This window comes from Aerococcus agrisoli (assembly GCF_003797145.1).
Taxonomy (GTDB): domain Bacteria; phylum Bacillota; class Bacilli; order Lactobacillales; family Aerococcaceae; genus Aerococcus; species Aerococcus agrisoli.
Genome location: NZ_RKMG01000008.1, coordinates 1 through 83,114, shown reverse-complemented (window position 1 = coordinate 83,114; position 83,114 = coordinate 1). Strand labels below are relative to the sequence as shown.

Sequence of the window (83,114 nt, the reverse complement as noted above, 5' to 3'; positions counted from 1 at the left end):
GTTCCTATGCCGTGAAAGAGGATTAAATCGAGACATTGGCTCGATTTCAAGTCTGGAGACCTTGGCTCCAGACGGTCCCACGGCTATAAGGAACGTACACTGAAAGGCCGAAAATCGAAGTTTTTAATACTTTTGCCCCACTTTTTTTGCTTGGGGAAATTTTTTAGTGGAACAAGACAAGCACTTGTGAATTATGCTATGATTAGGACTGTTAGTGTCGGACGCTTCAAGGTTTTTAAGCAAAAAGTTTGAGAATGAAGAAGCCAATTTGACCTAAAGATAGGAGTAGCAAAATGTCAAAAACAATTTTCCACAATGATCAAACGCATTGGATCAACTTGAATTCAGACAATGAAACAGAATTACGTGCTTTATTCGAAGAATACAATCTTGATGATCAAATCCTAGCCTATACTTTAGATAAGAATGAACGAGCCCATTTGGATTACGATAGGAGTACTAACACGCTGGTCCTTATCTTTAATGTACCCAATCAAACCAAAATTGATAACCATTATGAGACCATTCCGATGACTTTTATCATCACCAATCAAACGCTAATCACAATTACCAATAAAAAGAACCAGTATCTATACGTGCATATGAAAAACATGCTGGCACGTGATTCTGGCTTAACCCTGTTTGAATTTCTATTTTCTAGTTTATTCTATATTACGGATTCATTCTTCCCTTATATTGAAGAAATTAATAGTGAACGTGTGAGTGTAAATAATAAATTGAAACAAGAGACAACGAAGAAAAATCTCTTATATCTATCCGATTTAGAAACAGGGATTGTTTTCTTAGTATCTGCATCAAAACAAAATGCTGTCTTATTGAATCAAATTAAAACCCATGCTATATACAAACGTTTGACGGAAGATGAAAAGGAAGAGTTAGATGATGCCTTAATTGAGGCGAAACAGTTGGTGGAAATGACCCAATTATCTTCTCAAATCCTGCAACAACTATCTGTTTCCTATAATAACGTCTTGAATAACAACTTGAATGAGACCATTCGTATCTTGACGGTCTTATCTGTGTTATTAACTATACCAACGATTATCACAGGTTTCTTTGGTATGAATGTGCCATTACCTTTATCAGACAATCCAATGGCTTGGATCATTATCATTGCCATGAGTGGGATTATTTGGGTAACTTTATCCTATGTACTAAAAAGAATATTATAAAAAAAGAACCAGTCTTCCGCTAGGGAAGGCTGGTTCTTTCGATAATACTATTTTTGGAAGGCTGAACGAATTTGTTCGCTAGCATTGCCTTTTGCAATTTCAAGGCCACGTTCACGAATCAAACCACCGTCAAGGGTAGATAATTCACCGTATTCTTGCGCCAAGTAAGATAAGACTTCAATTTCTTTATTTGATAATTCATCTGCATCAAAAGCAATTAAGGCAAAGTATAAATCATTGTAAAGGTATAAGTCGACTTGTGTATGTTGGTCTTTAAAATCACGCGCAAAGGCAATAAAATCTTCTAGAATGTGGAAAACCACAGTGATTTTTTTCTCCACTTTCTTATTTTCCAAGAAAGGATTGCTCCAGTCAATACCATCAAGATTATCTTTAGGTTCAGCAGTTGCTTCTTGACCTTCAGAAAAATCTTTAATTTTTTCGACATTTTCTTTCGCAGCGCTATCTTCATCTTCAAGTTCACTGATTGTATCCATTAATTGTTGGAAGGCATCTTCTTCATCGTTGCCTTCACCAAAACCCTTGCTAATGTATAAATCGATACCATTTCGCTTAGGCATTACTTGGAAAGTGATTGCTTCAGTGTGTTGGAATTTTTTTGAAACGTCGACTTCTTCTAGAACCGTCATGAAAAAACGCTCAACATCATGTTGGTTGCTCATGATATCCATAAAGGAGATACCACGCTCAAGCAAATCTTCAGTTTCAATAAACACGCGGATAGTATTTTCATTAATATATTCCATTTCCATCGGAATCACCCCAATCTTTTAATAGTAGTGTAATCTAATTACTGTAATTGTTAAAGTATTATACTTAAAAAAATAAAAAGAGTACAGAATTTTGCACTCTTCTTTCTATTTAATAACATTTTATTGATATTTTTAGTTTGCTTGTGCTTCTTGTTCTTCATATGAACGTAAAGCTTCTTGTAATTCAAGTGCGCGAACGCTTCTTGGTAAGAAACGACGAATTTCATCTTCGTTATACCCAACTTGTAATCGTTTATCATCTAAGATAATAGGGCGGCGTAATAAGCCAGGATTATCTTGGATTAATTTGAATAAATCATTCAAAGGAATTTCATCAAGATCAACATTCAATTCTTGGAATGCTTTAGATCGAGTAGAAATAATTTCTTCTGTACCTTCCTCTGTCATGCGTAGGATGGCTTTGATTTCATCATTCGTTAAAGGTTCTGAAAAGATGTTTCTTTCGGTATAAGGAATGTCATGTTCTTCTAACCATGCTCGAGCTTTGCGACATGAAGTACAACTTGGTGATATGTATAATTTTACCATGTGTATCTCTCCTTTAAGTGAACAACATTTCATTAACTAACATAAATATATTATAGCACAGAGTTTGTGAATTTTCCATGTATTTTTTTAACCAATTTTGACGTTTCACTAATAGGTTATATGAATATAACTATCAAATATGATAGTTTCTGGATTTTTGCTAGCTATTCTTGAGGAGATAATATTCGACAGAACAGTTTTTGTGAAGCTACTATTGTTCAAATTTAAATGACTGGAAGTGTAGTTCCTTAGCCGTGAAAGAGCATGACATCGAGACCAAGGCTCGATGTCAAGGTAGGGAGACATTGGCTCCCACCGGTGCCACGGCTAATAAGGAACGTACACTGAAAGGAATTACACACTGAAAATCTTTATTTGTCTTAGCCTCTGCAAAACATTGCAGGCTTTCCTATGCTATAATAATAGAGAATTTAAGTAGGGGGATTACAAATGACAAAACGTATTTTTTCCGGTGTCCAACCCAGTGGTACACCTACAATCGGTAACTACATCGGTGCGATGAAACAGTTTACCGAATTACAAAATGATTTTGATGCTTACTACTGTGTCGTAAATGAACATGCTATCACAGTAGCCCAAGATCCTGCTGAATTGCGTAAAAACACGCGTTCATTAGCAGCTTTATATATTGCCTTAGGTGTAGATCCTGAGAAAGCAACTATCTTCATCCAAAGCCAAGTACCTGCACATGCACAAGCAGCATGGATGGTGCAATGTTTAACACCACTTGGTGAACTTGAACGTATGACACAATTCAAAGACAAATCTGCTAAACAAGGTTCAGTTAGTGCTGGTTTATTAACATACCCACCATTAATGGTTGCAGATATCATCCTTTACCAAACAGACTTAGTACCAGTTGGGGATGACCAAAAACAACATTTAGAGTTAACGCGTAACTTCGTTGAACGTTTCAACAACCGCTTTACTGGTAAAAAAGAAGAAGGCATCCTAACAATGCCAGAATTCTACGCACCAAAAGAGGGTGGACGTATCATGAGTTTACAAGACCCATTGAAGAAAATGAGTAAATCTGATGAAAATCAAAAAGGTTTCGTTTCATTACTAGACGATCCTAAAGTAATCATGAAGAAAATTAAATCTGCAGTTACCGACTCATCTGGTGAAATTTCATATGATAAAGAAAACAAACCAGGCGTTTCTAACTTGCTAACAATTTACTCATCAATGTCAGGACGTTCAATTGACGACATCGTGAATGAATACGCTGATGCTGGTTATGGTAAATTCAAACAAGACCTAGCTGACGTTGTAATCTCTGTATTGGAACCAATGCAAGCACGTTACGATAAACTAATGGAATCTTCTGAATTAGATGATATTCTTGCTGACGGTGCAAAACGTGCCAATGAAGTCGCATCTGAAACATTAGCTAAGATGGAAAAAGCTATCGGTTTTAGATAAGCAAATTATTATAGATAATTTTAATCCCGGACTTAAGGTCTGGGATTTTTTTCGGCCAAAATTGACGCCTCTCCCTGTAAATTACGTATAGATATAGTGGAGGCGAGAAAATGGATATTGCGCAAACAAGTGAGGGTAGATACGTTAGGGCGAGTGATATTGTCCAACTAGGATTAGTGCAGTCGGCAAAAAAATGGTACTGCCCACATTGTAAACAAGCCGTATTTTTTAAAATGGGACCACAGACTAGACCACACTTCGCTCATTTTCACCAAAAAGTAGACCATCGGGGCATGGGCGAATCTGATCTTCACCAAGAAGCTAAGTTCTTGATTGCACAACAGTTACAATCAGAACACTTCACCTGCCAACTTGAATACCCAATTGAAGACAAGGCAAGAAGAGCTGATGTCTTTGTGAATCAACAGTCAGGCATCGCAGAAGATTTGACGATTGAAATCCAATATTCACCGATAGCAGGCAAAGCTGTCGTAGCCAGACAGGTAGACTATGGTATTTTTGGCATAGCTGTTGTATGGCTCTTAGGCTACCAGTCAGACTATGCCAGTATCTTTAAAAGTCCAAAAGGTGTAAACCCCAAGGCTAGTGTCGTGAACCGGTTACGGCCCTTTATAATCCAAATTCCGGATTTTGGTTTATGCCTGCCTTATTGGTATGAGGACAAGCAATGTGTAATGCTTGTGCATATTGATGTTTACGGTAAAGCAGTTCGTAAAATGATGATGAAAGTACCCAAATATATTACAGACTTTTATTTTCAGTCAAAAACAGCAGCGGCTGACAACCAGGGAATTAAGATTGAAACTACCAGCTTACCGAAAAATGTCCATCGTTTTATTCAATCTATCCTAGTCAGCCCCAATCAATATGAAAAACGTCTGCTAGATTTTTTATATTTGCATAGCAAATACATCCAACATTTCAATCACCGCATATTTTCCTACCGCCACCAAGCCATTTTTGCCAAACATGTGGATTGGCATTTCTTAGTCATCTATCAGGTACTTGCTGAACAAGGACAAACCTTGACCGAAATCCTATCCTATATGTATGACCACGAATGTTTTTATGACCAAGCGCCATTTACCAAAGAAATGTTTCAAACCTATATCCAGGCACTCATTGACCATTACGATTTGTCATAGCAAATTAGTGTAGGAAAACTTTGCCTTATGTTAAAATGATAATATCATTAAAAAAACGGAGGGTAATTATGGCTAAAATTTTTGAAGCAAAACCAAGAAATGAAGTAGATAGTGAATTTCAATGGGACTTAACCACCATTTTTCCAAGTGACGAGGCTTATGAAGCAGCCTTTGCTGCGTTCCCTGCGAAAACTGAAAAATTTGCATCATACAAAGGCACATTAACAGAAAGTGCTGACCAAGTTGTGGCTGCACTAGAAGAATTACTAGCTGTTAGTCGTGAACTAGAAACTTTATATGTATATGCACACTTGAAACACGATCAAGATACTAGTGACAACAAATACCTAACTTACAACAGCCAAGCTGGCGCATTAGCAGCGCAAGTTAGCGAAAAAATTTCATGGTTCGAACCAGAAGTACTGACTGTATCTGAAGATATTCAAGCAACATTGGAATCATCAGAAGAATATGGTCATTTCTTCCGCGACTTATTTGCGAAAAAAGCACATGTACTATCACCAAGTGAAGAATCATTATTAGCTGGTGCTGGTGAAATTTTTGGCAACTCATCTACAACATTCTCACTATTAAACAATGCCGATTTAAAATTCGGTAAAGTAAAAGATGAAGAGGGCAATGAAGTCACTTTATCTCACGGTTCTTATGGTGTCTTATTAGAAAGTAGCGACCGAGCAGTTCGTGAAGCAGCTTTTAAACAATTGTATGCATCATATGACGCAGTGAAAAATACCAATGCATCATTGATGTCTGGTAATATCAAAGGCCACAACTATACTGCAAAAGTACGTCACTACGACTCAGCACGTCAAAAAGCCTTAGATAATAACAATATTCCAGAAAGTGTGTACGATACTTTACTAGATACCGTACATAAAAACTTAGGTTTATTACACGAATATGTAAACTTACGTAAAGACATGTTGGGTATCGACGACCTACAAATGTGGGATATGTACACACCATTAACTGGTGAAGCACCAATCAAATTTACATTCGAAGAAGCAAAAGAAGTCACTTTCAAAGCCTTAGCGCCATTGGGTGAACAATACTTGAAAGACTTAGAAAAAGCCTTTGATGAAAAATGGATTGACGTGTACGAAAACGAAGGTAAACGTTCAGGTGCCTACTCATCTGGTGCTTATGACACAAACCCTTATGTCCTATTAAACTGGCAAGATTCATTGAACGACCTATATACTTTAGTACACGAATTAGGTCACTCAATGCACTCATACTACACTCGTACAAACCAACCTTATGTCTATGGTGATTACTCAATTTTCGTTGCTGAAATCGCATCAACAACTAACGAAAACCTATTAACATCATACTTATTAGATACAATCAAAGACAAAGAAGCACAAATTTATATCTTGAACCACTACTTAGATGGTGTAAAAGGTACAATCTTCCGTCAAACACAATTTGCTGAATTCGAAAAATTCATGCACGAATCAGACGCAAGCGGTCAACCGTTAACTGCTGATTTCCTAAGTGACAACTACTTTGACCTAAACAAAAAATACTATGGTCCAGCCATTGGCGACGACCGTACAATTGCCTTAGAATGGTCTCGTATTCCTCACTTCTACATGAACTACTACGTATACCAATACGCAACAGGATTCTCTGCAGCCAACACCTTAGCAAAACGCATGGTAGCAGGCGAAGACGGAGCCGTTGACAAATACCTAACATACTTGAAATCTGGATCATCAGACTTCCCAATCAATGTCATGAAAAAAGCAGGCATCGACATGACTAATGCTACATACATTGAAGAAACACTAGAACAATTCAAAGAACGGTTAGACGAATTAAAAGCATTGTTGAATAAATAATGTAAGCTGAAAAATCCTGGAGGGATCACCTCCAGGATTTTTTGTATTCAAAGTTGATGAAATATCAATTATGAAAATTGATATTTGATAAATGGGGTTCAAATATCAAATATGAAATTTCGTAGTCGACAAATCAAGGAAAAAATTCAAATATGAAGTTTCATATTTGAAAAAATAGGCGAAATTCTCAAATATGGCACTTCATATTTGAGAAAATAGCAAAATATTCAAGTATAGGATTTCATTCTAGAATAAGTTACCCCCAACAAAACCACCAAAAAAAGCGTTGAGACCTAACATCTCAACGCTTTTACATTTTGATTATTTTTTAATACAAGTTAAGCGTGGGCTGTTTTTTGCTTCAAGCGCCATTGCTTCCTCAGATTTCATCATCATTTGGTTGGTTAATGATTCTAAGTTTTCTTGTGTGATGTTTGATTCGACTTTCAGACCATATTTATAATTAATATTATCAAAAATTACGACAGTAGGGTTAACTGAAATTTGCATTTGACGTGCAAGTTTTGCATCAGCTACCAAACTCTTTTTGGTCAAATCAGAATCGATATCTTGTTGCCACATTTCCATGTCTAAGCGACTGGCTTCGGCAATTTCTAACATTTTTTCATGAGAGTATGGATTCCCTTGACGACCAAAATATTCTTGGATATTCATTAAGAAGCCACGACCAACTTTTTTGCCTTGAAGTAGTGCTGCCTTATAGGCCTTACAGACTTCTTGGTGCGCTAAGTACAGTTCATTACGCTCGGCTAGGGTCAATGGACGATCTAAAGCTTTTACATAATTATTAAATGTTTGCATGTCACTGGTAGTGATGATGCGGAAATACACTTTATTTTCTGTTTGATTGACGAATTTTAATACTTCTTCTTCACAAGTCAAACAGGCATCACCTAGTGGGTTCACAAATAAGAATACTTCAAATACGTGGTTGTGTTTACAGGGAACAAGGCCGCTGTCTTTACCAGTATTTGTTTGGGTTACTTTCTGTGCCATTTTCTACTCCTTTACTATTTATTTTTTTACAGTTCTATTTCTTCATGGATGTTACATTGTTGTCTGAATACGTACTTCAAATCTAAGCTATCGCCCAATTCTATCAGCTGGAATTTAAAATTGCAATCTATATGGTTCGGCGATGATTTCTTTTAAGCGGGTAAAAATACCTTCTGCATAAAGAAGTTACGCTTGTTCGATAATTGGATCCGCTGCTGACTGTGACATACGACGGATTTTTTGTTTCACGACTTGTTGTGGAATTTCGTATTTTTGCAAGATTTCTTGGAAAAATGCCTGACCACTTTCAGCATCGTGACTTTCAACTTCAAGTTCATAATCTTCAAACGCGCTAAAGTAGCAATGGTCTAATACCATTGTATGACCTTCAACGGTTTGTTGATGACGAACGGTTTTGAATTGACCAATAATGACAAGGTCATTTAACGCAATATCAAATTCCGCTAAAATCTTAGCAATTTCTGGTCCATTTGTTAGTTTACCAGTAGCGACAATCGTTTCAGCATCAGCTGCTGTCAATTTGTCGGTTGTTTCTAGTTTTTGATGATCGGCAACTGGTTGTTTCATGGTTAGATGGGTATAGGTATCAGTGATACGAACCCGAAGACCAATATGTCGCTCGCGTAATTTACCATCTGGCGTATCAAAATAAATATTTGTCTGTGTTAAGGCAGGTGTTTGGTCGAATGCAAACGCCTGAAATAATCGATTGTAGGTCGCTTCACTCAACAGGTTCTTATATTCAATTTCAATATTTTTTGTCATGGTAAACGCCCCTTTTCTAATTTCACTGTTTAGTATAACAAGATTTACATAAACTTTACACTAAAAGGCTTTATATCAGCGTAAAGAAATTATTTTGCTGTAAGTATGCAAACTTTGCCCTTGCTTGCCTTTTTTGTTATAAATATAGATGAAATTGTGTTAGAATAAGTGGGATGCTTATGTGTTTATACTATATAAAGTGGGTGACGAAATGGTGGAAGATTGGCAGAGTTTTCTTGCGCCGTATCGACAGGCTGTCGAGGAACTAAAAGTAAAATTTAAAGGTATTCGAAATGAATTTGAAGAAGCGAATCTTCAATCCCCAATCGAATTTGTAACTGGTCGTGTAAAAAGACCAGATTCTATCTTGAGAAAAGCTAAATTTAGAGAAGTCGTTGAAATGAATGAGCAAAATATTGAGGATGTCATCGAGGATATCGGTGGTATTCGAATTATGTGTCAATTCGTGGAAGATATTTATCGTGTTGTGGAGATTTTACATAACCGTGAAGACTTCGATATTATTGTAGAACGTGACTATATTACCCATAAAAAGGCGAGTGGTTACCGTTCATATCATATTGTGATTGCATATCCAATTGAACGTATTACAGGGACAGACAGTATCCTTGTTGAAATTCAAATTCGGACTTTAGCAATGAACTTCTGGGCAACAATTGAGCATTCATTGAATTACAAGTATGCTGGTGATTACCCAATGGAATTACACAAACGTTTAGAAAGAGCCGCAGAAGCAGCTTTTCAATTAGATGAGGAAATGTCCGCTATACGTGAGGAAATTAAAGACGCATAGCTTGGATAAAACTACAGAAGCATCTGTGAGGAATAATGGATTCTTCTAAGTGCTTCTGTGTTTTTATATCATCAACAATGTAACAAGTGCACGAGGAATGATTTGGGGGATATAGGATGAGAGTTGCAGTTCATTATAGAGACGGCGATAATTCAAAGAAAATTCACGACATAGTAAAAGCTTCCATTGATAATTCTGAGTTTGAATTGGATTATGAGAATCCAGAATTGGCTATTTCAATTGGTGGCGATGGAACGCTATTAGAAACTTTCCATACTTATGCAGACAAATTAGATACAGTACGCTTTGTGGGTGTGCATACAGGTCATTTGGGCTTCTATACTGATTGGACGGAAAGTGAATTGCCTGAATTCTTAGCAGCTTTACGTAATGATTCTGGTGAAAGTGTCTCCTATCCGCTTTTAGAAATAACGATTGAATATAAAGACGGTCATCAAGAGCGCCATATTGCCTTGAACGAGTCTGCTATCCGTCGTTATGAAGGTACCATGACCAGCGAAATTTTCATTAAAGAAGAAAAATTCGAATTTTTCAAAGGTGATGGCTTATGTATTTCCACACCAACAGGATCAACAGGTTTGAACAAATCACTTGGTGGGGCAATTGTCCATCCACGTTTGGATACCATTCAGTTGACGGAGATTGCATCAATTAATAACCGTGTGTACCGGTCGTTGGCGAGCCCTATACTGATTGCCAAAGACGAATGGATTGTTGTGAAACCGGTGGAAGATCACGATATGACGGGCGTATTTTTATCACTCGATCATTTAACATATCAAATTTCAAATGTGGCACAAATTACTTATCGGGTAGCGCCTGAACGGGTGCATTTTGCGCGCTATCGTCACATGCATTTCTGGGACCGCGTGGAGAATTCATTCATCGGGGTCAAAGATGCACCGAGAAGAAGAAGTTAAAATAAACAATATTTTATTGGTAGGGAAGGATCGTATTTGTAATGATGATATTCGAATGGCAAGCTGAGGAGGCTTCTTTGACGCGAACCTTTTTGAAACATCATGGGATTTCTAGACGATTGTTGTCCCGGATTAAGTTTCATGGGGGACAAATTTTGGTAAATGGCGTGGAACAAAATGTACGCCATCCCCTAAATATAGGCGATAAGGTGACAGTTATGTTGCCAAGTGAAGGAAAACAGGAGATTATTGAGGCGATTGATCTGCCAATTAATATTCTGTTTGAAGACGACCATTATATTGCGGTCAACAAACCGGCGGGCTATACGTCGATTCCGTCGCAGTATAATCCTCAAGGGTCGATGGCCAATATTTTAAAGGCCTATTATCAAAGACAAGATTATGAAAACCAGGTTATTCATGTGGTGACGCGTTTGGACCGTGATACAAGTGGGGTCATGCTGTTTGCCAAACATGCCTTTGCGCATGGTTTGATTGACCAACAAATGCAAAAACAAGGTTTAGAAAAGACGTATTTAGCTCTTGCAGACCATCATGTAAAAGAGGGCGACCACGGATTCATTGATGATCCAATTGCTCGTAGTCCACGTTCGATTGTGGAACGTCGCGTGCACGAATCTGGTCAGGATGCCTTGACGGAATTTTGGCTAGACCAAGAGATTGGGGACGTGAAAGTTTACAGAGTTCAATTGCATACGGGACGGACGCACCAAATACGGGTGCATTTTGCCTTTCATGGGGCACCCTTAATTGGTGACGATTTGTATGGTGGAAGTTTAGCCTATCCCATTCAACGCCAAGCTTTGCATTGTCAATCATTGAAGTTTCGTCACCATTTTACGGGTGAGTTAATTGAAATTAAGGCGCCAGTGCCGGATGATATTTCGTCTTGGTTGCCTTTGTAAGCTATAATAAAGAAGGAAAGTAATGAAAGTGTAAGATCAAAAAAGATATAGAGGTGAGAATATGAGTCGTGATGAAGAAAAATATGATGTAGACATTCAAGAAGTAGAAAATGACGAAGTAGAGATCTATGAGCTAAGCCAGCCTACCGATGAAGAGATATACGCGAGTATTATCGAAGCGCTGCATAATAATGATCAAGAGGCATTTGAAGAGGAATTCTTCAAAAACCATACCTATGACCAAGCCCAAATTTATTTAACTTTGGAACCAGCGGACCGTGTGAAGGTGCATCATTACCTGGATCCTAAAGAGTTGGCTGAGGTTTACGATATTATCGATGAGGATGATCACGACCAAATTCTGACTTTCTTATATGACATGGAAGATCATTATGCAGCAGACGTCTTGTCATTCATGTATACCGATAATGCCGTGGATATTCTGAATGAATTGAAACCTGAAAAAATTAGAACCTATATGCATTTGATGCCAAAAGCGGCAGCAGATGATATTAAGGTCTTGATGCATTATGCTGACGAGACAGTAGGTTCCATCATGACTACGGAATTTGTGTCGATTACGACCAATCAAACCGTGAAGTCAGCCATGACCATGTTGCGAGCGAAAGCAGCGAATGCTGAAACAATCTACTATCTATATGTTGTAGATGATGATAACCGTCTAGTCGGGGTACTATCTTTACGTGACTTGATTGTCAATGACGGGAATGTCATGATCAACGAATTGATGTCTGATCGTGTAGTTTCGGTAGATGTAAATGAAGACCAAATTAATGTGGCCCGTACCATTCAAGACTACGACTTCCTAGCCGTTCCGGTTGTGGAAGAGACGGGTGAACTAATCGGGATTGTAACCGTTGATGATGTTATTGACGTCTTGGATGACGAAGCGATGCAAGACTACTCTGGTTTGGCCGGGGTTGACGTTGACGAGCAATTTACCTCTCCATGGGCTTCTGCAAAATCACGTTTGCCGTGGTTGATAATCCTATTGTTCTTAGGTATGGGTACATCTTCATTAATTTCAAATTATGAAGGTATGATTTCTGAAGTAGCGACATTGTCATTATTTATTACCTTAATTACAGGTACTTCAGGGAACGCCGGTACACAATCTTTGGCCGTTGCTGTGCGAAAACTAGCGACGCCCGATGACGAGGATTCGAATTTGGGGTCAATGATCTTGCGTGAAATCCTGACTGGTTTAATCTCTGGTGGGGTTACAGGTTTTGTGGTGATGATAGTTGTTGGGATTTGGCAACATAACTTTATCCTAGGTGGTGTGATTGGAATTTCTATGCTAGCGGCGATTACAGTGGCCAACTTGGCAGGTTCATTGATTCCAATCTTGATGGATAAGTTAGGGTTGGATCCAGCGGTTACATCAGGGCCATTCATTTCGACACTATCCGATTTAACCTCGGTACTGATTTACTTTACGATTGCGTCGCAATTCTTACATTTATTGGCTTAATATTTTTGATGATGCCTGTATTTTTTGCAATAGGAAGTAACTGTAACAGTTGACAGAATTATTAGATTGCTTTAATATTTGCTTATAGCTTTTTCATAAAGTAAAAGAGCAAATTTAATTGATATATATAATTGTAAATAATGTCCACGTTGAGTAGATAAGTAGGTTGATTGATTAGCCCAGAGAGTCCATGGTGGTGTGAATGGATGTAATTCGGTCGATTGAAAATGGTCTAGGAGTGACAAGTGTAGAATGTGTCCACTTTAGCACTTGCGGTTGATAGTCGATAATCTATCTTCGTATGTTTGTACGAATGAGGTAGGCGAGCGATTGTCTATGAAGTAAGGTGGTACCACGTTGTAGACGTCCTTATAATGCAGAGATGTGTTATAGGGGCGTTTTTTCTATAGGAAAGCCCAAAGATGTTAGAGGTCTAGTTTTTTGAAAATGGAGGGAAAATGATATGCCAATTAAAGTAGTTCAAGATTTACCAGCGTTGCAACGATTAACCCAAGAGAATATTTTTGTCATGGATGAGCGTCGCGCGACTATGCAGGACTTCCGTACCCTGGAAGTGGTAATCGTGAACTTGATGCCAACCAAAGAGGCAACAGAGGAGCAGTTGCTTCGCCTTTTGAGTAATTCGCCACTACAAGTAAATGTGACGTTTATTCATATGCAATCTCATCATGCGGCGCATATTTCCGAGCACCATTTGAAAGAATTCTACCGTACCTTTGATGAAATTAAGGACCGTTACTTTGATGGCATGATCATTACTGGTGCGCCAGTTGAAAAAATGCCATTTGAAAAAGTGAACTATTGGGACGAAATCGTTTCTATCATGGAATGGTCTAACAAACACGTTTTCTCAACTTTACATATTTGTTGGGGTGCGCAAGCTGCCCTATACCACCACTATGGTATTGATAAAGAACCACTTGATAAAAAACTTTTCGGTATCTACCAACAAGAATTACGTGACGAAAAAGTGTCATTGATTCGTGGCATGGATGAAGTCTTCTGGATGCCACATTCACGTCATACGACGGTCGCAACAGAGGCTTTTGAAAATTCATCTGAGTTAGAAATCTTAGCGGGTTCAAAAGAAACGGGTGTGGCAATCGCTCAATCCGTGGATTCACGCTTTGTCTTCATTTTTGGTCATGCAGAATATGATGCAGAAACCTTGGATAAAGAATACAAACGTGATGTTGATCAAGGTTTGCCAATCGACATGCCAGTTAATTACTATCCAAATGATGACCCAAGCCAAGCACCTAAGTTAAAATGGCGTACAGCAGCTAACACCATTTATGCCAATTGGTTAAACTACTATGTATACCAAGTAACACCATTCGTAATTGAACAAATTGATGGCTCATGGGAAGACGAGGAGAAATAAATGTTCGGCAATACAATTTAGGACTTTTTTCATTAATTTTCATAAAAACTGAGGTATACTAGGAACATACAAATTTAAACGAGGTGTCATATGGAAATTAAACGAGGCGACCAAGTGATTCATTTAGTAGGTCAACAACTAGCTGTTGGCGATCAACTACCAGATGTAAACTTAATCGACAAAGACAAAACAAGTGTAGCATTAGCAGATCATATCAATGGTTTAACCGTGATTAGTATTGTACCGGACATCAATACCCGTACTTGCAACATCCAAACCAACCGCTTTGCAGCACTTGCTAAAGAAAAAGAATACCCAATTTTAACCATTTCAACCAATAGCCCAGAAGACATCGTCAACTGGTGCCATGCCAACGACGTAGACATGGTCTACCTATCAGATGAAAATCATGATTTAGCCGACGCATCAGGCTTGTTAATGGCAGAAAATGACAAATTAGCCCGTACCGTATTCTTAGTCGACGCAACAGGTAAGATTGAATACATGGAAATCGTGCCCGACATGCGCGAAGAACCAAACTACGACGCCGTGATCTCATTGGCCGATAGCTTAAGCAAATAATCCCAAAGTCCCCAACTTGATCTCGCATCGGTTGGGGCTTTTTTTTGTGAAAAGGACGGCTTTGCCTTTGCGGATATACTAGTGGTTGGTGAGTGGGTGTAGGCCAACTTGACCAAGCTTCTACCTGACCAACTCCTGGTGGCTTTTGCTTAGCAAGAGACTGTCTTTTTGCAAAAAGTACTAGCAAATACCACTTCAACATAAGCCGTACTGTTTAACTTTGGGCGCGTAAAAATGGTATAGTTAGGCTATAGAAAACCGTTGCAACGGGTCATTTAAAGGAGAGTTTACATGAGCGAATATACAGTACCAGCAGTATGGACATGGGAAAATGAAGCAGAAGAAAGCAAGAATTTAGGTGGCAACCGACCTACAGCGGGTAGCCGTTTCGAGCAAACACTACCTGTTGGTGACGCGGATTTACAATTGTATTCATTAGGTACGCCAAACGGGATTAAAATTCCAATTATGTTAGAAGAGTTGAAAGCTTTAGGTGTTTCTGAAGTTGAATACGATTTGTTCTTGATTAATATCGGTAAGGGCGACCAATTCGGGACTGATTTTGTGAAAATTAACCCCAACTCTAAAATTCCAGCCTTGGTAGATCAAAGCCAAGAGCCAGCTTTACGTATTTTTGAATCTGGTTCAATCTTACTTTACTTAGCGGAAAAATTTGGTCACTTAATCCCAACCGATATTCATGGCAGAACAGAAACTTTAAACTGGTTGTTCTGGCAAATTGGTTCTGGCCCATATGTTGGTGGTGGTTTTGGTCACTTCTTCAACTATGCACCAGAAAAAATGAAGTATCCAATTGATCGTTTTACAATGGAAACAAAACGTCAATTAGACCTGTTAGATAAAACTTTGGCAGACCGCGAGTTCATTACAGGGGATACCTACACAATTGCGGATATCGCGATTTGGTCATGGTACGGCCGTTTAGTATTAGGAGAATTGTATACCGGTTCTGCAGAATTCCTTGACGTAGACTCATATACAAATGTAATGGAATGGGCGAAACGTATTAACGAACGTCCCGCAGTGCAAAAGGGTCTTGCTGCTGAATACAAAGCAATTGACTAATTTTATATAGAAGCAAAAAATCCTGCATGCCTCATTTGCGAGTGCTTGCAGGATTTTCTTTGTTTTAACTAGTTGTGTGGGCTTTTGATACAAAATTAAATCGTATATTCGTTGGTGAAGCTAAGACTCTTTTGCATGTCGACATGGATGATCCCAGCATCAAGGTACTCTGGTGTATCCATGATGTCATAGCCCATTGCTTCATAAAAGCCAGTGACTTGTTTTTGGGCACCAAGAATAATTTGCGAATAATTTTCTTGGGCAGCTTTGGCTTCAACTTCGGCCATTAATTCATGACCTAGTCCTTGACCACGGTATGCTTCCACAATGGCTACGCGTTGTAATTTTACGGTATTAGGTGTCAATGCAAGCAAACGTGCTGTATAAGCAGGTTTGTTGTCTGCATCATAGCCAACCATGTGTAGGCAGTCAGCTTCATATTTGTCGATTTCACGATCAAGACTAATACCTTGTTCTTCTACGAATACTTCTTTTCTAATCGATAGGGCGTCCCTATAGGGCTCCGAATTAATATCATTGGTCCAAACGGTTTTCATGCCATTTCTCCTTCAACGTTTAAAATGAATAAGTGCTAAAAATGATAATTTCATTATATCATAGACAATCTATTAGACGGGCATAAATCAAATTTTAAATTGGCCAGTGCATGTGGTATTATATAATGGCATATTTATTGATTACCGTGTGTTCCATGTAAGGATGACGCGGTGAAGATTTTGTACAATTAAACAAAAATTGTTTTTTATATGAAAATTTAAAAGAAAAAGGATGAACTATATGAATTTAGCACAAGAAGTTGCCAAACGTCGTACGTTTGCAATTATCAGTCACCCGGATGCCGGGAAAACGACGATTACTGAACAATTATTATTATATTCTGGTGCCATTCGTCAAGCTGGTACAGTTAAAGGGAAAAAATCAGGCAAGTTTGCCAAATCTGACTGGATGGCTATTGAACAACAACGTGGTATCTCGGTTACTTCATCAGTAATGCAAGTAGATTACGATGGCTACCAAATTAACCTTGTGGATACACCAGGACATGAGGATTTCTCAGAAGATACCTACCGTACATTGATGGCTGTTGATGCAGCTGTAATGGTAATTGACTCTGGTAAAGGGATCGAGCCACAAACGAAGAAATTATTCCAAGTTTGTCGTATGCGTGGTATTCCGATTTTTACATTTATGAACAAATTAGACCGTGATGGTCGTGAACCAATGGAATTAGTGGCTGAGCTTGAAGAAGTTTTAGACATTGATGCATACGCTATGAACTGGCCAATGGGTATGGGGAAACAATTCCTAGGTTTATACGACTTTTACAACAAACGAGTTGAATTAACACATCCTGAAGAAAATGGCGGCAATGACTTCCTACCTTTGAATGATGAAGGGGAAGTGGATGGCGAATATAAATTTAAGGAATCATCTATTTACACGGATACTTTAGAAAATGCCGAATTAATGCGTGAGGCTGGTAACCAATTTGACGAAGAACGAATTGCTGAAGGTGAATTAACACCCGTATTCTTTGGTTCTGCCTTAACTGGATTTGGTGTACAAACCTTCCTTGATGCTTTCGTCGATTTTGCGCCAGCACCATCTGAAATTGAAACAGTTGAAGAAGGTCATCCAGTTGAACCAACGGATAAAGAATTATCAGGTTTTATCTTCAAAATCCAAGCCAACATGGACCCACGTCACCGTGACCGTATTGCCTTTGTACGTATCTGTTCAGGTACTTTTGAAGAAGGTATGGATGTAAAAGTTACACGTACCAATAAGAAAATCAAATTGAACAATACAACTCGGTTTATGGCGGATACCCGTGAGAATGTCAAAGAAGCTGTAGCAGGGGATATTATTGGCCTTTATGATACAGGAAATTTCCAAATTGGGGATACGATTTATACTGGTAAAGATGCGGTTGAATTTCCACCACTTCCTCAATTTACGCCAGAATTATTCATGAAAGTTTCACCGAAAAACGTCATGAAACAAAAATCATTCCATAAAGGGATGCAACAATTGGTACAAGAAGGTGCAATCCAACTTTACCGTACATGGCATTCAGAAGAATATATCATTGGTGCCGTTGGTCAACTTCAATTCGAAGTTTTCCAATACCGCTTACTAAATGAATATAATTCAGAAGTAGAAATGTCTAGCATGGGGAATAAAATTGCTCGTTGGATTAGTGAAGAAGAGTTGGATCCGAAGATGTCATCAAGTCGTAACTTGTTATGTCGTGACATCCACGGTAAACCAGTCTTCCTATTCGAAAATAATTTTGCTGTAAACTGGTTCCAAGGCAAATACCCAGACGTACACCTAGAAGCATTATTATAATAGAGTGTGACAAAAGTGGTTTAGCTTTGAAACGTTGGAAGAAAATGAACATCAAGCTCGTACTATGGGTTTGATGGATTTTTCTGAAACGCAGTTCAAATCTCACTTTTGGAGCAGGTTTTAATAGAGTGCGACAAAAACCGTTTAGCGCACAACCAGTGGAAGAAAATAAAAAGCAGTCAAGAAGTAGTTTAGGCTTCTTGGCTGCTTTTTTGGGTGATATAGATTGCTAGGGGTTACGGCATAAGTGGCAATTTCATAGGATATTGCAAACCCGTTTTGAATAGAGGACACGCTGTAATTATCTTGTTTTTCAATAAAGAAAAAGTGGCTAGAACAATTGTCGCAGCCACTTTTACTGTATGGTGAACGATATTATTCCTGAATAATGCGTGATTCAGCACAAAAACGANTCTTGTTTTTCAATAAAGAAAAAGTGGCTAGAACAATTGTCGCAGCCACTTTTACTGTATGGTGAACGATATTATTCCTGAATAATGCGTGATTCAGCACAAAAACGAGAAATTGTATCGAATAAAATTTCATTCGATACTTAAATGATGTTTCTTACTGAATGACGGTTCATTCAGTACAAGGCATAAAATCTATCTCGAATGGGGTTCTATTCAATAAAATAATTTCATTTCTTATACAATAGCCATTTATTCGAGAGAAAAAACCAAAAAATTCTCGGATGACAGTTTCATTCGAGAATCGCAGTTTTCTGAGCAAGTACGGGACATGTCTTCTTCGCTAATGGTTCCGTATTTTTGTCCCAGCCACTTCACTGTTTAAATCACTATGCTTCTGTATTGTCAGCAGGCTCGCTGTCTTCTTTGTTATCATTGTTGTCTTCAACCAAAGCTAATGGGTCTACGACAATTTCGTCTTCACTGTTTACGGTGAAGTAAATGTCATGGATATCACGATTTTTTAAGAAGGTATCAGCTACTTGGTCTTCGATTTGGGCTTGGATGACTCGTCTTAATGGGCGCGCACCAAGTTTAGGATCGTAGCCTAACTCAACCAATCGTTCTTTCACTTTGTCATCAACAATGACATGGATTTCTTGCGTTTCCAATAATGCGTTCATGTTGTCCAACATTAGGTCAACAATCACGATTAATTCTTTCTTAGTTAATGGCTGGAATTCGATAATGGCATCGAAACGGTTTAAGAATTCAGGTTTGAAGAAATCACCAATCTTGTTTAGGATATTTTGTTTCTTACCTTGTGTACTTGCACCGAAACCAACGCTTGCTTCAACACCATCTGTACCAGCGTTTGAAGTCATGATAATCAATGTATCTTTAAATGAAACAGTACGTCCTTGCGCATCTGTTAAACGACCATCTTCCATAATTTGTAGGAAGATATTTAATACGTCTGGATGTGCTTTTTCAACTTCATCTAGCAAGATGATTGAATATGGTTGACGACGAACTTGTTCTGTTAATTGACCAGCTTCATCGTAACCAACGTATCCTGGAGGTGAACCGATTAATTTAGACACGGCATGTTTTTCCATGTACTCAGACATGTCGAAGCGTACTAGGGCATCCTTGCGACCGAATAATTGGATGGCTAATTGACGAGCCAATTCTGTTTTACCAACCCCTGTAGGACCAACAAACATGAATGAACCAATAGGGCGATCTTGACGGCCTAAACCAACACGGTTACGGCGGATGGCTTTGGCGATTTGTTCCACGGCTTCATCTTGACCAATAACATGTGCTTTCAAGTTGTCATCAAGATTAATCAATTGATTTTGTTCTGATTCTTGTAGGTCAGAAACTGGAATACCTGTTTTGGTTTCAATGATTTGTTGGATATCAGCTAGTGTAACTGAAGGTGTCTTTTCAACAACTGTTTCTTCGCTGTCATACATTTCTTGATATTTATTTAATTGGTCACGGTAGTAGGCTGCTTTTTCATAATCTTCAGCTTCCGTTGCCATTTCTTTTAGTTTGGTTAATTCATCAATTTGACCTTTTAAAGATTCCTTGTCTAAGAATGGAATCGTCAAGTTCTTCTTAGAACCTGATTCATCGAGCAAGTCAATTGCCTTATCAGGTAATTGGCGGTCGGTGATATAACGGTCTGAAAGCTTAACTGTAGCTTCGATTGCTTCGTCTGTATATTTTACGTTATGGAAGTTTTCGTATTTTTCTTGAATCCCTTTAATAATTGCTAAGGTTTCTTCAACTGATGGTTCAGCGACCATGACTTGTTGCATACGACGAGCTAAGGCACCGTCTTTTTCGATTTTACGGAATTCGTTTAGGGTGGTTGCCCCAACTAATTGTAATTCGCCTCGGGCTAGGGCTGGTTTTAAAATGTTACCAGCGTCTAGAGAGCCGCCTTCAGTTGAACCGGCCCCAACGATTTCATGAATTTCGTCGATAAACAAAATGATATTCTTGTTCTCGCGAACTTCTTTCATCAATTGTTGCATTTTTTCTTCGAACTGACCACGAATACCAGTACCTTGAACCAAGGAAGCAACATCTAATTGGATGACTTCTTTATTGCGTAATTTTTCAGGCACAGATTTTTCAACAATCTTTTGTGCGAGACCTTCTACTACGGCTGTTTTACCAACACCTGGTTCACCAATTAATACAGGATTGTTTTTTGTACGACGATTCAAAATTTCAATGACACGTTTAATTTCGTCGTCACGACCGATAATAGGGTCGATTAAACCTTCACGTGCTTGGTCAGTTAAATTGGTACCATAGTTACCTAGAATGGTGTTATCGTTATTATTACCACCATTACCAGCTTGGGCACGTGGGCCAGCTTGTTGGTTAAAATTATTCATTTGTTGTTGTTGCATTTGACGGATTAGGTCGCTAAAAGCTGAACCGCCAAATGGATCGTTGTTACTGTTGTTATAATCCATATTTTTCTCACCATTACCTTGTGCTAATTCTGCGTAACAGTTTTGACATATATTGACAGCTTGGCGTTTACCATTCACATTTGCGTACAAATGAATGACAGCTTCGCGTTCGCCGCAGTTTTGACATAGCATATGAACACTCCTTTTCTAAATAGGATGGATGAAATGTAGATACTTCATTAAACTATCTTACCATCCCCTTATTATACTCTGACCAATCTTGACTTTCAACCTATTTGCTTCTAAAGTTAAAATTTTTCTCAAAATAGGAAAATTCTTGTTAATTGCCAAGTTTTTTGGTAAATTATTAATGAAAGAGTTTTCTTTTTATGGTATAGTCTAGGTTGTGATATTGCTCTTTACAATTGGACTTGCTATAATGGCTCTTACTATTGTTAGAGGTAGAAAAAAACATTTAAAAGGAGATTTTTGATTATGCAAAAACAAGAATTTAACATTACAGCTGAAACAGGTATCCACGCACGTCCTGCTACTTTATTAGTACAAGCAGCAAGCAAATTCAACTCAGATATTAACTTAGAATACAAAGGTAAATCTGTAAACTTGAAATCAATCATGGGTGTAATGTCTTTAGGTGTTGGTCAAGGTTCTGACGTTGTAATCACAGCTGAAGGTGACGACGAAGCAGAAGCAATCGCTTCAATCGCTGAAACTATGAAGAACGAAGGGTTATCAGAATAATATGACAAAACTAACAGGAATCGCGGCTAGTGATGGTATTGCCATCGCTAAAGCGTTCTTAGTTGAAGAACCTGACTTAAGTTTTGAAATTTCAAAATCTGACGATTCACAACAAGAAAAAGAACGCTTAGCAACCGCTATAGCAGACTCAAAAGTAGAAATCGAAAAAATCAAAGACGTAGCTTCTAAGTCATTATCTGCTGAAGAAGCGCAAGTTTTTGATGCTCATTTGATGGTACTTGAAGATCCAGAATTGAGAACAGCTTATGAACAAAAAATTGATGATGAAGGCTTAAATGCTCAATCAGCAGTTCGTCAAACAGCTGATTTCTATATCGATATCTTCAAAGGTATGGAAGATAACCCATATATGCAGGAACGTGCAGCTGACATCAAAGATGTTACTGACCGTTTAGTAGCGCATTTATTAGGTGTTCGTATTCCTGACTTATCAACAATCGATGAAGAAGTTGTTGTGGTAGCGTATGATTTAACACCAAGTGATACAGCGCAATTAAATCGTACTTATGTAAAAGGTTTTGCAACTGATATCGGTGGTCGTACATCTCATTCTGCAATTATGTCTCGTTCATTAGAAATTGCTGCAGTTGTAGGTTCTGGTTCTGCATCTAAAGAAATCAAAGACGGTGACATGGTTATCGTTGATGGTTTAAATGGTGAAGTAATCATTAACCCTGATGACGCAACAATTGCTGAATACAAAGCTACTTTAGACGCATTCTTAGCGCGTAAAGCTGAATGGGAAAAATTGAAAGATGCTGAAACTTTATCTAAAGATGGTAAAAAATTCGAATTAGCTGCGAACATTGGTACACCTAAAGATTTAACTGGTGTTCATGACAATGGTGCTGAAGCTATCGGACTATATCGTACAGAATTCTTATACATGGATTCTGATGAAATGCCAACAGAAGATGAACAATTTGAATCTTACAAAGTAGTTCTTGAGAGCATGGAAGGTCATCCAGTTGTTGTCCGTACTATGGACATCGGTGGAGACAAACATTTACCATACTTAGAATTACCTGAAGAAATGAACCCATTCTTAGGTTACCGTGCGATCCGTATTGGATTAAACCAACCTGAATTATTACGCGTTCAATTGCGTGCGTTATTACGTGCTTCTGTATATGGTACTTTACGTATCATGTTCCCAATGATTTCTAACTTGCCTGAATTCAGAGCTGCGAAAGCAATCTTTGAAGAAGAAAAAGCGAAGTTAGTTTCTGAAGGTGTAGAAGTTGCGGATAACATTCAAGTAGGTATCATGATTGAGATTCCAGCGGCAGCTGTATTAGCAGATCAATTTGCTAAGGAAGTTGACTTCTTCTCTATCGGTACTAACGACTTGATCCAATATACAATGGCGGCTGACCGTATGAACGAACACGTTTCATACTTATACCAACCATTCAACCCATCTGTATTACGTTTGATCAAGAACGTTATTGACGCAAGTCATAAAGAAGGTAAATGGACTGGTATGTGTGGTGAAGTTGCTGGGGAACCAATGGCAGCGCCATTATTAGTAGGTATGGGTCTTGATGAATTCTCAATGTCTGCATCATCTGTACTTAAAATCCGTTCATTAATTTCTAAACTTGATTCAGAAAAAATGGCTGCATTAGCTGATAAAGTTGTGAACGAAGCAACTACATCTGACGAAGCAGAAGAAATGATCCGTGAAGCTGTTCCAGAATTAGCTGAACTATAATCATTTCCCTAAATAAACATTTGAAAGAGCTTGAGCCTTAAATGACTCAAGCTCTTTTTTGCGTGTAAATGACGCAATATCACCATATACAAGATTCTTTAGAAAATAAAAATGACAGAAAACATTCATTATAATAACGATTTAGGTCAATACACCTGTATATGCAGCGAAATAATATATTATTATGACGCAAATTATAGTGTTAAATATTGTTCATATTTGCACAATGTAAGCGCTTAACGTTATAATTGAGGTGTACAAAATTTATAAGGAGTGATTTTTCGTGAGAGGTTGGCAATTTACTACGACACACGCACCATTGCAAATGGTTGAAAAAGAGGATCCGAAAGCACAAGAAGGTTATGTTGTAATCAAAACCGGTGCTGTTGGCATCTGTCATTCAGATGTTGGTGCTCTTGAGAGTGAAGAATGGATGAGCATTATGAATGTGCCTATTATCATGGGTCACGAAAATGCGGGGACGATTATTGAAGTTGGTCCAGGAGTAGTTGATTTTAAAGTAGGCGACCGTGTGGCAATTTGTCCGACTGGTCCTTCCGGTATGGCACCGGGATATGCATATGATGGTGGCTTTGGTACACGTATCCATGCACCTGCATCTGACTTAGTACATGTACCGGACGAATTATCAATCAAAGAAGCAGCATCTGCAACAGATGCTGGTATGACCTCTTATCACGCATTGTTTACTGCAGGACAAGCAAAACCAGGTATGAAAATTGCCTTAATCGGTATCGGAGGATTAGGTCAATTTGCTTTACAAGCAGCCAAAGCAGAAGGTATTGAAGATATTTATGCGGTAGATACATCTGATAAAGCGCAAGCCTTAGCGCGTGAAATTGGGGCCAAAGATGTGGTATCAAATATTACTGAATTGGCGGAAGTAGGATTAGATTTAGTTGTGGATTTTGCAGGTTTTGATATTACTACATCAGAGGCTTTAAAAACTGTTCGTCCTGGTGGTACGGTAGTCTTGGTTGGTATGGGTAAACTATATACAACGATAGATGTTACCGATTTTATCACCAAAAATAAAAAATTATTATCTTCAGTAGGTGGCGATAAAGAAGATATCGCTGCCATCTATGAATTAATGAAAGATGGTCGTTTGACACCTAAGTTACATGAAACAACATTTGAAAATATCCCTGAAGCTATTAAGGAATTAGAAGACGGGAAAGTTCAAGGACGTCTTGTGGCAATCTATCCTGACGAAGCTTAGTCAAAAAAATATATACAAGAGGATGAGACAAAAGTCCTCTAAAATGGCGTACACAATTCTTAAAAAGAGTTGTGTACGCCTTTTACTTTGAAAAATTCATATAAAATTTGATTGAAATCTATCATGGGCACAGGTTAAAGGACTGAAAGTCTAGTTCTTTAGCCGTGAAAGAGGATGAAATCGAGTGACCTTGGCTTTCAATGGTCCCACGGCTCACAAGGAACGTACACTGTAAGGACGGAAAATCTTTGATTTCAATTTTTTGTTCCAGCCTCTTTTTGTTGTATCAGACAAAAATATACTTTTATTTTTCATGGATAGAAAAATTATTAGGGAGATAAGCCTTACATTTTGGATAAAAATACTTGAATAATTTATGAAAAATTTTAGACATTTGAATACTAGTCTCCTCCCATAATGTGTTAGGATAGGTATAATAAGAAACAGTAGCATTTAGGGAGTGTTCAGATGAATATAGCAATCTTTACCGATACCTACTTCCCACAAGTGAGTGGTGTCGCTACCTCAATCCAAACATTAAAAGAGACCTTTGAAGAGAATGGGCATAATGTCTATATCTTTACCACCTCCGATCCAAAAGTAACCGGTGTGGAACATAATGTATTTCGCTATGAATCTGTGCCCTTTATCTTTTTCAAAGATAGACGGGTAGCGGTGCCTTTCTTTGGTGCCATTTACCGAAAATGTCGAGAGCTTAAAATCGATGTCGTGCATACCCAAACTGAATTTTCCATGGGTTTAATGGGGGTTAGTGTATCGAAATATATGCGCATTCCTTTAATCCATACCTACCATACATGGTATGAAAAATATCTGCATTATTTATTGAACGGTAAATTGATATCACGTAAGACGGTGGTGCAACTATCCAAAATTTTCTGCGACCAAGCAGATTTGGTCATCTCACCAAGTAAACAAATGAAGGAAGTTTTGGTGGATTACCAAATTAGAAAACCCATCCACGTTCTAGCAACGGGGGTTAAGGTACCGAAAAAAATAGACAGTGACACCTTGGCTTCTGTCCGAGAAAGATGGGGTATTCATCCAGATGAGTATTTACTCTTATCCATCAACCGGATTGCGGAAGAGAAGAATTTAATCGCCATTATCAAACAATTACCAAGCGTTTTAACGCACATTCCCAACGTCAAATTGATGTTGGCAGGCGATGGTCCTCAACTTGAGGAACTGAAAGAATTAACTGCGGAACTTGGCTTAGAAGATAAAATCATTTTTCCAGGATTTGTCGATCATGACCATGTGAATGAATTCTACCAAGCAGCCGACGTATACGTGAATTTATCGACGTCTGAAACACAGGGCCTGACATTTATTGAGGCTATCACCAATCATTTGCCTGTGATTGCAATGAAAACACCATATTTGGCTTCACTGGAAGAAACAGCACCATTTGGACATTTGCTAGATGAAGTGGCTGATTTTCCACAGGCTGTCGTAAAAGTGCATAAAGAAAAAGACATCTATGATAAAAGTTTAGATGAATTGATCTATGAAGTATCAGCCGATGCCTTTTATGAGGATTTGTATCACATTTACGAATTTATGATTGAAGAAAAAACAGAAAATAAACGTAGTTTCTTGAGTAGTAGCATGCATTTATCAACAACATTCGATGAATTATATAAACCTTTGAAATGGCCAAAAAAATATCTTTCGGCCTTAAACATTCGTCGAAAAGGAGACGAATAGGGAAATCTGTTTCTAGAACCTCTATAAATTAGGCAAATCATGGTTTTTTATGAAAATTAATTGCATTCTTATCCAATTTTGGGTTTTTTATTCATGCAAAGAGTGTTAAAATGACAAAGATAAGAAGGCGAAAGGAGATTATTATGCAATCATCTCGATTAGAAGCAATCATTACGCGTTTGAAAGCCATGCTTTCAGATGACTCAGAAATCGAAGTACGTCGTTTTGAAAAAGAGGGCGTTGAAAAATGTATCGTTCGATACAATAAAGAATCTGAAAGTTTTGAATTAGAAGACTTAACGATCAATGAAACTTTCCAATTTGACGACATCGACTTAGTCGCAATGGAAATTTACGAATTAATCCAATAATAAATTTTATTTATTTAGGAAATGAGATAAGTTCAGGTAAGTATACTTATCGTACACCAATATGGCAGACATTCTGTGTCGTATAGAGGGTCGTGGCATCACGACCCTTTTTTATTTTACAGATTTCACAAGAAAAGGGAGTTTAAGATGTCAGATTCAATGAATTTAGAAGCAATTATTGCTTTTTTCAAGTCTCAAGCAGACGACATACAAATCATCAATGGCGAACGGGCAGCAGGAATTGAGGTTGGCCAAATCACCTTTGATTCACGCGAGGTAGTGCCAGGGACTCTTTTTGTCTGCAAAGGTCTAGCCTTTAAAGAAGCGTATTTAGTGGATGCAATTGAAAAAGGTGCGGTTGCCTATGTATCTGAGCAAGCTTTTCAAGTAGATGTGCCAGGTATTGTTGTAAGTAATATTCGCCAAGCAATGCCTATTTTGGCCAATGAATTCTACCAAGCACCTTGGCAAACCGTATCTATTTCAGGGATTACGGGTACCAAAGGCAAAACAACAACTGCTGGTTTTGTAAATCAAATTTTGAGCCAAGATAGCCATGAAAAGAATGCACCACAACCTGGTTTTATCTCTTCTACGTTCAATTACGATGGTGTGACCAAAGAGGTATCTTCGTTAACTACCCCTGAAGCTATGGACCTGTACCGCATGCTGGCAACTATGCGCGATCATAACGTGACTCGTGCAACGATGGAAGTTTCTAGTCAGGCTCTCAAATATAACCGAGTTGATGGTGTCGGCATGGATATCGTGGCTTTCTTAAATATTTCACCGGATCATATTTCACCTGTAGAGCATCCGACTTTTGAGGATTATTTCCACAGTAAATTACGTATTTTTGAACATGGACGTGTTGCCGTATTAAACGAAGACACTGACCACTTCGATGAAATACTAGCAGCAGCACAAGCAGCAACGAATATCGAAAAAATTGTGACTGTTAGCCGTAAAAATCCGGGTGCAGATTATTTTGCCAACCAATTAACTTTCAATGATAGTCAACAAAACTTCATCGTGCACAACGCTGGTGAAGTAATACCAATGACTTTGAATGTTCTAGGTCATTTTAATGTCAACAACGCTTTAGTAGCTGCAGCAATTGCCCGTGAAAATAACATTGCCTGGTCAACAATACAAACAGCCTTGGCGCAAGCAACCAGCGAAGGTCGTATGGATGTGTATAAAACAAGTGACGGCAACATCACCTTTGTCATAGATTTTGCCCACAATAAAATTTCTTTCGAAGAGCTATTTTCTTCAGTGAAGGAAATGGCTCCCGACAATGATATTCGAATTGTCTTTGGGTCAGCAGGAGGAAAAGCTGAAAACCGTCGACCTGATATGGGACATGTTGCGGGATTGAATACAGATGAAATTTATCTTACTAGTGATGATCCTAACTTTGAAGATCCCTACAAGATTATGGATGAAATCGAGGCAGGTATTCGCGAAGTGAATCCCAATGCGAATGTTCGTCGTCAAATGGACCGTACGGGTGCCATTTACACAGCCTACCAGGATACGATGGCTACAGGTAAGGCTACAACGATTATTGTGGCAGGTAAAGGGTCAGAAGCAACGATTAAAATTAAGGGACGAAACGAAGTCTATGTGCCAGATTATGAGTACGTGCAACAATTAATTGCTTTTTATGAATTTACAGGTAAAATGGATATTATTAAAAAGAAATGAGAGAATCTCGAAAGTTAGGTAAGTAAACGAAAGAGAATAATCAGAAGAGGTGACGAACTTGAAAGAAATAAAGGTTGGATTATTAGGCTTAGGAACAGTTGGTGGCGGTGTGGCAAAAATTATGCACGACCATGCCCAAAAAATGTCGGATACAGAAGGCATTTCTTACAAAGTAGCGAAGATTTTTGTGCGCGATATTGAAAAATCTCGTGCGAAACATCCAGGATTACCGGAAGAAATCACCTTAACGACAGATTTTAACGATGTCATCAATGACCCAGAAATCGATATCGTCGTAGAAGTAATGGGTGGCACTAGCTTTGCTGCGGATTGCATTGAAGCAGCCTTGCGTGCAGGTAAACACATTGTTACTGCTAACAAAGACTTAATTGCTATCGAACGTGGTCAAAAATTAATTCAATATGCAGCCGCTAATCAATTAGACTTCCTTTATGAAGCAGCCGTTGCTGGCGGGATTCCAATCTTGAATAGTTTACGTACGTCATTAGCGTCTGATAAATTGTCGTCTGTTTCAGGGATTGTCAATGGGACAACGAATTACATTTTGACCAAAATGTATGAACAAGAACGTAATTTTGATGAAGTATTGGCTGAGGCACAAGCTTTAGGTTTAGCCGAAGCGGATCCATCTGGTGATGTGGATGGTTTTGATGCTGCGCGTAAAATGGTTATTTTAACTAAAATGGCCTTCGGTGTATCAGTCGACTTAGACAAGATTCCTGTGAAGGGTATTCGTCACGTCAAATCACGTGATATTCAGGTCGCTGACCAATTAGGTTATGTGATTAAATTAATTGGTACTGCATCATTTAAAGACGGCACAGTATATGCGTCAGTTGCCCCAACTTTAGTACCGAAGACACATCCATTATCAACGGTTCGTAACGAAATGAATGCAGTCTTTACGTCTGGTGCGGCAACTGGTGAAATGATGTTCTATGGTCCAGGTGCGGGTGAATTACCAACTGGGGCTATGGTTGTTTCAGATATTATGGCGATTGGTCAACATATTGAAACGCAAACTACTGGTCATGCCTTTGCGAATTACAGCCAAGAGGCAACATGGCGTGAAGCAGAAAATATTGAATCGGTTGGCTTCTTCCATTTTGTGACGGAAGACAAACAAGGTCAATTCTTGAAATTAGTCAAAATTTTTGATGACGCCAAAGTAAGTTTAGACAAAGTCTTCCAAGAACCAAAACACGAAGCCCATAATGCGGAAATCGTTGTGGTAACGCATGAAATGTCTCAAGCACAATTAGCCCAAATTCAAAGTGCAACCCAAAATAGTGATGAATTATCATTGGTATCTTACTATGCTGTCATGGCAGATGCAAAGTAGGTGGGTGCGATGACAAATACAAACATACGTATTAAAGTGCCAGCAACTTCAGCCAATATGGGTCCAGGTTTTGACTCGGTAGGTGTTGCGCTTGGTTTATACCTAACACTTGAAATTGTGGGACCATCAGCATCTTGGGTGATTGACCATGAACTTGGGGAAGGCATTCCTCACGATGAGCGCAATATGGTGATTGAAACCATTCTACGTTTTGCACCGGATGTAGCCCCGCATCATTTAGTGATGACTAGTGATATACCCACTGCTCGTGGTCTAGGCTCATCATCATCTGCTATTGTTGCAGGTATTGCCATTGCAGAAATTTTATCTGGGCAAAAATGGGATACTGCGACTAAAATCAATATGGCGAATGAATTAGAGGGTCACCCAGATAATATCGCCCCAGCAATTGCAGGGGGGCTAGTGGTTTCGGTGGCTATGGACGAAAGCCATGTATTGTGGACTAAAGCGATCCTAGATGATGTCCATTTTATTGCAGTCGTGCCTCACCGGGAATTATTGACGAAGGCAGCGCGTGCCGTTTTACCTAAAGAATTAAGCTTTACAGATGCAGTTCGTGCCAATGGGATTGGCAATGTGTTTGTGAGCAAGTTATTCGAGGGCGATTTGGCAGCTGTCGGCACCTTAATGGAAATGGATCAGTTGCATGAGCCATTTCGTGCGAGTTTAGTACCGGAATTGGCGCAAGTGCGTGAAGCCTTGAAAAATGTGGACGGTGTCTATGGTACTTACTTGTCTGGTGCTGGTCCAACAGTGATGACTTTGGTACATGCAGACCACGTGGATGCAATTTTAACAAATTTACAAGCTTTAGACCTTGATGCTAGTGTGATTCCTCTTGACTTTGCGTCAGATGGGGTTATAGTAGAGGGTATGTAATTTTAGACGATTGATAATGTTACGAGCATATCAGCCCGATATGTTCGTAGCATTTTTTGTTGATTAGGATGTTGGTTCTAGGCCAATGCGACAAGCCTTGCTGGCTAGCCCGAATTGTGAATGTGACGGGGTCTTGTGGTATACTTAATCATGAAAAAACATGGGAGGCCGTCATGAGAAAAGACTTTTTTACACCGACATGGATGATTGAACGTATTTATCAATTAACCCCTGAACAATTATTGAAACATAATATAAAGGGTGTCATCACAGACCTTGATAATACCTTGATTGCTTGGAATAATCCTGATGGAACACCGGAGTTAAGAGCTTGGTTGTCCACGATGAAAGAAGCAGGTATCCCTGTCGTTATCCTTTCTAATAACAACCAGAAACGTGTTGCACGCGTAGCAGATGAACTTGGTGTTCTCTATACTGCTGATGCGAAAAAGCCATCACGTCGTGGCTATAAACGTGCCTTGGATAAATTAGGGGTTGCACCTGAGGAAGCAGTCATTGTTGGTGATCAACTAATGACAGATGTTTTCGGTGGTAATCGCTTCGGTATCCGCAGTATTCTGGTGATGCCTTTGGTCGAAACAGATATGGTTTGGACCTTACTCAATCGACGACTAGAAAAAATATTATTTAAACGAATGCAAAATGCACATCCAGAATTGAAGTGGAGGAACAATATTGTCTAACGAAGAAAACTTATATTGCGTAGGTTGTGGTGCTTTAGTCCAAACAGAATTTCCTGATCAACGTGGCTATACACCAAAATCTGCATACGAAAAAGGCGTTGAATCAGGACTTTTATACTGCCAACGCTGTTTTAAATTGCGCCATTATAACACCCTTGAAAAAGTTTCAACATCAGCTGACGAATTCTTAGCCATCTTAAATACCTTAGGGGACAAAGATGCATTAATCGTGAACGTGATTGATATCTTTGATGTGGCAGGTTCATTGATTAACGGTCTAAACCGTTTCGTCGGTAAGAACCAAATCTTGATGGTAGCGAATAAAATGGATGCTATTCCAAAAGCTGTCAAACACAACCGTATCGAAAATTGGTTGCGTAAATACTTGAAAGACAACGGTATCCACGTGGATGAATTGATGCTTGCATCAGCGAAGAAACGTGAAAATATTGATGCCTTATTGGCGAAAATTGATGAAATGCGCCAAGGTCGCGATGTCTATGTCATCGGTATGGCCAATGTTGGGAAATCATCTATTATCAACCGTATCTTACAAGCAACAGGTGTACAAGCGGACGTGATTACGACAAGTCAGTTCCCAGGAACAACTCTTGATTTAATCGAGATTCCATTTGACGATGCTGATGGAAATACAGCAAACCTAATCGATACACCAGGTATCATGAATGATGGTCAAATGACCTCATTATTGAAAGGTAAAGAATTGGTGGAAGTTTTACCAAGTAAAGAAATCCGTCCAATGACTTTCCAATTGAACCCTGAACAAACCTTGTTCTTTGGTGGTTTAGCACGATTAGACTTTATTACAGGTGAACGCACTTCATTTACAGTCTACATGTCTAACCAAGTGAAGATTCACCGTCGTAAATTAGAGGGGTCGGATGAATTTTACCAAGAACATTTAGGTGGTATTTTACAACCGCCTTATGCAGAGAATGTTGACGAGTTTCCACCATTGGTACGCAAAGAGATTGCGATTAAAGAGCCTTCTGATATCGTATTCCCAGGATTAGGCTGGGTTACCGTGAATACACCAGTTCGCCTAGCTGCGTACGTACCGAAGGGTATTGACATTTTTACAAGAGAAAAATTAATCTAATTTTTTGAGATAGATGAAAGTGAAAGGAGTTTATTCAACTTGAATAACAAACAAAAGAAATTTTTACGTAAAGAAGCCCATCATTTAAATCCTGTTGCCAATATTGGTAAGAATGGTTTATCTGAAGAATTTATGGTGCAAATTGATGAATTGCTAGAAAAACGCGAATTGATCAAGGTTCATTTATTACAAAATACGGACGAAGAGACTGACGAAGCGGCAGCAGCGATTGCTGAAGCTGTGGATGCATTTGTCGTACAAACGATTGGCCGTGTGATTACCTTATACCGTCAATCTTCTGAAGCGAAGAATCAAAAAGTTTCAACTGAAGTAAGAGCATTAGCGTAACGGTAGGAGGCATTTTGTGGGAAAAGTACAGTTTTTAAACCAAGAAAACGTAACCTTGGTCAACGAACCAGAGACACAACTTGCTTTCGCCGACCATCCGCACCAACGGATAGGGATTCTAGGAGGCACTTTTAATCCAATCCATAATGGACATCTGTTAATGGCTGAGCAAGTCTTTGATAAATTGAAATTAGATGAAATTTGGTTTATGCCGAATAAAAAACCGCCGCATGCGCATACGAAGGATACGATTGATGATAGCTACCGTGTAGATATGATTGATTTGGCCATTGCTGATAATCCACATTTTAGACTGGAAGATATTGAACTCCAACGTGAGGGCAAGTCTTATACTGTCGAAACTATGGAGATTCTCAAGACCTTGTATCCCAACAATGAATTTTACTTTATCATCGGGGCAGATATGATTGAAAATCTTCCGCAATGGCACCGCATTGATGACCTGATTAAACTCGTTCACTTTGTCGGCGTCGGTCGCGAAGGATACAAAACCGAATCAGACTATCCACTGATTTTTGTGGATGCTGAAGGAATGACCGCATCATCAACCGCAATTCGAAAAGCAGTTGGCAACGGTGATTCTATACGCTATCTCGTTCCGCAAGCAGTCAACGATTACATCAAGGAGAAGGGGCTTTATTTACCGCATGAAAGCTAAGGAATTCAATCCAAATTTAATTCACATTACCCGTGACGAACTATTAAAACAATTGCAAGCACGATTGGCAGAGAAACGCTTCAAGCACGTCTTACGTGTGGAAGAGACCGCTGTGAAAATGGCGAAGAACTTGCCAGGTGCAGACGTGGAAAAAGCGAGCATCGCTGCTTTACTACACGATTTTGCCAAAGACGACAGCGTGAAACATCTAAGTCTGTTTAAAGATTATCCAGGCTACGATCCACGTTGGTTAGACTATGGCTCTGCAATTTGGCACGGTCCCTTAGCAGCCATGATTGCCAACCGTGACTTTGGGGTAACCGATGAGGATATCTTGAAAGCCGTTTGGAACCATACAATTGGTGGTTATGACATGACCCTTGACCAAAAAGTCTTGTTCGTGGCCGATTACATCGAACCCGGACGTACCTTCAAGGGCGTAGACAAAGCACGTGAATTAGCCAAAAACAACTTGGACGATGCCGTTGATTACAAAATGAAACAATCCATTATCCACTTAGTAGATAGTGGACGCATCGTTTACCCAGAAACTATCAATATTTATAACGATTGGACAGCCAAACGTAATAAATAATTGATGTAATATTTTTTTAACACATGTAAACACATAAAAAGGAGCACATATGACGAAGAAAAGTGAAGTACTATTAGAAGCAATTGTAAGAGGAGCAGACGACCGTTTGGCACAAGATATCGTAGCCTTGGACGTTGCGAACGTAACACCCGTAGCAGATTACTTTGTAATGATGAGTGGACGTAATGACCGCCAAGTGAAAGCTATCGTTGATGCCGTTGAAGAAGCAATTGAAGAAGCTGGCTTTGAAGTGAAAGGTATCGAAGGGAAAGACGGTAACCGTTGGATCTTAATCGATGCTTATGATGTAATCGTACACGTATTCACATCTGAAGAACGTGGTTTCTACAACTTAGAAAAAATGTGGGCTGAAGCACCAATGGTTAACGTTGAAGCTTGGTTAAGCTAGTCAGGACACGATAATGGGCGAAAATAACCAACAATACGACGTGTTTGCGGATGTTTACGAGGTCCTATTTGACGAAAGTCTTTATTTATCATGGTTTAACTATGCCACAGCAAGCATCCAAGCCTATGATAAATTCTTGGGCGAAGATGACTTTTGGTTGGATTTAGGTGCCGGTGGTGGCCAATTTGCAGTCTTAATGACACAAGCTGGCTACAAAATGCGCGGCTTAGATTTATCTGAAAAAATGGTTGCGGCTGCACAAGTCAATGCCGCTGATGCGGACTTAGACATTGATTTCTGGGTTGACGACATGACCACTTTTACCTTAGACCAACAAGCAGCTGTCATTTCATGTTTCTGTGATACATTTTGTTATCTAGATGGCGAGGAAGCTGTGGAAGCAACTTTCCGTCATGTGTACCAACAATTACAAGATGGTGGGGTCTTCATGTTTGATGTCCATTCTGAATATCAAATGAATGAAATCTACCCAGAAACTTCGCTTGTGGTTGAGTGGGACGATGCTGTTTTTACATGGACGTCAAACCAATTCCGTGGCGAAAATACCATCGATCATACCATTAACGTATTCATGCAAAACGAAAACGACGACCAATACCAACGCTTCGAAGAATTACATTACGAACGCACCTTGCCAATCGAGACGTACAAGGCTATCTTGACCGAAATTGGTTTCAAGAATATCCGTGTAACAGCCGATTTCACGCAAGATGCACCGGATGCAACATCTAAACGTATCTTCTTCGCAGCAGAGAAATAAGCTTTTAGGAAAAAGGGGGAACGCGCATGCGAGCAGTTGGCGTTATAGCAGAATGGCATCCATTTCATCACGGCCATGCCTATCAATTGCAGCAAGCACGGGCACAAAGCGGGGCGGACCTTGTCATCGGACTCATGTCTGGTAATTATGTCCAACGCGGCGAGCCAGCCCTCATCTCCAAATGGGACCGGGCACAGGTTGCCCTAGCCAATGGATGTGACCTGGTGATTGAGCTGCCTTTTTGGTATGCCACACAGCCGGCCGACATCTTCGCTAGTGGCGGCATTCAAGCCTTGAGTGCTATGGGATGTGATTTTGTATCCTTTGGGGTGGAAGACCCGCATTTTAAGGATTATGAGCTTCTAGCCCAATGGATGCATGATCACCCTAAAGCTGTAGCAGCAGCCAATGCCAGTGTCGATGCAATTGACAATATGTCTTTTGCGGAAAAAAGGATAGCCGCTATCAAGACACTGATGGCTGATCATGATGCAATCCGTCATTTAAACATACATTTCCAGGATAACGCCAACACCTTGTTAGCCTTTGCCTATGCAAAAGCCAATGCCCAATTGGAAAAGCCCATGCAGTTAGTGCCGGTGAACAGGATTGGGGACAACCACCGTTTAGAAGAGCTGGACGAAACGACTTTAAGTGAGGATTCACCTCGTTTTACATCGGGTTCTGCTATTCGGCGTATGATTCAAACCAATGATGCCCAAGCAGAGAATTTCCCAGTCAAACTGGCTGCAGTAGTTCCTGAGCAAATGGTTGCACAATTGATGGCGGCGATAAGTAATCAACAGCTTGTCGGCTGGAATCAGTTGTTTCCTTTTCTCAAATATAAACTGCTAAGTGCAAGTGCTGATGAGCTGGCGTCGATTTATCAGATGTCTGGCGGGATGGAGCACCGGATGCAAGAGGCGATCAAGCAAGTTGCGTCTTTTGAGGATTTTGTAGATAATGTAAAAAACAGGAACTGGTCGCGGAATCGCGTCCAACGTACGGCCTTGATGACGGTGTTGAATGTCCATGATGCGCAGATGCAAGGGATGTTGGCACCGGACCAGTCGCAACCGCTGATGCTGCTTGCGGCGAATGCTCAGGGGCGTGCTTACCTGAAGTTGATGAAGGAAGCGTTGAGTCAGGATGCCAATCGCTGGAATTTGGTCAGTCGGGTGGACCAATCAGTGGAGCGTGCGTGGCCGATGTGGATTCAGGCAGACCGGATATACGAGATGCTTGCGCCACAGTTGCCGAGTCAGAATTTTAATCACCCGCCAATTTTTAAGTAAAATACAAAAAATAAAATCGAAAGGGAGCACAAGAGAAATTTGTTTACTTTTTAGTCTCAAGCTAGTAGTATGGTGAAAGTGCATTTCATCCACAGTTTAGAGATGGAATTGATATTCTGTTTAAAAAATTAGCTTGTCAAGGAAAAAACGTTGACAAATAAGTTTAAACTAGGTATAATTTTTCTTGTTGCTTATTAGGTGGTCAATAATGAAATGGTCTATCCAAGAGTTGCGTCAAATCGCATCCCAACCAATGATGATTAACGAATCAGTTGATATGAAAGAAGAGATGAAGGCAGTAATTCCTGAGTTGATTGACATGTCGCCGGTTCAAGTCGAAGGTATGGTTCTCTACGAAGAACACACAGTATTGACACAATTACGATTAGCACTAAAAATGACGATGCCATCTACACGGTCTCTTGAGCCTGTAGAACTGGATGTGCAACTACCAGTTTCTGAACGTTTTATTGAAGACGGTTGGAATTCAGATATTGTTGACGAAGATCATGTGACACAACTATTCATGGATAGTTTTACAATTGATTTGAAAGAATCGATTCGTGACCACATTCTTCTGAATATGCCACTTCAGATTTTAACTGAGGCGGAGATAGCAGCAGATGAGTTTCCTGAAGGGAATGACTGGCGAGTTGTAAGTGAATCTGATTTTGAAGCGGAGCGCGAAGTTGAGGAAGTAGTTAACCCTGAATTTGCCAAGCTACAAGACTTATTCAAAGATTCAGAATCGTCGGATGAAGCATAATTGATAATTAATTAGGAGGTGTAATGATGGCAGTACCAAAACGTAAAACTTCAAAACAAAGAAAACATAAACGCCGTACACATTACAAGTTGGAAGTACCTGGAATGAACGCATGCCCTAACTGTGGTGAATTACGTAAATCTCACCATGTATGTGCTAACTGTGGTTTCTACGACGGTAAAGATGTAATGACTGACGCTGCAGCTGAATAATTTATTTAGCTCAGAACGTTTTTAGAGAAAGGTTTCGATCTTTCTCAATCAATAAATTTGATTATATATAATTAAAAGGGCGCTAACTGTTGTGGTTAGCGCCTTTTTGTGTGCACTGGGTTTGGTTTAGCCTTCTATTCATTTTGGTTTTAAGCCATTTTGGGCTTAGTTTTACGCTAGGATAAAGTAATTTGTCCGGATTCTTGATGATTGTATATTTAAAATCAAAAATAAACGCTATTTGCGTACTTCAATGCACTGAAGTATTTAAAATGAGAATATTAGCGTCACACAGAGGGCTGTGTGATTTCCTTTTTTGAAGTCGAATCACACAAACAGTTCTGGGACTCATTTTTTCTCATAAATATTCACACAACCCCTTGAAGTAATCAAAATTTGGATTTATCCATTTTGGTAAATTAAGAAATGTACTTTTCGCCTTATTTATAAAGCGCTGGGATGTTGTCACAATTAAGATTTCAAGGCATTGCAGCGGTTGGTCAAGCTCGGCCAGCGATTATAATTATAAGTAATCTCCGTTACAAATTACTGCGGATTTTAAAGCTTGAAATCACAACTTTAAAAATGCTCGCTAACCGTGTCACCACAAACTTTACTAGACATTTGATAACTTGTTAGCTAAGATTAATAGATAAGATTTATAGGAGAGGTAGTCTACGATGGCTTTTAAATGGAGCGAAATTCTTTTATATGTATTACCAATTGTTAGCCTGTACATAGTGAATGTTTTTGGACATCGATTTTTATATGTAGGCAAGGTGAAGCTGGCCCCGGTAGATGTTGTAGAGCCAATTTTATTGGTCTGCCTTCACTTCATTTCGACTTATTTGATGGGATTTTCTTGGGTTGCGCACGTTATCTTAATTTTTTCAATTATTGCTATTATTTTATTGATGATTCAATTTATTCAAAATGAGCAAGTGCAGCTTGGGAAAATGGCACGGAAGCTATCAAATATATTATTCTGTTTAGCATTCGCTGCTTATGTGGTTGCGGTACTAGCACGACTGATTCAAGTTGTGCCAACATTCTTTAGTTAAACGATAAAAGATCGAAAGGTAGGGACAAATTGTCCCTGCCTTTTTATTTTGTGCGAATTCTATTCCAGGTCGAAAGTTTAAAAGAGAAGTAACAAGACAAGTATAGGATTTAAAAATAAGGTGTAACGAAAGCCCATAAATAAGACGAGAACAATTCTTTAAAAGACATGTTCTCGTTTTTTTCTGCCCATATTTATCCGTACCTATTTTTTCCCTCCCCATCATCATCAATTCATTAAATAAATTATCCACCACATCGACCCACCAAAATCAAAAAAAGTGCTATCCACACCCCACAAAATACCAAATAGCAAAAAATTTCCACAAAAATCATAAAGATTCGACTAAAAATGACATTTCTATAGCCGGACAAAGCGTGTAAAAAGGCTCAGATTGTGGATAAAACGGGCTTTTTCCACCTGTGAATATCAATTTTATAAAAAAATAGCCTTTTTTTGGTGAAATGTGGTGCAAAGTGGGGGAATATGGTAGACTTAAACCAATAAAGGTTAAAGTTAGGCACAGAAGGTGATGAAAAGATGTTAATGGGAGAATTTCAACATAATATCGACGCCAAAGGGCGTATCATCATCCCAGCCAAATTGCGTGATGACTTGGGTAACCAATTCGTAATTACACGTGGTTTAGATGGGTGTGTTTTTGGCTATCCTTTAGATAATTGGGAAAAAATCCAAGAAAAGCTGAAACAACTGCCTTTAGCTAAGAAAGAAGCACGTGCTTTTACACGATTCTTCTATTCTGCAGCGGCGGAAGTTGAAGTGGATAAGCAGGGTCGCATCAATATCCCCACGACATTAGTTTCATACGCAGATCTTGAAAAAGAGTGTTTGATTCTGGGTGTATCTGATCGGATTGAAATCTGGTCTAAGGAAAAATGGGAAAATGCTTCTTCAGAAATCGAAGAGAAATTTGAAGAAATTGCAGAAGATATGATGGACTTCGGATTATAGAAAAACAAAAATGTTTTCAATTGACTTGAACATCGTGAAAGAAAGATAAAAAAGAAGAGGTAAGCGCACAAATGGCGAAAGAATTCCATCACATCTCAGTGTTATTAAACGAATCAGTAGACGGCTTAGCAATCAAACCAGACGGTATTTATGTGGATTGTACTTTGGGTGGCGCTGGACATAGCGCGAAAATTGTAGAAGCTTTATCTGATCAAGGTCGTTTAATAGCGTTTGATCAAGATTTGGTGGCAATTGCCAATGCACAGGAAAGACTAGCGGATGAAATTGCTTCTGGCAAAGTTACCCTAGTACACAATAATTTCCGTCATATTCGCGCTGAATTAGAAAAATTGGGTATTACCGGCGTTGACGGTATTCTCTATGACCTTGGGGTGAGCTCACCTCAACTTGACGAAATTGAACGTGGTTTTTCATACCACCAAGATGCGCCATTAGATATGAGAATGGACCAAACGCAAGAATTGACTGCAGAAGTCATTATTAACGAATGGGACTATAGTGATTTAGTCCGTATTTTTTACCGTTACGGAGAAGAGAAATTTTCGAAACAAATTGCACGAAAAATTGAACAACGTCGTGCTGACCACCGTATTACACGAACAGAAGAGCTTGTAGACATCATTAAAGAAGCCATTCCTGCACCGGCACGCCGTAAAGGTGGACACCCAGCAAAACGGGTATTCCAAGCTGTGCGTATTGCAGTGAATGACGAATTAGGTGCGATTGAAGACTCTATCGAGCAAGCGCTAACGTTACTAAATGTGGGTGGCCGTATTTCAACGATTTCCTTCCAATCTCTAGAAGACCGTATCGTAAAACAAATGTATAAAGATGCCTCAACTGGTGAAGAATTACCGGCGAACTTACCTGTAATCAATGCTGATATTGAAGCACCTTTTAAACTCGTAAATCGAAAACCAATTTATGCAAGTGAAGAAGAATTAGCACATAATTCTCGCGCACAAAGTGCAAAACTTCGCATTATTGAACGTATTAAATAAGAAAAACGCCAATAATAGAGAAGGGAGCAGTTTTTATGGCGATATTTATCCTAAAAGACCGCTTAAACATGGAAAAACATGCAATGCCGGCTGAGAAAGCAATACCCAACATCCCGGCATATCCGAAAGAACAAACGCAAAAAGCGAATGTAGCAATGGCTGCAATCCCTGCGAGTGTGCCACACACCACAACAAAAACAAAAACCAAAGTAAAAGTAGACCGCTCAATCAGTATTCCTCAAAAAATGGCCATTCTAGGCGTTTTTGCCCTGATGATTGCCGCGGTTTTAGGACTAGTGATTATGCGTGCTAATGTGAGTGCGACTTCACAACAGCTACAAGACAAACAAGCTGAAGTCCAAGAATTACAAATTGAAAAAGAAAATCTAACACAAGAAGTTCATGAACTATCTACTTACTCACGTATTATGGAAATTGCGGGAGAACAAGGCTTAACAATGGACGAAGAAAATATAAGGAATGTTGAATAATGAAAGAAAGTAAAAAACTCCAAAAAAATCGTAGCAAAACTATCGGTACTACGGCTCTTTTAGCAGTTATTTTACTCTTCATATTTATTGGTCGACTTACTGAGATAATGGTCTTTGGGACTTCGAACGGACAAGATTTGTCTGCTCGAGCCCAAGAACTATATGATAGAAGTAGCATATTGTCAGCACAACGTGGCACCATCTATGATGTAGGTGGCAACACGCTGGCAATGGATGCTACTTCTTATTCGTTGTATGCCGTTTTGACGGATCAATGGTCTGAGGAGTCAGAGGAACCACAATATGTTGTCGATAAAGAACAAACTGCTAAGACCTTGAGCCAATACATTGATATGTCTGAAGCCGATATCTTAAAAACACTAAACACAGAAGACGCAGCCCAAGTAGAATTTGGTACAGCTGGTCAAAACCTGACATACGCTGAAATGAAAGCCATTGATGACCAAAACCTACCAGGAATTATGTTTACAGAATCACCAACCCGTTTATATCCAAACGGTGTCTTTGCGTCTCATTTAATCGGTTATGCGGAATATCTTGAAGCAGGTACTGCTATCGATAGTCGTTTAACAGGTCAAATGGGTCTAGAGTTATCGCTTGATGAAGTGTTAAAAGGGACAAATGGTCGTAAATCATACCAATCCAACTCTTATAACTATGAACTATCTGGCACAAAAGAAGTGCTCGAAGAACCAGTCGACGGATCTGATGTTTACCTAACATTGGACTCACGACTACAAACCTATCTAGAAACCTTAATGACCCAAGTATATGAAGAATACCAACCGTCAACCATGACCGCTATGTTGGTAAACCCCAAAACTGGGGCGATTGTCGCAGCATCTCAACGACCAACCTTTAACCTAGAAACCAAAGATGGTATCGAAGATATGTGGCAAAACCTACTTGTGGAACGTGCCTACGAACCAGGATCGACTATTAAAGTCCTAACGGTAGCGGCAGCTATCGAGGAGGGTGTTTTTGACCCTAACGCTTTCTACGATTCATCACCAGTTACCATGGGTGACAGCACCATTGCCGACTATAACGGCGTTGGTTGGGGTGTCATCACCGAACTAGAAGGGTTATCACAATCATCTAACACCTTGATGATCCACTTAGTTGGAGAAATGGGTTACGATGTATGGGAAAAATACATTCGCGAATTTGGTTTGTTACAAGAGACCGGATCAGGCTTCGCCAATGAAGTAGCCGGCTCAATGAACTACGAATACGAAGCGGATAAAATCACAACCGGTTTCGGTCAAGGTATCTACGTGACACCTTATCAAATGGTGCAAGCCTTCACCTCAATTGCAAATGGTGGGGACATGATGAAACTACAATTGGTTAACCGTTATGAAGAAGATGGTCAAATGACCGTTGTCGAACCAGAAGTTGTTTCATCACCAATCTCTGAAGAAACAGCAGCCAAAACTTTGGAATACTTACAATCCGTTGTTTATGCGGATACCGGTACTGGTACGGCCTATGCCTTAGACGGCTATACTGTATCTGCCAAAACAGGTACAGCCGAAGTCTTCAACCAAGAAACGAATACATACGAAGCCGGCTTAACCAAGTATCTATACTCAGTGGTAGGTTTTGTACCAAGTGAAGATCCACAATACATCTTGTACATTACAGCTGAACAACCGAAGAATTTAACGACGACTGCCAGCGAAATGTTAACGCAAATTTATACACCACTACTAACAAGAGCCTTAGAATATAATGCCTTAGGTGATGGTGAAACAGCTACAACGGCTACCGTGCCAGATGTTTCAGGTACATCAGTCAGCGTAGCCCAACAAACATTAACGGATGCAAGCTTTGTCAATGTTGAAGTCATTGGAGAAGGGGATACAATTGTCAGCCAAACACCGGTTGGTCAAGAATCTGTATCTATCACACAACCAATCTTCTTATTGACCAACGATGCGAATCCAACCATGCCAGACTTCACTGGTTTAAATGCAACAGCTAGTCAAGCACTTGCTGATTTATTGGGTATTGAAGTGAAATTAGATGGCGAAGGCTTAGTTGTCGGCCAATCAATTGCTGTTGGGGAATCTATTCAGTCCAACAAGCAGATTGTGTTACAATTAGCGGAGTCATAATGCATTTAACTTAAAAAATCACAACTCAAAAAGGGAAAGGAAACAACATGTCACTACTATTCATTATTACACTCGTACTTACACTAGTCGGGATGCCATTTTTTATCAAATTTATGCGGGAGAAACAATTTGGTCAGGTAACCCGAGACGAGGGTCCAGCATGGCATAAAGCCAAATCTGGTACTCCAGCTATGGGTGGCGTAGTCTTCCTTTCTGCCGCATTTATCGGCTTATTGATTTGGTCACTTATCACAGGCGAATGGCACTCAGAAGTATGGTTGTTAGTTGCAACTATGATCTTCTTCGCTGCTATCGGCTTCACGGATGATTTCTTGAAAATCTTCAAGAAACAAAATGAAGGGTTAACATCATTACAAAAACTGATCCTACAAATTGTTGGTTCAGCTTTAATCGTCTTCTTTATCCGTGTGATTCGTTTCCACGTGTCTATTCCGTTTCCATTTACAGCAGGCATTACCAATGTCCTATTCGTCTTTATCTTCTTATTAATCTGGATTACAGGCTTCTCAAATGCCTTTAACTTAACAGATGGTTTAGACGGGCTATCATCAGGTTTGGGTGTCATTTCATTCTCAACCTATGCTTATATCGCATTCAGCATGGGTGAACGTGGTATCGGCGCCTTCTGTATTGCTATCGTAGCGGGTCTATTAGGTTTCCTATTCTTTAACCGCAAACCTGCCAAAATCTTTATGGGTGACGCAGGTTCATTATCATTAGGTGCCTTATTAGCTGTTATTTCAGTAATGTTAGGCAATCCTTGGTCACTACTATTGATTGGTCTAGTCTATGTCATCGAAACAGCTAGTGTAATCATCCAAGTAACTTCATTCAAACTAACTGGTAAACGTGTCTTTAAAATGTCACCAATCCACCACCACTTTGAAATGATTGGTTGGAGTGAATGGAAAGTCGACATCGTATTCTGGATTGTCGGCCTAATCGCAGCCCTAATCGGCGTTCTATTATTTAAATAATCAAATTAACAAAAAGGGGAAATCAACATGCAAGCAGCTGAATGGCGTGAATCAATTCGTAACAAGAAAATTTTAGTATTAGGCTTAGCCAAAACAGGCGTATCTGTCGTACAACATCTAAATGCCTTGGGCGCAATCGTTACCGTTAACGACTTCAAACCCCTAGACGAAAACAAAGAAGCACAACAACTAATCGACGAAAATAACGCACGTGTTGTAGCAGGATCACATCCGGTTTCCCTACTAGACGAAGATTTCGCCTTCATGGTGAAAAACCCAGGTATCCCATACACAAACCCAATGGTCGTTCGTGCCTTGGAAATTGGCCTACCCGTATACACCGACGTTGAATTAGCAGATAAGATGACTGACGCGATGATTATCGGTATTACAGGATCTAATGGGAAAACGACAACCACCAGCCTAGTTGGTGAAATGTTATCTCATGCAAGCAACCTTTCAGGACAAAGCTTCGTCGGCGGAAACATTGGGATCCCTTCACTAGACATTGCTAGCCAAGCGAGCGAAGCTGACCGTCTGATTTTAGAATTATCTTCATTCCAATTAATGGGTACTAGCGAATTCAAACCGCATATTGCGGCCATCACCAATATCTATGGTGCGCATTTAGACTACCATGGCTCAATGGAAGAATATATTTCAGCTAAATGGCGCATTACAGCTAACCAAACAAGTGACGATTACCTCATCTTAAACGCTGACCAAAAAGGCGTATTTGGTGACCGCCAAACAAACGCAACCATCGTACCGTTCTCATCAACAAGCAAACAAGCTGATGGTGCATGGTTTGACCGTGAAACAGAAAAATTCATGTGGCATGATGAAGTCGTATTAGACCGTCGTGATTTATTGCTACCAGGGAATCACAACGTAGAAAATATGTTAGTGACCATGGCAGTCGGCAAATTACTAGGCCTATCAAACGAAGACATCAAAGCAGGGATTGCCCAATTCCACGGTGTGAAACATCGTCTACAATTTGTTGCTGAAATCGACGGCCGTCGTTTTTACAACGACTCAAAAGCAACCAACAATGATGCTACGATTACAGCCTTAGATTCATTTATGGGGCCAAATGACAGCCTTGTATGGTTAGCTGGTGGTTTAGACCGCGGAAATGCTATTGATGAACTAGGCGAACACATGACGAATGTACATGCGATGGTTATTTCAGGTGAATCTGCCGATAAATTCCAAGCTTTATGTCAAGCGCAAGGCATTACAGCGATTGCCAAAGCAGAGTGGATTGAAGATGCGGTACAAAAAGCACTAGAACTTTCAAACGAAGGCGACATCATCTTGCTATCACCAGCTTCAGCTTCATGGGATCAATATCCAAACTTTGAAAACCGTGGGGACCGTTACATTAAGGCCATCGAAGCCTTAGCCAACCCAGACAGTCTATAAGACAGGGCACATAAAGGAGCAAACTATGCGTATTTTACTATCAGGTGGGGGTACGGGTGGACATATCTACCCAGCCCTTGCCTTACGAAAACAAATTTTAGCCAAGTACCCAGATGCGGAATTTCTTTATGTGGGTACTCAAGGCGGTTTGGAATCAAAAATCGTGCCGGCAGAGGGCGTAGATTTCAAGACCATTCAAATTCAAGGGATTAAACGTTCATTTTCACTAGATAATGCACGTACTGTTTACTACATGTTCGATTCAATTCGAAAAGCGAAACAAATCGTTCGTGCCTTTAATCCGGATGTTGCCATTGGTACAGGTGGTTACGTTTGTGCGCCTGTATTATATGCAGCAAGTCGTTTGGGCGTACCAAGTATCATTCACGAGCAAAACTCAGTTGCTGGTATGACCAATAAATTCTTGGCACCTTTCATGAAAAAAATCGCCATCTGTTTTGAAGACGTGCGTAAAGACTTTAAACGTTACAACGATAAAGTCGTGTTCACTGGTAACCCACGTGCCCAAGAAGTGGCCAACATTACGGCCAAAGCTGACCTTAGCGAATATGGTTTAGGCAAAGACAAACCAACCGTTTTGATCTTCGGTGGTTCTCGTGGTGCTTTAAAAATCAACCAAACAGTGAAACAAGCCATTCCTGATTTTATCCAAAAAGACTATCAAGTACTGATTGCCACAGGGGATAGCTACTATCAAGAATTTGAAGAGGCATTTGATGATTTCAACGAATGGGACAATGTCCGCATTGTGTCTTACATCAATAACATGCCTGCTCTATTCAAGACAATCGACCTAGTCGTCAGCCGTTCTGGTGCGACTACCATGACTGAATTAACAGCCTTAGGTACACCGTCAATCTTGATTCCAAGTCCAAATGTTACTGCAAACCATCAAGAAATGAATGCCCGCTCATTGGTGAAACACCACGGTGCGGAAATGATTTTAGAAGACGATTTAAATGTGACAGACTTCGTGGCTGCCATTGATGACTTAATGGCCAACGATCAAGAACGTGACAAAATCGCCGACAACGCCTTAAAACAAGGTGTACCTGATGCCGGTGACCGTTTAATTCAAGTCATCGAAAACTTAATCAAATAAACAAAATTGAAAGTGGTGACTTATTTTAGCGAATAGGTCACTTTTATGAAGAAAGGAGGCGGCTAAATGGATTTGGAAGAACAACGAAAATATGAACACAACAAAAAGTTACGCGAACAGCAACATAAGGAACGTATGGCGAAAATGAAGCGACTTGAGCAAGCGAAGGGGCACCACACTAGTGCAACAATCCCCAACAAGTCAAATCGTCTACGACCAGGCAACACGACAGACCGGTCCAAGCAAGCTCAGCCGCCGCGAACGAGACATGAGCATGATGGTGACCAAGATCATGCACAAAAGCAAGCTAAAGCGTCATCTCATTCATTAGTACCAACAAAGAAAATACCAAAGCCACATTTGACCAATCTTTTTAGCAAAAAAGCGCAAAAGCAACCGCAAAATCCGGATGCGGGTCATAAAATCAACAAGCCCAAAAATAAGGAAAAACACGTGACACCTTGGCGTAAACGATTATTATTCTTGGCGCCATTCGTGATTTCCTTAGTAATTTCAGGTTATTTTGTTTCACCATTGAATCATGTATCTTCGATTTCGGTAGAAGGCGTGGACAACAGTGAAGCGAAGTTGAATTTATCACCGTTAAAAACAGATATGTCTGTGTTTCAACTTGGCTTCAAAACAGCGGACGTGGAAAAATCGATTGTCAATCAGAATCCATCGATTAAATCAGCCGTTGTCGAGGTCGAGAATTACAACCAGGTTACCGTGAGTGTGTCTCCGTTCAGACAAATTGGTTATATTAAAAATGCTGACTTCTTTTACCCATTACTAGAGAATGATCAAATTTTGGATACGCCAATTGCGAATCTTGAGAAGGAATTGCCGTTATTCGAAGGTTTTGATATGGCCAATGAGCAGGAACGGGCGAAAATGACGGAAGCTGTGGAGGCGATTGCGAGTCTGTCTGATGATATTATTCAACAGATTGATTACGTGAGCTACATGGGTGACGACACAAACGATGACCGTATTGCCTTGCAAATGGTGGACGGGAATGTGGTTGTAGGCTTTATCAGTTCAATTGGTGAACGAATGAGTTATTATAATGGTATCCTTAAGCAATTGGACGGACAAACTGGTCTGATTGATATGGAAGTGGCGATTTATTTCACGGAACTGAATGCCGGGAACAACCCTTACGCTTCGGAGGAAGATAAGAAAGCTTATGAAGAGTCTGTGGCGGCTGAATCAGCAGCTACGAGCGAAGTTTCATCGTCAGCACTTAGTTCAGAAGCAGTTTCAAGTGACGCAAGTAGCGCAAGTGCTTCAGGAACTGAATCTAGTGTAAGTGGTGCATCTAGTGGTGCGGACAGTACTTCGTCTGCGAGCGCGGTCGATGCAGCAGCTAGCACAAGTTCAACTTCCGCATCAAGCACAGTTGAAAGTCAAAGTCAGTCATCTAGCGCAGAATGAGAGGCTTCTCATTAAATGAGAAGGACGGTTAAGTATGCAAATTTAGACATGAATTTGTGGAAAACGTCATCATCCTTGTCAATTATGAAAATTGACATAAAATTTACATCCCAACATATCGGGATTTTCATTGGTAAATGATATTGTCTATGTTAAAATGATAACGATACGATTAAATATTTAATTTTCTAGGAGGTTTCAATAAACATGGTTCAGCCAGAGATTTTTGCAAGTTTAGATATTGGAACCACTTCAATAAAAGTAGTAGTTGCAGAATATGTAAACCAACAGATAAATGTTATTGGAGTAGGTCACGAACGCTCACAAGGGTTAAGTCGCGGAGTGATTGTGGATATTGATAAGACGGTAGCGTCTATCAAACGCGCAATTCAAAAAGCGGAAAAGAAATCTAATCACACTATTACAGACGTAATCGTGGGTGTTCCAAGCAATCAAGTAAACATCGAACCTTGCTATGGAATGATCGCTGTTTCAACAGAAAACAGAGAAATTACCGACAAAGACGTAAAAAACGTACTCGCAGCAGCGAAAGTTCGTTCAGTTCCAGCTGAAAGAGAAATCATTTCAGTAATGCCAGAAGAATTTATCGTCGATGGATTCGACAACATCAAAGACCCACGCGGCATGATTGGTGTACGTCTTGAATTATACGCAAATCTTATTACAGGTCCGAAAACACTTGTACATAACATTCGTCGTTGCGTTTCAATGGCCGGTTTAAACATTAAAGAATTAGTAGTTCAATCATACGCAAATGCTTATGCAGCAATGAGCCAAAGTGAACGTGAATTTGGTACAATTTTAATCGACATGGGTGGCGGACAAACAAGCGTTTCTGTTTTCCACGATGATCTATTAAAATTTGCGACAGTTGACCACGAAGGTGGAGAACTAGTTACCAAAGATATTTCTACTATTTTAAACACATCAATTGAAAATGCAGAACAAATTAAATTAGAATATGGGTATGCATTACCAAAAGACACAAGCGAATCTGAATTCTTCCCTGTTGAAACAATTGGGAAAGTAAACCCAGAACGTGTGGACGAACACTATCTTGCTGAAATTATTGAGGCTCGTGAACGTCAAATCTTTGAAACCTTGAAAAAACCTCTTAAGAAAATCGAAGCTTTTGCTTTACCAGGTGGTATTATTGTCACAGGTGGGGCAGCGTCATTACCAGGTGTACTTGACTTAGCTGAAGAAGTATTTGAACATGAAGTACGTTACTACATTCCAGAATACGTTGGGTTACGTAACCCAATCTTCACGACAGCAATCGGCTTGATTCAATATGTTGCACAACTTGATGATATTCATCACCTTGCGCAAGATAATGACAAACAAGTTGCGAGCCCAGTGAAAGCTAAAGCGCAACCTGCACCAGCGGTTCGACCAACAGTTGAATCTGTTGACAATTATAGTCAAGTAAAAGATGATAAAGTAACTGAAGCACAAGACGTGCCAGCTGCAAATCAACAAGACTATTATGATGATGATGCGCAAGCAAACCAATATCAAGATGATTACAACGACACTGAGTCAGATGAAGAAGAAAGCTCAGTTGATAAAATTAAAAAATTCTTCAAAGACTTTTTTGCCTAATATGATTACCAGGAGGATATAAGATGGATATGGAATTCGAATACGACAACATGGATATGAACAACGCTACTATTAAGGTAGTAGGTGTTGGTGGTGGTGGTAACAACGCAGTTAACCGTATGATTGAAGAAAACGTACGTGGCGTTGAATTTATCGTTGCCAATACAGATACACAAGCCTTAAAAAACTCAAAAGCTGATGTAAAAATTCAACTTGGCCCTAAATCAACTCGCGGTTTAGGTGCAGGTGCACAACCAGAAGTTGGTGCCAAAGCTGCTGAAGAATCAGAAGATCAAATCCGTGAAGCTTTACAAGGTGCTGACTTAATCTTCATCACTGCTGGTATGGGTGGTGGTACCGGTACAGGTGCTGCACCAATCGTTGCCCGCATTGCAAAAGAAGAAATCGGTGCATTAACTGTCGGTGTTGTTACACGTCCATTCACTTTCGAAGGACCTAAACGTGGTCGGTCAGCTGCTCAAGGTATCGCTGAAATGAAACAACACGTTGATACATTAGTAACAATCTCAAACAACCGTTTATTAGAAATCGTTGACAAAAAGACACCTATGCGTGAAGCATTTGGTGAAGCTGACAACGTATTACGCCAAGGTGTACAAGGTATCTCTGACTTGATTACAGCGCCTGGTTACGTAAACTTGGACTTTGCTGACGTTCGTACAGTAATGGCTGACCAAGGTACTGCCTTAATGGGTATTGGTTCTGGTACGGGTGAAAACCGTACTGCTGAAGCAACTAAGAAAGCTATTTCTTCTCCATTATTAGAAGTATCTATCGATGGTGCAGAACAAATTCTATTGAACATCAAAGGTGGCGACGACTTGACTTTATTCGAAGCTCAAGACGCTGCTGATATCGTAGCTGCTGCTTCTTCATCAGAAGTAAACATTATCTTCGGTACAACAATTGATGAAACATTAGAAGACGAAGTAATCGTAACTGTTATTGCAACAGGTATCGATACTGAAAAACGTCGCGATGAAAAACGTGCAAAACGCAATGGTGGCCACTCAGCTTTCCAACAAACTAGCACAGGTCGTGACTTCGCTAACCAACCAGAAAACTTCAAAGAAAAACAAGTTCCTGAACGTCGTCAAGAAGAAACTCGTGACGTGTTCAACGACTTCGACAACAGCCGTTACGAAGACACTAACCGTTCAACTCGTAGCCGTTTCGAAGATACTACACCTTTAAACAATGACTTCTCATCTAATTCATCAGATGACGATGAATTAGATACACCACCTTTCTTCAGAAAGCGTCGTCGTTAATATGACCATTAGCGATAATTTGCAGTCTATTGAATGCAATATTGCGAATGCACAAAAAGCATCAGCGTTATCATCAAATGATGTGACGCTGATTTGTGTTTCTAAGTATCATTCTATAGATGAAGCCATGGCAGTATACGATGCAGGAGTAAGAAACTTTGCAGAAAATCGTCCAGAGGGCTTATTTGAAAAAATGCCAGCAATGCCTGAAGATATTCAATGGCATCTGATTGGTACGCTTCAAACCCGTAAAGTAAAAGACGTAATCAACCAAGTTGCTTACTTCCATGCTTTAGATCGATTGAAATTAGCAAAAGAAATCAACAAACGTGCAGACCATGTCATTAAATGTTTTGTGCAAGTAAACGTGTCCGGCGAAGAAGCGAAACATGGGATTGCACCAGAAGAATTAAGTGCCTTTGTGGATGCTATCGCAGAATACGACAAAATTGAAGTTGTCGGCTTAATGACGATGGCGCCAATTGATGCTGATGAAACAGCACTACACACTTACTTTGGACAATTACGCGACTTGCGTGACCAAGTCCAAGCAATGGGCAAAGCTTACGCACCATGCCAACATTTAAGTATGGGTATGTCAGGTGACTATGCAATTGCCATTGAAGAAGGTGCCGATTTCGTCCGCATTGGTTCAGCATTTTTTAAGACAGACGCAGAATAAACGGAGGAATCCAGCATGGCCTTGAAAGACTTTTTTTCCAACATCTTTGGAAATGACGATGAAAACTACGATGATGACTACGAAGCGTACGAAGCGCAAGATGGCATAGAAAATCAAGCGCCATACACGTCTCAAGAACCCGCTTATACAGCACCAATCGTAGACAAACAAGTAAACACGCAACAAGCAACGAAGGAGCAAAACAAAGTAATGGCAAATGATGCGAACCGTAACAATGTGGTGAATATAAACGAAACACGTAAAACTTCAGCAACCGTTGAGGTCTTCAAACCACGTATCTTTGCAGAAGCAGAACGAATCAGCCAATCATTACTAGCAGGCAAATCTGTAGTCTTGAACTTGGCCCAAATGTCTGATGACGACGCACGTCGTTTCGTTGACTATATGACTGGCGTGGTTTATGCCATCAATGGTGACTTACAACGTGTCGCAAGCGATGTCTTCATCGCCGTACCAGAAACCGTTCATATCGAAGGCTTGTACGAAGAATACACAAACAATCACGCTGCTAGCAAAGCAACAAGAGAACGTGGCAACATCTGGGAAAGAGAAGGTGAATCACGTGAATAGTCTAGTGAACATCTTACAAGATCTCATTTACGTCTACACACTAGTCCTAGTCGTGTACGCCTTACTATCATGGTTTCCAGGCGCCCGCGACTCACGCTTCGGTCAAATCATCGAACGTCTAGCGCACCCGTACCTATCATTCTTTGACAATCTAATCCCATCAATCGGTGGCGTTTCATTCTCAGTCTTGATCGGCGTATTGGTCCTACAACTAGCCTCAAACGGCCTAAACATCTTACGATTCTAACAAATAGAGTTGGTACATGCACTTGTACCAGCTCTTTTTTGTTTTGGGAAAATGACGGCTACTATTCAAGACGGGGGATTTCAGGTTAGGTGCAGGTGCTTGCCACCAAGCCGTGAGTCATTCAGTCACCGACACAAGTGAGGTTGGCTTATGGTGCACCCATGATTTTGTTGCATTCATAAATCAGATTTCATATGTGAATAATTTTCCGATTATTCGCATACGAAATGTCATTTAAGCTATTTTCTCTGAATTTACTACAAATATATCCCCATAAATGATAGCGCTATTGTCACCATCACATATGGAAATTCATATGTGAATATGAGTTTGAATTGTCGCAAACCAAATTTGATTTACGACAATTCACCCCAAAAATCACAAATAAAATCTTGTTCGTGAATAATTAGCCGATTCATCACAAATGGCTGCCCCGTTTAAGAATAGCCAAAATCAATCGGTAAGAGGGCTTTAACCCTCTTGCCCTTTTAATCACTTCCAAAAGAAAATCCAAATTTGAACGCACAAATATCAGCAAAATATATTGTTATTGGCAGATATTTAGTAATTTTATTTAAAAAATAGTATCAAACTAGTATGCCTGTATTTTTTAAGCCGCAGGCGGAAGTGTATGTCCTTTAGCCGTGAACGAGGATGAAATCGAGACCTTGGCTCGATTTCAAATTGAAAGACCTTGGCTTTCAAAGTTGAGTTCCAATAAGCAGACCCAACTCCACTTCAGACTATATTGCGCCACACTTCGTGCGTCACTGCTATAGTCTTCCAGTGTTTGGGTCTGAGCGCTTATTGTCACATCCTAAAGGTCCCACGGCTTTTAAAGGACAATACACGACTAGCCGAAGGCTTAAAAGATAAATCGGCTTGGTCTAGGTATCTGCACGAATTTTTTGTATAATAAGGATAGTAAACGAAAGATAAGGACGGTAGCATGGCAGATAAAAATCAACTATTTCAGCATTTCCACCCAGAAGAGCACGCCTTCGTTGAAAAGGTGACCGACTGGTTTAACACTGTAATCGACCAATATGCACCCGTCGTAACACCATTCCTCAACCCAAGAGAAGTGGCCATCATCACCATGATCATCGGCAATAATGAAGAAGTAAAAGTCGACTTCTTCGGTGGCTACCCAGGCGCAGAAAATCAGCGCGCAGTCTTGGCACCAGGATACTACGACATTCAGCCGAGTGACTTCGAAATAGTCGCCTTCGACATTCATTACGCCGCCAAATTCAACTCCATCGAACATCGCCAAATCTTAGGTACATTGCTAGGTCAAGGCGTTGAGCGTAACCGAATTGGCGATATCATCCAAGCCAAAGGTGACTGGCAATTTTTTGTGGATGCCAAAATCGCAGACTTTCTCGAATTTGAAGTCGATAAAATGGGTGGTTCCAAAGTCAAATTGGTTCGTATCAACCAAGCAAGCCAAATTATTCAACCAATTTCTGACTGGAAACCCATGGAAGTCACACTTTCTTCACTAAGATTTGATACATTTATATCAGAAGGATTTCGAATTCCGCGTGCCAAAGCCAAACTTCTCATCGAAGGCGGGGCGGCCAAACTGAATTGGGGTCAGGTACTCGATGCCAAACGACCTTTAAGTCCAGGCGACATCGCATCAGTCCGAGGATACGGACGCTTAAAATATGTCGCAACCTTGATGGAAACCAAAAAAGGCAAAATCAGGGTGCAAATAGAACTGATTAAAAACAAATAGGAGGCTATTCATATGCGAGCATCAGAATTAAAAGACATTAAATTTAAACAGAAAATTTCAGGTTACGGCAAACAAGAAGTGGACGAATTCATCAACAAAGTCCGTGTAGCTATGGAAAAACTAGAAGAATCTAACAAGGATTTACAAGAAAAACTTAATGTTGCCAACAAAGAAGTAGACGCAGCACAACGAAAAGAATCTACCGTTAACCGTTCAATCTTTGTAGCCCAAGAAGCCGCAGACCGTCTACGAGAAGAAGCCTTAAACGAAGCCAGTCTAATCGTTGAACGTGCCGAAGAAGAAGCGCAAGCCATTTTAACAGCGGCAGCCGAAAAAGCAACCGTAGTCAATACCGAAACCGACAACCTACAAGAAGCTGCGCGTACTTACCTACACCAATCATTCGGTATGGTCTTGCAAGCCAAAGCAATGTACGAAGATCCGCGTTGGGAAAACCTATTCTTCGAAAAACCAGTCGGCGAAGTCCCAACACCGCAGCTGGATGAAATTCTGAAAACCTATGACCTACCAGTTCGTTCTGACAAGGGTCCAGCAATTTTCGATGACGCAGCCGCAATCGCCGAAAAAGAGCAACGCAAAGAAGAATTCTTCAACAATGACATTCCGGCAATCCCAACCGTTATCGGGAATGTAGATCTTCCAGATACTGGGAAAACAACAGCCGTGGCCCAAGGTGACCTTGAAGCCGCAAATGGCGTAGCAAATCAAGCTGGCTTAGCAAGTGCCCAAGCAACTACTGCAGCCCCTGTAGCAGAGGACCAAGCACCGGTTTCTGAAACCGAAGCACCCGTAGCCGATGAAACTGCTGAAACAGAAGTGATTTCTGAATCAACAGCAGAAGGAACAGCAGACGCAACGAACGAAGGTCCAGCTGAAGAAACAGTGGCAACTGATGACCAATTAGATGCAGAAGCAAGTGACGAAACAAAAGTCTAATCGAGTTTTTAATTTGAAAAGTTGTCAGAACGTCATTTTTATAGTAAGATTATGACGTATATATTACACACGTAGAGTGGAACAAGATGAATAACGCAATATATCGAAAGAGAATCTATGTCAGGTGAGAATTAGAGCGAGAAAAGTTATTTATTATCATCCAGGAGTGGATTTCTGAACAGGTGCAACTGCACTCATTAAGAAATACGTTGATCACGATACGATCATTGAGTGTAGAGGCATATATCATTGCCTGTACAAAATCTGGGTGGTACCACGGTAGCTTCGTCCCTTTTTAGGGCGAGGCTTTTTTTATTTCTACGAGTGAAGTCAATTAGGAGGAAGAATAAAGCATATGAAAATAAAAGAGACTTTAAATTTAGGTAAAACTAAATTTCCTATGCGCGGTAATCTACCAGTTAAAGAAGTAGAACGCCAAGCTGAATGGGAACAAGAAGCAGTTTATGCCAAACGCCAAGAAAAAAATAAAGACAAAACACCATGGATTTTACATGATGGTCCTCCATACGCAAATGGTAACATCCATATTGGACATGCCATGAACAAAATCACAAAGGATATCATTATCCGTTCTAAATCAATGTCTGGTTACCGTTCACCATACGTACCAGGTTGGGATACACATGGTCTACCAATTGAACAAGCATTGACAAACTCAGGTGTTGACCGTAAATCAATGACACTTGCTGAATTCCGTAAATTATGTGAGGAATATGCTTGGAAACAAGTAAATGGCCAACGTGAAGATTTCAAACGCTTAGGTGTTGCTGGTGACTGGGAGAACCCATACTTAACACTTGCACCAGAATTTGAAGCGCAACAAATCCGTCTATTCGGTCAAATGTACGCAAATGGCTTAATCTACAAGGGTGCAAAACCGGTTTATTGGTCACCATCTTCTGAATCAACTTTAGCGGAAGCTGAAATTGAATATCATGATGTTGAATCACCATCAATTTACGTAGCATTCAAAGCAAAAGATACCAAAGGCAAATTACCAGAAAACGCAGAGTTCGTTATCTGGACAACTACACCTTGGACAATCCCAGCTAACTTAGCGATTGCTGTAAACCCTGATTTTGAATATTCAATTGTTGCCGTTGACGACCGTAAATTTGTCGTAGCTACTGATTTAGTGAAATCATTGGCTGCTAAACTAGATTGGTCCGATTACACAATTGAAGGGGAACCTTTAAAAGGAACAGATCTAGAATATATGGTTGCTGAACACCCATACTATGACCGTGAGTCACTAGTGATTGTTGGGGACCATGTTACTGCTGAATCTGGTACAGGTTTAGTACATACAGCGCCTGGACACGGGGAAGATGACTATTTTGCTAGCATGAACTACGATCTAGATGTCTTATCTCCACTTGATGACCAAGGTCGTTTCACTGATGAAGCGCCAGGTTTTGAAGGGGTATTCTACCAAGATGGTAATAAAATCTCTATCGAAAAGATGGAAGCGAATGGTCGTTTGCTTAAACTTTCTTACTTTACCCACTCATACCCACATGACTGGCGTACGAAGAAACCTGTTATTTACCGTGCGACACCGCAATGGTTCTGTTCAGTTGAAAAAATCCGTGACAATACGCTTGATATCATCGATAACGATGTGAAATGGTGGCATCCATCTGGTCAAACGCGTATCCACAACATGATTCGTGACCGTAAAGACTGGGTTATCTCACGTCAACGTGTTTGGGGCGTGCCACTACCAATTTTCTATGGTGAAAATGGCGAACCTATCGTAACACCAGAAACGATTGATCATGTAGCGAATTTATTCGATGAATTCGGCTCTAACGTATGGTTTGAACGTGAAGCGAAAGATTTATTACCAGAAGGATTTACACATCCAGCTTCTCCAAATGGTGAATTCACCAAAGAAATGGATATCATGGATGTATGGTTTGATTCAGGTTCTTCACACCACGGTGTATTACGTACACGTCCTGAATTACAATTCCCAGCTGACATGTACCTAGAAGGTTCTGACCAATACCGCGGTTGGTTCCATTCATCACTATTAACATCAGTGGCTGTAAATGGCGAAGCACCATACAAATCAGTCCTTTCTCAAGGGTTCGTTAATGATGGTGATGGTCGCAAGATGTCTAAATCTATCGGTAACACTGTGTCACCTAACGATGTAATCAAACAACGTGGTGCAGATATCTTACGTCTATGGGTAACATCTGTTGATACATACTACGATGTACGTATCTCTGACGATATCTTAGGTCAAGTTGCTGAAAACTACCGTCGTATCCGTAACACTGTTCGTTTCCTATTAGGTAACTTATTCGATTACGATGTGAAAACAAATGCAGTTGCATATGAAAACTTAGACTCAATCGATCAATACATGATGAACCGTCTAAATGAAATGGTACGCAATGTCCGTCATGCATACGATACCTTTGACTTCATGACAATTAACCATGAAATCACGAACTTCTTAACACAAGATATGTCTAACTTCTACCTAGACTACGCGAAAGATGTTGTCTACATTGAGTTACCAGATTCTCCAAAACGTCGTAACATGCAAACTGTTATGTACGAAGTGGCAAAAGCAGTGACAATTCTATTGACACCAATCTTGCCTCATACAACAGAAGAAATCTGGACATACTTACAAGAAGAGGAAGAATATGCGCAATTAGCAGAATTCCCAGAAGTTGTTGAATATGCGAATACTGATGAATTGAATACGAAATGGTCTGCATTCATGGACTTCAGATCTGACGTAAACAAAGCATTAGAAAAAGCTCGTGAAGAAAAAGTTATCGGTAAATCATTAGAAGCTAGATTACATATCCATGCAAATGCTGAAACAAAAGCATTGTTAGATAGCGTTGGTGAAGACTTAGCAACTTACTTGATGGTATCTCAATTAGATGTTCATCAAGACGATACTTTAGGCGAAGCAGCTTACAACATCGAAATTGAACATGCACATGGCGCAACTTGTGAACGTTGTCGTGCAGTCAAAGAAGAAGTTGGTACAATCGAAGCAGCACCACACTTATGTGCGCGTTGTGCAAACATTGTAGTGAACTACTACCCAGAAGCATTAGTTGAAGAGGAGGCCTAATATGGCTTATTACGGAATTGTCAAAACCTTTAATGAAAAAGAGGGCTTTGGTTTCATAGAACTACCGGATTTTCCTGAGGAAGATGACATCTTCGTTCATTTTTCAGCATTACTTCACTTAGAACAATCATCACTAACTGTCGGACAAAAAGTCCACTTCGAAATTGCAGAAGGCAAACGAGGACCACAAGCAGTAAACATTAGCTTGGGCTAATTGGATGAAATGAAAAGAACTGGCGATTGCCAGTTCTTTTTTTATTATCTAGTAAATCGTATTCTTGTGACTCTTTGACTTGTTGAAGCTTAACTTCGAAAGCTAAGGTCTATCATGGTTTGAAATCTAGCCAAGGTCTCGAATTACATGCCTAGTCACAGCTAAAGGACATACACTCCCGCCTGTGGCTTGATAAATTATCCTGTTTATTGACGATTTTATTATCAAAGTACGAGAATTGTATTTAAATTTTAAAAAAATACTCAAATGCTATCAAATAAAGTACTGAAGTTTACTTTATGAGAAAAAACGTATCAAATAAAAAGCGATTAGATACGATTTTTGAAAAAGCTATCAAATAACGCGCTGAAGTTTACTAAATGAGAAAAAACGTATCAAATAAAAAGCGATTAGATACGATTTTTGAAAAAGCTATCAAATAACGCGCTGAAGTTTACTAAATGAGAAAAAACGTATCAAATAAAACGGTGATGTTTATTAAATGAGAAATAATGTATCAAATAAACTGCCATTCGATAATCTCCCTAACTTTGCATGCATGGGGATCATCGCTGCTAGGTTATCTCGCCCTCATTTGCCTGTGGTTTAATAAGTCATCCCGTTGATTGATGATTTTTTTTTTTTGATAATGATGGGTTGGTGGCGCACCAACCCTACCTTTTAGGCACTATAGCCTGTTTTCAAATACAGAATCTCATAATTGAAAAAGATTGTATATATTAAAACTACAATAAACGAAAAATGGAAACCAAAAGGGGTTTTGGTTTCGCAAATGAGAAAAGATGACAAGCAGGAAAGCCTGTGTTTTCCCAATTTGATTAACCGAAAATCACAAGGTGTTGAACTTTCTAAAATGAGAAAAGATGACAAGCAAAAAGGGCTGTGGTTTCCAGATAATGTATTTATTCACTTTAATAAAATATCCATAATGAAACCAATCCAAAAAATGCCACTACTTCCATATAAAAAAGCTAGTCAGGTGCGAACCTGGCTAGCTTTTGTTTTGCTTGTTATTTTTACATCAGCAGTACTGATTATACGAAAGCGGCTACGATTAGTTGGATACCATTTGTTAGGAAGTAAATACCAACTAGGAATGGTAGGATAGCTAATGTTGCTACTGGTGTGAATAATAAGTAGATACCAATGATTAATGAGAAGATTGCGATGATCAATGCAATCCAGTATAAAGCTGTTGAGAATGGTTTGATACCACGTGTTAATACAATCGCTGTGATTGATTCAGTGATGAACCAAAGGGCGAATAGGATTGGAATGGTGATGAAACCAATTTCTACGTTAAAAAGAACTAGGACCCCAAAGAAAATACGTAAGATAGCTAAAATAAGTGATCCTGTTAAAGCAAATCCGAAACGTTCCTTCACACTATTGCGGGCGATTAGGGCGATGATACCACCAAAAATCATTGTCATACCATATACGTAAATGATTGATAAAAGACTTGCAACTGGATTATTGAATGCAATAAATGCAACAATTACGTAGATAATACCAAGTAATAATTCAGTCCATGAAAAGCGTTTGCTGTTATTTTCCATTGTCTTGCTCCTTTCTTTATAGGTTAATTTTACGATAACAAAATATTTTCTTGAAGGCAATTAATATGAATTTTGCAAGAAAATATCTTTAAAGTAAAGGGCGCTAACAAGATAAAAATGCCCAAAAAAAAGCAGAAGCAAAAGCTCCTGCTCAATGTTTCAATGATGCTTACGCACCTTATTTAGTACGTTTAAGGATAAAGTTTAATACTAAGATTAAAACAATTGATCCGATTAGAGATGGGATAACTGCATATCCACCAACTACAGGACCGAAGCTTGATAGGAAAGTACTACCAATCCATGAACCTAACATACCGCAGATAATGTTACCAATAACACCACCAGGTACATCTTTGCCTAGGATTGCTCCAGCACCCCAACCAATTAGTCCTCCGACGATTAATGACCATAACCAGCCCATTATAATTCCTCCATTCGTTTTGTTTCTTCTTTAATGAACGTTTTCGTTCATATACACATTATATCATATTACTTAAAATAGATAAAGTTATATGGCAAAGATAGTTTTAATCTTGTTTGCCACCACTTAGCAATTGTTGTTTTAATTCGTTCTCCATTTGGATCATATCTTGTTCAGCTTGTAGACGTTTAGCGCGTCCTTCTTCTTGAATAGCCATGGTTTCTTTAATGGTATCAATCAGATTTTGTTGCGAATGTTTCAAGGTTTCGATATCGACCACACCTCGTTCAGATTGACGTGCTGTTTCAATAGATGATTGTTTTAATAATTCAGAATTTTCTGTCAATAATTGGTTCGTTGTATCTGTAACGGCGATTTGTGCATCCAAAGCGTCTTTTTGGCGATATAAGGATAATTGGATAGCAATTTGGTTTTTCCATAATGGAATCGCAGTATAAATAGAAGATTGTATCTTCTCAGCTAAGTTTTGGTTAGTATTTTGAATCAAACGGATTTGTGGTGCTTGTTGGATGGTGATTTGACGTGTTAATTCTAAGTCATAAATTCGTTTTTCCAAACGATTGATAAATTGTTCTAAGTCAGCCACTTTTTGAATGTTCATTTGATCATCTGAACTCGTGATTGCTTGTTTTAAAGCAGGTAGGTCTTCATTGCGAAGTTTATCTGCTTTGATTTGTGCAGCTGCGATATAAACATTTAAAGCTTCGAAGAAAGCAAGGTTTTGTTGGTACAAGCTTTCTAGTTGTAGGTTGTCATTTAACAAGCCATTTTTTTGTTTACCTAAATGATTGGCAATTTCATCAATTTGGTAGCCAACTTTTTGATACTTAGCGTTCATTTCATATAATGAAGCCTTTTGCTTTTTGAACCAACGTTGTAAGCGACTTTGCTTTTGGTTGGTCAATTGGCTCGGGTCCGTTTCATTTAAATGCGCCAGTAAATTACGCAATTCTTCGCCGACTACGCCTAAGTCTTGGTTTTGTACTTGGCTAATCAGTTGGTGGGAGAATTCCCCTATTTGTTTTTGGGCCATGGCACCGTATGAAACGATGGATTGACTATCATCGGCATCAATTTTTTCAGCTAGGGCGCGGGCTTGTTCTTGGCGTTCTGCCGTCAATTGTGAGAATACGGTTTGTTCCATAGTAGCAGCTTCGGCTGGCGCTTGGTTCGGTGTAAAAGTAGGAGCAGCCGTCGTGTCTTGGAAAGGATTGGCAATCAGATCATCAACAGATGTTGCGCTGTGATCAGTTGTTGTTTGGTTGGTTTGGGTATTTGTTTTTTCAGAATTTGTCATACTTATACTCCTTTATGTTGACCACTGGTGAAGTTTTCATAGGATACGGCAATTGCTTCAGCAAGGTCAGAAATTTGATTACGTAAATCGGATAATTTTTGAATTTTGCTCGCAGATTTGTCCATTTGTTCATTGACTGCGATGTATTGGTCAATGGCTGATTTCAATTGTGGTAGGTATTGATATAGGAAATCGCTGGCTAAATTTAATTGTTCAGGGGCTTTGGTAAGTGCTTGGAAATAAGCTTTCAAGGCCGCTTCGGTATCAAAACGTTTAAATAGCATAGCTAGATGCGCATTGTAATCGATGTGACTTAAAATGCTATCAATATTGGCCAAGGCTTCAGCCATTTCACCACGGAAAAACTGAATTTCTTGGTCAGTTAAATGTGACGCCTGATAATAGGGTAAACGTGATTTAGGTACGCGTTTTTGTTGGGCTTTTTCTTGATAACGGACGACAGGGTCTTCATTGGTTTGGACGATCCGACCAATGATGAATACTAAAAAGTTGAGCATCACTAACCAGAAAATGGCTTGCGACCAATGGATATTAAATAGTAGAAATAGCACAAGTAGGGTTAAATTTAGTGGCCAATAGAGGGGATACGTTGCTAGGCGACGAGTAAAACGTAGCACAGTTTGCATGTCTGTCACTCCTTAATCTAATTTTAAACCTATTATAGCCGTGTCACCAATAAACAACATCGGCCTCTAGTCTTATTTCAAAATACTTTTCTATCAGTTAGGATAATGAAGGTAATTAGGATTTTTCTGTGGGCGAAAACTAAATAATCTCCTAAAATTCAGCCCAGACTCGTTAGATGAGGCAAAATAATGCTAGAATGAACTTGAAAAGATTCTCTAGCGATTAGAAATAATAGATCAAGCAATAATAGAAAGGATTGGCAACAATGGCATTTGGAGAAGAAACAATTCAACGAGAAACAATTTACGAGGGAAAAATTCTAAACTTAGAAAAACACCAAGTCCGTTTACAAAATGGCGCACTTGCAGACCGTGAATTAATTATTCATGGGCCGGCGGTAGGCATTTTTGCACTAAGAGACAACAAAATCGTACTCGTTAGACAGTTCCGCAAGGGGATTGAGCAAACCATTCTTGAAGTGCCTGCTGGTTTAGTCGAACGTGATGAGGACATGCTACTGGCAGCTAAGCGCGAATTCGCTGAGGAGACCGGACTGGCTTCCGACACATGGACTGAAATGGACGGATTCTATGTGACACCGGGCTACAACGACGAATTCATTAAGATGTACGCCTGCGAGGACGTTTACGAGTTAGCAGAAGCACCAGCGCAAGACGAAGACGAAAATATCGAGCTTGTATATCTCGACTTCGACCAAGCCAAAACAGCCATCCAAACCGGCGAAATTTGTGATATGAAAACCATTTATGCCATCCAATATTGGCAATTATTAGGAAATAGATAGTAGGTGAAAGTAGTGACCAAGCAACAAGACGAACCACAATTGACGCGCGCCCAGTACCGCGCCTTGAAAAATAAAATCGACAAGGGTGACAAAACTGGCACCCAAGTAGCCAGTCAAATCGCCGAAAAACCGACGCCACAAGCGCCCAAACAGACCGATTTAGACGCGACGCAACTATTCAAACGCGATGAAGACCTAGACGCACCGCGCAAATTCTCCGCTGACTTCCTACGCGCAGCCCAAAGCCAAACGCCTGAAGTCGAAGAAGCAGTTGTTGAAGAGGCACCAAAAGCTGAGAAGAAGGCTGGTTTTGCTGAAAAAATGCGGATGTCCTCTTGGAAAGAAAAGCTATTTGATGAGGAATCTGACCAAATAGACGACCAAGAGATTGACCAACCACTAGCTACAGAAGTAGAAGAAGTAGCGCCTTCAAGAGAAGTAAACGAGGACGCCAAGAAGAAATGGACCTTCACATTAGGGACAACTAAGGTGGATCGTTTCCTAAACATCTCGATTATTTTGCTAGTTATTGGTATTATTATACTGACAGCCGTCGCATTTTATATTTAACATTTATATGGAGGAATTAGATTACATGAAAATTGCAATTATTTGCCCGATGGAAGAAGAAATTGGCTACTACCGTGAACACTTAGACATGAAGTCAAGAGGTATCATCGGTGACACAGAAATGTGGGATGCTGAATACGAAGGACACGAATTAATCATCGTTCGTTGTGGTATCGGTAAAGTCAACTCAACTATCGCCGCAACATTAGTTGCCCAAGAAGGTCCAGACGTGATGATCAACACTGGATCAGCAGGTGCGATTGCCCAAGACCGTCAAATCGGTGATGTTGTTATCGGTGAAGCTACTATGTATCACGATGCAGACTCTCGTCCTTTTGGTTATGAATTAGGTCAAGTACCTTCAATGCCAGCACGTTATAAAGCACCAGAAAACTTAGTAGAAGGTTTCTTAGAAGCGTACCGTAACACTGACTTGAACGCGACTGTTGGTTTAATCTTATCAGGTGACCAATTTATCCATTCAGTAGAAAAAGTAAACTGGTTATACGAAACATTCCCAGGTGCACAATGTGCCGAAATGGAAGGTGCCGCAGTAGCTCAAGTAGCTTACAAATTTGGTATCCCATGTATCGTAATCCGTTCAATCTCTGATACAGCGAGCCAAGATGCAGAAGTCTTATTCGAAGAATTCGTTGTAACAGCTGGTAAAAATGCAGCCAAAGTTACATTAGACTACTTAAAACACATCGCTTAAAATATTGATTGACTTATCACAATCATTTTGGTATGATTGTATGCGTGTAAAATAATGCAGCAAAGTTGAAGCAAGCTCGTCAACATTTCAACCACTGATACGCCACTAGGCCATCAGTCAGCCAAGTAGTCTGCGGCTGCAGAAGACGAAAGCGCTAAGGTGAAATGCACGAATGCGGTCAACTTAACAAATTATTTTACTCCAAAAAATTAACTTTATGGAGGAATTATATAATGTCTCGTTTTACAGGATCTAACTGGAAAGTTTCTCGTCGTTTAGGTATCTCAATTTCAGGTACTGGTAAAGAATTAGCTCGTCGTCCATACGCACCAGGTGAACATGGTAACGGTCGTCGTTCTAAATTATCTGAATACGGCTTGCAATTACAAGAAAAACAAAAATTACGTTTCATCTACGGCATGAACGAAAAACAATTCGCTAACTTGTTCGTACAAGCTGGTAAAATCAAAGAAGGTAAACACGGTGTTAACTTCATGATCTTACTAGAACAACGTTTAGATAACGTAGTTTACCGTTTAGGTTTAGCAACTACTCGTCGTCAAGCTCGTCAATTAGTAAACCACGGTCACATCACTGTTGATGGCAAACGCGTTGATATCCCATCATACCGCGTTGCTCCTGGTCAAGTAATTTCAGTTCGTGAAAAATCTAAAGACCTAGCAATCATCAAAGAAGCTGTTGAAGGTGTATACGGTCACGTACCATACGTACAATTCGACGCTGACAAATTAGAAGGTTCTTTAATCCGTTTACCACAACGTGACGAAATGAACCAAGAAATCGACGAATCTCTAGTCGTTGAATACTACAACAAATTAATCTAATTCATAGATACAATTTGTTTAACAGGAAAGCCTGGGACATCATGTCCTGGGCTTTTTTCGTCGCGAGGAAAGCGTTGGGACAAAAGTTTAAAATCTTCGATTTTCGTCCTTGCAGTGTACGTTCCATATAGCCGAAGGCTAGTAGGTACATAGATTACTAAATTAAGGTCAACAAAATAATAGGGTTTAGCCGTAGGCTAATAGATTATTTTCTATCAAACATCGTCTTTTTCACACACATTTGTGTATAAATTTACAATTCATGCGTTTTGAAAAGCATTTGTAATATATCTAATAGTATTTTTTATTAAAATTATGATAAGATAGGGAATAAAGAACGTCTTAAAATACGTGGTGAATCACCAACAAATAAAAGGAGGAGTGCGTGTGCCATTTTTAATAGCATTGTTAATCTTGATTGTCTTGGTACTATTGGGCTACGGTCTACTATATTACCTTGGGCACAAGCAAACACAAACAAATATTGAATTAGATGAACAGAAGCAGGAAATCATGTCGACACCGGTAGCGGATAAGTTGTATACGCTACGTAATAAAAATGTTTCTGGAGCAACACGACGCGTGTACGAAAGCGAACAAGCCAAATGGCAAACGATTACACGTTTTCGATTACCTGAAATCGAAGCGGCTTTAGTTTCAGCGCAAAACTATACAGAAAAATTTAACATTGTAAAAGCAAGAAGTGTGGCTGAAGAAATCGAAGCTACCTTAGCTGAAACACGTGAAGAAGTGAACGGGATCAACGACCGTTTAACAGAAGTATTAGATAGTGAGAAAGCATCAGAAGACAAACATGAACAAACCTACAACCGATATGCAGCCCTACGCAAACAATTATTAGCACATGGCTACAAATTCGGCGATGCACTCGAAACACTAGAACATCACCTAGCTTATCTAGAACTAGACTTCACTAAATATCACCAACAAATGAACGATGGTGACTTCATCGGTGCTCAAGAAGTATTGGTACAAATCGATGCGGATATCGACGAACTAGAACAAATGATGGAAAAAGTACCACATCTATATGCCAAATTAAACGAAGAGTATGTAGAACAAGTGGCCGACCTAAACCAAGGTTTCGCGCACATGGTGGAAGAAGAATTCCAATTCCCAGTTGATGTTGATATTCCAAAAGAAATTGATGCAGCTGAGAAAATCGTTGAAGAAGCCAAACGTGCCATCTCAGATGCTGACTTAAACCAAGCTACCGAATTGATGGAACGTGCCGGTGCACAAATTGACCATACTTATGTATTAATGGAACGCGAAATCGATTCCCGTGAATACATTGGTAAAAATCAAGGTTCTGTTCAACGTCGCTTGGATCAAATTACCCAAAGCAACCGTTACGGTGCCCTTGAAATTGACCGCGTATCGCAAAACTACCTACTTTACGATAATGAAATGGGCAAGATGCAAGAATATGCTGATCAAATCGAACGCCAAAAAGATATTCTTAAAGCAACGGATGACCAATTAGCAGAGCATCAAATTGCATACTCTGATATGGAAACACGTTACCGTGAAATCTACGATGCCTTAACAGAAATTGATAAGGGTCAATCTGCAATCGTTGTTGCCTTAGCAAACTTACGTCAACGTGAACGCGATGCAAGGGACGAATTGTACATGTTTGAATTAGACTTACGTAACATCAAACGTGCAGTTGAAATTCATCATTTACCAGGCTTAACCAACGAATACTTAGACTACTTCTTTGATACAAGCGACCGCATTGATGCCTTAGGCGAACAATTAAATCGCGTGAAGTTGGATATGATGGAAATTGAAAATCTTACAGAACAAATTGCAAGAGCAATTGAATACTTGGATGATGAAACTGAAAAACAAGTACGTGCAGCGCAATTAACTGAAAGTGCCATTCAATTTGCCAACCGTTACCGTCCGCAACATCCGGAATTAAATGATGCGATTAAACGCTCATACGACTTGTTCGACAAAGAATTCTTATATGAAGATGCCTTTGAAAACATCGCACATGAAATTGAAAAAATTCAACCGGGTGCACGTCAAATCATCATTGATCAATACGATCAAGAGCATCAAATTCGTTAAGCACAAATTGCATAAACAAAAAATGTAACCTCCATGACCAAAACAAAGTCAAGGAGGTTGCTTTTTGTTTAGGAAGCCTTTAATATATGAAGAGTTAACTAGCCAACATTAGGAAGGAAATACCATGTCAGAACTGATATATTTTGATAACAGCGCAACCACTAAAATTGCGCCTGAAGCACTAAATACCATGACACAAGTCATGCAAACATACTATGCCAACCCATCTAGCTTACATAAGCTAGGGAACGAATCAGCAAAACTATTAAACTCAGCTCGTAAACAAGTAGCCGATTTATTAGGCGCTGATTCATCGGAAATCTTCTTCACATCAGGTGGAACAGAATCCAACAACTGGGCCATTAAAGGGACCGCAATGGAAAAAGAGAAATACCACGGCAAGCACATTATCGTGTCTAGCGTGGAACATCCATCGGTGAAAAACACAATGGCTTACTTAGAAAAAAATGGCTTCGAAGTTACCTACTTGCCTGCTGACAAGGAAGGTAAAGTCCACGTTGAAGACGTTGCGGCTGCCATTAAAGATGAAACCATCTTAGTTTCTGTAATGGCCGTCAACAATGAAATTGGGGCTATCCAACCAATTGCCGAAATCGGTGATTTACTAGAAAAATACCCAACTATTCATTTCCATGTAGATGGCGTGCAAAGTGTCGGCACATTCAAGAAACCATTAATCCACGACCGTGTTGACTTGATGAGCTTTTCTGCCCACAAATTCAACGGACCACGTGGTATCGGTATCTTATACAAAAAACAAAACCGTAATATCGAACACCTATTAGAAGGTGGCGGTCAAGAAATGGGCCAACGTTCGACGACGGAAAACCTACCTGGTATCGTAGCCACTGCTAAAGCACTACGTATTGCTTTGACAGAAGCCCCAGAGGTTAAGGCCAATGAGGAAGCGATTCAAAAGAAATTGCGCGCCTTTTTTGCAGAACATGAAGACGTAATCCGCGTTTACAGTCCGGAAGATGCTGCACCGCACGTATTGACGGTTGCATTGAAGGGTGTTCGTGGGGAGGTCATGGTGCACGCCTTAGAAGAGGAAGACGTGATTGTATCTACGACTAGTGCCTGCTCATCACGTGCTGTCAACAACACTTCATCGACCTTAGGCGCTATGAAGGTGGATCCAGTTTGGGCCAAACAAGCAATCCGCTTGAGTTTTGGTAAGGACAACACATTAGCTGAAGTCGACCAATTCATCGAAATTTACAGCAAATTAATGAAGAAATTCGAACGTATTCAATAATCAATTAAAGGAGACAATATGAAAGAACTAATTATGATTCGCTACGGCGAGTTATCTACAAAAGGGAAGAACAAACGTAATTTTGTGTCGACCCTAGCGCGTAACATCCGCGAAGCCTTGAGCGCATATCCAGACATCACTTTGGACCAACAACATGATTTTATGTTCCTAACTTTGAATGGCGCACCGCAAGACGAAGTCCTAGAAGGCTTGAGCAAAGTCTTCGGTATCCAAAGTTTCTCACCTGCCATCGAATTAGAACGTGATTTTGATTTGTTAAAAGAGGCAGCCGTGAAATTGGTGACAGCCGAGTTGGCCAAACGACCAGTAGCTACGTTTAAAGTGGCAACGTCTCGTTCAGACCACCATTTTGCTATGGATACAAATGACATTAACCAAGGTCTAGGTGGCTTTTTAGCGGAAGAATTCCCTGAATTAGCAGTGCAAATGAAGAAACCTGACTTAACCGTCCGCGTGAAAGTCCGCGAACAAAACTTCTTGATTTCATCAGAATGGATCAACGGTGCCGGTGGATTGCCAGTAGGTACATCTGCTAACGCTGTATTGATGCTTTCAGGTGGGATTGACTCACCAGTAGCAGGTTACTTAGCAATGAAACGTGGTATTCGTATTACGGCCGTACATTTTGCGTCACCACCATACACAAGCCCACAAGCTTTGGAAAAAGCCAAATCATTGACAGAAAAATTAACCAAATTTGGTGGCTTGATCAACTTCGTGGAAGTACCTTTCACTGAAACCCAAGAAGCCATTAAAGAACACGTTAATCCAGCTTACTTGATGACCATTACTCGTCGTATGATGATGCGTATTTCTGACGAATTGCGTAAACAATACAACGGTTTAGCCATCGTCAACGGGGAATCAATCGGCCAAGTAGCTTCTCAAACTTTGGAATCAATGTTTGCTATTAACGAAGTAACCTCAACACCGATTATCCGTCCAGTAGTTGCTATGGATAAACTTGAAATCATCGATATTTCTAAAAAAATCGATACCTTTGATTTATCTATCCAACCATTCGAAGACTGCTGTACTGTTTTCGCTCCACCTTCTCCAAAAACAAGACCAAAAATGTCAGAAATCGAGTACTTTGAATCTCGCTTAGACATCGATGGCTTGGTACAACGCGCCGTAGAAGGGGCAATGAAAGAACAAATCATGCCTGGCTCACGCAACAAAACAGAAGAAGCCTTCTTAGATTTACTATAATCATGAATTATCAGCTCGGGATCTCGTATCTCGAGCTTTTTTGTTGATGTGGGTGAGCGTAGATTCACATATGGGCAATGATTTGTAAAAATACACTCTGATTTATCACAAATGAAATCTGATAAATGACAGTATTTAGAACGCAGTCATATTTGAACAGGAAAAAGTGAAAAATAACAGGCATTATTCATATAAGACATCCCATAAATGAAACAATTCGGATTCATTCACTAATGTGGGTACCATTTGCGAATTTCGGGGCATATATTCACATATGAAAGGATATTTATGAATACCGGCAATAGTAACTTATCGAAAGGTAAATTACGATGCGGGCATCGTAATTTAATTCAACTCTAGATCTACCACCACCAACTAAGATACAGTACCAGAAATTTCCATGGGGCTACTTGTCCATGATTGCTTAAATAATCAAAAGGAAGGTTTGGTGTCGCACCAAACCCACACCCTCTAAATTACAAATACTTAGAAATAGGGAATTTCATTTAAAACCATGCAGCATAAAATAAACCTTTTTTAGCAGGTGGGCAAGAAGGAAGAGGCTGGAACCAAATCCTCGATAAATTCATGGATCTAGCTTTTATAAAAAAACCTGGCAGGACTGTAGGTGTAGTTCCTTTGCCGTGAAAAAGGATGAAATCGAGACCTTGGCTCGATTTCAAGTCTGGAGACTTTGGCTCCAGACGGTCCCACGGCTAACTAGGAACGTACACCGAAAGGACGAAAAATCGAAGGTTTTATTATTTCTAAACCAGCCTCTTTTCCTACCTAAAGTTGAGCTCGGACCTCCAGAAAGCCCTGCGCTTCAGATTAGATTGTCGATGACTACCGTCATCGCCTTCCCTAATCTTCCACCGGTGGCTTTCTGAGCGTCGGTCCTCACATCCTGACCCTTATCGATTGAGTTGTATTCGTTTTTATTGTTATACTATAGGTAATCAATCAAAGGAGGAATGATGCAACATGGCAACTGTAACTTTTAAAGGTGAACCAGTAGAATTAGAAGGTACTCCAGTAGAACTAAACCAAGCAGCACCAGATTTCACTGTAAGCGAAGTAGGGGCTGGCACAGCAAGCAAAGAAGATTTCGCTGGTAAAGTACTATTAGTATCTGTTGTACCAGATATTGATACTTCTGTATGCTCAATCCAATCAAACCGTATTAGCGACTACGCAAAACAAGCTGGTGACGGTATTGAAGTTGTAACCATTTCAACAAACACTGACGAATCATTAGCAAAATGGAAATCAGACAATGATTCAACTATGCGTGTATTCAACGACTCAGTAGAATTCGGTAAAGCTTACGGTATTTACTTACCAGAATTAGACAAATTAGCACGTTCTATGTTTGTTATCGACGCTGACGGTAATGTCGTATACGAAGAAATCGTTAACGAAGTAACAAATGAACCTGACTATGAAAAAGCTATCCAAGCTGTAGACGAAGTAGCTTAATCGCAAGCTTCGCAGTAGTTGGCGACGAAAAACACCATAATATTAACTAACTAAGCAACCGTCCTAGGATCTGTGAGATTCTGGGCGGTTGTTTTTTTGCCATCAGATGAAAATAAAGGATGGCGAAATGAAAATAAATTTACATTAAAATTAAAATGAAAAATTTACAACACTTTTACATAAATACAAGGTTGTAATTTACAATGCCACTATATAATGAGATTATCTTAAAAAAGGGAGGATAACAAAAATGTCTCAGAAAACCACTGTTTACCAAATTAGCCAATCACAGAAAATGATGGTGTTTGTACTTTCCATGTCACTTTACGGTCTTGCAACTTTATTTACGGAATTGATTCCTTCAATCAACTTAGGGGTGATTGAATTATCTGTTGAGTATTTAGCTTTTATTCCATTAACTTTAGCAATTCTTTTAGATCCTTTATCAGCTGCTTTAGGTGCTGCAACAGGGGAAGTCATCTTCAGTGAAATTATGTTAGGCCAATTTGGCGGTATCGGTGAAGTGGAGAAATTTGTTTTATTCTCATTAGGGATTTACGTTGCGGGTATGATGGTCAAAGACCCAACCAACCGCAAACAAGTAGCGATTGCATCCATTACTGGCGTAGCTGTACACCAAGTCTTAGCCGGCATTGTAGATATCTTGAAAGTCGTTTTCGCCATTGAAGACTTTGAAGCTGTGGCTGGTTTACCAGAATCTGTTTTCTTCGTAGAAGGATTCGCTGTCATCAACGATATTTTATTCTCAGGTATCCTATTCGCTATGTTACCAACCATGTACTTAGTACCACGTCTATACGGTAAGATCGAACCACTATTAGGGATGAAAAAACGTACACCAGAACGTCGTCCAGACATCTCTGAAGTATTAAACGGTAAATTCGTTCTTACTGCCATTGCTTTAGTCATCGTTTCAATCGCGGCTGAGTTCTTAGCTGAATCAGGTTTCGCTTTAATCGAATTTGAAGCAGAATGGGCAGAATCAACTACTGCAAAAATTATCGCTGCCATCGTTGGTGTAATCATTGTCATCGGATTATTCGCCATCATCAAAAATCGTAACAACAAAAAGAATGCGGAAGAATTAGTGTAGTATGATTACACTCGACCATGTCAACTTCGCCTATTCAGACACTGATGCACTTGTCCTTGATGACATCTCACTAACCATTCCCACAGGTTCCTTCGTGGCCGTGGTTGGTGACAATGGGGCAGGTAAATCGACCTTTTGTAAATTACTGAATGGCATTATTCCGCATTTCATTGACGGTGAACTGGACGGTACCATAACCGTAGACGGCCAGGACATCAGCAATCTGAAACCAAGTCAATTAGCCCATAAAATTGGCTACGTCTACCAGGACTTTGAAAATCAAATCTTACGACCGAAAGTCCTCGACGACGCTGCCTTTGGTTTGCTGAATGCGGGGGAAGAGGACTACGTCAATATCTCTATGGAAATCTTAGCCACACTCGATCTGGCACATTTAGCTGATGAGTACGTATGGCAACTATCAGGCGGACAGAAGCACTTACTAGCCCTTGCAGGCGTCCTAGTCATGTCCCCCAATGTCATTGTCCTAGACGAGCCAATCGCGCAGCTGGACCCCATTCATGCCTTGAAAATATATGAAAATTTAGCCTACTTAAATCGTGACCTAGGCAAAACCATTATCGTTATCGAGCACAATGCTGATTTCATCGGCAAATACTGCGACCATATGCTCTTCATGAAAGACCACAAAGTTGAATGGTTCCTACCCGTCAAAGACGCCCTACAACGCGTCGACGAACTCATATCGGGTGGGATTTACCCACCACAAGTCACGCTCTTGGGGCATGAGTTGCGTAAAAAAGGACTATCGCAAGATTTAACACTACCAATTGACCTACCCGAAGCCCATGATTTCATGACAGCGGCTCAGGTCCCCGCTGTAACACAGGTGGAGGCTGGCTACGCTAGGGGTGCAGGTCAAGTTCATCGTCTATCTGATGTTGACCCAGATGCCGACCTTTTCACAAAAGAAGCCATCATCCAATTGAAGGACGTGTCAGTCGAATACGACCGCATCAACGAATCGGCGCATCGCGTGATTGACCACATGACCCTAGACATCAACAAGGGCGACCGATTAGCCATCATCGGCAACAATGGGGCGGGCAAGTCGTCCATCATGAAACTTTTGATGGGCTTGGTCAAAGCCAAGACAGGCCAGGTACTCATTGACGACCATTACACGAAAAATTTACGGCCGGAGGAAATTTCCAACATCCTCGGCTATGTCTACCAAAATCCAGAAAATATGTTTATTGAAGATTCGATTGAAAAGGACATTGCCTATTCAATGAAAGCCCGTGGACATAAGGATTATCAGGAACGAGCGGATGCTTTACTCGCTCAATTCCACTTAAGTGACTTACGGGACCGCGACGGCCGTTTGTTATCCGGTGGGCAAATGCGACGTGCCTCATTAGCGATTGGTGTGTCTCTTGGCCCCAAAGCCTTGCTACTGGATGAACCAACTGCCAGCCTTGATATGGCAACTAGACAACGGATTACCCAAACCTTGCGCGATGTGTCTTCGAGCATTGAAACGGTCATTATTGCGACCCATGACATGCAACTCGTTGCGGAGTGGGCTAACCGGATAATCGTCGTGAACCAAGGACAAATTATTGGCGACGGCACGCGAGAAGAAATCTTCAACAATCCAGACCTATTAGCACAAGCTGGCATTGCCGTACCAGCCATTATCGAGTTGACCCGTGATCTAGATGGCGATACCTATTACAGTGTCGGCGATTACATGGCTGACTTAGCGCATTGCCTAAACCAAGAAGAAGAATGGGAGGAGATAGGATGAAAGATTTAGAAATTCTAGAAAAACTGAATATCTCCACCATTAAAAACCAGGTCTTGAAAAATGCTTATGGGAATCAGGAAACACTGATTGCCAAGCTGGATCCACGGACCATGTTTATCTGGTATCTCTTATTTGGTCTCGTGCCATGGTTTATCAATGATATGTTTATCTTGTGTGGCCTATTGGTTTTCGTAGCCATGACCACCCGTTTGGCACGTACGGTACCCTTGATTTTATTCATTTTCTTCCTGGGTATCTTCTCACAAACCGGTTTTCTCTTTATTTTCACTTTAGTTTTTGGTGGCGACGGCTCAAGTATTATGCCGTTGATCCAATTAACGGTGAAAATAGCGGTCGTTTCCTTAGCGGCAATCACCGCCTTTGCGGGTATGGACCCCGATAAACTAGCCAATGGCATCATGGCCATCGGTTTACCCGAAAAATTCTCATTTGCCATTTCCTTCGCTTACCGGATTTTACCTATCTTACTAGAAGAATATCAATCGATTTTATTATCCTATAAAATCCGTGGCATCCGGCCATCAAACGTCGGGCTAAAAGGCAAATTCAACAATGTCGTTTATCAAGTCAAAATCATGATGAAGGCATTCTATCCGTTGATGCTAAATATGGCAAAACGGAGTCGCACCACAGTGGAAGCTCTCGAAATTAAAGGTTTCCATCAAGCACTAAACAATAAAAAAGTACGCGCCATGAAATTACAAGGGTTAAAATTTGGCCGCATGGACTGGATTTTCACCGGTCTATCCGTAGCCTATTTTGCCATCCTAATTGGCGTTCGCGTATTTTGGATACAATGATCATAAAGGAGTCTTTACTTTGCGAATTGACACACATACCCACGGGAAATTGGCGAAAAACCTGCCATTCTCAGAACAATACACCCAAAACTTATTCAAAGAAGCCAAGAAACGTGGTGTAGAAGCCCTCGCCTTGACGGAACATTTCAATACCCAAGAATTTGACAAAATTTATCAATATATCCATGACAAATACGAACGTCAAGGGGATACCTTCCTAGTTGAAGGCGTCCGCGTCTTTCCCGGTCTGGAAATTGATATCTTGGAAGGTGGGCATAACTTAGTCATCGGTAACTACGAAGAAGTCCAAGCCTTGCGCCAAGAAATCCTATCGATTTCAACCGTCTCTGACTTCTTGCCGGCTGCAAAACTTTTTCCATTGGTGAAAAAGTATGACGTGATATTTGGCGCAGCCCACGTCTACCGTAAGGGCTGTAATAACCTTAATTTAGACGATAGCCTCATCGACATGTACGACTTCTTCGACTTGAACGGGAAAGATACAGGCCTAATGGGTCCAACAAATGTCGACAAGATCAAACAAGTTGCCGCTCAATACGGTAAACCCGTTTTAGCAGGGTCTGATACCCATCAATACCTACAATACGGGTCAGTCATCAATGACTTTAAACGCGAATTCGACACCATCGCAGATTTCCGTAAAGAAATTGCCAGCGGTGATTATGAATTGCTCGTTCATCCAGCTATTCAAGAAAAAATCGAAGGCGCCAATTTATTAAAGAAAGCCCTAAAAGAATTACAAAAAGCGGGCGGCTCTTACGACGTCCAATTAGTCATTGAATAATAGACACAAAAAAAGATATTCCAGTTAGGCAAGGCCTAACGTGGAATATCTTTTTTGTATTGCTCTTTTAAGCTGTGCATTTTGCGTAAATGATCATGATATGAGGATGGGCCAATGCGACTGACTTCAACCACTAGGGCATCAATCAAGGACATGGCACTTGTTAAGGAATGATATTCCGTAGGTACACCACGGGATACATAAAATTGGAAGGTGCCAATATTACCTGGATTACGGTAAAGTTGGTCACTAAAACATATGGTATCGATGTTCATGGATGTGGCATAATCAAACACCACTTGCGTTTCACGCGGTGATTTACCGAAGAAAAACAAGACAAGTAAATCATCTGACCCGACATTATGTAGGGTTTCGAAGATTTCCGAACCACCCAAACCAATATGTTGAATGTTGATACCGAAACGTTTTAGACGGAAGGATAGCAAGTGACCTAAAGATTTAGAAGCGCCTTTGCTAAAGACAAAGATACGTTTCTTTTGTGTAATCATTTCAGCAGCCTTACTAAACTGTTCATCGTCTAATTGTTCGATGGTCTGTAAAATTTGATCAATATCACGGTAAAGCCTTTGTGTTACAAAAGGCATTTCCTCAACGAGGTCCTTTTGCTGCTTCATTTGAAGGGCGTTTTGCAGTTTACTTGCTGGGGTGACATCCTGGCTAGCAACTAGGGCTAATTTCAGCTCTTTAAAATTCTTGAAGCCGAGCTTTCTACAAAAGCGTGATAGGGTTGCATTACTGATACCTATGGCTTTACTCACTTCAGTAATTGAAAGAAGAGGAGCCATAGCCTGATTGACATTAAAGTAATTAACAATCTTCTGTTCACTTTCTGTCAAATCTTGATAGTCTATATGAAACAATTCTTCCAAGGTTATACGACCTTTCTGTGTGATATTCTCAATTATAGCAATTTTGAAAAACCTTGCAAAATAATATGAGAATGAGGCAGTGTGAAAATGGCATTTTTAAATTGTGAAAAAGACGGACATCGACTGACACACCGATGCCAATAACGAGAAACTGCCTAAAGTGTTCGAATAATTGGCTGATTGTTTATATTGATTCTTATTTATATGCATTATAGGCGCAATTACACAAAATAGCGAATGATTTGGTAAGGAAATGTAAATTTATTTTCAAGCGTGCATGTTTTTGCTAGAAAGCGATGGAATCGCATAATTGATAGGTTTATCCATCCCTGAAGCCCTTGAAAATACCGTAATCACAGCAATCCTGTAGCCAAACATAAAATATAAAATCAGGCCAAATTTTCAAAAGTTTGTGATTTATCATGCAATAAAAACACGTTTTCAAATATAACAGGTTTTTCAGCAAAATGAAACCCAAAAAATAAAATTTCACAAAAAATGTAAAAAAATAAGACACCTTGGAAACTTTTTTACACATTTTTGGTGACATATGTTAATAATTTGCAAGAATTGTGGGAGCAATTCACCAGCAATCCAAGCAAAAATTTTCATTAGTACAAATGAACGGCATATATTCAAGAATGGCAATCCATAATAGAATAAATCGGGATATTTTCAAAAACAAGATTCCGTATTTGAAATATGGCAATAGTGCCTATAAGGTAGGGTTGGTGCGACCACCAACCCATCACAAATCAAAAATGCTTTATTTAATATATAAACTCATCAATTAACTGATCTATTTATTTAGCCGCAGGCGGAAGTGTATGTCCTTTAGCCGTGAACAAGGATGAAATCGAGACCTTGGTTCGATTTCAAGCCGGGAGACCTTGGCTACCGGTGGTCCGACGGCTTTTAAAGGACAATACACGACAAGCCGAAGGCTCGAAATGCATAAATCAATAAACCAAATTCAAAAACAAACCAAACTCATAGCCAGAGGCTAAAGCAACACACATTCTAAGAATAATGAAAAGAACCTGAAAACATTTACGTTTTCAGGTTCTTTCTATTAGCCAAAGTAGCTATATAATGAGAATCCCAATGAAAGGACTACTGAGCTGACAATAAGGATTAACATCACCCAAGTGAAGATTTTGCCTAGTTTATTTTCTTTCTTATCGTAGATCTTATCGAAACCACGTTTTTCTGAATTTTGTTTTTTAGATTTGTTCGCCATTTTAATACTCCTAATAATTTTCTCTTGGTAATTATAACACAAAAGTATTTTGTGGCTGGACAAAAGCTAATAAAAAAGACGAGAACAATTCATTAAAAGAGAAGTTCACGTCAGTGGATTTGCTCAAAATAAATTATTGATAGACGATAAGAGGACTAAAAGTGTAGTTCCTATGCCGTGAAAGAGGATGAAATCGAGACCTAGGCTCCAAGTAGAGTTCGAAAAAGCAACCCTCTGCCCACTTCAGAATAGTTTGCATCACATTACATGTGACACGGCACTATTCTTCCACTGGTTGAGGGCTGAACGCTTTTTCTCACATCCTAATGCAGGTCCACGGCTATAAGGAACGTATACTGCAAGGACGAAAATCGAAGATTTCATACTTTTGTCCTAGCATTAAAGTATTTTACATATTCAAGGCTTCTCAGAAATGAATTTTTCTAATAAAGTGGTATAATGATTACGAATTATGAATATGCTCTTAATTTTAGAGTTAATTTTGCTTTGATATTGATGAGATACTTTTAAAATATTAGATTTTTTGATACTATATGAGAAGGTTTTATCATCTTTTTGTTACCTTAAGGAGGAAAAAATACATGACTAAAGCACAAATTGGTGTAGTCGGAATGGCCGTAATGGGCAAAAACTTAGCGTTAAATATCGAAAGCCGTGGTTACACTGTAGCCGTATTTAACCGTACAACAAGCAAAGCGCAAGCTGTTGTTGATGAAAATCCAGATAAAAACTTAGTATTAACTGAAACAGTAGAAGAGTTTGTAAACTCTCTTGAAACACCTCGTCGTATTTTATTAATGGTTCAAGCTGGTAAAGCAACTGATGCAACAATCAGCCAATTAATGCCATTACTTGAAAAAGATGACGTTATCATCGATGGTGGTAACACATTCTTCCAAGATACAATCCGTCGTTCACAAGAAATCAACGGTACTGGTGTACACTTCATCGGTATGGGTGTTTCAGGTGGTGAAGAAGGCGCACTTAAAGGCCCTAGCTTGATGCCAGGTGGTCCAAAAGAAGCTTACGACATCGTTGAACCAATCTTGAAACAAATCGCAGCAAAAGCACCAAGCGATGGCGCACCATGTGTTACTTACATCGGCCCTAACGGAGCTGGTCACTACGTAAAAATGGTCCACAACGGTATTGAATACGGTGATATGCAATTAATCGCTGAAACATACGATTTATTACGTCGTCACTTAGATTTACCAGTTGAAGAAATCGCTGATCACTTTGCTGAATGGAACAAAGGTGAATTAGATAGCTTCCTTATCGAAATCACTGCTGACATCTTAACTAAGAAAGATCCAGAAACAGGCAAACCAATGGTTGATGTTATTTTAGACCGTGCAGGTAACAAAGGTACTGGTAAATGGACTTCTCAATCAGCATTAGATGTTGGTGTACCATTACAAACAATTACAGAATCAGTATACGCTCGTTACATTTCAGCATTGAAAGACCAACGTGTACGTGCTTCTAAAGTATTAGCTGGCCCAGATGCAGCTGCATTTGACGGAAACAAAGACGAATTCGTTGAAAAAATCCGTAAAGCTTTATACTTCTCTAAAATCATGTCTTATGCACAAGGTTTCTACCAATACCGTACTGCATCAGAAATGTATGACTGGAACTTAAACTACAAAGAAATCGCAGCAATCTTCCGTGCTGGATGTATCATCCGTGCAGGCTTCCTTGAAAAAATCATGGATGCTTACGAAAATGACGCTGACTTAGAAAACATCTTATTAGATGAATACTTCGTAGAAATCGCTAAAGATTACCAACAAGCAACTCGTGAAGTAGCAGCAGAAGCTATCCGCGCAGGTGTACCTGTTCCTGGTTTCACTTCAGCATTGTCTTACTACGACAGCTACCGTTCAGAAGTATTACCAGCAAACATTATTCAAGCACAACGTGACTACTTCGGTGCGCATACTTACGAACGTACAGATGCAGAAGGTTCTTACCATTTACTATGGGATACTGAAGAACAAATTGATGCGTAAAATGGTTTAACCATTAAATTATGCAGGAAATAAGGTGAAAATATGGGTGAAGATAAAAAAAGACGCGTCTTGATTGTCGAAGACGAAAAAAACTTAGCACGCTTCGTTGAACTAGAACTTCAACACGAAGGCTATGAAACGGAAATCGCTAAAGATGGCCGTGTTGGTTTAGAACGCGCACAAGCAGAAGAATGGGACTTAGTCTTACTTGACTTGATGTTGCCAGAAATCAACGGTATTGAAGTATGTCGTCGTTTACGACCAACATCTGATGTACCAATTATTATTATGACTGCCAGAGACTCGGTAATTGACCGCGTATCTGGTTTTGATCACGGGGCTGACGATTACATCGTTAAGCCTTTCGCGATTGAAGAATTATTAGCACGTATCCGTGCTTTACTTCGTCGTATCGATATCGAAGAAGAACAACAACACCACAAACAAACAAAGATTACTTTCCGCGACTTATCAGTTGAGAAAGAAAATCGTATCGTGCGTCGTGGTGATGAAATCATCGATTTAACAAAACGTGAGTACGAATTGTTGGTAATGTTAATGGAAAACGTTAACGTCGTATTACCACGTACTGAACTGTTAAACAAAGTATGGGGCTATACAACTGAAGTTGAAACAAACGTTGTGGATGTATACATCCGTTACCTACGTAACAAAATCGACGTTGATGGTCAACCAGGTTACATCCAAACTGTCCGTGGTACGGGCTATGTGATGAGGACCCCTGAATAATGATTGAATCATTTTTCAATGACTTCAAGTCAAAATTAGAGCACCCATTTTCATTAATTTGGAAGTGGGGCTTAATTTTATCTAGTTTATTTTTGTTAGCCTTGAGTGTAAGCCCCAGCATTACCAGTTATCAAGACCAACAAGACATCAAGAATGATTATGTCCAAGAAGTAGCCGATATCGATAGCTACCTGCAAGACTATATGAATTCCTTAGTGAATAAACCAGCTGCTGAAGTCCGCCAAGCTTTTCAAACACGCGTGACCATGGAAAATATCTCACTCGAAGAATATTTGACCCAAAAGCACGTGAAGATTCAAGTCTATAACCAAGAAGGTAACTTAATCTATAACTCAGGTGATTCCGTGGATATCTTTACCACAGCACGTGAAACCGGTCGTACCCAAAACGAACTTACCGGTAACTTCCTAACTTATCAAATGCTTTACGATGGTAACGAGCAAGTAGGTTACTACTTCGTCAGCTTCGATAGTCAAGAAGTGCGTGATCAAGTCGCGGATGAACAATTGGCATGGGTAACGATGATACTGATCAACCTAGCCATCGCCATTGTATTTGGTTTTGGGATTGCCTACTTATTCCTACAACCAATCCAAAGCATGAAACGATTCCTGAAAAATATTACAGCAGATAATATCGCAGATCGTCGTTTGAACGTTACGGATTATCACGGTGAATTTACCGAGATATCTGAAGGAATTAACCAAATGCTAGATCAAACCAGTGACTATATCGACCAACAAATTCACTTTGTGGAAGACGTATCACATGAGTTACGGACACCAGTTGCCATCATCGAAGGACATCTAAACATGTTGAATCGATGGGGGAAAGATGACCCAGAAATCTTGGAAGAATCCTTATCCGCTTCAACCAACGAGTTGGAACGTATGAAGATTTTAGTCCAAGAAATGTTGGACCTATCACGTGCAGGACAAGTAGACACCCAGTACTATGATAAAACAACACTCATCAACGAAGTCATCAACCAGGTATACCAAAACTTCAAAGTCTTGTATCCTGACTTCGACTTCTTCCTTGAAAATGACTTGCGCCGTAATTATGAAATCCAAATTTACCGCAACCATTTAGAGCAAATACTGATCATTTTACTGGATAACGCCGTGAAATACTCAGCGGACCGCAAAGAAATTCATATTTCCGTAGCGACCAATGCCGTTGACTATATCGAAATCGCCGTCCAAGACTTCGGGGAAGGAATGTCCCAAGAAGACCAAAACCGCGTCTTCAACCGCTTCTACCGGGTCGACAAAGCACGTTCACGTGAACGCGGCGGTAACGGACTAGGCCTATCCATCGCCAAAGAATTAATCAAAGGATACAAAGGATCCATCTTCGTAGAAAGTGAACTCGGCAACGGGTCCATCTTCCACGTCCGCTTCCCAATCCTGAACACACTTGGCGACATCTCAGCCTCTGACCGCGCCAAAATCGATGAATCACTAGAAGGAGATTTATTCGATGACGAAAGAGACTACTAATAATGGCTCTTCGACATTTAATGT

75 protein-coding genes are annotated in these 83,114 nt (G+C 39.9%); 63 read left to right on the top strand and 12 right to left on the bottom strand.

What is annotated here, in order from left to right; all coding sequences use genetic code 11:
• Positions 1-293 precede the first annotated feature (293 nt).
• Positions 294-1,193 carry a magnesium transporter CorA family protein gene (locus EF384_RS03975; RefSeq protein ID WP_123779693.1) on the top strand — a complete coding sequence of 300 codons (900 nt, stop codon included), beginning with the start codon at positions 294-296 and terminating at the stop codon, positions 1,191-1,193.
• Between the two features lie 47 nt (positions 1,194-1,240).
• Here EF384_RS03975 and EF384_RS03970 read toward each other — a convergent pair whose 3' ends face one another.
• Together EF384_RS03970 and spxA are read right to left on the bottom strand one after the other, a co-directional pair.
• Complete coding sequence (locus EF384_RS03970; RefSeq protein WP_123779692.1) at positions 1,241-1,966, bottom strand: adaptor protein MecA; 726 nt, start codon at positions 1,964-1,966, stop codon at positions 1,241-1,243.
• 132 nt (positions 1,967-2,098) lie between these two features.
• The gene (gene spxA / locus EF384_RS03965) at positions 2,099-2,515 is read right to left on the bottom strand and encodes a transcriptional regulator SpxA (RefSeq protein ID WP_123779691.1); all 417 of its coding nucleotides are present in this window, start codon (positions 2,513-2,515) and stop codon (positions 2,099-2,101) included.
• A 450-nt stretch (positions 2,516-2,965) separates the two neighbouring features.
• On the opposite strand from spxA, the gene trpS reads away from it, so the two are divergent.
• The 3 genes from trpS to pepF all read left to right on the top strand — a co-directional run bounded on the left by trpS (position 2,966) and on the right by pepF (position 6,992).
• Positions 2,966-3,961: a tryptophan--tRNA ligase gene (trpS, locus tag EF384_RS03960; RefSeq protein ID WP_123779690.1), complete on the top strand. Its 996-nt coding sequence runs from the start codon at positions 2,966-2,968 to the stop codon at positions 3,959-3,961.
• Positions 3,962-4,071: 110 nt separating this feature from the next.
• On the top strand, positions 4,072-5,127 hold the full coding sequence (locus EF384_RS03955; protein ID WP_123779689.1) for a competence protein CoiA: 1,056 nt from the start codon (positions 4,072-4,074) through the stop codon (positions 5,125-5,127).
• Positions 5,128-5,195: 68 nt separating this feature from the next.
• The gene (gene pepF / locus EF384_RS03950) at positions 5,196-6,992 is read left to right on the top strand and encodes an oligoendopeptidase F (RefSeq protein ID WP_123779688.1); all 1,797 of its coding nucleotides are present in this window, start codon (positions 5,196-5,198) and stop codon (positions 6,990-6,992) included.
• A gap of 321 nt (positions 6,993-7,313) precedes the next feature.
• On the opposite strand, the gene EF384_RS03945 is transcribed toward pepF, so the two are convergent.
• Both EF384_RS03945 and EF384_RS03940 read right to left on the bottom strand, forming a co-directional pair.
• Positions 7,314-8,009 carry a DsbA family protein gene (locus EF384_RS03945; protein ID WP_123779687.1) on the bottom strand — a complete coding sequence of 232 codons (696 nt, stop codon included), beginning with the start codon at positions 8,007-8,009 and terminating at the stop codon, positions 7,314-7,316.
• Between the two features lie 186 nt (positions 8,010-8,195).
• On the bottom strand, positions 8,196-8,795 hold the full coding sequence (locus EF384_RS03940) for a CYTH domain-containing protein (RefSeq protein WP_123779686.1): 600 nt from the start codon (positions 8,793-8,795) through the stop codon (positions 8,196-8,198).
• A gap of 211 nt (positions 8,796-9,006) precedes the next feature.
• Here EF384_RS03940 and EF384_RS03935 point away from each other — a divergent pair, with 211 nt between their 5' ends.
• The 7 genes from EF384_RS03935 (at position 9,007) to yghU (ending at position 16,044) form a co-directional block, all read left to right on the top strand.
• A complete protein-coding gene (locus EF384_RS03935; protein WP_123779696.1) occupies positions 9,007-9,609 on the top strand; it encodes a GTP pyrophosphokinase in 603 nt (200 codons plus the stop codon).
• Between the two features lie 116 nt (positions 9,610-9,725).
• Entirely contained in the window at positions 9,726-10,550 is an 825-nt protein-coding gene (locus tag EF384_RS03930) for an NAD kinase (protein WP_123779685.1), read from the top strand.
• Positions 10,551-10,594: 44 nt separating this feature from the next.
• A complete protein-coding gene (locus EF384_RS03925; protein ID WP_199729710.1) occupies positions 10,595-11,476 on the top strand; it encodes an RluA family pseudouridine synthase in 882 nt (293 codons plus the stop codon).
• Positions 11,477-11,537: 61 nt separating this feature from the next.
• A complete protein-coding gene (mgtE, locus tag EF384_RS03920) occupies positions 11,538-12,971 on the top strand; it encodes a magnesium transporter (RefSeq protein ID WP_123779683.1) in 1,434 nt (477 codons plus the stop codon).
• A gap of 463 nt (positions 12,972-13,434) precedes the next feature.
• On the top strand, positions 13,435-14,376 hold the full coding sequence (gene metA, locus EF384_RS03915; protein WP_123779682.1) for a homoserine O-acetyltransferase MetA: 942 nt from the start codon (positions 13,435-13,437) through the stop codon (positions 14,374-14,376).
• A 90-nt stretch (positions 14,377-14,466) separates the two neighbouring features.
• Positions 14,467-14,958: a redoxin family protein gene (locus tag EF384_RS03910; RefSeq protein ID WP_123779681.1), complete on the top strand. Its 492-nt coding sequence runs from the start codon at positions 14,467-14,469 to the stop codon at positions 14,956-14,958.
• Positions 14,959-15,249: 291 nt separating this feature from the next.
• Positions 15,250-16,044 carry a glutathione-dependent disulfide-bond oxidoreductase gene (gene yghU, locus EF384_RS03905; RefSeq protein ID WP_123779680.1) on the top strand — a complete coding sequence of 265 codons (795 nt, stop codon included), beginning with the start codon at positions 15,250-15,252 and terminating at the stop codon, positions 16,042-16,044.
• Positions 16,045-16,139: 95 nt separating this feature from the next.
• On the opposite strand, the gene EF384_RS03900 is transcribed toward yghU, so the two are convergent.
• Entirely contained in the window at positions 16,140-16,601 is a 462-nt protein-coding gene (locus tag EF384_RS03900) for a GNAT family N-acetyltransferase (protein WP_123779679.1), read from the bottom strand.
• A 232-nt stretch (positions 16,602-16,833) separates the two neighbouring features.
• Between EF384_RS03900 and EF384_RS03895 the strand changes: the two genes are divergently transcribed.
• Positions 16,834-18,417, top strand: a complete 1,584-nt coding sequence (locus EF384_RS03895; protein WP_199729709.1) for a peptide chain release factor 3 — start codon at positions 16,834-16,836, stop codon at positions 18,415-18,417.
• Positions 18,418-19,216: 799 nt separating this feature from the next.
• On the opposite strand, the gene EF384_RS03890 is transcribed toward EF384_RS03895, so the two are convergent.
• Positions 19,217-21,457 carry an ATP-dependent Clp protease ATP-binding subunit gene (locus tag EF384_RS03890; RefSeq protein ID WP_123779677.1) on the bottom strand — a complete coding sequence of 747 codons (2,241 nt, stop codon included), beginning with the start codon at positions 21,455-21,457 and terminating at the stop codon, positions 19,217-19,219.
• 303 nt (positions 21,458-21,760) lie between these two features.
• Between EF384_RS03890 and EF384_RS03885 the strand changes: the two genes are divergently transcribed.
• From EF384_RS03885 to EF384_RS03710, 36 genes are all read left to right on the top strand, one after another.
• Entirely contained in the window at positions 21,761-22,027 is a 267-nt protein-coding gene (locus tag EF384_RS03885; RefSeq protein WP_094518372.1) for a phosphocarrier protein HPr, read from the top strand.
• 1 nt (position 22,028) lies between these two features.
• Positions 22,029-23,762: a phosphoenolpyruvate--protein phosphotransferase gene (ptsP, locus tag EF384_RS03880; RefSeq protein ID WP_123779676.1), complete on the top strand. Its 1,734-nt coding sequence runs from the start codon at positions 22,029-22,031 to the stop codon at positions 23,760-23,762.
• Between the two features lie 283 nt (positions 23,763-24,045).
• Complete coding sequence (locus EF384_RS03875; RefSeq protein ID WP_123779675.1) at positions 24,046-25,005, top strand: zinc-binding dehydrogenase; 960 nt, start codon at positions 24,046-24,048, stop codon at positions 25,003-25,005.
• Positions 25,006-25,473: 468 nt separating this feature from the next.
• A complete protein-coding gene (locus tag EF384_RS03870; RefSeq protein ID WP_123779674.1) occupies positions 25,474-26,736 on the top strand; it encodes a glycosyltransferase in 1,263 nt (420 codons plus the stop codon).
• 143 nt (positions 26,737-26,879) lie between these two features.
• Positions 26,880-27,107 carry a YkuJ family protein gene (locus EF384_RS03865; protein ID WP_094518370.1) on the top strand — a complete coding sequence of 76 codons (228 nt, stop codon included), beginning with the start codon at positions 26,880-26,882 and terminating at the stop codon, positions 27,105-27,107.
• A 147-nt stretch (positions 27,108-27,254) separates the two neighbouring features.
• Positions 27,255-28,817 carry a Mur ligase family protein gene (locus EF384_RS03860; RefSeq protein WP_123779673.1) on the top strand — a complete coding sequence of 521 codons (1,563 nt, stop codon included), beginning with the start codon at positions 27,255-27,257 and terminating at the stop codon, positions 28,815-28,817.
• A gap of 49 nt (positions 28,818-28,866) precedes the next feature.
• Positions 28,867-30,180, top strand: a complete 1,314-nt coding sequence (locus EF384_RS03855; protein WP_123779672.1) for a homoserine dehydrogenase — start codon at positions 28,867-28,869, stop codon at positions 30,178-30,180.
• A gap of 24 nt (positions 30,181-30,204) precedes the next feature.
• Complete coding sequence (gene thrB / locus EF384_RS03850) at positions 30,205-31,080, top strand: homoserine kinase (protein WP_439647007.1); 876 nt, start codon at positions 30,205-30,207, stop codon at positions 31,078-31,080.
• A gap of 173 nt (positions 31,081-31,253) precedes the next feature.
• Positions 31,254-31,784 carry a YqeG family HAD IIIA-type phosphatase gene (locus EF384_RS03845; protein WP_123779670.1) on the top strand — a complete coding sequence of 177 codons (531 nt, stop codon included), beginning with the start codon at positions 31,254-31,256 and terminating at the stop codon, positions 31,782-31,784.
• Positions 31,777-32,904 (top strand): ribosome biogenesis GTPase YqeH, encoded by a 1,128-nt coding sequence (yqeH, locus tag EF384_RS03840; protein WP_123779669.1) that lies wholly within the window; start codon positions 31,777-31,779, stop codon positions 32,902-32,904. Before EF384_RS03845 ends, yqeH begins: the two co-directional genes overlap by 8 nt.
• Positions 32,905-32,943: 39 nt before the next feature.
• Positions 32,944-33,252, top strand: coding sequence for a ribosome assembly RNA-binding protein YhbY (gene yhbY, locus EF384_RS03835; RefSeq protein ID WP_123779668.1), 309 nt, complete (start codon positions 32,944-32,946; stop codon positions 33,250-33,252).
• Positions 33,253-33,268: 16 nt separating this feature from the next.
• Entirely contained in the window at positions 33,269-33,931 is a 663-nt protein-coding gene (locus tag EF384_RS03830) for a nicotinate-nucleotide adenylyltransferase (RefSeq protein WP_123779667.1), read from the top strand.
• Positions 33,921-34,526 carry a bis(5'-nucleosyl)-tetraphosphatase (symmetrical) YqeK gene (gene yqeK, locus EF384_RS03825; protein WP_123779666.1) on the top strand — a complete coding sequence of 202 codons (606 nt, stop codon included), beginning with the start codon at positions 33,921-33,923 and terminating at the stop codon, positions 34,524-34,526. Before EF384_RS03830 ends, yqeK begins: the two co-directional genes overlap by 11 nt.
• A gap of 49 nt (positions 34,527-34,575) precedes the next feature.
• Positions 34,576-34,935 carry a ribosome silencing factor gene (gene rsfS / locus EF384_RS03820; RefSeq protein WP_123779665.1) on the top strand — a complete coding sequence of 120 codons (360 nt, stop codon included), beginning with the start codon at positions 34,576-34,578 and terminating at the stop codon, positions 34,933-34,935.
• Positions 34,936-34,948: 13 nt separating this feature from the next.
• Positions 34,949-35,716, top strand: a complete 768-nt coding sequence (locus EF384_RS03815) for a class I SAM-dependent DNA methyltransferase (protein ID WP_123779664.1) — start codon at positions 34,949-34,951, stop codon at positions 35,714-35,716.
• A gap of 26 nt (positions 35,717-35,742) precedes the next feature.
• Complete coding sequence (locus tag EF384_RS03810) at positions 35,743-37,011, top strand: tRNA(Met) cytidine acetate ligase (protein ID WP_123779663.1); 1,269 nt, start codon at positions 35,743-35,745, stop codon at positions 37,009-37,011.
• Between the two features lie 208 nt (positions 37,012-37,219).
• Positions 37,220-37,777 carry a YceD family protein gene (locus tag EF384_RS03805; protein ID WP_123779662.1) on the top strand — a complete coding sequence of 186 codons (558 nt, stop codon included), beginning with the start codon at positions 37,220-37,222 and terminating at the stop codon, positions 37,775-37,777.
• A 26-nt stretch (positions 37,778-37,803) separates the two neighbouring features.
• Positions 37,804-37,989, top strand: coding sequence for a 50S ribosomal protein L32 (gene rpmF / locus EF384_RS03800; protein WP_094518358.1), 186 nt, complete (start codon positions 37,804-37,806; stop codon positions 37,987-37,989).
• 680 nt (positions 37,990-38,669) lie between these two features.
• A complete protein-coding gene (locus EF384_RS03795; protein WP_123779661.1) occupies positions 38,670-39,050 on the top strand; it encodes a DUF3397 family protein in 381 nt (126 codons plus the stop codon).
• 539 nt (positions 39,051-39,589) lie between these two features.
• Positions 39,590-40,021: a division/cell wall cluster transcriptional repressor MraZ gene (gene mraZ / locus EF384_RS03790; RefSeq protein ID WP_123779660.1), complete on the top strand. Its 432-nt coding sequence runs from the start codon at positions 39,590-39,592 to the stop codon at positions 40,019-40,021.
• Between the two features lie 71 nt (positions 40,022-40,092).
• Positions 40,093-41,043 carry a 16S rRNA (cytosine(1402)-N(4))-methyltransferase RsmH gene (gene rsmH / locus EF384_RS03785; RefSeq protein ID WP_123779659.1) on the top strand — a complete coding sequence of 317 codons (951 nt, stop codon included), beginning with the start codon at positions 40,093-40,095 and terminating at the stop codon, positions 41,041-41,043.
• A gap of 35 nt (positions 41,044-41,078) precedes the next feature.
• Entirely contained in the window at positions 41,079-41,534 is a 456-nt protein-coding gene (gene ftsL, locus EF384_RS03780; RefSeq protein WP_123779658.1) for a cell division protein FtsL, read from the top strand.
• The gene (locus tag EF384_RS03775; RefSeq protein ID WP_123779657.1) at positions 41,534-43,675 is read left to right on the top strand and encodes a PASTA domain-containing penicillin-binding protein; all 2,142 of its coding nucleotides are present in this window, start codon (positions 41,534-41,536) and stop codon (positions 43,673-43,675) included. The genes ftsL and EF384_RS03775 overlap by 1 nt, the downstream gene beginning before the upstream one ends.
• A 47-nt stretch (positions 43,676-43,722) precedes the next feature.
• Positions 43,723-44,673 carry a phospho-N-acetylmuramoyl-pentapeptide-transferase gene (mraY, locus tag EF384_RS03770; RefSeq protein ID WP_123779656.1) on the top strand — a complete coding sequence of 317 codons (951 nt, stop codon included), beginning with the start codon at positions 43,723-43,725 and terminating at the stop codon, positions 44,671-44,673.
• Positions 44,674-44,700: 27 nt separating this feature from the next.
• Positions 44,701-46,101, top strand: coding sequence for a UDP-N-acetylmuramoyl-L-alanine--D-glutamate ligase (murD, locus tag EF384_RS03765; RefSeq protein WP_123779655.1), 1,401 nt, complete (start codon positions 44,701-44,703; stop codon positions 46,099-46,101).
• A gap of 25 nt (positions 46,102-46,126) precedes the next feature.
• Entirely contained in the window at positions 46,127-47,224 is a 1,098-nt protein-coding gene (gene murG, locus EF384_RS03760) for an undecaprenyldiphospho-muramoylpentapeptide beta-N-acetylglucosaminyltransferase (protein ID WP_123779654.1), read from the top strand.
• 66 nt (positions 47,225-47,290) lie between these two features.
• Positions 47,291-48,661, top strand: coding sequence for a cell division protein FtsQ/DivIB (locus EF384_RS03755; protein ID WP_123779653.1), 1,371 nt, complete (start codon positions 47,291-47,293; stop codon positions 48,659-48,661).
• A gap of 207 nt (positions 48,662-48,868) precedes the next feature.
• Entirely contained in the window at positions 48,869-50,287 is a 1,419-nt protein-coding gene (gene ftsA / locus EF384_RS03750; protein ID WP_123779652.1) for a cell division protein FtsA, read from the top strand.
• Positions 50,288-50,310: 23 nt separating this feature from the next.
• The gene (gene ftsZ, locus EF384_RS03745) at positions 50,311-51,579 is read left to right on the top strand and encodes a cell division protein FtsZ (protein ID WP_123779651.1); all 1,269 of its coding nucleotides are present in this window, start codon (positions 50,311-50,313) and stop codon (positions 51,577-51,579) included.
• 1 nt (position 51,580) lies between these two features.
• The gene (locus tag EF384_RS03740) at positions 51,581-52,261 is read left to right on the top strand and encodes a YggS family pyridoxal phosphate-dependent enzyme (RefSeq protein WP_123779650.1); all 681 of its coding nucleotides are present in this window, start codon (positions 51,581-51,583) and stop codon (positions 52,259-52,261) included.
• A 15-nt stretch (positions 52,262-52,276) separates the two neighbouring features.
• Positions 52,277-52,852 (top strand): cell division protein SepF, encoded by a 576-nt coding sequence (locus EF384_RS03735; protein WP_123779649.1) that lies wholly within the window; start codon positions 52,277-52,279, stop codon positions 52,850-52,852.
• Positions 52,845-53,099 (top strand): YggT family protein, encoded by a 255-nt coding sequence (locus tag EF384_RS03730; RefSeq protein WP_123779648.1) that lies wholly within the window; start codon positions 52,845-52,847, stop codon positions 53,097-53,099. Before EF384_RS03735 ends, EF384_RS03730 begins: the two co-directional genes overlap by 8 nt.
• Before the next feature lie 949 nt (positions 53,100-54,048).
• Positions 54,049-54,843: a YlmH family RNA-binding protein gene (locus tag EF384_RS03725; RefSeq protein ID WP_123779647.1), complete on the top strand. Its 795-nt coding sequence runs from the start codon at positions 54,049-54,051 to the stop codon at positions 54,841-54,843.
• 12 nt (positions 54,844-54,855) lie between these two features.
• Complete coding sequence (locus tag EF384_RS03720; RefSeq protein ID WP_123779646.1) at positions 54,856-55,800, top strand: DivIVA domain-containing protein; 945 nt, start codon at positions 54,856-54,858, stop codon at positions 55,798-55,800.
• 355 nt (positions 55,801-56,155) lie between these two features.
• Positions 56,156-58,927 (top strand): isoleucine--tRNA ligase, encoded by a 2,772-nt coding sequence (ileS, locus tag EF384_RS03715; protein ID WP_123779645.1) that lies wholly within the window; start codon positions 56,156-56,158, stop codon positions 58,925-58,927.
• A gap of 1 nt (position 58,928) precedes the next feature.
• On the top strand, positions 58,929-59,141 hold the full coding sequence (locus tag EF384_RS03710; protein WP_123779644.1) for a cold-shock protein: 213 nt from the start codon (positions 58,929-58,931) through the stop codon (positions 59,139-59,141).
• Between the two features lie 1,055 nt (positions 59,142-60,196).
• On the opposite strand, the gene EF384_RS03705 is transcribed toward EF384_RS03710, so the two are convergent.
• The 4 genes from EF384_RS03705 to EF384_RS03690 form a co-directional block, all read right to left on the bottom strand.
• Complete coding sequence (locus tag EF384_RS03705; protein WP_123779643.1) at positions 60,197-60,721, bottom strand: HdeD family acid-resistance protein; 525 nt, start codon at positions 60,719-60,721, stop codon at positions 60,197-60,199.
• A gap of 178 nt (positions 60,722-60,899) precedes the next feature.
• Positions 60,900-61,145 (bottom strand): GlsB/YeaQ/YmgE family stress response membrane protein, encoded by a 246-nt coding sequence (locus EF384_RS03700; protein WP_123779642.1) that lies wholly within the window; start codon positions 61,143-61,145, stop codon positions 60,900-60,902.
• A 106-nt stretch (positions 61,146-61,251) separates the two neighbouring features.
• Positions 61,252-62,463, bottom strand: coding sequence for a toxic anion resistance protein (locus EF384_RS03695; RefSeq protein WP_123779641.1), 1,212 nt, complete (start codon positions 62,461-62,463; stop codon positions 61,252-61,254).
• Positions 62,464-62,465: 2 nt separating this feature from the next.
• Positions 62,466-63,110, bottom strand: a complete 645-nt coding sequence (locus EF384_RS03690; RefSeq protein WP_123779640.1) for a 5-bromo-4-chloroindolyl phosphate hydrolysis family protein — start codon at positions 63,108-63,110, stop codon at positions 62,466-62,468.
• Positions 63,111-63,376: 266 nt separating this feature from the next.
• Between EF384_RS03690 and EF384_RS03685 the strand changes: the two genes are divergently transcribed.
• From EF384_RS03685 to EF384_RS03630, 12 genes are all read left to right on the top strand, one after another.
• Complete coding sequence (locus EF384_RS03685) at positions 63,377-63,916, top strand: NUDIX hydrolase (RefSeq protein WP_123779639.1); 540 nt, start codon at positions 63,377-63,379, stop codon at positions 63,914-63,916.
• Positions 63,917-63,928: 12 nt separating this feature from the next.
• Positions 63,929-64,486, top strand: coding sequence for a hypothetical protein (locus tag EF384_RS03680; protein ID WP_123779695.1), 558 nt, complete (start codon positions 63,929-63,931; stop codon positions 64,484-64,486).
• A gap of 25 nt (positions 64,487-64,511) precedes the next feature.
• Positions 64,512-65,201: a 5'-methylthioadenosine/adenosylhomocysteine nucleosidase gene (locus tag EF384_RS03675; RefSeq protein WP_123779638.1), complete on the top strand. Its 690-nt coding sequence runs from the start codon at positions 64,512-64,514 to the stop codon at positions 65,199-65,201.
• Positions 65,202-65,434: 233 nt separating this feature from the next.
• Entirely contained in the window at positions 65,435-66,046 is a 612-nt protein-coding gene (rpsD, locus tag EF384_RS03670; RefSeq protein WP_123779637.1) for a 30S ribosomal protein S4, read from the top strand.
• A gap of 387 nt (positions 66,047-66,433) precedes the next feature.
• A complete protein-coding gene (locus tag EF384_RS03665; RefSeq protein WP_123779636.1) occupies positions 66,434-68,149 on the top strand; it encodes a septation ring formation regulator EzrA in 1,716 nt (571 codons plus the stop codon).
• Between the two features lie 133 nt (positions 68,150-68,282).
• Positions 68,283-69,428: a cysteine desulfurase family protein gene (locus tag EF384_RS03660; protein ID WP_123779694.1), complete on the top strand. Its 1,146-nt coding sequence runs from the start codon at positions 68,283-68,285 to the stop codon at positions 69,426-69,428.
• An 18-nt stretch (positions 69,429-69,446) separates the two neighbouring features.
• Positions 69,447-70,661, top strand: coding sequence for a tRNA uracil 4-sulfurtransferase ThiI (gene thiI / locus EF384_RS03655; protein ID WP_123779635.1), 1,215 nt, complete (start codon positions 69,447-69,449; stop codon positions 70,659-70,661).
• Positions 70,662-71,645: 984 nt separating this feature from the next.
• A complete protein-coding gene (locus EF384_RS03650) occupies positions 71,646-72,140 on the top strand; it encodes a redoxin family protein (RefSeq protein ID WP_123779634.1) in 495 nt (164 codons plus the stop codon).
• 250 nt (positions 72,141-72,390) lie between these two features.
• Positions 72,391-73,254, top strand: coding sequence for a DUF8171 family membrane protein (locus tag EF384_RS03645; RefSeq protein WP_123779633.1), 864 nt, complete (start codon positions 72,391-72,393; stop codon positions 73,252-73,254).
• A 1-nt stretch (position 73,255) separates the two neighbouring features.
• Positions 73,256-75,025 carry an ABC transporter ATP-binding protein gene (locus tag EF384_RS03640; protein ID WP_123779632.1) on the top strand — a complete coding sequence of 590 codons (1,770 nt, stop codon included), beginning with the start codon at positions 73,256-73,258 and terminating at the stop codon, positions 75,023-75,025.
• Positions 75,022-75,846, top strand: coding sequence for an energy-coupling factor transporter transmembrane component T family protein (locus EF384_RS03635; RefSeq protein WP_199729707.1), 825 nt, complete (start codon positions 75,022-75,024; stop codon positions 75,844-75,846). The genes EF384_RS03640 and EF384_RS03635 overlap by 4 nt, the downstream gene beginning before the upstream one ends.
• Positions 75,847-75,865: 19 nt before the next feature.
• Positions 75,866-76,651: a PHP domain-containing protein gene (locus EF384_RS03630; protein WP_158607403.1), complete on the top strand. Its 786-nt coding sequence runs from the start codon at positions 75,866-75,868 to the stop codon at positions 76,649-76,651.
• Between the two features lie 35 nt (positions 76,652-76,686).
• Here EF384_RS03630 and EF384_RS03625 read toward each other — a convergent pair whose 3' ends face one another.
• Both EF384_RS03625 and EF384_RS03620 read right to left on the bottom strand, forming a co-directional pair.
• Positions 76,687-77,541, bottom strand: coding sequence for a MurR/RpiR family transcriptional regulator (locus EF384_RS03625; protein WP_148076698.1), 855 nt, complete (start codon positions 77,539-77,541; stop codon positions 76,687-76,689).
• Between the two features lie 1,072 nt (positions 77,542-78,613).
• Positions 78,614-78,781 carry a DUF4044 domain-containing protein gene (locus EF384_RS03620; protein ID WP_123779628.1) on the bottom strand — a complete coding sequence of 56 codons (168 nt, stop codon included), beginning with the start codon at positions 78,779-78,781 and terminating at the stop codon, positions 78,614-78,616.
• 602 nt (positions 78,782-79,383) lie between these two features.
• On the opposite strand from EF384_RS03620, the gene gnd reads away from it, so the two are divergent.
• From gnd to EF384_RS03605, 3 genes are read left to right on the top strand one after another with little or no spacing between them, the layout of a single operon-like run.
• The gene (gene gnd / locus EF384_RS03615; protein WP_123779627.1) at positions 79,384-80,817 is read left to right on the top strand and encodes an NADP-dependent phosphogluconate dehydrogenase; all 1,434 of its coding nucleotides are present in this window, start codon (positions 79,384-79,386) and stop codon (positions 80,815-80,817) included.
• A 42-nt stretch (positions 80,818-80,859) separates the two neighbouring features.
• Positions 80,860-81,567, top strand: a complete 708-nt coding sequence (locus EF384_RS03610; protein ID WP_123779626.1) for a response regulator transcription factor — start codon at positions 80,860-80,862, stop codon at positions 81,565-81,567.
• Positions 81,567-83,090, top strand: coding sequence for a sensor histidine kinase (locus EF384_RS03605; RefSeq protein ID WP_123779625.1), 1,524 nt, complete (start codon positions 81,567-81,569; stop codon positions 83,088-83,090). Before EF384_RS03610 ends, EF384_RS03605 begins: the two co-directional genes overlap by 1 nt.
• Positions 83,091-83,114 lie beyond the last annotated feature (24 nt).

Bases quoted from the DNA above. Each gene is read 5' to 3' on its own strand.
- rsfS (WP_123779665.1), top strand. From the start codon at position 34,576: ATGACGAAGAAAAGTGAAGTACTATTAGAAGCAATTGTAAGAGGAGCA.
- EF384_RS03910 (WP_123779681.1), top strand. From the start codon at position 14,467: ATGGAAATTAAACGAGGCGACCAAGTGATTCATTTAGTAGGTCAACAA.
- rpmF (WP_094518358.1), top strand. From the start codon at position 37,804: ATGGCAGTACCAAAACGTAAAACTTCAAAACAAAGAAAACATAAACGC.
- gnd (WP_123779627.1), top strand. From the start codon at position 79,384: ATGACTAAAGCACAAATTGGTGTAGTCGGAATGGCCGTAATGGGCAAA.
- EF384_RS03685 (WP_123779639.1), top strand. From the start codon at position 63,377: ATGGCATTTGGAGAAGAAACAATTCAACGAGAAACAATTTACGAGGGA.
- EF384_RS03940 (WP_123779686.1), bottom strand. From the start codon at position 8,795: ATGACAAAAAATATTGAAATTGAATATAAGAACCTGTTGAGTGAAGCG.
- EF384_RS03675 (WP_123779638.1), top strand. From the start codon at position 64,512: ATGAAAATTGCAATTATTTGCCCGATGGAAGAAGAAATTGGCTACTAC.
- EF384_RS03925 (WP_199729710.1), top strand. From the start codon at position 10,595: ATGATATTCGAATGGCAAGCTGAGGAGGCTTCTTTGACGCGAACCTTT.
- mraY (WP_123779656.1), top strand. From the start codon at position 43,723: ATGTCACTACTATTCATTATTACACTCGTACTTACACTAGTCGGGATG.
- yghU (WP_123779680.1), top strand. From the start codon at position 15,250: ATGAGCGAATATACAGTACCAGCAGTATGGACATGGGAAAATGAAGCA.
- EF384_RS03890 (WP_123779677.1), bottom strand. From the start codon at position 21,457: ATGCTATGTCAAAACTGCGGCGAACGCGAAGCTGTCATTCATTTGTAC.
- EF384_RS03755 (WP_123779653.1), top strand. From the start codon at position 47,291: ATGGATTTGGAAGAACAACGAAAATATGAACACAACAAAAAGTTACGC.
- yqeK (WP_123779666.1), top strand. From the start codon at position 33,921: ATGAAAGCTAAGGAATTCAATCCAAATTTAATTCACATTACCCGTGAC.
- EF384_RS03690 (WP_123779640.1), bottom strand. From the start codon at position 63,110: ATGCAAACTGTGCTACGTTTTACTCGTCGCCTAGCAACGTATCCCCTC.
- EF384_RS03635 (WP_199729707.1), top strand. From the start codon at position 75,022: ATGAAAGATTTAGAAATTCTAGAAAAACTGAATATCTCCACCATTAAA.
- EF384_RS03645 (WP_123779633.1), top strand. From the start codon at position 72,391: ATGTCTCAGAAAACCACTGTTTACCAAATTAGCCAATCACAGAAAATG.
- EF384_RS03605 (WP_123779625.1), top strand. From the start codon at position 81,567: ATGATTGAATCATTTTTCAATGACTTCAAGTCAAAATTAGAGCACCCA.
- EF384_RS03845 (WP_123779670.1), top strand. From the start codon at position 31,254: ATGAGAAAAGACTTTTTTACACCGACATGGATGATTGAACGTATTTAT.
- trpS (WP_123779690.1), top strand. From the start codon at position 2,966: ATGACAAAACGTATTTTTTCCGGTGTCCAACCCAGTGGTACACCTACA.
- EF384_RS03795 (WP_123779661.1), top strand. From the start codon at position 38,670: ATGGCTTTTAAATGGAGCGAAATTCTTTTATATGTATTACCAATTGTT.
- metA (WP_123779682.1), top strand. From the start codon at position 13,435: ATGCCAATTAAAGTAGTTCAAGATTTACCAGCGTTGCAACGATTAACC.
- spxA (WP_123779691.1), bottom strand. From the start codon at position 2,515: ATGGTAAAATTATACATATCACCAAGTTGTACTTCATGTCGCAAAGCT.
- EF384_RS03650 (WP_123779634.1), top strand. From the start codon at position 71,646: ATGGCAACTGTAACTTTTAAAGGTGAACCAGTAGAATTAGAAGGTACT.
- thiI (WP_123779635.1), top strand. From the start codon at position 69,447: ATGAAAGAACTAATTATGATTCGCTACGGCGAGTTATCTACAAAAGGG.
- rpsD (WP_123779637.1), top strand. From the start codon at position 65,435: ATGTCTCGTTTTACAGGATCTAACTGGAAAGTTTCTCGTCGTTTAGGT.
- EF384_RS03935 (WP_123779696.1), top strand. From the start codon at position 9,007: ATGGTGGAAGATTGGCAGAGTTTTCTTGCGCCGTATCGACAGGCTGTC.
- EF384_RS03955 (WP_123779689.1), top strand. From the start codon at position 4,072: ATGGATATTGCGCAAACAAGTGAGGGTAGATACGTTAGGGCGAGTGAT.
- EF384_RS03810 (WP_123779663.1), top strand. From the start codon at position 35,743: ATGCGAGCAGTTGGCGTTATAGCAGAATGGCATCCATTTCATCACGGC.
- EF384_RS03735 (WP_123779649.1), top strand. From the start codon at position 52,277: ATGGCCTTGAAAGACTTTTTTTCCAACATCTTTGGAAATGACGATGAA.
- EF384_RS03895 (WP_199729709.1), top strand. From the start codon at position 16,834: ATGAACTATATGAATTTAGCACAAGAAGTTGCCAAACGTCGTACGTTT.
- EF384_RS03725 (WP_123779647.1), top strand. From the start codon at position 54,049: ATGGCAGATAAAAATCAACTATTTCAGCATTTCCACCCAGAAGAGCAC.
- EF384_RS03900 (WP_123779679.1), bottom strand. From the start codon at position 16,601: ATGAAAACCGTTTGGACCAATGATATTAATTCGGAGCCCTATAGGGAC.
- pepF (WP_123779688.1), top strand. From the start codon at position 5,196: ATGGCTAAAATTTTTGAAGCAAAACCAAGAAATGAAGTAGATAGTGAA.
- EF384_RS03610 (WP_123779626.1), top strand. From the start codon at position 80,860: ATGGGTGAAGATAAAAAAAGACGCGTCTTGATTGTCGAAGACGAAAAA.
- EF384_RS03640 (WP_123779632.1), top strand. From the start codon at position 73,256: ATGATTACACTCGACCATGTCAACTTCGCCTATTCAGACACTGATGCA.
- ptsP (WP_123779676.1), top strand. From the start codon at position 22,029: ATGACAAAACTAACAGGAATCGCGGCTAGTGATGGTATTGCCATCGCT.
- murG (WP_123779654.1), top strand. From the start codon at position 46,127: ATGCGTATTTTACTATCAGGTGGGGGTACGGGTGGACATATCTACCCA.
- EF384_RS03805 (WP_123779662.1), top strand. From the start codon at position 37,220: ATGAAATGGTCTATCCAAGAGTTGCGTCAAATCGCATCCCAACCAATG.
- mgtE (WP_123779683.1), top strand. From the start codon at position 11,538: ATGAGTCGTGATGAAGAAAAATATGATGTAGACATTCAAGAAGTAGAA.
- EF384_RS03970 (WP_123779692.1), bottom strand. From the start codon at position 1,966: ATGGAAATGGAATATATTAATGAAAATACTATCCGCGTGTTTATTGAA.
- ftsZ (WP_123779651.1), top strand. From the start codon at position 50,311: ATGGATATGGAATTCGAATACGACAACATGGATATGAACAACGCTACT.
- ileS (WP_123779645.1), top strand. From the start codon at position 56,156: ATGAAAATAAAAGAGACTTTAAATTTAGGTAAAACTAAATTTCCTATG.
- EF384_RS03885 (WP_094518372.1), top strand. From the start codon at position 21,761: ATGCAAAAACAAGAATTTAACATTACAGCTGAAACAGGTATCCACGCA.
- ftsL (WP_123779658.1), top strand. From the start codon at position 41,079: ATGGCGATATTTATCCTAAAAGACCGCTTAAACATGGAAAAACATGCA.
- EF384_RS03720 (WP_123779646.1), top strand. From the start codon at position 54,856: ATGCGAGCATCAGAATTAAAAGACATTAAATTTAAACAGAAAATTTCA.
- mraZ (WP_123779660.1), top strand. From the start codon at position 39,590: ATGTTAATGGGAGAATTTCAACATAATATCGACGCCAAAGGGCGTATC.
- rsmH (WP_123779659.1), top strand. From the start codon at position 40,093: ATGGCGAAAGAATTCCATCACATCTCAGTGTTATTAAACGAATCAGTA.
- EF384_RS03870 (WP_123779674.1), top strand. From the start codon at position 25,474: ATGAATATAGCAATCTTTACCGATACCTACTTCCCACAAGTGAGTGGT.
- EF384_RS03740 (WP_123779650.1), top strand. From the start codon at position 51,581: ATGACCATTAGCGATAATTTGCAGTCTATTGAATGCAATATTGCGAAT.
- EF384_RS03710 (WP_123779644.1), top strand. From the start codon at position 58,929: ATGGCTTATTACGGAATTGTCAAAACCTTTAATGAAAAAGAGGGCTTT.
- EF384_RS03860 (WP_123779673.1), top strand. From the start codon at position 27,255: ATGTCAGATTCAATGAATTTAGAAGCAATTATTGCTTTTTTCAAGTCT.
- EF384_RS03945 (WP_123779687.1), bottom strand. From the start codon at position 8,009: ATGGCACAGAAAGTAACCCAAACAAATACTGGTAAAGACAGCGGCCTT.
- ftsA (WP_123779652.1), top strand. From the start codon at position 48,869: ATGGTTCAGCCAGAGATTTTTGCAAGTTTAGATATTGGAACCACTTCA.
- EF384_RS03695 (WP_123779641.1), bottom strand. From the start codon at position 62,463: ATGACAAATTCTGAAAAAACAAATACCCAAACCAACCAAACAACAACT.
- EF384_RS03620 (WP_123779628.1), bottom strand. From the start codon at position 78,781: ATGGCGAACAAATCTAAAAAACAAAATTCAGAAAAACGTGGTTTCGAT.
- EF384_RS03975 (WP_123779693.1), top strand. From the start codon at position 294: ATGTCAAAAACAATTTTCCACAATGATCAAACGCATTGGATCAACTTG.
- EF384_RS03865 (WP_094518370.1), top strand. From the start codon at position 26,880: ATGCAATCATCTCGATTAGAAGCAATCATTACGCGTTTGAAAGCCATG.
- EF384_RS03700 (WP_123779642.1), bottom strand. From the start codon at position 61,145: ATGGGCTGGTTATGGTCATTAATCGTCGGAGGACTAATTGGTTGGGGT.
- EF384_RS03775 (WP_123779657.1), top strand. From the start codon at position 41,534: ATGAAAGAAAGTAAAAAACTCCAAAAAAATCGTAGCAAAACTATCGGT.
- EF384_RS03930 (WP_123779685.1), top strand. From the start codon at position 9,726: ATGAGAGTTGCAGTTCATTATAGAGACGGCGATAATTCAAAGAAAATT.
- murD (WP_123779655.1), top strand. From the start codon at position 44,701: ATGCAAGCAGCTGAATGGCGTGAATCAATTCGTAACAAGAAAATTTTA.
- EF384_RS03815 (WP_123779664.1), top strand. From the start codon at position 34,949: ATGGGCGAAAATAACCAACAATACGACGTGTTTGCGGATGTTTACGAG.
- EF384_RS03705 (WP_123779643.1), bottom strand. From the start codon at position 60,721: ATGGAAAATAACAGCAAACGCTTTTCATGGACTGAATTATTACTTGGT.